The organism is Streptomyces sp. NPDC107454, assembly GCF_055582885.1.
On record NZ_JBVJPA010000028.1, the window covers coordinates 1 to 102108 of the forward strand.

Annotated in this window: 93 protein-coding genes and 2 riboswitches; of the genes, 31 read left to right on the top strand and 62 right to left on the bottom strand. The window is 70.4% G+C overall.

Annotation, left to right across the window (positions count from 1 at the left end):
- Nucleotides 1-1181: PHP domain-containing protein (locus ACZ69M_RS46365; RefSeq protein ID WP_470059757.1), on the bottom strand; the 1181-nt coding region annotated here is incomplete at its 3' end.
- Between the two features lie 324 nt (nt 1182-1505).
- Here ACZ69M_RS46365 and ACZ69M_RS46370 point away from each other — a divergent pair.
- From ACZ69M_RS46370 to ACZ69M_RS46390, 5 genes are all read left to right on the top strand, one after another.
- Nucleotides 1506-2849, top strand: a complete 1344-nt coding sequence (locus tag ACZ69M_RS46370) for a DUF2252 domain-containing protein (protein ID WP_097284298.1) — start codon at nt 1506-1508, stop codon at nt 2847-2849.
- Nucleotides 2850-2941: 92 nt separating this feature from the next.
- Nucleotides 2942-3628, top strand: a complete 687-nt coding sequence (locus tag ACZ69M_RS46375; protein WP_470059758.1) for a hypothetical protein — start codon at nt 2942-2944, stop codon at nt 3626-3628.
- Between the two features lie 93 nt (nt 3629-3721).
- Nucleotides 3722-4531 (top strand): thioredoxin domain-containing protein, encoded by an 810-nt coding sequence (locus ACZ69M_RS46380; RefSeq protein ID WP_470059759.1) that lies wholly within the window; start codon nt 3722-3724, stop codon nt 4529-4531.
- Nucleotides 4532-4623: 92 nt separating this feature from the next.
- Nucleotides 4624-6294, top strand: a complete 1671-nt coding sequence (locus tag ACZ69M_RS46385) for an alkaline phosphatase D family protein (RefSeq protein WP_470059760.1) — start codon at nt 4624-4626, stop codon at nt 6292-6294.
- Between the two features lie 97 nt (nt 6295-6391).
- On the top strand, nt 6392-6745 hold the full coding sequence (locus tag ACZ69M_RS46390; protein ID WP_470059761.1) for a hypothetical protein: 354 nt from the start codon (nt 6392-6394) through the stop codon (nt 6743-6745).
- A 124-nt stretch (nt 6746-6869) separates the two neighbouring features.
- On the opposite strand, the gene ACZ69M_RS46395 is transcribed toward ACZ69M_RS46390, so the two are convergent.
- Nucleotides 6870-7439, bottom strand: coding sequence for a dienelactone hydrolase family protein (locus tag ACZ69M_RS46395; protein ID WP_095858141.1), 570 nt, complete (start codon nt 7437-7439; stop codon nt 6870-6872).
- A 99-nt stretch (nt 7440-7538) separates the two neighbouring features.
- Between ACZ69M_RS46395 and ACZ69M_RS46400 the strand changes: the two genes are divergently transcribed.
- A complete protein-coding gene (locus tag ACZ69M_RS46400; protein ID WP_470059762.1) occupies nt 7539-8690 on the top strand; it encodes a mechanosensitive ion channel family protein in 1152 nt (383 codons plus the stop codon).
- Between the two features lie 134 nt (nt 8691-8824).
- On the opposite strand, the gene ACZ69M_RS46405 is transcribed toward ACZ69M_RS46400, so the two are convergent.
- The 5 genes from ACZ69M_RS46405 to ACZ69M_RS46425 form a co-directional block, all read right to left on the bottom strand.
- Nucleotides 8825-10411: a Na+/H+ antiporter gene (locus ACZ69M_RS46405; protein ID WP_470059763.1), complete on the bottom strand. Its 1587-nt coding sequence runs from the start codon at nt 10409-10411 to the stop codon at nt 8825-8827.
- Nucleotides 10412-10519: 108 nt separating this feature from the next.
- Nucleotides 10520-11008 (bottom strand): GNAT family N-acetyltransferase, encoded by a 489-nt coding sequence (locus ACZ69M_RS46410; protein ID WP_470059764.1) that lies wholly within the window; start codon nt 11006-11008, stop codon nt 10520-10522.
- Nucleotides 11005-11949: an RluA family pseudouridine synthase gene (locus tag ACZ69M_RS46415; protein ID WP_075026380.1), complete on the bottom strand. Its 945-nt coding sequence runs from the start codon at nt 11947-11949 to the stop codon at nt 11005-11007. The genes ACZ69M_RS46410 and ACZ69M_RS46415 overlap by 4 nt, the downstream gene beginning before the upstream one ends.
- 117 nt (nt 11950-12066) lie before the next feature.
- Nucleotides 12067-12675: a signal peptidase II gene (gene lspA / locus ACZ69M_RS46420; RefSeq protein WP_470059765.1), complete on the bottom strand. Its 609-nt coding sequence runs from the start codon at nt 12673-12675 to the stop codon at nt 12067-12069.
- Between the two features lie 92 nt (nt 12676-12767).
- On the bottom strand, nt 12768-13712 hold the full coding sequence (locus tag ACZ69M_RS46425) for a TraR/DksA family transcriptional regulator (RefSeq protein WP_470059766.1): 945 nt from the start codon (nt 13710-13712) through the stop codon (nt 12768-12770).
- Between the two features lie 630 nt (nt 13713-14342).
- Here ACZ69M_RS46425 and ileS point away from each other — a divergent pair.
- Nucleotides 14343-17486, top strand: a complete 3144-nt coding sequence (ileS, locus tag ACZ69M_RS46430) for an isoleucine--tRNA ligase (RefSeq protein ID WP_470059767.1) — start codon at nt 14343-14345, stop codon at nt 17484-17486.
- Nucleotides 17487-17740: 254 nt separating this feature from the next.
- Here the strand turns inward: ileS and ACZ69M_RS46435 are convergent, their stop codons facing one another.
- The 16 genes from ACZ69M_RS46435 to rsmH form a co-directional block, all read right to left on the bottom strand.
- Nucleotides 17741-18991: a DivIVA domain-containing protein gene (locus ACZ69M_RS46435; protein ID WP_054231483.1), complete on the bottom strand. Its 1251-nt coding sequence runs from the start codon at nt 18989-18991 to the stop codon at nt 17741-17743.
- 46 nt (nt 18992-19037) lie between these two features.
- The gene (locus tag ACZ69M_RS46440) at nt 19038-19322 is read right to left on the bottom strand and encodes a YggT family protein (RefSeq protein WP_054231484.1); all 285 of its coding nucleotides are present in this window, start codon (nt 19320-19322) and stop codon (nt 19038-19040) included.
- 51 nt (nt 19323-19373) lie between these two features.
- Nucleotides 19374-20024 carry a cell division protein SepF gene (locus ACZ69M_RS46445; protein ID WP_470059768.1) on the bottom strand — a complete coding sequence of 217 codons (651 nt, stop codon included), beginning with the start codon at nt 20022-20024 and terminating at the stop codon, nt 19374-19376.
- A gap of 129 nt (nt 20025-20153) precedes the next feature.
- Nucleotides 20154-20873 (bottom strand): YggS family pyridoxal phosphate-dependent enzyme, encoded by a 720-nt coding sequence (locus tag ACZ69M_RS46450; protein ID WP_054231486.1) that lies wholly within the window; start codon nt 20871-20873, stop codon nt 20154-20156.
- Nucleotides 20874-20879: 6 nt separating this feature from the next.
- Nucleotides 20880-21587, bottom strand: a complete 708-nt coding sequence (pgeF, locus tag ACZ69M_RS46455) for a peptidoglycan editing factor PgeF (protein ID WP_470059769.1) — start codon at nt 21585-21587, stop codon at nt 20880-20882.
- A gap of 26 nt (nt 21588-21613) precedes the next feature.
- A complete protein-coding gene (gene ftsZ, locus ACZ69M_RS46460; protein ID WP_067363745.1) occupies nt 21614-22807 on the bottom strand; it encodes a cell division protein FtsZ in 1194 nt (397 codons plus the stop codon).
- Nucleotides 22808-23082: 275 nt separating this feature from the next.
- The gene (locus ACZ69M_RS46465) at nt 23083-23877 is read right to left on the bottom strand and encodes a cell division protein FtsQ/DivIB (protein ID WP_470059770.1); all 795 of its coding nucleotides are present in this window, start codon (nt 23875-23877) and stop codon (nt 23083-23085) included.
- Between the two features lie 25 nt (nt 23878-23902).
- Nucleotides 23903-24994, bottom strand: coding sequence for an undecaprenyldiphospho-muramoylpentapeptide beta-N-acetylglucosaminyltransferase (gene murG, locus ACZ69M_RS46470; protein ID WP_054231490.1), 1092 nt, complete (start codon nt 24992-24994; stop codon nt 23903-23905).
- A gap of 6 nt (nt 24995-25000) precedes the next feature.
- Nucleotides 25001-26368 (bottom strand): putative lipid II flippase FtsW, encoded by a 1368-nt coding sequence (ftsW, locus tag ACZ69M_RS46475; RefSeq protein ID WP_470059771.1) that lies wholly within the window; start codon nt 26366-26368, stop codon nt 25001-25003.
- Between the two features lie 120 nt (nt 26369-26488).
- Nucleotides 26489-27913 carry a UDP-N-acetylmuramoyl-L-alanine--D-glutamate ligase gene (murD, locus tag ACZ69M_RS46480; protein ID WP_470059772.1) on the bottom strand — a complete coding sequence of 475 codons (1425 nt, stop codon included), beginning with the start codon at nt 27911-27913 and terminating at the stop codon, nt 26489-26491.
- On the bottom strand, nt 27895-28965 hold the full coding sequence (gene mraY, locus ACZ69M_RS46485) for a phospho-N-acetylmuramoyl-pentapeptide-transferase (RefSeq protein ID WP_177323990.1): 1071 nt from the start codon (nt 28963-28965) through the stop codon (nt 27895-27897). The genes murD and mraY overlap by 19 nt, the downstream gene beginning before the upstream one ends.
- Nucleotides 28965-30395 (bottom strand): UDP-N-acetylmuramoyl-tripeptide--D-alanyl-D-alanine ligase, encoded by a 1431-nt coding sequence (locus ACZ69M_RS46490; RefSeq protein WP_470059773.1) that lies wholly within the window; start codon nt 30393-30395, stop codon nt 28965-28967. The genes mraY and ACZ69M_RS46490 overlap by 1 nt, the downstream gene beginning before the upstream one ends.
- 4 nt (nt 30396-30399) lie before the next feature.
- Nucleotides 30400-31920, bottom strand: a complete 1521-nt coding sequence (locus ACZ69M_RS46495) for a UDP-N-acetylmuramoyl-L-alanyl-D-glutamate--2,6-diaminopimelate ligase (protein WP_470059824.1) — start codon at nt 31918-31920, stop codon at nt 30400-30402.
- 227 nt (nt 31921-32147) lie between these two features.
- The gene (locus ACZ69M_RS46500; protein WP_470059774.1) at nt 32148-34100 is read right to left on the bottom strand and encodes a peptidoglycan D,D-transpeptidase FtsI family protein; all 1953 of its coding nucleotides are present in this window, start codon (nt 34098-34100) and stop codon (nt 32148-32150) included.
- Between the two features lie 5 nt (nt 34101-34105).
- On the bottom strand, nt 34106-34675 hold the full coding sequence (gene ftsL, locus ACZ69M_RS46505) for a cell division protein FtsL (protein WP_470059775.1): 570 nt from the start codon (nt 34673-34675) through the stop codon (nt 34106-34108).
- A 22-nt stretch (nt 34676-34697) separates the two neighbouring features.
- Nucleotides 34698-35654 carry a 16S rRNA (cytosine(1402)-N(4))-methyltransferase RsmH gene (gene rsmH / locus ACZ69M_RS46510; protein WP_470059776.1) on the bottom strand — a complete coding sequence of 319 codons (957 nt, stop codon included), beginning with the start codon at nt 35652-35654 and terminating at the stop codon, nt 34698-34700.
- A 437-nt stretch (nt 35655-36091) separates the two neighbouring features.
- On the opposite strand from rsmH, the gene ACZ69M_RS46515 reads away from it, so the two are divergent.
- The 4 genes from ACZ69M_RS46515 to ACZ69M_RS46530 all read left to right on the top strand — a co-directional run bounded on the left by ACZ69M_RS46515 (nt 36092) and on the right by ACZ69M_RS46530 (nt 41688).
- Nucleotides 36092-36640, top strand: a complete 549-nt coding sequence (locus ACZ69M_RS46515; protein ID WP_470059777.1) for a beta-class carbonic anhydrase — start codon at nt 36092-36094, stop codon at nt 36638-36640.
- 265 nt (nt 36641-36905) lie between these two features.
- Nucleotides 36906-37943: an AAA family ATPase gene (locus ACZ69M_RS46520; RefSeq protein WP_470059778.1), complete on the top strand. Its 1038-nt coding sequence runs from the start codon at nt 36906-36908 to the stop codon at nt 37941-37943.
- Nucleotides 37943-39304 (top strand): DUF58 domain-containing protein, encoded by a 1362-nt coding sequence (locus tag ACZ69M_RS46525; RefSeq protein ID WP_470059779.1) that lies wholly within the window; start codon nt 37943-37945, stop codon nt 39302-39304. The genes ACZ69M_RS46520 and ACZ69M_RS46525 overlap by 1 nt, the downstream gene beginning before the upstream one ends.
- Complete coding sequence (locus ACZ69M_RS46530; protein WP_470059780.1) at nt 39301-41688, top strand: transglutaminase TgpA family protein; 2388 nt, start codon at nt 39301-39303, stop codon at nt 41686-41688. The genes ACZ69M_RS46525 and ACZ69M_RS46530 overlap by 4 nt, the downstream gene beginning before the upstream one ends.
- 298 nt (nt 41689-41986) lie before the next feature.
- Here the strand turns inward: ACZ69M_RS46530 and ACZ69M_RS46535 are convergent, their stop codons facing one another.
- From ACZ69M_RS46535 to ACZ69M_RS46545, 3 genes are all read right to left on the bottom strand, one after another.
- On the bottom strand, nt 41987-42382 hold the full coding sequence (locus tag ACZ69M_RS46535; RefSeq protein ID WP_054231502.1) for a DUF3040 domain-containing protein: 396 nt from the start codon (nt 42380-42382) through the stop codon (nt 41987-41989).
- 275 nt (nt 42383-42657) lie between these two features.
- Nucleotides 42658-43428 carry a methyltransferase gene (locus ACZ69M_RS46540; protein ID WP_470059781.1) on the bottom strand — a complete coding sequence of 257 codons (771 nt, stop codon included), beginning with the start codon at nt 43426-43428 and terminating at the stop codon, nt 42658-42660.
- 213 nt (nt 43429-43641) lie between these two features.
- Complete coding sequence (locus tag ACZ69M_RS46545) at nt 43642-44226, bottom strand: SAV_6107 family HEPN domain-containing protein (protein WP_470059782.1); 585 nt, start codon at nt 44224-44226, stop codon at nt 43642-43644.
- A 165-nt stretch (nt 44227-44391) separates the two neighbouring features.
- Here ACZ69M_RS46545 and ACZ69M_RS46550 point away from each other — a divergent pair, with 165 nt between their 5' ends.
- From ACZ69M_RS46550 to ACZ69M_RS46570, 5 genes are all read left to right on the top strand, one after another.
- Nucleotides 44392-45165, top strand: coding sequence for an ATP-binding cassette domain-containing protein (locus ACZ69M_RS46550; protein ID WP_470059783.1), 774 nt, complete (start codon nt 44392-44394; stop codon nt 45163-45165).
- Complete coding sequence (locus ACZ69M_RS46555) at nt 45137-47221, top strand: YhgE/Pip family protein (RefSeq protein WP_470059784.1); 2085 nt, start codon at nt 45137-45139, stop codon at nt 47219-47221. The genes ACZ69M_RS46550 and ACZ69M_RS46555 overlap by 29 nt, the downstream gene beginning before the upstream one ends.
- Before the next feature lie 11 nt (nt 47222-47232).
- Entirely contained in the window at nt 47233-47859 is a 627-nt protein-coding gene (locus ACZ69M_RS46560; protein WP_067363691.1) for a TetR/AcrR family transcriptional regulator, read from the top strand.
- Nucleotides 47860-48242: 383 nt separating this feature from the next.
- Complete coding sequence (locus ACZ69M_RS46565) at nt 48243-48857, top strand: DUF4126 domain-containing protein (RefSeq protein ID WP_060902066.1); 615 nt, start codon at nt 48243-48245, stop codon at nt 48855-48857.
- Nucleotides 48858-48901: 44 nt separating this feature from the next.
- Nucleotides 48902-50395 carry a phytoene desaturase family protein gene (locus ACZ69M_RS46570; protein WP_470059785.1) on the top strand — a complete coding sequence of 498 codons (1494 nt, stop codon included), beginning with the start codon at nt 48902-48904 and terminating at the stop codon, nt 50393-50395.
- 40 nt (nt 50396-50435) lie between these two features.
- Here the strand turns inward: ACZ69M_RS46570 and ACZ69M_RS46575 are convergent, their stop codons facing one another.
- The 6 genes from ACZ69M_RS46575 to ACZ69M_RS46600 form a co-directional block, all read right to left on the bottom strand.
- Nucleotides 50436-51449, bottom strand: a complete 1014-nt coding sequence (locus ACZ69M_RS46575; RefSeq protein WP_470059786.1) for an SCO2102 family sporulation regulator — start codon at nt 51447-51449, stop codon at nt 50436-50438.
- A gap of 56 nt (nt 51450-51505) precedes the next feature.
- A complete protein-coding gene (metF, locus tag ACZ69M_RS46580; RefSeq protein WP_470059787.1) occupies nt 51506-52429 on the bottom strand; it encodes a methylenetetrahydrofolate reductase [NAD(P)H] in 924 nt (307 codons plus the stop codon).
- 120 nt (nt 52430-52549) lie between these two features.
- The gene (thiE, locus tag ACZ69M_RS46585) at nt 52550-53200 is read right to left on the bottom strand and encodes a thiamine phosphate synthase (RefSeq protein ID WP_470059788.1); all 651 of its coding nucleotides are present in this window, start codon (nt 53198-53200) and stop codon (nt 52550-52552) included.
- A gap of 133 nt (nt 53201-53333) precedes the next feature.
- Nucleotides 53334-53705 (bottom strand): Rv2175c family DNA-binding protein, encoded by a 372-nt coding sequence (locus ACZ69M_RS46590; protein WP_054231512.1) that lies wholly within the window; start codon nt 53703-53705, stop codon nt 53334-53336.
- Between the two features lie 81 nt (nt 53706-53786).
- The gene (locus tag ACZ69M_RS46595) at nt 53787-55013 is read right to left on the bottom strand and encodes an NAD(P)/FAD-dependent oxidoreductase (protein ID WP_470059789.1); all 1227 of its coding nucleotides are present in this window, start codon (nt 55011-55013) and stop codon (nt 53787-53789) included.
- A 32-nt stretch (nt 55014-55045) separates the two neighbouring features.
- The gene (locus ACZ69M_RS46600; RefSeq protein WP_470059790.1) at nt 55046-55396 is read right to left on the bottom strand and encodes an avidin-fold protein; all 351 of its coding nucleotides are present in this window, start codon (nt 55394-55396) and stop codon (nt 55046-55048) included.
- 52 nt (nt 55397-55448) lie between these two features.
- A riboswitch (TPP riboswitch) is annotated at nt 55449-55560 on the top strand.
- Here ACZ69M_RS46600 and thiO point away from each other — a divergent pair.
- The 5 genes from thiO to ACZ69M_RS46625 all read left to right on the top strand — a co-directional run bounded on the left by thiO (nt 55558) and on the right by ACZ69M_RS46625 (nt 60926).
- Nucleotides 55558-56763 (top strand): glycine oxidase ThiO, encoded by a 1206-nt coding sequence (gene thiO / locus ACZ69M_RS46605; RefSeq protein WP_470059791.1) that lies wholly within the window; start codon nt 55558-55560, stop codon nt 56761-56763. It overlaps the preceding riboswitch by 3 nt.
- Nucleotides 56760-56960 carry a sulfur carrier protein ThiS gene (thiS, locus tag ACZ69M_RS46610; RefSeq protein ID WP_352046612.1) on the top strand — a complete coding sequence of 67 codons (201 nt, stop codon included), beginning with the start codon at nt 56760-56762 and terminating at the stop codon, nt 56958-56960. Before thiO ends, thiS begins: the two co-directional genes overlap by 4 nt.
- Nucleotides 56961-56963: 3 nt before the next feature.
- On the top strand, nt 56964-57758 hold the full coding sequence (locus ACZ69M_RS46615) for a thiazole synthase (RefSeq protein WP_470059792.1): 795 nt from the start codon (nt 56964-56966) through the stop codon (nt 57756-57758).
- A 257-nt stretch (nt 57759-58015) separates the two neighbouring features.
- A complete protein-coding gene (gene pknB, locus ACZ69M_RS46620; protein WP_470059793.1) occupies nt 58016-59962 on the top strand; it encodes a Stk1 family PASTA domain-containing Ser/Thr kinase in 1947 nt (648 codons plus the stop codon).
- A gap of 94 nt (nt 59963-60056) precedes the next feature.
- The gene (locus tag ACZ69M_RS46625) at nt 60057-60926 is read left to right on the top strand and encodes a deoxyribonuclease IV (protein WP_470059794.1); all 870 of its coding nucleotides are present in this window, start codon (nt 60057-60059) and stop codon (nt 60924-60926) included.
- 24 nt (nt 60927-60950) lie between these two features.
- Here ACZ69M_RS46625 and ACZ69M_RS46630 read toward each other — a convergent pair whose 3' ends face one another.
- Nucleotides 60951-61583, bottom strand: coding sequence for a sulfite oxidase-like oxidoreductase (locus ACZ69M_RS46630; RefSeq protein ID WP_470059795.1), 633 nt, complete (start codon nt 61581-61583; stop codon nt 60951-60953).
- A 155-nt stretch (nt 61584-61738) separates the two neighbouring features.
- Here ACZ69M_RS46630 and bfr point away from each other — a divergent pair, with 155 nt between their 5' ends.
- Complete coding sequence (gene bfr / locus ACZ69M_RS46635; protein WP_470059796.1) at nt 61739-62218, top strand: bacterioferritin; 480 nt, start codon at nt 61739-61741, stop codon at nt 62216-62218.
- Here the strand turns inward: bfr and ACZ69M_RS46640 are convergent.
- From ACZ69M_RS46640 to ACZ69M_RS46650, 3 genes are all read right to left on the bottom strand, one after another.
- Nucleotides 62215-62466: a (2Fe-2S)-binding protein gene (locus ACZ69M_RS46640; RefSeq protein WP_470059797.1), complete on the bottom strand. Its 252-nt coding sequence runs from the start codon at nt 62464-62466 to the stop codon at nt 62215-62217. The two genes, bfr and ACZ69M_RS46640, sit on opposite strands and share 4 nt — an antisense overlap.
- Nucleotides 62467-62615: 149 nt before the next feature.
- Nucleotides 62616-63968, bottom strand: coding sequence for a class II 3-deoxy-7-phosphoheptulonate synthase (locus ACZ69M_RS46645; protein ID WP_470059798.1), 1353 nt, complete (start codon nt 63966-63968; stop codon nt 62616-62618).
- A gap of 135 nt (nt 63969-64103) precedes the next feature.
- Nucleotides 64104-65309 (bottom strand): glycoside hydrolase domain-containing protein, encoded by a 1206-nt coding sequence (locus ACZ69M_RS46650; RefSeq protein WP_470059799.1) that lies wholly within the window; start codon nt 65307-65309, stop codon nt 64104-64106.
- 123 nt (nt 65310-65432) lie between these two features.
- On the opposite strand from ACZ69M_RS46650, the gene ACZ69M_RS46655 reads away from it, so the two are divergent.
- Both ACZ69M_RS46655 and ACZ69M_RS46660 read left to right on the top strand, forming a co-directional pair.
- Nucleotides 65433-65489, top strand: coding sequence for a trp operon leader peptide (locus tag ACZ69M_RS46655; RefSeq protein ID WP_071528813.1), 57 nt, complete (start codon nt 65433-65435; stop codon nt 65487-65489).
- Nucleotides 65490-65617: 128 nt separating this feature from the next.
- Nucleotides 65618-67567: an anthranilate synthase family protein gene (locus ACZ69M_RS46660; RefSeq protein ID WP_470059800.1), complete on the top strand. Its 1950-nt coding sequence runs from the start codon at nt 65618-65620 to the stop codon at nt 67565-67567.
- Nucleotides 67568-67650: 83 nt separating this feature from the next.
- Here ACZ69M_RS46660 and ACZ69M_RS46665 read toward each other — a convergent pair whose 3' ends face one another.
- The 4 genes from ACZ69M_RS46665 to ACZ69M_RS46680 all read right to left on the bottom strand — a co-directional run bounded on the left by ACZ69M_RS46665 (nt 67651) and on the right by ACZ69M_RS46680 (nt 71591).
- Complete coding sequence (locus tag ACZ69M_RS46665) at nt 67651-68679, bottom strand: 6-phosphofructokinase (protein WP_470059801.1); 1029 nt, start codon at nt 68677-68679, stop codon at nt 67651-67653.
- A gap of 167 nt (nt 68680-68846) precedes the next feature.
- Nucleotides 68847-69494 (bottom strand): response regulator, encoded by a 648-nt coding sequence (locus ACZ69M_RS46670; RefSeq protein ID WP_075026834.1) that lies wholly within the window; start codon nt 69492-69494, stop codon nt 68847-68849.
- 41 nt (nt 69495-69535) lie between these two features.
- Nucleotides 69536-70771 (bottom strand): MacS family sensor histidine kinase, encoded by a 1236-nt coding sequence (gene macS / locus ACZ69M_RS46675; protein WP_470059802.1) that lies wholly within the window; start codon nt 70769-70771, stop codon nt 69536-69538.
- A 34-nt stretch (nt 70772-70805) separates the two neighbouring features.
- Nucleotides 70806-71591 (bottom strand): lysophospholipid acyltransferase family protein, encoded by a 786-nt coding sequence (locus ACZ69M_RS46680; protein WP_470059803.1) that lies wholly within the window; start codon nt 71589-71591, stop codon nt 70806-70808.
- Between the two features lie 140 nt (nt 71592-71731).
- On the opposite strand from ACZ69M_RS46680, the gene ACZ69M_RS46685 reads away from it, so the two are divergent.
- Together ACZ69M_RS46685 and ACZ69M_RS46690 are read left to right on the top strand one after the other, a co-directional pair.
- Entirely contained in the window at nt 71732-72541 is an 810-nt protein-coding gene (locus tag ACZ69M_RS46685) for an alpha/beta hydrolase (RefSeq protein ID WP_470059804.1), read from the top strand.
- Nucleotides 72534-73211, top strand: a complete 678-nt coding sequence (locus ACZ69M_RS46690; protein WP_470059805.1) for a hypothetical protein — start codon at nt 72534-72536, stop codon at nt 73209-73211. The genes ACZ69M_RS46685 and ACZ69M_RS46690 overlap by 8 nt, the downstream gene beginning before the upstream one ends.
- Nucleotides 73212-73220: 9 nt before the next feature.
- Here ACZ69M_RS46690 and ACZ69M_RS46695 read toward each other — a convergent pair whose 3' ends face one another.
- The 6 genes from ACZ69M_RS46695 to ACZ69M_RS46720 all read right to left on the bottom strand — a co-directional run bounded on the left by ACZ69M_RS46695 (nt 73221) and on the right by ACZ69M_RS46720 (nt 78330).
- A complete protein-coding gene (locus tag ACZ69M_RS46695; protein ID WP_470059806.1) occupies nt 73221-73973 on the bottom strand; it encodes an endonuclease/exonuclease/phosphatase family protein in 753 nt (250 codons plus the stop codon).
- A gap of 211 nt (nt 73974-74184) precedes the next feature.
- On the bottom strand, nt 74185-75138 hold the full coding sequence (locus ACZ69M_RS46700; protein ID WP_054231531.1) for an ROK family glucokinase: 954 nt from the start codon (nt 75136-75138) through the stop codon (nt 74185-74187).
- A gap of 54 nt (nt 75139-75192) precedes the next feature.
- Nucleotides 75193-75660 (bottom strand): DUF5304 domain-containing protein, encoded by a 468-nt coding sequence (locus ACZ69M_RS46705; RefSeq protein ID WP_351701081.1) that lies wholly within the window; start codon nt 75658-75660, stop codon nt 75193-75195.
- Between the two features lie 57 nt (nt 75661-75717).
- The gene (locus tag ACZ69M_RS46710; RefSeq protein WP_470059807.1) at nt 75718-76887 is read right to left on the bottom strand and encodes an ArsA family ATPase; all 1170 of its coding nucleotides are present in this window, start codon (nt 76885-76887) and stop codon (nt 75718-75720) included.
- Between the two features lie 91 nt (nt 76888-76978).
- Nucleotides 76979-77425 (bottom strand): SRPBCC family protein, encoded by a 447-nt coding sequence (locus tag ACZ69M_RS46715; RefSeq protein ID WP_054231534.1) that lies wholly within the window; start codon nt 77423-77425, stop codon nt 76979-76981.
- A 107-nt stretch (nt 77426-77532) separates the two neighbouring features.
- Nucleotides 77533-78330, bottom strand: coding sequence for a metallophosphoesterase family protein (locus ACZ69M_RS46720; protein WP_470059808.1), 798 nt, complete (start codon nt 78328-78330; stop codon nt 77533-77535).
- A gap of 313 nt (nt 78331-78643) precedes the next feature.
- Here ACZ69M_RS46720 and ACZ69M_RS46725 point away from each other — a divergent pair, with 313 nt between their 5' ends.
- Nucleotides 78644-80440 (top strand): AMP-dependent synthetase/ligase, encoded by a 1797-nt coding sequence (locus ACZ69M_RS46725; RefSeq protein WP_470059809.1) that lies wholly within the window; start codon nt 78644-78646, stop codon nt 80438-80440.
- A gap of 19 nt (nt 80441-80459) precedes the next feature.
- Here the strand turns inward: ACZ69M_RS46725 and ACZ69M_RS46730 are convergent, their stop codons facing one another.
- Nucleotides 80460-82097: a GMC oxidoreductase gene (locus ACZ69M_RS46730; RefSeq protein WP_470059810.1), complete on the bottom strand. Its 1638-nt coding sequence runs from the start codon at nt 82095-82097 to the stop codon at nt 80460-80462.
- 136 nt (nt 82098-82233) lie between these two features.
- Nucleotides 82234-83376, bottom strand: a complete 1143-nt coding sequence (locus ACZ69M_RS46735) for a glycosyltransferase family 4 protein (protein ID WP_470059811.1) — start codon at nt 83374-83376, stop codon at nt 82234-82236.
- Between the two features lie 227 nt (nt 83377-83603).
- On the opposite strand from ACZ69M_RS46735, the gene ACZ69M_RS46740 reads away from it, so the two are divergent.
- Entirely contained in the window at nt 83604-84836 is a 1233-nt protein-coding gene (locus ACZ69M_RS46740; RefSeq protein ID WP_470059812.1) for a glycosyltransferase 87 family protein, read from the top strand.
- A gap of 29 nt (nt 84837-84865) precedes the next feature.
- Here the strand turns inward: ACZ69M_RS46740 and ACZ69M_RS46745 are convergent, their stop codons facing one another.
- The 5 genes from ACZ69M_RS46745 to ACZ69M_RS46765 all read right to left on the bottom strand — a co-directional run bounded on the left by ACZ69M_RS46745 (nt 84866) and on the right by ACZ69M_RS46765 (nt 90459).
- Nucleotides 84866-86062 carry a hypothetical protein gene (locus ACZ69M_RS46745; RefSeq protein ID WP_470059813.1) on the bottom strand — a complete coding sequence of 399 codons (1197 nt, stop codon included), beginning with the start codon at nt 86060-86062 and terminating at the stop codon, nt 84866-84868.
- A gap of 32 nt (nt 86063-86094) precedes the next feature.
- The gene (locus ACZ69M_RS46750; protein WP_470059814.1) at nt 86095-87126 is read right to left on the bottom strand and encodes a C40 family peptidase; all 1032 of its coding nucleotides are present in this window, start codon (nt 87124-87126) and stop codon (nt 86095-86097) included.
- Nucleotides 87127-87478: 352 nt separating this feature from the next.
- Nucleotides 87479-88519 (bottom strand): C40 family peptidase, encoded by a 1041-nt coding sequence (locus tag ACZ69M_RS46755; RefSeq protein WP_319752491.1) that lies wholly within the window; start codon nt 88517-88519, stop codon nt 87479-87481.
- Between the two features lie 316 nt (nt 88520-88835).
- Nucleotides 88836-90185 (bottom strand): NYN domain-containing protein, encoded by a 1350-nt coding sequence (locus ACZ69M_RS46760; RefSeq protein ID WP_470059815.1) that lies wholly within the window; start codon nt 90183-90185, stop codon nt 88836-88838.
- Between the two features lie 34 nt (nt 90186-90219).
- Entirely contained in the window at nt 90220-90459 is a 240-nt protein-coding gene (locus ACZ69M_RS46765; protein ID WP_054231545.1) for a hypothetical protein, read from the bottom strand.
- 152 nt (nt 90460-90611) lie between these two features.
- Here ACZ69M_RS46765 and ACZ69M_RS46770 point away from each other — a divergent pair, with 152 nt between their 5' ends.
- Nucleotides 90612-91343: a rhomboid family intramembrane serine protease gene (locus ACZ69M_RS46770; RefSeq protein ID WP_470059816.1), complete on the top strand. Its 732-nt coding sequence runs from the start codon at nt 90612-90614 to the stop codon at nt 91341-91343.
- Nucleotides 91340-91621: an Lrp/AsnC family transcriptional regulator gene (locus ACZ69M_RS46775; RefSeq protein ID WP_054231546.1), complete on the top strand. Its 282-nt coding sequence runs from the start codon at nt 91340-91342 to the stop codon at nt 91619-91621. Before ACZ69M_RS46770 ends, ACZ69M_RS46775 begins: the two co-directional genes overlap by 4 nt.
- A 225-nt stretch (nt 91622-91846) precedes the next feature.
- Here the strand turns inward: ACZ69M_RS46775 and ACZ69M_RS46780 are convergent, their stop codons facing one another.
- The 6 genes from ACZ69M_RS46780 to ctaE form a co-directional block, all read right to left on the bottom strand.
- Entirely contained in the window at nt 91847-93208 is a 1362-nt protein-coding gene (locus tag ACZ69M_RS46780; RefSeq protein ID WP_470059817.1) for an aminotransferase class V-fold PLP-dependent enzyme, read from the bottom strand.
- 208 nt (nt 93209-93416) lie between these two features.
- Nucleotides 93417-93533: riboswitch (SAM riboswitch) on the bottom strand.
- 149 nt (nt 93534-93682) lie between these two features.
- A complete protein-coding gene (gene trpD / locus ACZ69M_RS46785; RefSeq protein ID WP_470059818.1) occupies nt 93683-94747 on the bottom strand; it encodes an anthranilate phosphoribosyltransferase in 1065 nt (354 codons plus the stop codon).
- A gap of 155 nt (nt 94748-94902) precedes the next feature.
- Nucleotides 94903-96543: a cytochrome bc1 complex cytochrome b subunit gene (qcrB, locus tag ACZ69M_RS46790; protein ID WP_470059819.1), complete on the bottom strand. Its 1641-nt coding sequence runs from the start codon at nt 96541-96543 to the stop codon at nt 94903-94905.
- Entirely contained in the window at nt 96540-97604 is a 1065-nt protein-coding gene (gene qcrA / locus ACZ69M_RS46795) for a cytochrome bc1 complex Rieske iron-sulfur subunit (RefSeq protein ID WP_470059820.1), read from the bottom strand. The genes qcrB and qcrA overlap by 4 nt, the downstream gene beginning before the upstream one ends.
- Nucleotides 97601-98410 carry a cytochrome bc1 complex diheme cytochrome c subunit gene (gene qcrC, locus ACZ69M_RS46800; RefSeq protein WP_060902038.1) on the bottom strand — a complete coding sequence of 270 codons (810 nt, stop codon included), beginning with the start codon at nt 98408-98410 and terminating at the stop codon, nt 97601-97603. Before qcrC ends, qcrA begins: the two co-directional genes overlap by 4 nt.
- Nucleotides 98411-98502: 92 nt before the next feature.
- A complete protein-coding gene (gene ctaE, locus ACZ69M_RS46805) occupies nt 98503-99123 on the bottom strand; it encodes an aa3-type cytochrome oxidase subunit III (RefSeq protein ID WP_060902037.1) in 621 nt (206 codons plus the stop codon).
- A 193-nt stretch (nt 99124-99316) separates the two neighbouring features.
- Between ctaE and ACZ69M_RS46810 the strand changes: the two genes are divergently transcribed.
- Entirely contained in the window at nt 99317-99718 is a 402-nt protein-coding gene (locus ACZ69M_RS46810) for a response regulator (protein ID WP_470059821.1), read from the top strand.
- Nucleotides 99719-99840: 122 nt separating this feature from the next.
- Here ACZ69M_RS46810 and ACZ69M_RS46815 read toward each other — a convergent pair whose 3' ends face one another.
- The 3 genes from ACZ69M_RS46815 to ACZ69M_RS46825 form a co-directional block, all read right to left on the bottom strand.
- Nucleotides 99841-101103: a L,D-transpeptidase gene (locus ACZ69M_RS46815; protein ID WP_470059822.1), complete on the bottom strand. Its 1263-nt coding sequence runs from the start codon at nt 101101-101103 to the stop codon at nt 99841-99843.
- Nucleotides 101104-101253: 150 nt separating this feature from the next.
- Nucleotides 101254-101652, bottom strand: coding sequence for a cytochrome c oxidase subunit 4 (locus ACZ69M_RS46820; protein WP_352052142.1), 399 nt, complete (start codon nt 101650-101652; stop codon nt 101254-101256).
- Nucleotides 101649-102108: cbb3-type cytochrome c oxidase subunit I (locus ACZ69M_RS46825; RefSeq protein ID WP_470059823.1), on the bottom strand; the 460-nt coding region annotated here is incomplete at its 5' end. The genes ACZ69M_RS46825 and ACZ69M_RS46820, both read right to left, overlap by 4 nt.

Consider the following 102108-nt stretch of genomic DNA (forward strand, 5'->3'; position numbering starts at 1 on the left):
TCGGTGATGCCCATGGCGTACGCGACGATCGATCCGGCCGCCGAGCCACGGCCCGGGCCCACGGCGATGCCCTGCTTCTTGGCCCACATGATGAAGTCGGCGACGACGAGGAAGTACCCCGGGAACCCCATCTGGATGATGACGTCCATCTCGTACTCGGCCTGCTTCTGGCGGTCGTCGGGGACGCCGCCGGGGAAGCGGCGCTCCATGCCGATGCGCACCTCCTCCTGGAACCAGGTGACCTCGGTGTAGCCCTCGGGGATGTCGAACTTCGGCATGAGGTTCTTCGCCTCGAACATGCCGGTGGTGTCGATCTGCTCGGCCACCAGGAGGGTGTTGGCGCAGCCCTGCTGCCAGGCGTCCGAGGAGTCGACGGCGTACATCTCGTCCGTGGACTTGAGGTAGTAGCCCGTGCCGTCGAAGCGGAAGCGGTCCGGGTCGGAGAGGTTCTTGCCGGTCTGGATGCACAGCAGGGCGTCGTGGGCGGTCGCCTCGTGCGCGTACGTGTAGTGCGAGTCGTTCGTCACCAGGGGCGGGATGCCGAGCTTCTTGCCGATCTCCAGGAGTCCGTCGCGGACCCGGCGCTCGATCTCGATGCCGTGGTCCATCAGCTCCAGGAAGTAGCGGTCCTTGCCGAAGATGTCCTGGTACTCGGCGGCCGCCTTCAGGGCCTCGTCGTACTGGCCGAGGCGCAGGCGGGTCTGGAGCTCGCCGGAGGGGCAGCCGGTGGAGGCGATGAGCCCCTCGGACCACTGGGAGATGGTCTCCTTGTCCATCCGGGGCCACTTCTGGAGCCAGCCCTCGGCGTACGCGTCCGAGGAGAGCTTGAAGAGGTTGTGCAGGCCGGTCCGGTTCGCCGCCCAGATCGTCTTGTGCGTATAACCACCCGAACCGGACACGTCGTCGCGCTTCTGGTGCGGCTGGCCCCACTGGATCTTGCGCTTGTTGCGCCGGGACTCCGGGGCGACGTACGCCTCGATGCCGATGATCGGTGTGACGCCCGCCTTCTTCGCCGTGTGGAAGAAGTCGTAGGCCCCGTGAAGGTTGCCATGGTCACTCATGGCGATGTGCGTCATGCCCATCTCATTGCAGGCATTGAACATGTCCTTGAGCCGCGCGGCACCGTCCAGCAGCGAGTACTGGGTATGGACGTGCAGGTGCGTGAACGGCGGCTTTGACACGGCTTCGGCCTCCAAGAAGAACAATCGTCGACAGGCTGCGGACAGTCTGGGGGGACAGCGTCGAAGTCTATGACGCGCCACTGACACTGGAGACGAACACTGGGCGCGAAGCGCCTCAATGAGGGGCGGTGGCCGGGTGACGGGCGGGCCCGTCACCCGTACCTTCATCCGGGGCGCGGGGCACGCGCGCGTACCGTTCGTCCCCGGCGCGCGGGCACTCCCGCGTACCTTCGTCCGTTGGGAGGGGACGGAAGCAACCGTCCCGGCGGACGGACACGTCCTTCCCCCATGTCAAGCACCACCTGCACCAGGAGGCACCCAGCGATGTCGGTCCCGCAGCTCAGCGCCGAGCAACGCGGCGAGCAGATCCTCGCCGTCTTCGACACCGCCTTCGGCGAGCTCCTGGCCGCCGACCCGGCCGCGTTCCGCGTCAAGTTCCGCAAGATGGCGGCCTCCGCCTTCGCGTTCTACCGGGGCACGGCGGGCCTCTTCTACCACGACCTCACCGCGGAGATCGGGTTCGGACCGAGGCGCGGCGGACCGTACCTGGACGAGCGCACCTCCCGTGTGTGGATCCACGGCGACCTGCACGCCGAGAACTTCGGCACGTACATGGACGCCAACGGCCGCCTGATCTTCAACGTGAACGACTTCGACGAGGCGTACGTCGGCCCCTTCACCTGGGACCTCAAGCGTTTCGCCGCCTCCGTGGCCCTCATCGGGTACGCGAAGGCGCTCAGTGACGACCAGATCACCGAGCTGGTGAAGGTGTACGCGGCGGCCTATCGCGAGCGCATCCACGCCCTGGCCACCGGCGCCAAGAGCGACGAGGTGCCTCCCTTCACCCTGGACACGGCCGAGGGCCCGCTCCTGGACGCGCTGCGTGACGCCCGCTCGCTGACCCGCTTCGGGCTGCTGGACTCGATGACCGAGATCCGCGACTTCGAGCGCCGCTTCGCGCCCGGCGGCGGCTCCATCGAGCTCGACGCGGCCACCCGCTACAAGGTGCTCGCGGCCTTCGACGGCTACCTGGAGACGCTCCCCGAGTCCTCCCTGGCCCGCCCCGACTCCTACCGGGTGAAGGACGTCGTCGGCCGCCGCGGCATCGGCATCGGCTCCGCCGGACTGCCTTCGTACAACATCCTTCTGGAGGGCAACAGCGACGCCCTGGAGAACGATGTCGTGATCTACATCAAGCAGGCCCAGACCCCGGCCGTCTCCCGGCACATCACGGACTCCTCGATCCGCGAGTACTTCCAGCACGAGGGCCACCGCACGGTGATCTCCCAGCGCGCCCTGCAGGCACACGCCGACCCGTGGCTGGGCTGGACCGAGCTGGACGGCGCCGGCCAGCTGGTCGCCGAGGTCTCGCCGTACGCGGTGGACCTGGACTGGGGCGACATCGACGACCCGGAGGAGATCGCCTCGGTCGTCGCCGACCTCGGCCGGGCCACGGCCACCATGCACGCCGCGGCCGACGACGAGAGCGGCCACTCGGAGCTGGTCCCGTTCTCCACCGAGCGGGCCATCGACGCGGCGATCGCCGCCGACGAGGACGGCTTCTCGGGCCTCCTGGTGGACTTCGCGCACAGCTACGGCGCACGCGCGCGTGCCGACCACCAGATCTTCGTCGACCTGTTCCGCAACGGCCGGATCCCGGGCCTGTAGGCACCCCGGACGACGGACCCACAACGCTCCCGTAACACATAGGAACCCTTTAGGGGGCCCTTACGGGAGCGCGTGGGACACTCGGCTCCGCTATGGACATACCCGGGACCCAGCTCAGAGCCGTGCGCGCGGCACTGTTCACGGCTGTCGTCGTGACGCTCTCCACCGCGTCGCACGTGCTGCTGTCCCGGGTCCCGCTGCCGCTGGGCACCCTGGCGGCGATCGCCGTGGCCGTCTTCGTCATCGCCTACGCGCTGGCGGGCCGCGAGCGCGGCTTCGGCCGGATCGCCGCCCTGCTCATCCCGCTGGAGCTGACCGCCGACACCGTGTTCACCACGGGCCAGCACGTCTGTTACGGCAGGGCGGGCGGCCCCGTCGCGGGCCCGCTGCGCTCGGTCGGCTTCGACGTGCTGTGCGGCGGCGGCAGCGTGGGCACCCCGCTGGCCCACGTGACCGGCGGCAGCGGCGGCCGTGCCGCCACCCTGCTCGCGCAGACCGACCCGGCCGCCGCCTGGCTGCTGCTCGCCGCCCATGTCAGCGTCGGGCTGCTCGCGGCCGCCTGGCTGCGCCGCGGCGACCGCGCCCTGGACCAGCTGCTGCGCGCGGTGGCCGCGGCCACCTTCCGGCCCCTGCTGATCGCGGTCGCCGCGGTGACCGTACGGCTCGCCCCGGTACGCCGGCTGCCGCGCCCCGCGCGCCGGAGCGCGGGCGCCCGCACCCGCCTGTTCGTGCACTCCCTGGGACGGCGTGGACCGCCGCTCTCGGCCGCTTTCGCCTGAACATCGCTTCCGCGCGACAGCCCTTGAGCACCAGCAGTCCCCCATACGTATCCCGCGTACGACGTGTGCGCGTCCCCCATGGAGATCACCAACATGAGCAAGCGAAACAGCCAGGCGGCGAAGACGGCGGCCCGGGAGAAGCTGCGCCTCGAGCGCGAGCGCCAGGCCAAGCGTGACAAGGTCAAGCGCCAGGCCATCGTGGCCGGCTCCATCGTCGCCGTCCTCGCGATAGCCGGTGGCGTCGGCTACGCGGTCGTGCAGAACAACAAGCCGAGCTACTGGGCGGGCCTGAAGGACGCCAAGGTCGTCGCCCCGGCCAACACCACCGGCACCAAGGGCACCACCGTCGTCATCGGCAAGAGCACCGCCAAGAAGACCCTCAAGGTCTACGAGGACCCGCGCTGCCCGGTCTGCGCCCAGTTCGAGCAGACCGTCGGCTCGACCGTGAAGAAGGACATCGACGACGGCAAGTTCAAGTTCCAGTACGTCGGCGCCACGTTCATCGACGACAAGGACAACGGCCAGGGCTCCAAGAACGCGCTGAGCGCCCTCGGCGCCGCGCTGAACGTCAGCTCCGAGGCGTTCCTCGAGTACAAGACCGCGCTGTACTCGGCGAAGTGGCACCCGGACGAGACGACCGACAAGTTCAAGGACGACGCCTACCTCCTCAAGGCCGCCGACACCGTTCCCGCGCTGAAGGGCAACACCGCGTTCCAGAACGCGGTGAAGAAGGGCACCTACGACGCCTGGGCGATGGCCATGTCGAAGACCTTCGACGACAACAAGGAGGGTGTGACCGGCACCCCGGGCTTCGTCATGGACGGCAAGCAGCTCAACGGCGGCACCCCGCTCCTGACGGTGGCCGACTTCGACAAGGTGGTGGACGCGGCCCTCAAGGGCTGACGCCGACGGGGAATCCGGCCTCCGCGTGAAGAGCGGGCGAACTTTCGTGGTTCGCCCGTTCTCGCGCGTACCGATCAGTAACCTGTTCGGTCGTGACCAGTCGATACAGATCATCCGAGGCGTCCCAGGGCCTCAACTCTCCCTCGCCCCGCCGCCGTACGGTCGTCAAGGCCGCGGCGGCGACCGCTGTCCTGGCCGGCCCGCTCGTCGCCGCCCTGCCGGCCCGCGCCGCCGCGGACGCCCCCGCCTTCCTGCACGGCGTCGCCTCCGGCGACCCGCTCCCGGACGGCGTCCTGCTGTGGACCCGGGTGACGCCCACCTCCGCGGCGATACCCGGCTCCGGCGTCGGCCCCGACACCGAAGTCAGCTGGATCGTCGCCAAGGACAAGGCGTTCACCACGATCGTCTCCAAGGGGTCCCTCACCGCGACGGCCGCCTCCGACCACACCGTGAAGGCGGACATCCGCGGCCTGGAACCGGCCACGGACTACTGGTTCCGCTTCTCCGCGGGCGGCACCGACTCGCCCGTCGCCCGCACCCGCACCGCCCCGGCCGCCAACGCCGCCGTGGCGGGCCTGCGCTTCGGCGTCGTCACCTGTGCCAACTGGGAGGCGGGCTACTTCTCGTCGTACCGCCATCTCGCGGCCCGCAGCGACCTGGATGCCTGGCTGCATCTCGGGGACTACATCTACGAGTACAAGTCCGGCGAGTACGCGGCGCGCGGCACGGTCGTCCGGCCGCACTCCCCCGCGAACGAGATCATCACCCTCGCCGACTACCGCACCCGGCACGGCAAGTACAAGACCGACCCGGACCTCCAGGCCCTGCACCACAAGGCGCCGGTCGTGGCGATCTGGGACGACCACGAGTTCGCCGACAACGCCTGGTCCGGCGGCGCGGTCAACCACACCGAGGGCGCCGAGGGTACCTGGACGGCGCGTCAGGCCGCGGCGAAGCAGGCCTACTTCGAGTGGATGCCGGTACGCCCGGCGATCGAGGGCACCACCTACCGCCGGCTGCGCTTCGGCAAGCTCGCCGACCTCTCCCTGCTCGACCTGCGGTCCTTCCGCTCCCAGCAGGCGTCCACGGCCAGCGGCACGGTCGACGACCCGGACCGTACGATCACGGGCCGGGCCCAACTCGACTGGCTGAAGGCCGGGCTGAAGGCGTCCGACACCACCTGGCGGCTGGTCGGCAACTCGGTGATGATCGCGCCGTTCGTCATCGGCTCGCTCACCGCCGACCTGCTCAAGCCGCTCGCCAAGCTGCTGGACCTGCCGCAGGACGGCATCGGCGTCAACACCGACCAGTGGGACGGCTACACCGACGACCGCCGTGAACTCCTCGCGCATCTGCGCTCGAACGCGATCGGCAACACGGTGTTCCTCACCGGCGACATCCACATGTCCTGGGCCAACGACGTGCCGGTGGACGCCGGGACGTACCCGCTGTCCGCGTCGGCCGCCACCGAGTTCGTGATCACCTCGGTGACCTCCGACAACCTCGACGACATCGTGAAGGTCCCCGAGGGCACGGTCTCCGCGATCGCCGCCCCGCTCATCCAGATCGCCAACCGGCACGTCCACTGGGTCGACACCGACCGCCACGGATACGGCGTCCTGGACATCACCGCCGACCGCGCGCAGATGGACTACTACGTCCTGTCCGACCGCACGAACGCCAACGCGACCTCGTCCTGGGCCCGTTCGTACCGCACGCGCACCGGAACCCAGAAGGTCGAGCGCACCTACGACCCGGTATAGAAAACAATTCCGGGCGTCGGGAAGATCTTGATAGCGTCGGGCGCATTGTCTGATCGTCATACAGACGGTCCGTCAGTTCTGTCACGATTGGAGTCACATGGCCACCCCCCAAAGTGTCCTGACGAAGACCGCAGTACTCGGCGCCGCCCTGGCGCTCGCCGGACTCACCGCCACATCCGCCGAGGCGCAGGAAGCCACGGCGACAGCGGCACCGGCGTTCGTCAACCTGACGACGGCCGAGAGCTCTCCCATATACGCCCAGCCCACCTCCTCGTCGACGAGGTACCGCACGGAGCCGCGGGGCACGACCCTGCGGATCCAGTGCTCGACCACCAAGACCCCCTCGGGGGAGCGGTGGTTCAGGATCTACGACTCCAAGCCGACGTCCTGGGTGTGGTCCGGTCACTTCCCGTCGCTGGTGCACCCGCCCAAGGAGTGCTTCCCGGGCTAGGTTCTCCGACGTTCCACAACGCCGGTAGTCGCAGTTGACCGAAGTTGAACAGGCGGGCCCGGGTCGTCCAACAGATGCCCCGGGCCCGTCTGTTGAAAGCCCCTCGCCCCGGTGCGGCGGACCGCTACAGCGAGTCGAGGAAGCCGAGCGCCACCCGCCAGGTGGCCTCGGCGGCCTCCTCGTCGTAGTCGGGCAGGTCGGGGTCGGTGTACAGGTGCCCGGCACCCGCGTACCGGTAGATCTCCACGTCCGCCCCTGCCCGCTGCATCTGCAGGTACCAGGCGCTCAGCCAGTCGTCCGTCTCGAACGGGTCCGGCTCCGCCACGTGCAGCTGGACCGGCAGCTCGTCCACCGACGCGCTCTCGGCGATGTCCGACGTGCCGTGCAGGAGCAGCAGCCCAAGGGCCTTCTCGTCGCCGAGCGCCAGGGTCTGCGCGATGGAGGCGCCGAGCGAGAACCCCGCGTACACCAGGCCGCGCTCGGAGTAGGGGGCGGCGGCCAGGACGGCGCGTCTGAGCAGCTCCTCCTTGCCGATCCCGTCGTTGAAGGCCATGCCCTCCTCCACGGTCTCGAAGGTGCGGCCCTCGAAGAGGTCCGGCGTCCACACCTCGTGCCCCGCGGCACGCAGCCGGTCGGCCGCCGCGCGCACCGCGGGCCGGGGCCCGTAGGTCGAGTGAAAGAGCATGATGTTCATGCGCCCCATGGTGCCAGCCAGGACTGACAGCCCTGGATCGAGGACCGGGGACCAGGGCGACATGTTCAGGTCGGCCCCAAGCCGGTTACGGTCTCAGGCATGGAGAACGTACTGCGTCCCCTGATCGTCGTCGGTGGCTCGGTCGTGCTCACGCTGCTCATCGGATGGGCCGTGGACCGCGTACTGCGCAAGGCCGACGCCCGACACCAGGAAACCTCCCTGTGGGGCCTGCTGCGCCGCGCACGGGTCCCCTTCCAGCTCGTGCTGTTCGCCGCCCTGCTGCGCGGCTCGTACGACCAGGCGAAGCTGCTCGTGGAACACCGGGTCGGCGTCGGCCGCGCCCTGACCCTCATCCTCATCGGGTCCGCCGCGTGGCTCGTGATCCGCATCGCGACGGCGATCGTCGAGACCTCCTACACCCGCTATGCCAACGCCCACCGCGACCCGGCGCGGGTGCGCCGGGTGCGCACGCAAGTGACGCTGATCCAACGGGTGGTGTCCGCGGTCGTCGCCGTGGTGGCCGTCGCCTCGATGCTGCTCACCTTTCCCGCGATGCGCGCGGCCGGTGCCTCGCTGCTGGCCTCGGCCGGCATCCTCGGCATCGTCGCCGGTGTCGCCGCCCAGTCCACGCTGGCGAATCTCTTCGCCGGGCTGCAGATCGCCTTCGGCGACATGGTGCGCCTCGGCGACACGGTCGTGGTGGACGGCGAGTGGGGCACCGTCGAGGAGATCACACTGACGTTCCTGACGGTACGCACATGGGACGAGCGCCGGATCACGATGCCGGTCTCGTACTTCACATCCAAGCCCTTCGAGAACTGGTCCCGTGGCACCCCCCAGATGACCGGCATCGTCTTCTTCCACGTCGACCACTCGGCGCCCGTCGAGGCGATGCGCGAGCAGCTCCGCGACATCCTGCGCGAGTGCCCGGCCTGGGACGGCCGCGACTACGGCCTCGCCGTGACCGACTCCACCCCCAACACCATGCAGGTGCGCGCCCTGGTGACCGCGAAGGACGCGGACGACATCTGGACGGTACGGGTCACGGTGCGCGAGCGCATGATCCGCTGGCTCACCGACGTGCACCCCTACGCCCTCCCCCGCGTCAACACGGCCGAGGCGATCCTGCCCCTGAACTGGCCCAACGGCCGCCCCCACCGCCCGGACCACGACGACACCGACGACGCGATAACCGCCCCCACGACCCCCCACACCCCCGACCCCCCACGAACGGGCCCAGGCCGAGCCTGACCACCCCAGGCCGCAGGCCGCGCAGAGTATCCGTGTGCCTCTCCCCCGCGGCCGCCGACGGCGCATCACCCCCACAGGCGACCGTCACTTGTCAGCGGGGTGGAAACGGGCGGTGCGCGGGCGGGAGAACACTCTCAACGCAAACTGCGGACGTCCAGGTGCCGCAGCACCCGGTCCACGATCTCCGGATCCGCCCCCGGCTCACTCCGCGCCGACAACACCTCATGCCGCGCCGCGCTCAGCATCTCCCCCTGAATCCGCCGCAACCGCTTCACCCGGCGAGCCCGCTGCTCATGCGCCTCCCGCCGCTCCTCGTCCCCCAGATCCGGACTGATCCGCGCCCCGATGTCGAAGGCCCGCCGAATCAGCTGCTCGGACAGCTCCTCCGGCAGCTCCTCCACCTCCTCGATCTCCTTGAGCCTCCGCTTCGCCGCCTTCGCCGCCCGAACCGCCAGCTCCTTCTCGAACGCCTTCTCGACATCCTCGTCGGCCCGCACCCCGAGCCTGCGCACCAGCCACGGCAGCGTGAGCCCCTGGAGCACCAGCGTGGCCATGATCACGCCGAACGCGATGAAGATGATCTCGTCCCGGTCGGGAAACGGCGACCCGTCGTCCATCTTCAGCGGAATGGCCAGCGCGAGGGCCACGGAGGCGACTCCCCGCATCCCCGACCACCACATGATCACGGTCTCCCGCCACGAGGTCGGAATCTCCTCGTCGTAGTCCCGTTTCGCGTGCAGCCGTTTCGTGAGCCACGTCGCCGGCATCAGATACGCCAGCCGTACGAACACCACGACGGCGACGATCGCGGCGGCCCAGCCCAGCATCTCGCCCCACCGCCCCGACGCCGTCCTGATCGCGTTGTGCAGCTCGAGCCCGATCAGCCCGAACGCGACCCCGGTGACCAGCGTGTCCACCACGTCCCAGAACGTGTACCCGGCGAGCCGCGTCAGGACGTCGTCGGCATCGGTGGCGTACTCCGCGAGGAACAGCGCGGTGGTGAGCACGGCGAGCACCCCCGACCCGTGCAGCTCCTCCGCCAGGACGTACGACGCGAAGGGCACCAGCAGCGTCATCCCGATCTGCAGCGTGGCGTCACCGAGCAGCGACATCAGCTTGTTCGCCGCCCACCCCAGCGCCAGCCCGACGGCGACCGCGACCACGGCGGACAGCACGAGATCGAGCCCGGCCCGCCACGGCGAGAAGGTGCCGCTCACGGCGGCGGCGATCGCGACGTGGTAGAGCACGATGGCCGTCACGTCGTTGAAAAGCCCCTCGCCCTCCAGGATCGACACCAGTCGGCGGGGCAGCCCGAGTTGCCCCGCGACGGCCGTGGCGGCGACCGGGTCGGGCGGCGCCACCAGCGCGCCCAGGGCGACGGCGGCGGCGATCGGCAGCCCCGGCACGATGGCGCCGGCGACGAAGGCCACGACCGCCGTGGTGACGAACACCAGCGCCACGGCGAGCAGGAAGATCGGCCGTTTGTTGGCGGCGAACTGTCTCCACGAGGTGCGTCGCACCGAGGCGTACAGCAGCGGAGGCAGCAGCAGGGGCAGGATCAGCTCCGGCGGGACGTCCACGTTGGGCACGAAGTCCAGCACGGCCAGCACGATCCCGAAGAGCGTCATCAGGACAGGCGCCGGCAGTCCGAACCGGTCCCCCACCGGGACGCTCACCACGGCCCCGAGCAGCAGCACGAACAACAGGGCCAACTGATCCACGGTCAGCGCTCCGGCAAGGTCTAGGCGATCAAGGAAGAGCCAGACCTCAAGCGTGCCACGCGCCTATGACAATGCCCTCCCGGCAACCCGCGTGCGACGAACCCCGTCTCACACGGCCTTGCGCATCGCCCGGTGGTCGATCCCGGCGTCGAGGAACTCCTCGCCGTACGCCACGTACCCGAGCCGCTCGTAGAAGCCCATCGCCTGCGTCTGCGCGTGCAGGTCCACCGCCGCGAGGCCACGCGCGCGTGCCGCGTCCTCGATGGCCCGTACGAGGGCCACGCCGACGCCGAGCCCACGCGCCACCTTCGTCACGGCGAGCCGGCCGAGCGAGCCGACCGTCAGGTCGCCGTCGGTCTTCGCGGCGGCCTCCGGGCCGTACAGAAGCCGTCCGGTGCCCAGCGGCACCCCGTCCTCGCGGATCGCCAGCACATGCAGGGCACCCGCGTCGTACGCGTCGTACTCGATGTCCTCGGGGACGCCCTGTTCGCCGACGAAGACCTCCTTGCGCACCGCGAAGCACGCCTCGCGGTCCGCGACGTCCTCGGCCACCCGCACCACGTAGGCGCCGTCCCGCGCCCCGTCCGAGCCGCTCACGCGTAGCTCTCCTCACGCACCTTGTCGAGCGCCTTCTGCAGGTCCTCGGGGTAGTCGCTCTCGAACTCCGCCCACTGCCCGTCCCCGGGGTGCTCGAAGCCGAGCCGCACCGCGTGCAGCCACTGCCGGGTCAGACCGAGCCGCTTGGCGATCGTCGGGTCCGCGCCGTAGGTCAGGTCCCCCACGCAGGGGTGACGGTGGGCCGCCATGTGGACACGGATCTGGTGGGTGCGGCCGGTCTCCAGCTTGATGTCGAGCAGGCTGGCCGCCCGGAAGGCCTCGATCAGGTCGTAGTGCGTGACGGACGGCTTGCCCTCGGCCGTCACCGCCCACTTGTAGTCGTGGTTCGGGTGCCGGCCGATGGGTGCGTCGATGGTGCCGCTCATCGGGTCGGGGTGCCCCTGGACCAGCGCGTTGTACCGCTTGTCGACCGTGCGTTCCTTGAACTGCCGCTTCAGCGAGGTGTACGCGCGCTCCGACTTGGCCACGACCATCAGCCCGGAGGTGCCGACGTCCAGCCGGTGCACGATGCCCTGCCGCTCGGCGGCACCGGAGGTCGAGATGCGGTACCCGGCCGCCGCGAGGCCGCCGATCACTGTCGGACCGCTCCAGCCGGGGCTCGGGTGCGCGGCCACACCGACCGGCTTGATGATCACCACGATGTCGTCGTCGTCGTGCACGATCTCCATGCCCTCGACGGGCTCGGCGACGACCTGCACGGGGGCGGGAGCCTGCGGCATCTCCACTTCGAGCCAGGCACCGCCGTGCACCCGCTCGGACTTTCCGACCACCGAGCCGTCGACCGTGACCTTCCCCGCCGCGGCGAGCTCGGCGGCCTTCGTGCGGGAGAAGCCGAACATACGGGAGATGGCGGCGTCGACGCGCTCGCCCTCCAGGCCGTCGGGCACGGGCAGGTTGCGGATCTCGGGAATGGTGCTCACCCGTCGAGTATGCCGGACGGGTCGGACACCGCCGGACCACCGCCCGAACAGCAGTGCCCGTGGACCTGCCTCCAGACGCCCTTCCAGACGTCCCGTACGCCACTCCGTGCGGGCCGATCAGTCCTTGTGGACCGTGCCGTCCGGGTCGAGCCCGCGGAAGGACAGCAGCACGATCAGGATGCCGCCGCAGACGATCGCCGAGTCGGCCAGGTTGAAGACCGCGAAGTGCTTGGGTGCGATGAAGTCCACGACCGCGCCCTCGAAGATCCCGGGCGCGCGGAAGATCCGGTCGGTCAGGTTGCCGAGCGCACCGCCCAGCAGCAGACCGAGCGCGATCGCCCAGGGCAGGCTGTAGAGCTTGCGCGCGAGCCGCGCGATCACCACGATCACGGCCGCGGCGATCACCGTGAAGATGATCGTGAACGCCTCGCCGAAGCCGAAGGCCGCACCCGCGTTGCGGATCGCCTCGAACCTCAGCCAGTCCCCGATGATCTGGATCGGCGCGTGATGCTCCAGCTTGGCGACCACGATCAGCTTGCTGATCAGGTCGAGGGCGTACGCCAGGGCGGCGACCGTGAACAGGACGGCGACCCTGCGCCTGCCCCTGGGCCCCTCGGCCGGGGCCCCGGTCCCCTCCACGGTCCCTTCCACGCCGGACTGCTCCGGCTCGGCGCCCCCCGCTCCTGGGGTATCCGGCGTACCGATGATGCGCTCCGCCTCTGCCACGTGAGTGAGTCCCTCGACCTAGGTGCCTGACTGAGGACGAGGGTACGGCACACCCCCCGGCGCCCACGTGCGCAGGAGCCCTCCCGCGCGAATCAGTAGCGGCGTTCCTGCTTCTGCTTGCACTCGACGCACAGGGTGGCTCGCGGGAAGGCCTGCATCCGCGCCTTGCCGATGGGATTGCCGCAGTTCTCGCAGAGCCCGTAGGTGCCCGCGTCGAGCCGCTCCAGCGCTCGCTCGGTCTGCTCCAGCATCTCGCGCGCGTTGGCCGCCAGGGCCATCTCGTGCTCGCGTGTGATGTTCTTCGTGCCGGTGTCCGCCTGATCGTCGCCCGCTCCGTCGCCGGAGTCGCGCATCAGGCCCGCGATCGCCTCTTCGGACGACGAGATCTCGGTGCTCAGCCGCAGCGCCTCGGACTGGAGTTCGGCGCGCGCCTCCGCGACCTCGTCCGGGGTCCAGGGGTCCTCACCGGGGCGCACCGCGAGCTCGCCGGGCTCCACCGCGGCGATCCGCGCCTTGGGGACAGCGGTGGGGTTCTGCGCCGCCGTGGCCGTGCCAGGAGTCTTCTTCGCAACCACCGTCGTGGCTCCCGTCGTCTTCGCGGCCTTGGCCGCGCCTTCGGCCGCGGAAGCGACCGACTTCTTCGCCGTACTGGTGCTTTTCCTTGCCGTGCCGCTGCTCTTCCTGGCCACGCTCTTGCCGTCGGCCTTCTTGGCCACCGCCTTCCGGGCGACCGTTTCCTTGGTCACCGCTTCCTTGGCCACGGATTTCTTGGCGACCGCCTTCTTGGCGACCGCTTTCTTGGTGGCTCCCTTCGTAGCGGCCGTTTTCCCGGTGGCCGCCGCCTTCTTGCCGACAGCGGCTTTCGTGGCCGTCTTGGCGGGCGGCTTCGTGGCGGTCTTCGTGGCGGTGTTCACCGGATTGGCCGAGTGCGCCGCGGGCGCCACCGACGCGCTCTTCTTGCCACCCACGTCCTTGGCCGCCGGACCCGTGGATCTGCTGGACGCCGACTGCTGTACGGCGGTCTTCTTCGCCACCATGGCCGCGGCCCCTTCACATATTGTGATTTTGCGCGCAAATCGTGCTGGGACGATAAATCGACTTCTGGTCCGCGGCAACCGGGCGCACCACCGTTTCGTCCGCCCCGCGGGTCCCTCGCGAGGAACCTGCATGCGTTGTGCCCAGCTCCCCGCCGGGTAATCCGCCAGGTCCGGCGTCCCAGGATCCGGACGCCCGTACCTCGCCGTTCGGGTCACCGCGCAGGCCGCGGCACCACCCCGGGCGTCCCCGGCGGCGCACCCCGGAAAACCGGTCGGCCGCTGTCCGCGCGGCGCCGTACACTGGGCGCAGCGAGAAGCGTGGATGGGGACGAGTAGCGGCGTACGCAGCCAGGAGCGACCCGGGGACGGTGGAAGCCCGGGGGCGAGCGCGACGCGAAGATCACCCCGGAGCCGCCGGAAGAAAGCCGCAGCGAGCGAGCAGCGGCCGGTAGAACCGGCATCGCGACCCCAATGAGGGGGCTCACTGGTGCACAGCACGCACCGGGGAGCCAAGGAGGGTGGTACCGCGGGAGCGCGCCGCGCACGGCGTCCGCAGCATCCAGGAGATGGCTGCTCAGGCTCTCGTCCCTCCGGACGGAAGGCAGAAAGTCCGCCGGAGGAAGCTCGCTGATGACAACGCCGACGTACCGCCAGGTGCCCGCCCAGGTCGACCTGCCCGCGCTCGAGCACGCCGTGCTCGACTTCTGGCGCGAGCAGAAGATCTTCGCCAAGAGCCTTGAGCAGTCCGAGGGCCACCCTGAGTGGGTGTTCTACGAGGGCCCGCCCACCGCGAACGGCATGCCGGGCGCCCACCACATCGAGGCGCGCGTCTTCAAGGACGTCTTCCCGCGCTTTCGCACCATGCGCGGCTATCACGTGGCCCGCAAGGCCGGCTGGGACTGCCACGGCCTCCCGGTCGAGCTCGCGGTGGAGAAGGAGCTCGGGTTCACCGGCAAGCAGGACATCGAGGCGTACGGCATCGCCGAGTTCAACGCCAAGTGCCGCGAGTCCGTGACCCGTCACACCGACGCGTTCACCGACCTCACGAACCGCATGGGCTACTGGGTCGACCTGGACGACGCGTACCGCACGATGGACCCCGAGTACGTGGAGTCCGTGTGGTGGTCGCTCAAGGAGATCTTCAACAAGGGTCTGCTGGTCCAGGACTACCGCGTGGCCCCTTGGTGCCCGCGCGACGAGACGGGTCTGTCGGACCACGAGCTGGCACAGGGCTACGAGACGGTCGTCGACCCGTCCGTGTACGTCCGTTTCCCGCTCACCTCCGGTCCGCTGGCCGGCCAGGCCTCGCTCCTGGTGTGGACGACGACCCCGTGGACGCTGGTCTCCAACACCGCGGTCGCCGCGCACCCCGAGGTCACCTACGTCGTCGCGACGAACGGTGAGGAGAAGCTCGTCGTCGCCGCGCCGCTCGTCGAGAAGGCGCTCGGCGAGGGCTGGGAGACCACCGGTGAGACCTTCACCGGCGCCGAGATGGAGCGCTGGACCTATCAACGTCCGTTCGAGCTGGTCGAGTTCCCGGCCGAGGCCCACTACGTGGTCAACGCCGAGTACGTGACGACCGAGGACGGCACGGGTCTGGTCCACCAGTCCCCCGCCTTCGGCGAGGACGACCTGAAGGTCTGCCGGGCATACGGACTGCCGGTGGTGAACCCCGTCCGCCCGAACGGCACCTTCGAGGAGAGCGTTCCGCTCGTCGGCGGTGTCTTCTTCAAGAAGGCGGACGAAAAGCTCACCGAGGACCTCCAGCAGCGCGGTCTGCTCTTCAAGCACATCCCTTACGAGCACAGCTACCCGCACTGCTGGCGCTGCCACACCGCGCTCCTCTACTACGCGCAGCCGTCCTGGTACATCCGCACCACCGCCATCAAGGACCGTCTCCTCCAGGAGAACGAGAAGACCAACTGGTTCCCGGAGTCCGTCAAGCACGGCCGCTTCGGCGACTGGCTGAACAACAACGTCGACTGGGCGCTGTCCCGCAGCCGCTACTGGGGCACCCCGCTCCCGCTGTGGCGCTGTGAGGAAGGCCACCTCACCTGTGTCGGCTCCCGCGCCGAGCTCTCCGAGCTGACGGGCACCGACCAGTCGAACCTGGACCCGCACCGCCCGTTCATCGACGAGGTCACCTTCGCGTGCCCGCAGGACGGCTGCGGGCGGACGGCGACACGTGTGCCGGAGGTCATCGACGCCTGGTACGACTCGGGTTCGATGCCGTTCGCGCAGTGGGGCTACCCGTACAAGAACAAGGAGCTCTTCGAGAGCCGCTACCCGGCGCAGTTCATCTCCGAGGCCATCGACCAGACCCGCGGCTGGTTCTACACCCTCATGGCGGTCGGCACGCTCGTCTTCGACAAGTCGTCGTACGAGAACGTCGTGTGCCTGGGCCACATCCTCGCCGAGGACGGCCGCAAGATGTCCAAGCACCTGGGCAACATCCTGCAGCCGATCCCGCTGATGGATCAGCACGGCGCGGACGCGGTGCGCTGGTTCATGGCGGCCGGCGGCTCCCCCTGGGCGGCCCGCCGCGTCGGCCACGGCACCATCCAGGAGGTGGTGCGCAAGACGCTTCTGACCTACTGGAACACGGTCGCCTTCCAGGCCCTGTACGCCCGCACCTCCGACTGGGCCCCCTCCGAGGCCGATCCGGCCCCGGCCGACCGCCCGGTCCTCGACCGCTGGCTGCTGTCCGAGCTGCACGCGCTCACCGACCAGGTCACCCAGGCACTGGAGGCGTACGACACCCAGCGTGCCGGAAAGCTCCTCTCCGCGTTCGTGGACGACCTCTCGAACTGGTACGTGCGCCGCTCGCGCCGCCGCTTCTGGCAGGGCGACAAGGCCGCGCTGCGCACCCTGCACGAGGTCGTGGAGACGGTCACGCGGCTGATGGCCCCGCTGACCCCGTTCATCACCGAGCGGGTCTGGCAGGACCTGATCGTCCCCGTGACGCCGGGCGCCCCCGAGTCCGTCCACCTGTCCTCGTGGCCGGAGGCGGACCTGTCCGCCATCGACCCGGAGCTGTCGAGGCAGATGGTCCTCGTCCGGCGTCTGGTGGAGCTGGGCCGCGCCACGCGCGCGGAGTCGGGCGTCAAGACGCGCCAGCCGCTGTCCCGCGCGCTGGTCGGGGCGATCGGCTTCGAGTCCCTCGACGGGGAGCTGCACGCGCAGATCACCGAAGAGCTGAATGTCACCTCCCTCGCCTCCCTCTCCGAGGTGGGCGGCTCGCTGGTCGACACCACGGCCAAGGCGAACTTCCGCGCGCTGGGCAAGCGCTTCGGCAAGGGCGTCCAGGCGGTCGCCAAGGTGATCGCCGAGACGGACGCGGCCGCCCTCTCCCTCGCCCTGCGCGAGGGCACCGCCTCGGTGGAGGTCGACGGCGAGACGGTGACGCTGGCCGCGGACGAGGTCATCATCACGGAGACCCCGCGCGAGGGGTGGTCGGTGGCGTCCGACTCGGGTGCCACGGTCGCTCTGGACCTGGAGATCACCGAGGAGCTGCGGCAGGCGGGTCTCGCCCGTGACGCGATCCGGCTGATCCAGGAGGCCCGCAAGAACAGCGGCCTCGACGTGGCCGACCGGATCGCTCTGCGCTGGACGTCCACCGACCCGGCCGTCATCGCCGCCCTGAACGGGCACGCCGCGCTGATCGCCGACGAGGTTCTCGCCACCGACTTCGCCCAGGGCGAGGCCGACGGCACCTACGGCGCCCCGTTCACCGACGAGGGCCTGTCCCTCACCTTCCGCCTCCGCAAGGCGTAGCCCCTGCCCCAGGGGCGTGGGGAACAGCGCGCCCAGCCCCACCGGTCCGCAGCCGAAGAACGAAGGCCGGGGCCCACCAAAGATCTTGGTGGGCCCCGGCCTTCGGCGTTGCGTACCCCGTACAGATGCCCCAAGGAACCGCACGCGCGCCCGAAACTTCCCCTCCCGAAACCGCACGGCAAAAGGGCGGAGCCCCGGAAAGATCCGGGGCTCCGCCCTGAACGCTGCCGACGCCTAAGGCGTACTCAAGGCCGTCAGTTGTCGTCCTCGTCGATGAGGAACCCACGCATCGGCGAGGGGGCCTGCTGCATCGGCGACGGCCCCTGGGGCCGCACCGGAGCCATCGGCTGGGTCATGGCCGGCGACATCTGCTGCTGCCCGCCGTAGGAGGGCGCCGCCGGTGCCGGGGCACCGCCCATGCCCTGACCGCCGTACGACGGCGCACTCGCGCCGGCCGGAGCCATCGAGGGCGCGGAGGGCGACGGCAGGGAGGCCGTGGCCGGAGTGCGCGGCGGGGCGAGCGAGTCGTCCGCCTGCGTCTCCAGCTGGCGCAGCTGCGACTCCAGGTAGGACTTCAGACGCGTACGGTACTCGCGCTCGAAGCCACGCAGGTCCTCGACCTTGCGCTCCAGCGTGGCGCGGGCGGACTCCAGGGAGCCCATCGCGACACGGTGCTTCTCCTGCGCGTCCCGCTCCAGCGCGTCGGCCTTGGCACGGGCGTCACGCTCGAGACCCTCGGCGCGGCTGCGGGCCTCGCCGACGATCTTGTTGGCCTCGGAGCGGGCCTCGGCGATCGCCTGGTCGGCGGTCTGCTGAGCCAGCGAGAGGACACGCGCGGCGCTGTCGCCACCGGGGCCCTGCTGCGGCATCTGCGGGCCGTGACCGCCCATGGGTCCACCCATGGGGCCGCCCATCGGGCCACCCATCTGCTGCTGCATCTGAGGCTGCATCTGGCCCGGCATCTGCTGCTGCATCTGCTGACCGGGGCCCTGGCCCATCGGGCCCTGACCCATCTGGCCCTGGCCCATCGGACCCTGACCCATGGGGCCCTGCCCCATCGGACCCTGGCCCATGGGGCCCTGGCCCATCGGACCCTGACCCATGGGGCCCTGGCCCTGCTGGCCGCCCTGGGCACTGGGGCCCGCGGGCAGCTGCGGCGCACCGCTCGGCAGCTGGGGCGGGCCACCCATGGGGCCACCCATCTGCTGCTGCGGCGGGCCCGATATGCCGGCGGGTACGGGCGCACCGGGACCTCGCATGCCCTGCGGCGGGCCCTGCTGGTCCTGCTGCTCGGGCGGCTTGCGCATGCCCTGCTGCTGGTTCTGCGCAGCCGCGCGCGTGGCCGCCGCCAGTTTGGCGCGCAGGTCCTCGTTCTCGCGGAGCAGTCGCGTCAGTTCGGCTTCGACCTCGTCGAGGAAGGCATCGACCTCGTCCTCGTCATAGCCTTCTCGGAGGCGGACGGTCGTGAACTGCTTGTTCCGCACGTCCTCGGGGGTCAACGGCATCTCTTCACCTCAACGTAGTCGTCGGCATTCGGCAAGACCGTATCGTTCACAGCCGGCTCACGACGGAGATCAGGATGTAGACGATGATCATCAGTACGAAGAAGGACAGGTCGAGCGCCACGCCCCCGAGACGCAGCGGCGGAATGAACCGCCGCAGAAGCTTGAGCGGTGGATCGGTGACAGTGTAGGTGGCCTCGAGAACGACCACCATCGCCTTGCCGGGTTGCCATGAGCGGGCGAACTGGAAGACGTAGTCCATGACCAACCGGAAAATCAACACGACGAGGAAACACGTCAGCGCGATGTAGAGAACCTGCCCGACCACGCTCATGATCCGTGCTTACCTCTCCCCTGTTTCCGTACCTTGATCCGGTCCTGCGTCTCAGCTCTGGTTGAAGAACCCGCCCTCTGCGATGCGGGCCTTGTCCTCCGCCGTGACATCGACGTTAGCAGGCGACAACAGGAACACCTTCTGCGTCACCCGCTCGATGCTGCCGTGGAGACCAAACACCAAACCGGCCGCAAAGTCGACAAGTCGCTTCGCATCTGTGTCATCCATCTCAGTCAGATTCATGATCACCGGGGTGCCCTCACGGAAGTGTTCCCCGATGGTACGGGCCTCGTTGTAGGTCCGCGGGTGAAGTGTGGTGATCCGGTACGGCTCTCGTTCCGACACGACCTTGGGCATGATCACCGGTGCGTTCTTCTCCAGGCTTGCGCGTTCTTGTGTGATGGATGCCACGGGCGCGATCCGCGCCGGACGGCTGGATTCCGCAGTGAGCGAAGCGGAATGCGGCACCGGATCGCGAGGCGCCGGAGGCTGCACCATTCGCACCGATTCATCCCTTTGGGACTGATGTGACTGGTGTGCCTGATGCGACTGGTGGGGCGGCTCGTGCCGCCGCCGGTCACGCTCGGGCTCCGGGTCGAGCTCGGGCTCGAACTCGTCATCGGGGTCGAAACCCCTGCCGTCGTACCCATCGTCCTCCACGAGGCCGAGGTAGACCGCCATCTTGCGCATCGCGCCGGCCATGCTCTGAGTCCTCCGCTCTGTGGTGGATCGGCTGACGAATTGCCAAGTGCCCGCGATCCACGAGGTCGTTATGCCCGCCAGTGGCGGTAATGACCATATTTTCTGCTGTGGTCCGACTTCTTGGCGACGTTACCCGAGCCCGGGTCGGACTCCGAGTACCGCCGTACCGACGCGTACATGTGTCGCTCCGGCCGCCACGGCCTGCTCGAGGTCCGCACTCATCCCTGCAGACACCATGTTCGCAGCCGGATGCGTGCGGCGCATAGCAGTCGACAAATCCATCAGCCGCTCGAACGCCGCTTGTTGGCGCCCGGCGTACGCCCCGGTGAGCGGTGCGACGGTCATCAGTCCGTCGAGCCGGAGCCCGGGCGCCCCGGCGACGAGGTCGGCCAACTCTTCGATTCCGCCGACTCCGACGCCTCCCCGCTCACCCCGGCCGCTCTCCTGCGCGTCCAGTGCGACCTGGATGAGGCAGCCCACCTCGCGCTCCACCCGCACCGCTTCCTTCGACAGGGCCGTGACAAGCCGGGCACGGTCCACTGACTGCACCACATCCGCGTAACCGACCACAGAACGGACCTTGTTGGTCTGCAACTGGCCGACAAAATGCCACGAGAGGGGCAGATCCGAGCAAGCCGCGGCCTTGGGCGCCGCGTCCTGGTCCCGGTTCTCGGCGACGTTGCGCACACCGAGCTCCGACAGGATCCGCACATCGGCGGCGGGGTAGGTCTTGGTGACCACGATCAGGGTCACCTCTTCGCGCTTGCGTCCGGCGGCCACACAGGCCGCCGTGATGCGCTCTTCCACTTTCGCCAGATTTCCGGCGAGTTGAGCCTTACGTTCCGTCATGCCCCATCAGTCCAGCCAGACATAGCCCGCGAGCCGCCCGGTGGTGCGGTCCCGTCGGTACGAGAAGTGGTCGTCCGACTCCAGCGTGCACACCGGCGACTGCGCCCGGTCGCGCACCCCGAGCCGTTCCAGCTGCGCGTGCACTCCGGCGGTCACATCGACCGCGGGAGTGCCCCAGCTGGTCTCGGCGTACGCCGCCGGCTCGATGGCGGCGACTTCGGCGCGCATCCCGTCCGGCACTTCGTAGCACCGGCCGCAGACCGCGGGTCCGGTGCGGGCGACGATCCGCTCGGGCTCGGCGCCGAGTTCCACCATGGCCCGTACGGCGGCGGGGACGACCCCGGCGACCATGCCGGGCCGTCCCGCGTGGGCGGCGGCCGCGATCCCGGCGACCGGGTCGGCCAGCAGCACCGGCGTGCAGTCGGCGGTGAGGACGGCGAGGGCGAGCCCGCGCCGCGAGGTCACGATCGCGTCGACGGACGGGATCTCCGCGGAGAGCCACGGTCCGTCGACCACCGCCACGTCCGGCCCGTGCACCTGGTTCATCCAGACGACCAGGGCCGGGTCCAGTCCGAGCGACTTGGCGGCCAGTTCACGATTGGTCCGTACGGCGTCGGGGTCGTCGCCGACCGCTCCGCCGAGGTTGAGCTCCTCGTACGGAACGGCGCTCACCCCGCCCCACCGGTCGGTGAAGGCGAAGTGCGCGCCGCTCACGGTGCTCGTTTCGGAGCGATGTCCTATCACTTCAGGAAGTCCGGCACGTCCAGCTCCTCGGCCGCGCTGTCCGAGTAGGCGCGGGACGGCGGGACCGGCGGAGCGACCTGAACCTCGTTGACCGGCTCCGGGGTGGGCTCCGGGGCCTCCTTCGGCGTGACGCTGCCGAGCGAGCCGAAGGACGGACGGCTCTCGGCGGCCCGTACCGGCGCGGGCTCCTCGCGCTGCTTGGCGGAGGTGGAGCCGAGGATGTTGTCCCGCTTGGCCGGCGGCTGGCCGCCGTCGAAGCCGGCGGCGATCACGGTGACCCGCACCTCGTCGCCGAGCGCGTCGTCGATGACCGCGCCGAAGATGATGTTGGCCTCGGGGTGTGCGGCCTCGCTGACCAGCTGGGCGGCCTCGTTGATCTCGAACAGGCCGAGGTCGGAGCCGCCGGAGATGGAGAGCAGGACGCCGCGTGCGCCGTCGATGGAGGCTTCCAGGAGCGGCGAGGAGATCGCCATCTCGGCCGCCGCCACGGCGCGGTCGTCGCCGCGGGCCGAGCCGATGCCCATGAGCGCGGAACCCGCCTCGGACATCACGGACTTGACGTCGGCGAAGTCGAGGTTGATCAGACCGGGCGTGGTGATGAGGTCGGTGATGCCCTGAACACCGGACAGCAGGACCTGGTCCGCCGACTTGAAGGCGTCGAGGACGGAGACCTGGCGGTCCGAGATGGACAGCAGCCGGTCGTTCGGGATGACGATGAGGGTGTCGACCTCTTCGCGGAGTTCCGCGATGCCGTCCTCGGCCTGGTTGGCGCGACGCCGTCCTTCGAAGGTGAAGGGGCGGGTGACCACGCCGATGGTGAGGGCGCCGAGCGAGCGGGCGATGTTGGCCACGACGGGCGCGCCGCCGGTGCCGGTGCCGCCGCCTTCGCCGGCCGTCACGAAGACCATGTCGGCCCCCTTGAGGACCTCCTCGATCTCCTCGCGGTGATCCTCGGCCGCCTTGCGGCCGACGGCCGGGTTGGCTCCGGCGCCGAGTCCGCGCGTGAGTTCGCGGCCGACGTCGAGCTTGACGTCGGCGTCGCTCATCAACAGAGCTTGCGCGTCCGTGTTGATGGCGATGAACTCGACGCCCTTGAGACCGACCTCGATCATCCGGTTGATGGCATTGACACCACCGCCGCCGACACCGATGACTTTGATGACTGCGAGGTAGTTCTGCGGTGCTGCCACGTCGAAGGCCTCTCGCCTCGAGTTACGTGTCGTCGCCTCGCACGCTCGCGATCCGACGACTGATGCCGAATGGGACGGTCCGAACGCCGACCCGAACCCTAACGCTGAAGTTTAGGGTTACCAGTGTGTCTGTTCCTTGGACTCTTCCGAACAGGACACTAAGTCGACAAGTGGCGCACGTTCAACGAACACGCCGAACCTCCCGTTTTTCTTTTCACCCTATGTGATCAGCCGTAGCGCTGCCCAACCAGGGTGCTGGCCTGCGCTGATGTGCGTCAACTACCCGATGACGCAGGGGCGATGGGGGCACTCACATCGAAGTGCCGGGCCCCTGGAGCTGCTTTCATGAGAGCGGTGAGCGTCCTGGCCTTCGCGCGCCCCTTCTCGACGCTCCCCCACTCGACGCTGCGTCCGCCGCTCAACTCCAGCGAGATCGAGTCGTACGAACGGACCTTGACGATCCGGGTGTCGCGACGGACGGCGGGCGGAATGTCCCCGGCCACCCCCACCGCCTCGCGCACCAGCCGGTCGACCGGGAAGCGGCGCAGAACGGCTGCCCTGGACTTCGCGGGCACGGCCAATTCCAGCGTGGGCACACCCCTCGGGGCGGCCGAAACCGTCGCGAAACGCACACCCTTGGCGTCCACTTCGACGTACTTGCCGCCGTTTCCGGTGTTTTTGAGAATGAGTACCGGGGTGCGCTCGGTCACTTTCAGCCCGATTCCGTGCGGCCAGGAACGGACGACATCAACCGAGTCAATTCGGGGCAATTTCCGGCGCAATCGCGCCTCAATGGCGTCGGTATCGATGGAAATCAGCGGCGATCCGACCGACACATCGGCCGCGTCGAGCACTTGCCGGTCCGTCAGGACCCGCACCCCGGAGACCGACACCTTCTCGACCCGCAGCCACGGCGAGCCGTAGAGCAGCCAGAGCGCGGCCGTCGTCGCCAACACCACCGCGACCAAAAGGATGATGAGCATACGAAGGCGGCGCAACCGCCTGAGGCGGGGCGAGCCGGACTCCAACTTCTGCCGTTCACCGCGCTCGGCGGTCGTCGGTCCGGCCACGCTCCCTGCCTTCCCTCATGCGGTCCTAGCGGTGGCGAGAGGCGATCGCCTCGTACACCATGCCGACGAGCAGGTCGTCGGCGTCCCGGCGGCCGAACTCGCTGGCGGCGCGGGACATCTCGTACAGCCGGTGCGGGTCGGCGAGCACGGGCAGCACGTTCTGCTGAACCCACGCAGGCGTCAGCTCCGCGTCGTCGACAAGGAGCCCGCCACCGGCCTTGACCACCGGCTGGGCGTTCAGCCGCTGTTCGCCGTTGCCGATGGGCAGCGGGACGTAGGCGGCCGGCAGCCCGACGGCGGAGAGTTCGGCGACGGTCATCGCACCCGCGCGGCAGAGCATCATGTCGGCCGCCGCGTACGCGAGGTCCATCCGGTCCACGTACGGTACCGGGATGTACGGGGGCATTCCCGGCATCTGGTGGACCTGCGGCAGTTCGTTCTTCGGGCCGACCGCGTGCAGGATCTGGATACCGGCCTGCTGGAGGTAGGGAGCCGCCTGCTGCACGACCTCGTTGAGGCGCCGTGCGCCCTGGGAGCCGCCGGAAACCAGCAAGGTCGGCAGAGAGGGGTCGAGACCGAACGCGGCGCGCGCCTCGGGGCGTACGGCGGCCCGGTCGAGGGTGGCGATCGAGCGGCGCAGCGGGATGCCGATGTAGCGGGCGCCGCGCAGCTTGTTGTCCGGGGTCGAGACGGCGACCTGCGCCGCGTACCGGGAACCGATCTTGTTGGCGAGGCCCGGCCGGGCGTTGGCCTCGTGGATCACGATCGGCACGCCGAGGCGCTTGGCCGCGAGGTAGGCGGGCAGCGCCACATAGCCACCGAAGCCGACGACCGCGTCCGCCTTGGTGCGCTCCAGGACCTGCTCGGCCGCCTTGATCGTGCCGCGCAGCCGCCCCGGGACGGTGATCAGCTCGGGTGTGGGCTTGCGGGGCAGCGGAACGGCGGGGATCAGCGCGAGTTCGTAGCCCCGCTCCGGTACGAGCCGGGTCTCAAGTCCGCGTTCCGTGCCCAGGGCCGTGATCCCCACGGTCGGGTCCTGCCTGCGCAGGGCGTCCGCGAGGGCGAGCGCGGGCTCGATGTGGCCGGCGGTCCCCCCGCCGGCGAGTACGACATGCACCGAAATTCACCGCTCTCCGGACGAACGCGCCGCCGAGGCACGCCGTCGCATCGTGTTCCATCTCCGAGGCCCCGCGGCCCCCGCGGAGCCTCTCACCGCAGCACGCTTTCTACCAAAGCGGGGTTGCCGCATCGCAAGCGCCGCCCGCGCAGCGGGCTCGTCGCGTGCGAAGGCGATCAGCAGTCCGATGGCGGACATGGTCGGCAGCAGGGCGGACCCTCCGTAGGAGAACAGCGGGAGCGGGACTCCGGCGATCGGCAGCAGACCGAGCACCGCACCGATGTTGATCACGGCCTGGGCCGTGATCCAGGTGGTCACGCCTCCCGCGGCATACCTCACGAAGGGGTCCTCCGTGCGTCCGGCCACGCGGATACCCGCATAGCCTAGAGCCGCGAAGAGGGCGAGCACCGACAGCGTCCCCGCGAGGCCGAGTTCCTCCCCGGTGATGGCGAAGATGAAGTCGGTGTGTGCTTCCGGGAGTTGTCCCCATTTTTCCACACTGGCGCCGAGGCCGGAACCGAACAGTCCGCCGGAGGCCAGCGCGTAGATACCGTGCACGGCCTGCCAGCAGGTGTCGTTCGGGCCGGGTTCGGTGGCGCCGATGCAGGCGAGCCGGGACATCCGGTTGGGGCTCGTCTTGATCAGGATGAAACCGATGGTCACGGCGACCGCCAGCACGCCGCCGAACAGCCTCGTGGGCGCCCCGGCCAGCCACAGCAGTCCGAAGAGGATGGCGGTGAGGATGATCGCCGTGCCCATGTCGCCGCCGAGCATGATCAGCCCGAGCAGCAGGAAGGTGCCCGGGACGAGCGGCACCAGCATGTGCTTCCACTGCGCGAGCATGCCCTTGTCCTGCTTGCGGGCGAGCAGGTCGGCACCCCACAGCACGAGCGCGAGCTTGCCGAACTCGCTGGGCTGGATCTGGAACGAGCCGCCGAGGGAGATCCAGTTCTGGTTGCCGTTGACCTCCATTCCTATCCCCGGGACCTGCACGAGGATCATCAGGAAGACCGCGCCGGCCAGGATCGGATACGCCAGCGCCCGGTGCAGTTTCACCGGTACCCGCATGGCGATCAGGAGCAGCACGGTGCCGATGGAGGCGGCGAGGAACTGTTTGCGGAAGAAGAACGACCCCGGCAGCGACAGCTGCAGCGCTGTGATCATCGAGGCCGAGTAGACCATCACGAGGCCCAGCACGGTGATCAACAGGCTGCTGCCGAAGATCAGATAGTACGCGGTGAGCGGACGGTCCCAGGCCTTGCGGGCGCGCAGGACGAGCAGGCGCAGGGCGCTGTCGCGCGGGGGACGTGGACGTCCGGCGGGGCGCCGTGGGGCACGCTGGACGGGGGGACGGCCAGTAGGGCTACCGACCATCACCGGCTCCGTCCGCCATGCCCCGGGAGGGCGTCCCACAGGGCGATGGAGGCCCCCACAATGGCGTCACGCGTCCCTCCCAAAGGTCCCGGGCGCGCCCGGACCGTCCGAGACCCGCCGTCAGGCGCTCGCGCCGAGTTCGCGGACCGCCTCCGCGAACGCGTCCCCGCGCTTGTTGTAGTTGGCGAACATGTCCATCGAGGCACAGGCCGGCGCCAGCAACACCGTGTCGCCCTCTCGGGCGAGCCCCCGCGCCTCCCGAACCGCCGCGAGCATCGCCCCAGTGTCTGTCCGGTCGAGGTCGACGACGGGTACTTCCGGCGCGTGTCGCACGAGGGCTTCACGGATCAGAGCCCGATCCGCGCCGATGAGCACGACGCCCCGAAGTCGCTTGGCCGACTTGGCGACCAGCTCGTCGAAGGTCGCTCCCTTGGCGAGCCCGCCCGCGATCCACACGATCGACTCGTAGGCCGCCAAAGAGGCTTCCGCGGCATGCGTGTTGGTCGCCTTGGAGTCGTCGACGTACGCCACGCCGTCCATGTCGGCGACGAGCGCGATGCGGTGGGCGTCCGGCGTGAAGGCCCGCAGCCCGTCCCGTACGGCCGCGGCGGGCACCCCGAAGGCGCGTGCCAGGGCCGCCGCCGCAAGGGCGTTGGCGATGTTGTGCGGGGCGGGCGGGTTGACGTCGGAGACCTCGGCGAGTTCCTGGGCGTTCTTCTGCCGGTTCTCGACGAAGGCGCGGTCGACCAGGATGCCTTCCACGACGCCGAGTTGGGACGGTCCGGGGGTGCCGAGGGTGAAGCCGACCGCCCGGCAGCCCTCCTCGACGTCCGCCTCGCGCACCAGGTCCTCGGTGGCCTTGTCGGCGAGGTTGTAGACGCAGGCGACCCGATTGCCTTCGTAGATACGGCCCTTGTCGGCGGCGTACGCCTCCATGGAGCCGTGCCAGTCGAGGTGATCCGGTGCCAGGTTCAGCACGGCGGCCGAGTGCGCGCGCAGCGACGGCGCCCAGTGCAGCTGGTAGCTCGACAGCTCCACCGCCAGGACGTCGTAACGCTCCTCGCCGAGGACCGCGTCCAGGAGCGAGACCCCGATGTTGCCGACGGCGGCCGTGCGCAGCCCGGCCGCCTTCAGGATCGAGGCGAGCATCTGCACGGTCGTGGTCTTGCCGTTGGTGCCGGTGACGGCCAGCCAGGGGGCCGCGTCGGGACCTCTCAGCCGCCAGGCCAGTTCGACGTCGCCCCAGACCGGGACGTCCGCCGCGGCGGCCGCGGCGAACAGTGGCTTGTCGGGCTTCCAGCCGGGCGCGGTGACGATGAGCTCGGTGCCCTCGGGCAGGGTGGCGCCGTCACCGAGGCGCACGGTGATCCCGAGCGCCTCCAGCTCCGCGGCCTGCGCCCGGGAGCGCTCGTCGTCGCCGTCGTTGACGACCGTGACGACGGCGCCGAGACCGTGCAGCACCTTGGCCGCCGGGATGCCGGAGACGCCGAGCCCGGCGACGGTGACGTGCTTGCCCTGCCAGTCGGTCACTTCTTGGCTGCCCATCCTGCGTAGAAGAGGCCCAGTCCCACAATGACGCACATGCCCTGGATGATCCAGAAGCGGACCACGACAAGGACTTCGGACCACCCCTTTAGTTCGAAGTGGTGCTGGAGTGGTGCCATGCGGAAGACGCGCCTGCCGGTGAGCCGGAAGGAGCCGACCTGGATGACGACCGACATGGTGATCAGGACGAAGAGGCCGCCCAGGAGCGCGACCAGCAGCTCCGTGCGGGAGCAGATCGCGAGGCCGGCGAGCGCGCCGCCGAGGGCCAGCGAGCCGGTGTCACCCATGAAGATCTTGGCGGGCGAGGTGTTCCACCACAGGAAGCCGAAGCAGGCTCCCATGAGGGCGGAGGCGACGACCGCGAGGTCGAGTGGATCTCGTACCTCGTAGCAGGCGGCCGGGTTGGTCAGGGTCTGCGCGTTGGCGCAGGACTCCTGGAACTGCCAGACACCGATGAAGGTGTACGCGCCGAAGACCATGGTCGCGGCGCCGGTGGCGAGACCGTCCAGACCGTCGGTCAGGTTCACGCCGTTCGACATGGCGAGAATCATGAACAGGGCCCAGACCACGAAGAGCACCGGGCCGATGGTCCAGCCGAAGTCCTCCACGAAGGAGAGCCTGGTGGATGCCGGGGTGTTGCCGTGGTTGTCCGCGAACTGCAGCGCGAGGACCGCGAAGGAAATGCCGACGATCAGCTGACCGGCCATCTTCGCCTTGGCCCGCAGACCGAGCGAACGCCGCTTGACGATCTTGATGTAGTCGTCCAGGAAGCCGACCAGGCCCATACCGGCCATCAGGCCGAGCACCAGCAGACCCGAGAAGGTCGGCGGCTTGCCCGTGATCACCTTGGACAGGAAGTACGCGATGATCGTCGCCAGGATGAAGGCGATACCACCCATGGTCGGAGTACCGCGCTTGCTGTGGTGCTCCTTCGGGCCGTCGTCGCGGATGTACTGCCCGTAGCCCTTGCGGGCCAGCAGCTTGATCAGCAGCGGGGTCCCGATCAGGGTCAGGAACAGACCAATGACTCCTGCGAACAGGATCTGGTTCATCATCGGGCCGCGACCTCACCCTCGGCACCGTCGTCGAGCAGCGCCTGCGCCACCCGTTCGAGCCCGACCGACCGGGACGCCTTCACGAGCACGACGTCCCCCGGGCGCAACTCGCTGCGCAACAGGTCGACAGCCGCCTGTGCGTCGGACACGTGCACCGACTCCTCACCCCACGAACCCTCGTTATATGCGCCCAGTTGGAGCCAGGAAGCTTCCCTGCCCCCGACCGCGACGAGCTTGCTGACGTTGAGTCGGACGGCGAGCCGCCCGACCGCGTCGTGCTCGGCGAGCGCCTCGTCCCCGAGCTCGGCCATCTGACCGAGCACCGCCCACGTCCGACCCCCTTGTGCCTGTGCGGCTTTGCCCATTGCCGCGAGCGCGCGCAGGGCGGCTCGCATGGACTCGGGGTTCGCGTTGTAGGCGTCGTTGACGACCGTCACGCCGTCCGGGCGCTCGGTGACCTCCATCCGCCAGCGGGAGAGGGAGCCCGCCTCGGAGAGCGCGAGGGCGATCTCGTCTGCGGACATGCCCAGCTCATGGGCGACGGCGGCCGCGGCGAGCGCGTTCGACACGTGATGCTCACCGTACAGGCGCATGGTCACATCGCTGCACCCGGAGGGTGTGTGAAGCCTGAATGCGGGCTGTCCAACGTCCGTGAGACGGACGTTCTCGGCACGTACGTCCGCTTCGCCGGACTCTCCGAAGAGGATCACGCGCGCTTTCGTCCGGGACGCCATGGCGCGTACGAGGGGGTCGTCGGCGTTGAGGACGGCGACACCGCCCGCTTCCGCCGGCGGAAGGCTCTCGACGAGCTCGCCCTTCGCCTGTGCAATCTGTTCGCGGCCGCCGAACTCACCGATGTGGGCGGTCCCGACGTTCAGGACGAGGCCGATCCTCGGTGGCGTGAGGTCCGCGAGGTAGCTGATGTGGCCGATGCCGCGGGCGCCCATCTCCAGGACGAGGAACCTGGTCTCCTCGGTGGCGCTCAGCGCGGTCAGCGGCAGCCCGATCTCGTTGTTGAGCGAGCCGGGCGTGAAGACGGTCGGCGCCTTGCTCCGCAGGACCTGGGCGATCAGGTCCTTGGTGCTGGTCTTGCCCGCGGAGCCGGTGAGGGCCACGAGGGTCGCGCCGAGGCGTTCGACGACGTGACGCGCGAGGGCGCCGAGGGCCGCCTGCACGTCCGCGACGACGATCGCGGGCACGCCGACGGGCCGGGAGGCCAGTACGGCGACCGCGCCCGCCGCGACGACGGCCTCGGCGAAGTCGTGGCCGTCCACGCGCTCGCCGACGAAGGCGACGAAGAGGCTGCCTGGCTCCACTTCACGGGAGTCTCTGACGACCGGTCCGGTGACCTGTACCGCCGGATCCGGTATGTCGTACGTCTGCCCGCCGACGACTGCTGCGATCTCGGCGAGAGAGAGGGCGATCACAAGTTCATCCCTGGGTCTTCTGGATAGCTTCGCGAAGCACCTGGCGGTCGTCGAAGGGACGCACCACCCCGGCGATGTCCTGGCCCTGCTCGTGGCCCTTGCCCGCGACCAGCACGGTGTCGCCGGGCCGCGCCAGGGCGACGACGGCGGCGATGGCGGCGGCCCGGTCCTCGAAGACCTGGACCTCGCCACGCTCGTGCGCCGGCACCTCGGCGGCGCCCGCGAGCATCGTCGCGAGGATCGCGAGGGGGTCCTCCGAGCGGGGGTTGTCCGATGTCAGTACGGCGGTGTCGGCGAGCCGCGCCGCGGCGGCGCCCATCGGCATCCGCTTGGTCTTGTCACGGTCGCCACCGCAGCCGAGCACGATGTGCAGCCTGCCCTCGGTGACCTTGCGCAGCGCGCGCAGGACCGATTCGACGGCGTCCGTCTTGTGGGCGTAGTCGACGACCGCGAGGTAGGGCTGGCCGGCGTCCACGCGCTCCAGGCGGCCCGGCACGCCCGGGACGGCGGCGATGCCGTCGGCGGCGGTCTGCGGGTCGATCCCGGCGACGGCGAGGGCGACGATCGCGGCGAGGGTGTTCGCCACGTTGAAGGGGCCCGCGAGCGGCGACTTGGCGGTGATCCGCTCGCCCTTGGGACCGACCGCGACGAACGCCGAGTCCATCGGGCCGACCTCGACCTCCTCGGCGCGCCAGTCGGCGTCCGGGTGTCCTTCGGCGGAGAAGGTGACGACGGGGACGGTGGCCTCCTCGGCCAGCCTGCGCCCGTACTCGTCGTCGAGGTTGACGACGCCGAGTTTGCTCCGTTGCGGTGTGAACAGCCGCGCCTTGGCCTGGAAGTAGTCCTCCATGTCGGAGTGGAACTCCATGTGTTCCGGGCTGAGGTTGTTGAAGACGGCGATGTCGAAGACACAGCCGTCGACCCGCCCGAGGACCAGCGCATGGCTGGAGACCTCCATCGCGACCGCGTCGACGCCGCGCTCGCGCATCACCGCGAACAGCGCCTGGAGGTCGGTTGCTTCGGGGGTGGTGCGCTCCGACTTGATGCGCTCCTCGCCGATGCGCATCTCCACGGTGCCGATCAGGCCGGTGGAGCGGAGCGTTTTCAGCCCGCCCTCGACGAGATAGGCCGTGGTGGTCTTGCCGGAGGTGCCGGTGATGCCGATCTGGAGCAGATCGCGTCCCGGGTGGCCGTAGATGGTGGCCGCGAGTTCTCCCATCAGGCCGCGCGGGTCGTCGACGACGAGGACCGGCAGCCCGGTGGCGGCGGCGCGCTCGGCGCCGGTCGGGTCGGTCAGCACGGCGACCGCGCCGAGACCGGCCGCCTGCGTCGCGAAGTCGGCGCCGTGCAGGCGGGCGCCCGGCAGCGCGGCGTAGAGGTCTCCGGGGCGCACCGCGCGGGAGTCATGGGTGATGCCCGTGACCTCCGCACTCGACGCCGGGGCGGTGACACCCAGCTGATCGGCGAGCTCCGCGAGGGGTGTGACGGAGTTCTGGACCGGTCGCGGCGGCCCCGGATATGTCACAGGAACGCCCTTCTGGGTGGTTTGGGACTGATCAGCGTGTGGCACGGCGGTGAGCGTACCGGGCGCACCCCCGCCGGAGCGAAGCGAGGGGCGTGGCGAGCCGTGGTTCCCGGAATCCGGGGTGATCGTTGTCACGAGCTGGTTCCTGGTCCGTTGTGCGTGCGGTCTTGTCCGGGTCCTGGCCGGACCCTGATCAAGTCCTGATCAGGGGATATGGCCGGAATCGATCACGGCGTGAAGGTCACGGGCAGATTGGCGGCCCCCGCTCCGGTGGGCGGGACCTGGAGGGTCTTGAGCGCGAACTCCATGACCTGCTTGTAGATGGGTCCGCAGATCTGGCCGCCGAAGTAGCTGCCCTTGGTGGCGTTCTGGATCGCGCAGTAGACGGTGATCCGGGGCTTGTCGGCGGGGGCGAATCCGGCGAACGACGAGGTGTAGCCGTGGTACTTGCCGGTGGCCGGATCCACGCGGTTGGCCGTACCCGTCTTGCCCGCGACCCGGTAGCCGGGGATACGCGCCTTGGCGCCGGTGCCCTGCTCGTCGTCCACGACGGACTCCAGCATCTGGGCGAGGGTCTTCGCCGTCTTCTCGCTCACGACCCTCGTCTTCTTCGGCTGGGCGGCCGGGGCGAACAGGCCGTCGGGCCCCTTCGTGCCGCGCACCAGCGTCGGCTCGACGCGTACACCGCCGTTGGCGATCGTCGAGTAGACGGAGGCCGCCTGCATCGCGTTGATCGACATGCCCTGGCCGAAAGGAATCGTGTACTGCTGGGAGGTCGACCACTTGTCGGCGGGCGCGAGGATGCCCTTCGTCTCGCCGGGGAAGCCGAGCCCGGTATAGCTGCCGATGCCGAACTTGCGCAGATACGAATAGAGGACCTGGTTCGCCTCCTTCTGCGTCTTGCCGAGCTGGCCGGTCGCCAGGATGGTGCCGATGTTGCTGGACTTGGCGAGCACGCCGTTGAGCGTCAGGTTCCAGGTCGCGTGGTCGACGTCGTCCTGGAAGAGGCGGTCGCCGCGGTGCAGCCGGTTGGGCACGACCACGTGCGTCTCGGGCGTTGCGGCGTTCTCCTCCAGTACGGCTGCCATCGACATGACCTTGGCGGTGGAGCCGGGTTCGTACGCGTCCTGGAGGGCCGCGTTGCCCAGGGCCGCCGCGTTGGCCTGGGTGAGGTCGTTGGGGTCGAAGCCGGGCGAGTTCGCCATGGCGAGGATCTCGCCGCTGCGGGCGTCCTGCACGATCACGTACCCGCGGTCCGCCTGGGACGCCTTCACCTGCTGGGTGATGGCGTTCTGCGCGGCCCACTGGATGTCGCGGTTGATGGTCAGCTCGACGTCGGAGCCCGCCACGGCGGGGGTCTCCGTCGACCCCGCGGTCGGCACCTGACGGCCGCCGGACTGGGCGTAGCGGATCTTGCCGTCCTTGCCGGCGAGTTCCTTGTTCAGCTTCTGCTCGACTCCGCCGCCGCCCTTGCCGTCGGCGTTGACCCAGCCCAGTATCCCGGCGGCGAGATCGCCGTTCGGATACACGCGCTTGCTGGCCGGGACCGCGACGACGCCCGCGAGGAAGTTGACGGTGCTCTTGTCGGTCTCCGCCTTGACCGCGAGCGTGTTCCTCAGGTCCTTGATCTGCTTCCAGACCTGGGGGGTCTGGCGGTGCGCGAGCAGGGTGTAGCGGGTGTTCTTCGTACGGAGCTTCTTGGCGACGGTGTCCACGTCCTGGCCGAGGATCGGCCCGAGCAGTGCCGCGGCCTGCTCGGGCGCGTCCGTCACCTTCGTCGTGTCCTGCGTGAACATCGTGGGGTCGGCCGTGATGTCGTACGCGTCCACGCTCGTCGCGAGCTCCACGCCGTTGCGGTCCGTGATCCCGCCACGGGTGGCGGCCAGGGTGCGGCCGACATACCGGTTCTGCTCGGCCTTCGCGGCATAGGCGTTGGCGTCCACGGCCTGCACCTGGAGCAGGCGTACGACGAAGGCGATCATCACCAGTGTCAGGGTGAGGCTGACCATGCGCAGCCGGGGACGGGGGCTGCCCAGCCGCAGGGCCTGTGGGCCGCCGGGCCGGGGCGCGCCCGGGCGGCGTGCGGGGCGGGCGCCGGGGCCCGGACGCCGCTGGCCGCCGGGGCGTACGGGCCTGGCGGGGCCGGGCACACGACGGCGCGGCGGTTCCCTGTCGGACACTTCCGTCACCTGCCGTGGGTCGAGGAGGGCTGCGCGGACGGGGTGGGGGCGGGGGTCTGCGGGGTCGGGATCCGCGGGGTGGGGGTCTGCGGTGTGGCGGTGCCTACGGAGCGGACGGCGGCCGCCGGGGCGCTGGTGGCCGGGGCCGGGGCCGGGGTGAGGGCGAGGACCTCGGGCGGGCGGACCACCGGGTTGCGTGCGGAGGACTGCTGGGCGGCCGTTCCGGGAACGCCCTTGACGCTGCCGTCCGGGTTGAGGAAGGCCGGGTCGCCGCCGGGCACCATGCCCAGCTCGCGGGCGCGGCGCTGGAGGGCGTCGGGCGCGGAGTAGGTGTCCACGTCCCGCTGCAGCGCCTGCTCCTCGTCGGTGAGGCTCTTGGTGTCCCTCTGCAGGTCGTCCAGGTGGAACGAGCCCTCGCTCAGGGCGGAGTTCAGCACGAGGAGGCCGATCAGGCCGCCGCCGAGAAGGAGCACGACGAGCAGGACGAAGGGGGTACGGGCGGCATGTCCCCCGCCGGCGGGGAGAAGCCGGGCGAGCCGGGCGGCCCGCCCTCTGAGTTCGGGTTTCCTACTCACTCGATCTCCCCCTCCTGGTGCCTCACTCGGCGTCCTCGCGGATGCGCTGAGCCCCGCGCAGTCGTGCGGGAGCCGCTCGCCGGTTCTCGGCGACCTCTTCCTCGGTGGGAAGTTCGGCACCGCGGGTGAGCAGCTTGAGCCGGGGCTGGTAGCGCTCGGGCACGACCGGCAGACCGGGCGGCGCGGTGGTGGCGGCCCCGGCCGCGAACACCTGCTTGACCAGCCGGTCCTCCAGCGAGTGGTACGACAGAACGGCGATCCGGCCGCCGACGGCGAGCGCCTTCACGGCCGCGGGAATCGCCCGCTCCAGGACGCTGAGCTCCCCGTTGACCTCGATGCGCAGCGCCTGGAAGGTGCGCTTGGCGGGGTTGCCGCCGGTGCGCTTGGCAGCCTGCGGCAGGGAGTCGCGGATCAGCTCGACGAGCCGCGCGCTGTTGCTGAAGGGTTCCTTCTCGCGTTCGCGCACGACGGCGGAGACGATCCGCTTGGCCTGCTTCTCCTCGCCGTACGCGCGCAGGATCCGCACCAGTTCGCCCGGCGGGTAGGTGTTGAGCACCTCGGCCGCGCTGATGCCGGTCGTCTGGTCCATCCGCATGTCGAGCGGGGCGTCCTGGGCGTAGGCGAAGCCGCGGTCCGCCTCGTCGAGTTGCATGGAGGAGACGCCCAGGTCGAACAGGACGCCCTGGACACGGGAGATGCCGAGGCGGTCGAGCACCTCGGGCAGTTCGTCGTAGACCGCGTGCACGAGGGTGGCACGGTCACCGAAGGGGGCGAGCCGCTCTCCGGAGAGGCGCAGTGCCTCCTTGTCGCGGTCGAGGGCGACGAGACGGGCCTCGGGGAACCGGGTCAGCAGCGCCTCGCTGTGGCCGCCGAGGCCCAGGGTGCAGTCGACGACCACGGCGCCCGGCTCGGTGAGGGCCGGGGCCAGCATGTCCAGGCACCGCTGGAGCATCACCGGGACGTGTCGACTCTGGCTCAAGGGGCCCTCTCAGGTCCGGCGCGGCCGTACGCACCGCCGGGTCCCCACCCGCTCGAGAAGGGGAGGCCTGCTGGCGCCGGGTGAGTGGCGTCAGCCGACCGGGAGCGGGAGGAGGCCGAGCCGTACGTACGCGCCGCGCACGCGGGGGGAGACGCCGGAAAATCGCCGGGTCTCCAGGGGAAAGCAGTCCAGCAGGGAGAGCCTCGCCTCCCGCTTCGCGTCACTTTAGTCCACGGTGTCTCGCGGTCAATCAACCGGCATGCGCGTCGCGGACCGCTCCTCCACGAACCCCCGATCGAAGCGGTGAATCAGCAAAAATCACCTATCCAGGCGATCTCTAAACCCCTATGTGGGTTACCTCACAACAAGACACGATGACGTTCTTTGTCCCTTCTCACAGCAGGACTACTTCGTACCTGACCAGTAACGTCATAGCTATGACGACTTCTGCATCCGTACCCACAGAGCCCGAAGACGCCATAACCGCGGGCGGCGGTGTGACCGACCGTCTCGTCGAGGCGAACCAGCAGTACGCCGGCGCGTTCACCGATCCCGGGATGGACGCACGCCCCGTGCTGCACGTCGCGGTGGTCGCGTGCATGGACGCCCGGCTCGACCTGCACGCCGCGCTCGGCCTTGAGCTGGGTGACTGTCACACCATCCGCAACGCGGGCGGCGTCGTCACCGACGACGTGATCCGCTCCCTCACCATCAGCCAGCGGGCGCTCGGCACCCGCAGCGTCGTTCTCATCCACCACACCGGCTGCGGCCTGGAGTCCCTCACCGAGGACTTCCGGCACGACCTGGAGATGGAGGTCGGCCAGCGCCCCGCCTGGGCGGTCGAAGCCTTCCGGGACGTCGAACAGGACGTACGGCAGTCGATGCAGCGCGTGCGCACCTCACCGTTCCTCCTGCACACGAACGACGTGCGCGGCTTCGTCTTCGACGTGACGACGGGCCTGCTGCGCGAGATCGACCCCGCCTGAACGCTCCCACCGGGCCCCTCGTAAAACTTCCTGGGGCCCTCGTGGGACCCTCACTTCACGAAAAAGCCCCGACCCACCGGCGCCCAAAGGGTCGCAAGACCTGACATATCGCAGCCAGTTATCCACAGGCGAGTGACACGAACCGGTAACGGCAACAAGAATGCGGTTGTGGCGTCACGCGGAACTTCTCGCGCGTGGTGTCCGTGATTCGGGGTGGGCCGGTCCGCACAGGGCGTCGGCCCGAGAACGGGCCGAGGAGGGCCGGGTGACGACCTATGACGATCGAGCGAGCCTTACAGATCTGACCGCCACTGTGGAGCGTGTCCGCAGTTCGGTGGAAGGAGTGATCGAAGGCAAGCCTGAGGTCGTACGGCTTTCGCTGACCGTGCTGCTCGCCGAGGGACATCTTCTGATCGAGGACGTCCCCGGCGTCGGCAAGACCATGCTGGCCAAGGCATTGGCGCGGTCCATCGACTGCTCGGTGCGGCGTATCCAGTTCACGCCCGACCTGCTGCCCTCGGACATCACGGGTGTGTCCATCTGGGACCAGCAGCGCCGGGACTTCGAGTTCAAACCGGGGGCGATCTTCGCGCAGATCGTGATCGGCGACGAGATCAACCGCGCCTCCCCCAAGACGCAGTCCGCGCTCCTGGAGTCGATGGAGGAGCGCCAGGTCACCATCGACGGGCAGACCTACGAACTGCCCAGCCCCTTCATGGTGGTGGCCACGCAGAACCCGGTCGAGATGGAGGGCACCTACCCGCTGCCGGAGGCCCAGCGCGACCGCTTCATGGCCCGCGTATCCATCGGCTACCCCAGTGCGGAGGCCGAGCTCCAGATGCTGGACGTCCACGGCGGGATCTCCCCGCTGGACGACCTCCAGCCGGTGGCGCACGCGCACGAGATCGTGAAGCTGATCGACGCGGTCCGCACGGTCCACGTCGCGGAGACGGTCCGGCGGTACGCGGTGGATCTGGTCGCCGCCACGCGTACCCACCCCGACCTCAGACTCGGCGCCTCGCCGCGTGCCACGCTGCATCTGCTGCGCGCGGCGAAGGCCTCCGCGGCGCTCAGCGGCCGGGAGTACGCGCTGCCGGACGACATCCAGGCACTCGCCGTGGCGGTCCTGGCCCACCGTCTGCTCCCCACGGCCCAGGCGCAGTTGAACCGTCGTACGGCCGAGCAGGTCGTCCAGGAGATCCTTCAGCAGACCGCCCTTCCCGCGGCACCCCAGCAGCAGCCGGGCTTCACGATGGGCCGCGGCGCGCCCGCGTACGGCCAGCAGCCGCCCCGGAGGCTGTGATGACGCCCGGGGGGACGGGCGACGCCGAGGAGGACAAGGGCGGGCTGCGCACCGCGCTCACCGGTCTCACCACCCGCGGGCGCTCCTTCCTGGCCGCCGGCATCGCGGCCGCGATCTGCGCGTACGTCCTGGGGCAGAGCGATCTGCTCCGGGTCGGCCTGCTCCTCGCGGTCCTGCCGCTGGTCTGCGCGACGGTGCTGTACCGCACGCGCTACCGGGTCGCGGGCAGCCGCAGGCTCTCCCCCGGGCGGGTGCCTGCCGGTTCCGAGGCCCGCGTCCATCTGCGGATGGACAACGTCTCGCGGCTGCCCACCGGCCTGCTGATGCTCCAGGACCGGGTGCCGTACGTGCTCGGCCCGCGGCCCCGGTTCGTTCTGGACCGGGTGGAGGCGGGCGGGCGGCGCGAGGTGTCCTACCGGGTCCGCTCCGACCTGCGCGGCCGCTATCCGCTGGGTCCGCTGCAACTGCGTCTGACGGACCCGTTCGGGATGTGCGAACTGACCCGCTCCTTCTCGACGTACGACACCCTGACGGTCATCCCGCGCGTGGAACCGCTGCCGCCGGTGCGGCTGAGCGGTGAGGCGAAGGGGTACGGCGACGGGCGGCAGCGCTCGCTGGCGCTGGCCGGCGAGGACGACATCATCCCGCGCGGCTACCGCTACGGCGACGACCTGCGCCGGGTGCACTGGCGCCTGACCGCGCGCTACGGCGAACTGATGGTCCGTCGCGAGGAACAGCCGCAGCGCTCCCGCTGCACGGTGCTGCTCGACACCCGGGGCATCGCCTACGAAGGCGCCGGCCCGGACTCCGCCTTCGAGTGGGCGGTGTCCGGCACGGCGTCGACGCTGGTGCACATGCTCGAGCGGGGCTTCTCGGTGCGGCTGCTGACGGACGACGGCAACTCGGTGCCCGGCGAGGGCGCCGACGGCTTCGCGGGCGCGAGCCAGGAGTCGGCGGACGCGGCCGGACTGATGATGGACACGCTCGCGGTCATCGACCACTCGGACGGCGCCGGGCTCTCCCGGGCCTACGACGTCCTGCGTGGGGGCAACGAAGGGCTGCTGATCGCCTTTCTCGGCGACCTCGACGAGGAGCAGGCGACGGTGCTCGCCAAGATGCGCCAGCGCAGCGGCGGGGCCGTCGCCTTCCTGCTGGACAGCGAGACCTGGGTGCGGGAACCGACCGACGTCCCCGGCCCGTTGGGCAGGAGCGAGGACCGACTGCGCATGCTGCGCGAGGCGGGCTGGACCGCCGTGACGGTGCCACGGGGGGCGGAACTCGCCGACCTGTGGCGACAGGCGGACCAGCAGCGCGCGGGTGCCGCCTCGACGGGGAGTACGGCAGGGGGTGGGCGATCATGAGCGGGCGGGCTCGGCTGACGCTGTATTCGGCGACGGCCACATTGATGGCGGCGTGCGCGCTGCTGCCGCTGGTCAAGCCGGCGACGTGGTTCCTCCAGGCGGTGTTCCTGCTGGCCCTGCAGTCCGGTGTGGGCGCGCTGACCCGGCGGGTTCCGCTGGCCCGGCCGCTGACGGTGGCGGCGCAGGCGCTGGTGACGCTGATGCTGCTGACGCTGGTCTTCGCCCAGCAGCAGGCGCTCCTCGGCTTCGTCCCGGGCCCCGAGGCGTTCCGGCATCTCGGCGATCTGCTCCAGGCGGGCACGGACGACGTCGGGCGGTACGCGATTCCGGCGCCGCTGTCCGACGGCATCCGCCTGATGCTGATCGGCGGTGTCCTGGTGATCGGGCTCGCGGTGGACACGCTCGCGGTGACGTTCCGCAGCGCGGCCCCCGCCGGGCTCCCCCTGCTCGCGCTGTACTCGGTCGCCGCGGGACTGTCGGGCGGCGGCTGGGCCTGGCTGTGGTTCCTGCTCGCGGCCACGGGCTATCTGATGCTGCTCCTGGCGGAGGGCCGCGACCGGCTCTCCCAGTGGGGCCGGGTCTTCGGCGGCGCGCCCCGCTCACAGGGGCTGGACGCCTCCTCGGGCACGGTCGCACCGGTCCGCACGGGGCGGCGCATCGGCGTGGTCGCGCTGGGCGTCGCCCTGGCCGTGCCGCTCGCCCTGCCCGCCCTCGGCGGCGGTCTGCTGGGCGGCGCGGGGGCGGGCGTCGGCTCGGGTTCCGGAGGCGGCACGATCTCCGCCGTGAACCCGCTGGTCTCGCTCCGCGACAGCCTGAACGTGGACGAGGACCGCCAGGTCATGTCCTACCGCACCAACACCGAAGACACCCAGGACATGTATCTGCGGATCGTGTCCCTGGACGACTTCGACGGCACGGCGTGGAAGCCGGCCCAGCGACACATCCAGGACGTGCCGGACACGTTCCCGACGCCGATCGGCCTCGGGGCCGACGTCCAGCGCAGCGAGATCCAGACCCGCATCTCGGCGGCCGACTGGTACGCGCAGGACTGGCTGCCCATGCCGTACCCGGTCAGCAAGGTGAACATCAGCGGCAGTTGGCGCTACGAGCCGGTCGGGCGCACGCTCGTCGGTGACCACGGTCAGAACACGCGCGGCGTGCAGTACGAGGTGACGAGCCTGATCGTGCAGCCGACCGCGGAGCAGCTGGCGAACGCGCCGGAGCCGTCGAAGGCCCTGAAGCGCGAGTTCACCAAGGTGCCGTCGTCGCTGCCCGCGGTGGTGGCCGACACCGCGCGCAAGGTCACCGCGGGCTCGACGAACCACTACGAGCAGGCGGTCAAACTCCAGGACTACTTCGCGGTGAACGGCGGGTTCACCTACAACACCCAGGTGCAGGTGGGCAGCGGCTCGGCCGCGATCGCGCGCTTCCTGAAGGACAAGCAGGGCTTCTGCGTCCACTTCTCCTTCGCGATGGCCTCGATGGCCCGCACGCTGGGGATTCCGGCCCGGGTCGCGGTGGGATTCACGCCCGGCTCCCCGCAGTCCGACGGTTCGATGTCGGTGGGTCTGCGGGACGCGCACGCCTGGCCCGAGCTGTACTTCGAAGGGGTGGGCTGGACCCGCTTCGAGCCGACCCCGAACCGGGGCTCGGTGCCGGAGTACACCCAGACGGACACGCCCGGGTCGAACTCGCCGACGGTGCCGAAGCCGTCCACGTCGACGTCCGCGGCGCCGTCCACCGCTCCCTCGGCCAGCGGCAACTGCCTGGCCGAGCAGAAGAAGCTGGAGGCGTGCCCGAGCCAGTCCGCGCTGGCCCCTGTGGGCTCGAAGGACGACGGCACTCCGTGGTTGCAGATCCTGGGGTACACGTTGGCCGGACTCCTGCTGCTGGTCGTACCGCTGCTGCCGATGCTGTGGCGGATGCGGCTGCGGTCCGTGCGGCTGGGTGCGCACGGCCGCAGCGAGGCGGACGCGCCCGCGTACACGCTGGCGACGTGGCTGGAGGTGACCGATACGGCGTGGGACTACGGAATCGTGCCGGACGAGTCCCAGACACCGCGCAAGGCCGCGGCGCGGATCGTGCGGCTCGGGCTCCTCGAAGCCGAGGCGTCTGAGGCGGTGCACCGGCTGGCCGCGGCGGTCGAGCAGGTGCTGTACGCCCCGCACCCCCGGCTGACGGCAGGGCTCGCGGAGGACGCCCGTCGTGTCACGGACGCCCTCGGCGCCCGGGCGAGCCGCACGGCCCGCCTGCGCGCCCTGCTCGCGCCCCGCTCAGCCGTCCGGGTGGCCTGGGCGGCGTCGGCCTACTGGGCGGCGGTGTCGGCCCGGCTGGCGGCGCGCAGAGAGTCCCTGCTGCGACGTCCTTCGGGGCAGAACAGCTGACGTCGCGTCGAACCATGTGGCCCGTGTCCCCGGCCGGGGGCACGGGCCACATCTGGTTGGTGGGCGACCAGGACGGAGGCCGCCGGTGGCGGCCGGCGTGCCCCGGGCGAAGGTTCGGTTCTCGTCGGCGCCACGCAGGCGCTGCACATCGGCGTGTCACGTCAGCGCTTCACATCGGGGCGGGCAGGGCGCCCTGTCGGGGTACGACTGAGGGGGTGTCCCACCCGGGCCGGGTGGGACACCCCCTCACGCGTTGTCTTCGACTGCGAGCGACCGCAGGGCTACTGACCCCGCGGGGCTACTGCCCCTGCTCGTCTCGGCGTCGCTGCCAGCGTTGTTCGATGCGGTCCATCATGGAGCGGCGCTGTCGGCCCTGGTGACGCGCGGCGGGTGCGCCGGGCGCGGCCGGCTGCTCACCCGGCTTGGGAGCCTTGCGCCAACCGGTGACGGCGAGCACCGCGCAGCCCAGCATGACGAGAAAACCCACCACGCTGACCCAGATCTGCTTCGAGACCATTCCGGCCATGAGGAGCGCGATACCCACCAGAAAGCCCGCGACCGCCTGGTAGACCCGTCGCCGGGTGTACGTACGCAGCCCGCTTCCCTCAAGCGCTGTCGCGAACTTGGGATCTTCGGCGTACAGCGCTCGCTCCATCTGCTCGAGCATTCGCTGCTCGTGCTCCGAGAGCGGCACGGCGTCCTCCTCATCGTGCAGTCGCCGGGGCGACCGGGGGTCCCCTTCAGGATAGGCAGGGAATCGCCCCCGTGAAACCCGCCCCTCTGCGCCAATTCGCCAACCGGAACCCGCCATGGCACCCCGATTCACTGAGGCGTGCATTCCCCAGCAACCGGCCCGTCATGCCGGACGGTCTCCCTCGATCATACGGCGCCGAGCGCCCGATCGGGTGGCCTGTGGCGTACTCCATCTGCCGCCCCGCCCCTGATCAGGGGCGCAACATGAGAGGCGACTCAACCCTCGTCGGCCCCCTGCGCCTCACCGAGCACATGAAGCTGCGTGGCCACGGAGTGGAACGCGGGGAGTTCGGCGGCCGCCGCCTCGAGCTTCAGAAGGGCTTCCACGGCACCCGGCTCGGTGTCCACGAGGACACCGGGGACCAGGTCCGCGAAGACCCGTACGCCGTGCACGGCGCCGACGCGCAGGCCCGCGCCCTCGACGAGCGCGGTGAGCTGGTCGGCGGTGAAACGGTGGGGTACGGGATCGCCCGCGCCCCAGCGGCCGTCCGGGTCGTCGAGCGCCTGCCTGGCCTCCTTGAAGTGGCCGGCGAGGGCACGGGCGAGCACGGCGCCGCCCAGGCCCGCCGCGAGGAGGCTGAGAACGCCCTCCGGGCGCAGCGCGTCCACCACGTTGCGCACGCCGTCGGCGGGGTCGTCCACGTACTCCAGGACGCCGTGGCACAGCACGACGTCGTAGCCACCGCGCTCGACGACGTCGAAGAGACCGTGGGCGTCGCCCTGGACACCCTTGACACGGTCGGCGACCCCGGCCTCGGCGGCCCGGCGCTCCAACGCGAACAGCGCGTTCGGGCTGGGGTCGACGACGGTGACACGGTGGCCGAGGCGCGCCACGGGCACCGCGAAGTTGCCGCTGCCGCCTCCGGTGTCGAGGACGTCCAGGGACTCCCGCCCGGTGGCCTTGACCCGGCGGTCGAGAGCGTCCTTGAGGACCTCCCAGACCACGGCGGTACGGAGAGAAGCGCGAGGGCGCGTCGGGTCCGGCACGGCAGTTGACTCCTCGGAGCGGCACCGCCTCTTGCGCGGCGGAGCGATCGGGGGGCCTCCCGGCAGGAGGCTTCAGGCGCCTCCACCCTATTGCCTCCGCCGTCGTACCCGACCCTCCGTCTCACCCGGCGGATCACGCGTCGGATCAGGCATTGGATCACGCGTCGGATGAGGCATTGGATCAGGCATCGGATCACGCTGCGGATCGCGGGGTCAGCTCGCGTCCGGGACCTCGCTGTCCTCCCCGTACTTCCTGACCTCCCCGTCTCCGTCCCCCTCCCCCTCCCCGTCGCGACGGGGAGGGGGCAGTACGGGTTGCAGCACCAGCATCCGCTCGACGAGGCGCAGGAACATCGCCACGTCGCGTATCAGGTCGTCGGCGTCGCGGGTGCCGGCCGCGCCCCGGATACCTGCCTCGGCGCGGGCGCGCCGGTCGGCTCCGGAGGCGAACAGGGCGCTCCACTCGGTGAGTTCGGGTGCGATCTCGGGGAGCACTTCCCAAGCGCTGCGGATGCGGGCGCGGCGTCGGGGTGTGGGCTCCGGGCGGCCCCGTGCGGCGAGGACGGCGGCGGCGGTGCGCAGGGCCGCCAAGTGCGCCGTCGCGTAGCGCTCGTTGGGTGTTTCCAGGGCGGTCGCCTCGTCGAGGCCGGCGCGGGCCTGGGCGAGCAGGTCGAGGGCGGCGGGCGGGGCCGTGGCCCGGCGGAGCACGGGGTGTACGTCGCTCGCCGGGCCGGTCAGTGAGGGGGCAGGGCCGGTGGCGCGGCGCCGGTGGGCGGCTGCTGCGGAAGAGGTGGCCATGACGAACCTCCTGTCGTCTGTGTGACGGCACTGTGGCCGTATGTGCCCATCGTGAGGTATGCCACTGACAATCCGTTCTGACCTGGGCCTTTGCTTCGATCGAAGGTTCGGGTTAGTTTTTGCACTGACCAGTCAGTTCAAAAATGTTCAGGGGATGGGGACGCTGTGGACGGTCCGCGCGGACTCGGTGTCACGGCCAGGGACTTCGGACTCGAGGGCCCTCGCGGCTGGGTGTTCCGCGGGGTCGGCGTCGATGCGGGGCCCGGCTCGCTGATCGCGGTCGCGGGGCCGTCCGGCTCGGGCCGTACGTGCCTGCTGCTCGCGCTCACGGGCCGGATGCGGTCCACCGAGGGGACGGCCACCGTGGGCGGGGCCACGCTGCCGCGGCAGATGGCCGCGGTGCGTCGCGCGAGCGCGCTGGCCCACGTCCCGGGTGTCACCGACCTGGACCCCGCCCTGACCGTCGGGGAGCACCTGCTCGAACGGGCGCTGCTGCAGCGGCGGTTCGGGGCGTCCCTGAAGGACTCCCTGCACGGACCGCTGCGTCCGCGAACGGAGCGGGCGGCCGAGGGGAAGCTGCGGATCGACTCCGCGCTGGCCGCCGCCGGGCTGGACCGGGAGGCCCTGCCCAAGGGCTCCCGGACCGCCGTACGCGACCTGGAGCGGCTCGAAGCCCTGCGGCTGTCCGTCGCGTTGGCCCTCGTCGGCCGCCCGGGGCTGCTCGGCGTCGACGACACCGACCTCAAGTTGTCGGATGCCGAACGGGCCGAGGTCTGGGCCCTGTTGAAGTCGATCGCCCAGTCGGGCACCACGGTCGTGGCGGTGTGCGGCGAGGCTCCCGACGGAGCCGTCCGCGTGTCCACCCGCCCGGCCGACCACACCAGCGAGACCGACGACAAGGAGACGGCAGATGCGCTCGCCGAGACTGGCCGTTCTTGAGCTCAGGCGCTTCGGCCGGGGCAAACTCCCGCGCGCCGCGCTGGCCGCGCTCCTGTTGCTGCCACTGCTGTACGGCGCCCTCTACCTGTGGTCGTTCTGGGACCCGTACGGCCGGCTGGACCGCATTCCCGTGGCGCTCGTGAACGACGACAAGGGGGCGAGCGTCGCGGGCAGGAAGCTCTCGGCGGGCGCGGACATCACCAAGGGGCTGCGCGACAGCGACACCTTCGAGTGGCACGAGGTGAGCGCGGCCGAGGCCCGCCGGGGGGTCGAGGACGGCACGTACTACCTGTCGCTGACCATGCCGTCCGACTTCAGCCGGAGGATCGCCTCCAGCTCCGGACAGGATCCGGAGACGGGCGCCCTCCAGGTACGTACGAACGACGCGAACAACTACATCGTCGGGCAGATCTCACGGACGGTGTTCGGCGAGGTGCGCACGGCGGCGTCCACGAAGGCCTCCCGGTCGTTCCTGGACAAGATCTTCATCTCGTTCTCGGACATCCACGGGGCGACCGAGAAGGCCGCCAGGGGGGCCGACAAACTCAGCGGTGGCATCGGCAGGGCCCGGAAGGGCTCCGAGGACCTCGCCGACGGCCTGAAGGACGCCAAGGAGGGCAGTGGCAAGCTCTCCGGGGGTCTGCGGAAGCTCAACAAGGGCGCCGGCGACCTGGCGGACGGCTCGCGGCAGGTCGCCGACGGCACGGGGGCGCTGGCCGACAAGGTCAACGGGGTCTCGGACAAGGTGGGCCCCTTCCTGAAGGACAACGAGAAGTCGATCGGCGACACCGCCCGGCTCGTCGCCGACTCCGCCGCGGGGATCCGCCACAACCTCGACACGCTGGTGAAGACGGCACCGGCCGCCGCCAAGGGCGCCCATACGGCGTCCGACGCGCTGAGCGCCGTCTACAAGGCACGCTGCGAGACCCTGCCGTTGCCCGACGCCGCGTGCCCCGACCTGAAGAAGGCCCGGCAGGCGGCCGCGGACGTGGCCGAGGTCGCCGACGACGTGAACACGCTCATCGGCGACCAGAACGGCGATCTCGACCGGCTCGACAGGAACCTGGGCACCCTGCAGAAGCAGGCCCAGGCCCTGGCCGACCGCTCGCCGCACCTCTCCGAAGACCTCACCGACGCCGTCTCCAAGGTCAACAAGCTGAACGAGGGCGCCGAGAAGGTCGCCGCGGGGGCCAAGAAGCTGCGCACGGGGCTCGGCACCGCCAAGACCGGCGCGGCGGACCTCGACACGGGGGTCGGCGAGCTGAAGACGGGCGCGAGCACCCTCGACGAGGGCATGTACAAGCTCGTCGGCGGCTCGGGGCAGCTCGCCGGCGGGCTGCACGACGGCGCCGGGCAGATCCCCGACTACGACCGGCAGGACCGCGACCTGCGCACCCAGGTCATGGCCGACCCGGTGAAGCTCGCCTCCAAGAACCTGCACAAGGCGCCCAACTACGGCACCGGCTTCGCCCCGTACTTCATCCCGCTGTCCCTGTGGGTGGGCGCGATGGTGGCGTACATGCTGATCCAGCCGCTGAACCGGCGCGCGCTCGCGGTGGGTGCCTCGGCCTGGCGCATCGCGCTGGCGGGCTGGCTGCCGGTGGCCGCCCTGGGCGTGCTCCAGACGGTGGCCCTGATGTCCGTACTGCACTGGGCGATCGGCCTGGAGATGGTGCGGGCGGCCGGGACGGTCGGCTTCCTGTGCCTGGTGACGGCGTGCTTCGCGGCGCTCGTGCAGTGGCTGAACGCACGCTTCGGAGCGGCGGGCCGGATTCTCGTCCTCGCCCTCCTGATGCTCCAGCTGACCTCGGCGGGCGGCACGTACCCCGTCCAGACCAGTCCGGGTTTCTTCAACGCGATCCACCCCTTCTTGCCGATGAGTTACGTCGTCGAGGCCCTCCGCAGGCTCATCACGGGCGGCGGTCTCGGACCGGTCTGGCAGGCGTGCGCCGTCCTCACGGCGTTCACCGCGGGCGCGCTCGCGCTCACCGCCCTGTCGGCACACCGCAAGCAGGTGTGGACCGTCGACCGTCTGCACCCCGAGCTGAGCCTGTGACAATCAGGGCCATGGAAAGCAGCAGCACCACGGCAGGTGGCGGCCGACGCGAGGCGACCCGGCAGAAGCTCTACGAGGCGGCGGTCACCCTCATCGCGGAACAGGGGTTCTCCGCCACCACCGTGGACGAGATCGCCGAGCGGGCCGGGGTCGCGAAAGGCACGGTCTACTACAACTTCGCGAGCAAGTCCGTCCTCTTCGAGGAGTTGCTGCGGCACGGCGTGGGACTCCTCACCGCCTCCCTGCGGGAGGCCGCGGAGCGCACCGAGCGGGACGGCGGCACCAAGGTCGACGCACTGGACGCGATGATCAGGGCCGGGCTCGCCTTCATCAACCGCTACCCGGCCTTCACCCAGCTCTATGTGGCCGAGCTGTGGCGCACCAACCGGGCCTGGCAGTCCACGCTCATGGTGGTCCGGCAGGAGGCGGTCGCGGTCGTCGAGGGCGTGCTGCGCGAAGGGGTGGCGAACGGCGAGCTCAGCGACGAGATCGACGTTCCGCTGACGGCCGCCGCGCTGGTCGGGATGGTCCTGGTGGCCGCCCTGGACTGGCAGGCCTTCCAGCCGGAGCGTTCCCTGGACGACGTGCACGCGGCGCTGTCGCGGCTGCTCCAGGGCCGCGTGAGCGGCAATCGGTGAGCTGACAGGGCTCGGTACGGATACGGGACACGGCGAAGCGCCGGTCCGAGGTGGCCGCGTCCCCCGCGGGCCACCTCGAACCGGCGCTTCGCCGTACTCCCCCGTACTCCCCGTCGGGCCCCCGTTCGGTCGTCCCCCGGGTTCCCCCGTGCCTCGCTCCCGCCGACGGAGTCGGCGGAAGGAGCGGCCAAGGGCGCGAGGACCGTTCCGCCGCCCCGTGTCGGCGGTACCGGAGCCGCGCCCCTTTCCGTGTCTCCACTCTCCCTTTCGCGCAGGTCGGGCCCCATCCGCGCGCGTACTCATCTCACTCACTGAGTACGGATACTCAGCCGTACGCACTCATGCCCAGGACGCACCGTCGTCAACTGGTTACGATCGCGTCCGTGTCCGTACTCCCCCTGGTCTTCACCAGCGGCTGGGCCAGTGGCATCAACGCGTACGCGGTGGTGCTGCTCCTCGGCATCTTCGGAGCGACCGGTCTGAGCGACGACGTCCCGGAGTCCCTTCAGCGCCCTGAGATCCTGATCACAGCGGGCGTTCTCTTCCTGTGCGAGGCGGTCGCCGACAAGATCCCGTACGTGGACTCGGTGTGGGACTCGGTGCACACCGTGATCCGCCCGGCGGCGGGGGCGTGGGTCGGGGCCCTGCTCGCCGGGCAGAGCGGTTCGCTCTCCGATCTCGCGGCGGGCGCGATCGGCGGGTCGACGGCGTTGGCGAGCCACACGGTCAAGGCCGGGACACGGATGGCGATCAACACCTCGCCGGAGCCGTTCAGCAACTTGGTCATGAGCACCGCCGAGGATCTCGGGGTCGCCGGGATCCTGACCTTCGCGATGTTCCACCCCGAGGCCGCGGCGATCATCGCGGGCGTGCTGCTGCTCGCGGGGCTGCTGGCGCTCTTCTTCCTGATCTCACGGATCCGCCGGTTCCTGCGCCGCAGGGCCCAGCGCCGGGAGGAGAGACGCCTGGCCGAGCGGGTGGGACAGCCACCCGACTGAGACCGCGGGCCGGGTTGTCAGTGGCGGCCGATAAAGTCGCTGGCATGGGACGGATTGCGGTGATCGGCGCTGGGATGGGCGCGATGGCGGCCGCCGCCCGGCTGGCCGTCGCGGGCCACCGGGTGGTGGTTTACGAGCGCGGGGCGACGTACGGCGGGGCGGTGCGCCGCTTCGAGCGCGACGGCTTCGTGTTCGACACGGGCCCGGGACTGCTCCCACTGCCCGCGGTCTACCGCGATCTGTTCGTCAAGACGGGCAAGGAGCCTCTGGAGACGTGCGTCGGGCTGGTCCAGGTGGACCCGTCCTCGCGCCATGTCTTCGCCGGGGGCACGCAGGTCGGTCTGCCCAACGCCTCGCGCGCGGGCGTCGTCACCGCCCTCGACGAGGCCCTCGGGGCGGGCGCGGGCGCACGGTGGGGCGACTTCCTGGTGCGCGCACGCGAGGCCTGGGACCGCACCCGCAGGCCGCTCCTGGAGGAGCCGCTGTGGCCGAACTGGTCGGTGCTCGCCGAGCGCGAGCCCTACCCCTCGGTGCCGCACAAGAAGCTGCTGCGCACCCGCCGCGCCACGACCCTCGCCGAGGTCGCCGCCTGGGAGTTGCGCGACCCGCGCCTCACGGCCCTGCTGGAGAGCCACGCCCTCGCCCACGGGCTCGATCCGCGCGTCACCCCGGCGAGCGCGGCCGTACTGCCGTACATGGAGCACGCCTTCGGCACCTGGTATGTGCGCGGCGGCATACGGGAGTTGGCGCGCGCGGTGTACGAGCGGTGCGTGGCCCGCAGAGTGGAGTTCCGCTTCGAGGCCCCGGTCGCGCGGATCGTCGAGAAGGACGGCCGGGCGACGGGTGTGGAGCTGGCCGACGGCGAGGTCGCGGACGCCGACTTCGTGGTCGCCGGTGTCGCGCCCGGAGCGCTCGACGCCCTGGTCCCCGGGTCGGCGCTACGGGGCGCTGGCGAGATCGCGCCGCAGCGCGGGGCGCCGAGCAGACTGACCGTGCTGCTGGCGCTGCGCGGAGGGCGTCCCGAGGGGGTGGCACACCGCACGGTGGTGCACGCGGCGGACCGGGCGGAGGAGTTGGACCGGCTCTTCGGTGAGCGTCCGGGGTTGCCTTCCTCGCCCACCGTGACGGTGTCGCGCCCCGACGACCCCGCCCTCGCACCGGACGCGGAGCACGAGGCGGTCACGCTGAGCGTCACGGTCCCGTCGGGCCTGTCGGTGTCCGAGGCGGACGTGGAGGGGGTGCTCGGTGTCGCCGAGCGCGCGATACCGGGTCTGCGCGACCGTCTGCTGTGGCACGAGGTCCGCACTCCTGCCGACTTCGCGGAGGAGACCGGCACTGACGGCGGCGCCGTCCCCGCACCGGCGCTCGCCGCGGCGGACGGACGGCTGCTGCACGCGTCGAACACCACCCGTATGCCGGGGCTGTTCGTGGTCGGCGGCTGGGCCCACCCGGGCGGCGGCCTCCCGCACGCGGGGATGTCGGGCGCCCTGGTGTCCGGACTGATCGTGGAGGGACCGCAGTTCCGGGGCTCTCAGTGAGCGCACCGGCGCGCCGAAGGCCACCCGAGGAGGGCGGCCTTCAGTACCGGTACTGCTCGTCGTACCCGGCGCCGTTGCCGTTGCCGTTGCCCTGGTACGGGTAGGGCTGCTCCGGCGGGAGTTCGCCACCGTAGGGGTCGTCGGTGTTGCGCTGCTGCGGGACCCAGACGCCGCCGGCCGGGGTCTCGCCGGCGTAGCCGCCGGTGGCGTACTGCTGCTGGCCGTTGTCGTAGCCCTGCTGCTGCGTGTGCTGCTGCGTGTACTGCTGGTCGCCGCCGCCGTAGGTCGTGTCGTACGAGGCGCCGCTGTAGGTCTGCGTGCCGATGTACGGGTCGGAGTAGGCCGCGTACTGCTGCTGGCTGTTGTCGTAGCCGTACTGCTGCTGGTCGTACCCGGTCGAGTAGCCGTCGTACGCGTAGGCCTGCTGGTCCTGGGACTGGGCCGCGGCGGCGTAGGACTGGTCGTTGGCGGCCGCGTAGGCGGTGGCGCCGTAGACGCCGTAGGAGCCGGTGTCGTCGGGCAGGGGCTGGGGCTCGTACACGGCGGTGGCCTCGGCGGCCGTCAGGTCGCCGGAGCCGGGCGGCATGAACCGGTCGGAGTGCGCGGGCGTGAACACGTCGTCCTCGCGGGTGAAGTCGTCGCCCTGGGGATACGCCGCGCCTCGGGCCGGTCCTTCGGCCCCGGCCTCGGCTCCCTCGGCCGATTCGAGGTCGGAGACCTCCAGCGCCGGGTCCTGGTGGTCCTCGCCGCGGCGTCGCTTGCTCTTGCCGAAGCCCTTGCCGGCGCCGCTGTCGGCCTGCCGGTTGCCCACGGCCCAGCCTTCCGCGAAACCGCGGCGGAACGACAGGGTGACGTATGTCTGGCCGACCGCGAAGGCCGCCGCGCCGAGCCCGATGACGATCACGGAGGGGATCAGTACGCCGAAGACGACACCGAGGAAGCCCACGAACGCGAGCAGGCGCCAGCGCAACCGCGCCTTGTACTGCAGCAGGACCTCGCCGAGCAGCCACAGCGCGACGATGCCGAAAGCGATATAGAGGACCGTCCAGCCCATGTACGCCCCTCTCCCAGTGGCCGCTACGCAGTGTGTCGTACGTGGGTGCGACCGGTCTAGGCCTGCTGCGGGTGGTGCAGGCCCAGATTCTCGTAGATTTCCAGCGTCGCCGTGGAGTTGTTGAGCGTGATGAAGTGAAGTCCGGGGACTCCCTCGTCCAGCAGCCTCGCGCAGAACTCCGTCGCGAACTCGATCCCAATGGAGCGTACAGCCGCCGGATCGTCTTTGGCTGTGAGGATCCGCTCTTTCAGGACGTCCGGGAACGAAGCGTTACTGAGCTTCGGAAGTCGTTCCAGCATCTTCACACTCGTGACCGGCATGACCTCCGGGATGACCGGTGTTGTACAGCCGGCCGCCACCACCCGGTCACGCAGGCGAAGATACGACTCGGGCTGGAAGAACATCTGGGTGATCGCGTAGTCCGCGCCGGCCCGGCACTTGTCGACGAAGTGCGAGACGTCCATGTCCCAGTCCGCGGAGCGGGGGTGCATCTCGGGGAAGGCGGCGACGCCGACACAGAAGTCGCCGGACTCCTTGATGAGACGGACGAGTTCGGCGGCGTAGGTCAGGCCCCGGGGGTGCGCGACCCACTCGCCCATCGGGTCGCCGGGCGGGTCGCCGCGCACCGCGAGCATGTTCCGGATGCCGGCGTCTGCGTACTGGCCGATGATGTTGCGCAGTTCGGCGATGGAGTGGTTGACCGCGGTGAGGTGGGCGACCGGGGTGAGCGTCGTGTCGGCGACGATCTGCTCGGTCTCCTTGACCGTGCCCGCGCGGGTGGAGCCGCCGGCACCGTAGGTGACGGAGACGAAGTCGGGGGCGACGGCCTCGACGCGGCGCAGCGCGTTCCACAGGTTCCGCTCGCCCTTGGGGGTTTTCGGCGCGGAGAACTCGAACGAGTACGTCGCCTTGCCGGTGGCGAGCATGTCGCGCACGGTGCGTGCGCGATCAGTCCTGGTGGAAGCAGATCCGAGGGCCATACCCGCAGGTTAGTCAGGGGGCGGCGGTCTCCCAACCGAACCGACGCCAATTGTCCGATTTGTCGACTTCTTGTCCACCCCTCGGACACCTGCCCGGCCCGTGCCTGACGCGGCCGCCACCTACGCCTGACGCAGCCGCTTCGCGAATTCTCCCGCCGCCGCGCCGGGATCCGTCGCCTCGGTGATCGCCCGTACGACGACGACGCGGCGGGCGCCCGCCTCCAGGACCTCGTCGAGGTTGCCGAGGTCGATGCCGCCGATGGCGAACCAGGGGCGGTCGGTGACGAGCGAGGCCGTGTAACGGACGAGGCCGAGGCCCGGGGCGTGGCGGCCGGGCTTGGTGGGGGTGGGCCAGCAGGGGCCGGTGCAGAAGTAGTCCACGCCGTCCTGGACGGCCGCCGCCGCGGCCTCGGACTCGGCGTGCGTGGAGCGGCCGATCAGGACCTCGTCGCCGAGGATTGCGCGGGCGGCGGGGACCGGGAGGTCGCCCTGACCCAGGTGGAGTACGTCGGCGCCGATGGCGTGGGCGACGTCCGCCCGGTCGTTGACCGCGAGGTGCTTGCCGTGGCGGGCGCAGGCGTCCGCGAAGACCTGGAGGTGCTCCAGTTCCTCGGCGGCCTCCATGCCCTTGTCGCGCAGCTGCACGATGTCGACGCCGCCGGTCAGGACCGCGTCCAGGAAGTCGGCGAGGTCCCCCTGACGCTTGCGGGCGTCCGTGCAGAGGTAGACGCGGGCGTCGGCGAGGCGGGTGCGGGCGGCGTTCTCGGGCATGCGGATATCCCCCGTGATGCGGGTGCGTACGGATGTCGTACGCACCCTACGGACGTGGTGCGGTGCGTACGGACCGCGGCGGCCGGGGTGGTCCGGGGCCGGCCGTGGTCCGTACGCCGGAGGGTCGGTCGAATCAGACGGCGAGCGCCTGGGCGCGGCGCTTCACCTCCGTGCCGCGATTCTCGCTCAGAGCCTGCGCGGGGGTGCCGGGCAGGCTCGGGTCGGGGGTGAAGAGCCACTCGAGCATCTCTTCGTCGGAGAAGCCGTCGTCCCGCAGGAGCGTCAAGGTGCCGGTGAGGCCCTTGACGACCTTCTGCTCGTTCCCGTCGATGAAGGCGGCGGGGACGTGCAGCGCGCGGTTCTCACCACGGCGTACGGCGATCAGCTGGCCCTCCTTGACCAGCTGCCGGACGCGGGTCACCTCGACGCCGAGCTGTTCGGCGATGTCGGGGAGGGTGAGCCAGGCGGGGACGAGAGCATCGATCTTTGCGTCAATCTCGGTCACGGGACAAGCCTGCCATCCCGGACTGACACTCGGTACCCGAGCGCCCCCCGGACCGCCGTCCGGGCGACGTAAACCGGGCGGTCATGCCGTGGCGTCCTTCAGCGGGCGGGACGGGTCGGCCAGGACGTCCGGATTCATGAGCATGCCCGCCTCGATGAGGCGGCGGCCCTGGGCCAGGTCACGGGGACGCCCCACGGCCAGCAGGGCGACGAGGCGGCTCTCGCGGAGCCAGCACACCGTCCAGGCGGCGCCCGACGGGTCGCCCCGCCAGATGGTCGTATCGGCGGGGGTGTGATGGCCGACGTACTGGACGAAGCGGCCGAACTGCTCGGACCAGAAGTACGGGACCGGGTCGTAGGCCGCCGGGGCCTCGCCGATGATGTTCGCCGCGACCGTGCGCGGCGCCTGGAGGGCGTTGTCCCAGTGGTGGACGAGGAGGCGCTCCTCGTAGCGGCCCGACGGGAAGGAGGCGCAGTCGCCGACCGCGTAGACGTCCGGCACGGAGGTGCGCAGGTGGTTGTCGGCGACCACTTCGCGGTGGGCGCCGAGTTCGACGCCGGAGCCGGCCAGCCAGGCGGTGGCGGGGCGCGCGCCGATGCCGACGACCACGGCGCCCGCCGGCACCCGCGTACCGTCGTCGAGGATCACCGCGCCGGGCTCGACGCGCTCCACGCGCGCGTGGGTGCGCAGCGACGCGCCGCTGTCCGCGTACCAGGCGGTCATCGGCGCGGCCACCTCCGCGGGCAGCGCGCCGGCCAGCGGCCGGTCGGCGGCCTCGACGACCGTGACCGCGCACCCGGCCTCACGTGCCGCCGTCGCGAACTCCGCACCGATCCAGCCCGCCCCGACGACCACGATGTCGTGCTGCTGGGCGAGCACGGGGCGCAGCCGCTCGGTGTCGTCCAGGGTCCGCAGCAGATGGACGCCGGGGACGCCCTCCGCGCCCGGCAGCTGGATCGGTTCCGCGCCGGTCGCGAGGACCAGGACGTCGTAGGGCACCGGTCCTGCCTCGGTGTCCAGCTCGTGGTCCGCGGGGCGCAGGCCCAGCGCCTCGCAGCCGAGCCGCAGTTCGATGTCCAGCGCCTCGAAGTCGATGTCGAAGGCGGAGCCCTCGGCCTTGCCGAGCAGCACCGCCTTGGACAGGGGCGGCCGGTCGTACGGCTGGTGCGGCTCGGCGCCGATCAGCGTCACGTTCCCGGTGAATCCCTGTTCCCGCAGGGCGACCGCCGTCTGCACGCCGGCCATGCCCGCGCCCACGATGACGACCCGCCGTGCCGTACGCACCTGTGCCCGCGTCTGCTCGCTCACCTGATCACCATAGACAACTGACAATCTGTCAGTCAGGGGACGTGCGCAGTGACCTGTTCCACAACGCTCGTACCGCTCCCGTCCTGGGACTCCCACTCCCAGGTCTCCTCCAGGCGCAACCGTCCGTCGGGCAGCTCCACGACCACGGACACGCAGTGGCCCGACGAGGTGCTGCCGTCGTGCTTCAGCTGCACGTACCGGAAGTCGAGGCGGTCGCCCTCCCGCGTCCCCACGAGGTGACCGCGTACGACGTCGCCGCCCGCGTACTCGGCCCAGATCTCGCCGTCCTTCTCGTGGTACGTGAACCGGGTGCGCGTACCGACCTGCCCGGGGGCCTGGTCGGCGACCGGGGCGAGGACCAGGCCGTCGAGCGTACGGGTCATGGGCGGAGGCTCCCTTACTGAGACACACGGCAGCGGGCTAGGGTGGCCAACGTAAAGCACTCGCGGGAGCCCGGACGCACCGGGCTGAGAGGGAGGCTGGCGGCCTCCGACCGTACGAACCTGATCCGGGTCATGCCGGCGAAGGGAGGGGCTGGACGCCCATGTCGCCTACGCGTACACCTGCACGTTCCTCGGATGCGCCGTCATCGGACGCGCGTGCGTCAGACGTCCTCGTCATCGGGGGCGGGATCATCGGTCTGGTGACCGCCTGGCGGGCCGCGCAGCGCGGGTTCACCGTCGCGGTCGTGGACCCCGAGCCGGGCGGCGGGGCGGCACGGGTGGCCGCCGGAATGCTCGCCGCCGTCACCGAGCTGCACTACGGCGAGCAGACCCTGCTGGGCCTGAACCTCGCCTCCGCGCGCCGCTATCCCGACTTCGCCGCCGAACTCACCGAGGCGAGCGGCCAGGACCTCGGCTACCGCCGGTGCGGCACGCTGGCCGTCGCGCTGGACGCCGACGACCGGGCTCACCTGCGCGAACTGCACGCCCTGCAACACCGCTCGGGGCTCGAATCGGAGTGGCTCAGCGGCCGGGAGTGCCGCCGTCTGGAGCCCATGCTCGCGCCGGGGGTGCGCGGCGGGCTGCGGGTCGACGGCGACCATCAGATCGACCCGCGCCGGCTCGCGAAGGCCCTGGTCACGGCGTGTGAGCGGGCCGGAGTGGAGTTCCACCGGACGTGGGCGGAGCGCTTGACCGTCGTACGGGACCGGGCCGCCGGGGTCGTCACGACGGGCGGTGAACGGCTGGCGGCGGGACAGGTGGTGCTCGCCGCCGGGAGCCTCAGCGGAAAGCTCCCGGGCGTGCCCGCCGACGTACTGCCGCCCGTACGGCCCGTGAAGGGTCAGGTGCTGCGGCTGACCGTGCCGAAGCGGTACGCGCCGTTCCTGAGCCGGACCGTGCGGGCCGTGGTCCGCGGCAGCCAGGTCTATCTGGTGCCGCGGGAGAACGGTGAGCTCGTCGTGGGCGCCACCAGCGAGGAGCTGGGCTGGGACACGACGGTGACCGCGGGCGGGGTCTACGAGCTGCTACGCGACGCCCACGAGCTGGTGCCCGGGATCACCGAGCTGCCGCTCACCGAGACGCGCGCGGGCCTGCGGCCGGGGTCGCCCGACAACGCGCCGCTGCTCGGCCCGACCGCGCTCGACGGGCTGCTGCTGGCCACCGGGCACTACCGCAACGGCGTGCTGCTCACGCCCGTCACCGGGGACGCCATGGCGCACGTCCTGACCACCGGCGAGCTCCCGGAAGAGGCCCGCCCCTTCACCCCCGGGCGCTTCAGCACCGCACTCACGGAGCAGACCGTATGAACATCTTCGTCAACGGAGAGCGCCGGCTCGTCGCCGCCGACACGGCTCTCGACGCGCTCGTCGCCACCCTCACCGTCGCGCCGTCCGGCGTCGCCGCCGCGCTCAACGAAACCGTCGTCCCGCGCACGCAGTGGTCGTCCACGGCCCTCTCCGAGGGAGACCGCGTCGAAGTCCTCACCGCAGTCCAAGGAGGCTGAACCATGGCCGACGATCCGTTTGTCCTCGCAGGTACGTCCTTCTCGTCCCGGCTGATCATGGGTACGGGGGGTGCGCCCAGCCTCGACGTCCTGGAGCGGTCGCTCGTGGCGTCCGGCACGGAGCTGACGACGGTCGCGATGCGGCGGGTGAATCCCGCGGCGCACGGCTCGGTGCTGTCCGTGCTCGACAAGCTGGGCATCCGGGTGCTGCCGAACACGGCGGGGTGTTTCACCGCGGGGGAGGCCGTGCTGACCGCGCGGCTCGCGCGGGAGGCGCTCGGTACGGAGCTGGTCAAGCTGGAGGTCATCGCCGACGAGCGGACCCTGCTGCCGGATCCGATCGAGTTGCTGGACGCCGCCGAGACGCTGGTCGACGACGGGTTCACCGTGCTGCCGTACACCAACGACGATCCCGTGCTCGCGCGGAAGCTGGAGGACGTGGGGTGCGCGGCGGTCATGCCGCTCGGGTCGCCCATCGGGTCCGGTCTCGGCATCCGCAACCCGCACAACTTCCAGCTGATCGTGGAGCACGCGCGTGTGCCGGTGATCCTGGACGCGGGGGCCGGTACGGCGTCGGACGCGGCGTTCGCGATGGAGCTGGGGTGTGCGGGAGTCATGCTGGCGTCGGCCGTGACCCGGGCGCAGGAGCCGGTGCTGATGGCCGAGGGCATGAGGCACGCGGTGGAAGCCGGGCGGCTCGCCTGGCGTGCGGGACGGATTCCCCGGCGGCACTTCGCCTCCGCGTCGTCTCCCGCGGAGGGGCTGGCGCGGTTGGATCCTGAGCGTCCTGCTTTCTAGGCACCCGGCGCCGGTGTGTTCTTTCTCCTGCCCGCGCACCGCCCGTTTCCGGTCGGCCGGAAAGCGGGGGTCGCCCGTGGGGGTGGGGCGCCGTCGGCGGCTGCGGGTTGGAGGGGCAGCCTGCCTTACATCCCCTGCGCACGGCATGTGGACCGGATCGATCAGGCGTGCGAGATCCGTCACAGGTCGGCTGCAGTCCCGCTCCGGAATTGGCCGGAAGGGTGGGGGTGACAGTGGCGGCTCGTAGACTCGCCTGCGTGGATACGACCCTTCAGGACCCGCTTGTCGGGCAAGTGCTCGACGGCCGCTACCGCGTCGACGCACGGATCGCGGTCGGCGGGATGGCCACGGTCTACCGGGCCCTGGACACCCGCCTCGACCGCGTGCTCGCGCTCAAGGTGATGCACCCGACCCTGGCCGCCGACGGCTCGTTCGTCGAGCGGTTCATCCGGGAGGCCAAGTCGGTGGCCCGGCTCGCGCACCCCAACGTGGTGCAGGTCTTCGACCAGGGCGCGGACGGGTCGTACGTCTATCTGGCCATGGAGTACGTCGCCGGCTGCACCCTGCGTGACGTGCTGCGCGAGCGCGGGGCGCTGCAGCCGCGGGCCGCCCTGGACGTCCTGGAGCCGGTGCTCGCCGCGCTCGGCGCCGCGCACCGCGCCGGGTTCGTGCACCGCGACATGAAGCCGGAGAACGTCCTGATAGGGGACGACGGCCGGGTCAAGGTGGCCGACTTCGGCCTCGTCCGGGCCGTGGACACCGTCACGAACACGACGGGGGCCGTTCTTGGCACCGTGTCGTACCTCGCCCCCGAGCAGATCGAGAACGGCACCGCGGACACCCGCGTCGACGTCTACGCCTGCGGGGTCGTCCTCTACGAGATGCTCACCGGCGGCAAGCCGCACTCCGGGGACTCCCCCGCCCAGGTGCTCTACCAGCACCTGCACGCGGATGTGCCGCCGCCCTCGGCCGCCGTGCCCTCGATGCCCTACGCCCTGGACGAGCTGGTCGCCTCGGCGACCGCCCGCAACCCCGAGGTGCGCCCGCACGACGCGGTGGCGCTGCTCGGCCAGGTCCTCCAGGCGCGGGCCGGCCTCACCGCCGAGGAGCTCGACGCCATACCCCCGCAGGCGCTCGCCGTGGGGCACGACAACGCGGGCGACCGTACGAGCGTGATCCCGCGCTCGCTCTCCGTGCCCCGCCTGCTGCCGGTGAACGAGGACGACGACGCCGGCGACCCGGTGAACCGGACCAGTCGGTTCGAGCAGACCAGCCCGTTCGAGTCCGGACCGCCCGCTCCCCCGCGGAGCGGCTCACGGCCCCGGCGCGGAATGTTCGCGATCATCGCCGCGGTCGTGCTGGTGCTCGGGCTCGGCGCGGGCGTCTGGTACATCAATTCAGGCCAGTTCACGAAGGTCCCGCTGCTGCTGGCGAAGACCGAGGCGCAGGCCAAGGCGCGGATCGAGCAGGCCGGTCTCGACGTCGGGCAGGTCAAGCACGCCTACAGCGACACCGTGAAGCGCGGCACCGTCATCAGCAGCGACCCGGCGCCCGGCGCACGCATCCGGGACAACGACTCCGTGACGCTGACCATCTCGAACGGCCCGGAGACGGTGAAGGTGCCCGACCTGACGGGACTCGCGCTGTTCAAGGCGCGGGAGGTCCTGAAGGGGGACGGGCTCGCCGCGGGCATGGTCACCCGGGAGTTCGACCAGGACGTTCCCAAGGGCTTCGTGATCAGTTCGGATCCGGGCGCGGGCACGGAGCGGCACGCCGGTTCGGCCATCGCCCTCACCGTCAGCAAGGGCAGCCCGGTGGAGGTCGCGGACGTCACGGGCGCGTCCGTCGCGGACGCCACCTCGGAGCTGGAGCAGGCGGGCCTGAAGGTGAAGATCGCCACCCAGCAGGTCAACTCCGAGTTCGACCAGGGCCAGATCGCCCAGCAGTCGCCGAAGGCGGGCAGCCAGGTCGCGGGCGGCGACACCGTCACGCTGACCGTCTCCAAGGGCCCCGAGATGGTCTCGGTGCCGGACGTGGTGGGCGACAGCGTGGACGACGCGAAGCAGACGCTGGAGGACGCCGGGTTCCAGGTCAACGAGGACCGCGGACTGCTCGGGCTCTTCGGAGACCACGTCAAGAGCCAGTCGGTGGAGGGCGGCAGGACCGCGCCCAAGGGATCGACGATCTCCATCGTGATCCGCTGAGACCACAAGCTGCGCCGGGACCACGGCAACGCTGGGACCACGGCAGTGAGGTCCGCCGACGGGCCGTCCCGGAGCGCGTGACACCCTGAAGAGCGTGACCAGCAAGCAGCTCCGCAACCCCGTCGGCGGCCATGTCCCCGTGGCCGGCGGCCTCAGCTCCGTCGGCCTGACCTACGCGCGCGAGATGGGCGCCGAGACCGTCCAGGTCTTCGTCGCCAACCCGCGCGGCTGGGCGACGCCCGTCGGCAGTCCCCGCCAGGACGAGGAGTTCCGGGCGGCCTGTGCCGCCGAGTCGATACCCGCGTACGTCCACGCGCCCTATCTGATCAACTTCGGCTCGCACACCGAGGCGACGGTCGAGAAGTCGGTGGAGTCGCTGCGGCACTCGCTGCGGCGGGGCCGGGAGATCGGGGCGCTCGGCGTGGTCGTGCACACGGGGAGCGCCACCGGGGGCCGGGAGCGGTCCGTCGCCCTGAGGCAGGTACGTGAGCATCTGCTGCCCCTGCTGTACGAGCTGACGCATGACGACGACCCGTATCTGCTCCTGGAGTCGACCGCGGGCCAGGGCGCCTCGCTCTGCTCGCGCACCTGGGACTTCGGGCCGTACTTCGAGGCGCTGGACGCCCATCCGAAGCTGGGCGTGTGCCTCGACACCTGCCACATCTACGCGGCGGGGCACGACCTGACCGGGCCGAGCGGCATGCACCAGACGCTCGACCTGCTGGTGGACACGGTCGGCGCGGGCCGGCTCAAGCTGATCCACGCCAACGACTCCAAGGACGTGGTCGGCGCCCACAAGGACCGCCACGAGAACATCGGCTCCGGTCACATCGGCGAGGACCCGTTCCGCGCGCTGATGACCCACCCCGCCACCGAGGGCGTACCCCTGATCATCGAGACGCCGGGCGGGAAGGAGGGGCACGCGGCGGACGTGGAGCGCCTGAAGAAACTCAGGGACGGCTGACGCCGCCCCAGAAGGCGGGCCGATTCAGAGCTCGGGGCCGTCCCCGGGCTCCTCCTGGTAGGAGTAGCGCTGTTCGCGCCAGGGGTCGCCGATGTTGTGGTAGCCGCGCTCCTCCCAGAAGCCGCGGCGGTCGGCCGTCATGTACTCGACGCCGCGCACCCACTTGGGGCCCTTCCAGGCGTAGAGGTGGGGGACGACGAGGCGGAGCGGGAAGCCATGCTCGGCGGTGAGGAGTTCGCCGTCCTTGTGGGTGGCGAAGATCGTGCGCTCGGAGGCGAAGTCGTCGAGGCGCAGATTCGAGCTGAAGCCGTACTCCGCCCAGACCATGACATGGGTGACGGTGGGCGCGGGCGGGGCGATCTCCAGGATCGTGCGCGCCGGGATACCGCCCCATTCGGCCCCGATCATGCTGAACTTCGTGACGCAGTGCAGATCGGCCACGACCGAGGTGTACGGCAGGGCCGTGAACTCGTCATGGGTCCAGCAGTGCTTCTCACCGTCGGCGGTGGCGCCGAAGACCCTGAACTCCCAGCGTTCGGGACGGAACTTGGGTACGGGACCGTAGTGCGTGACCGGCCAGCCGCGCTGCAGTCGCTGCCCCGGCGGAAGCTCCGACTGTGCTGCTTCTCCCGTTCCACGTCCCACCGGCTGACCCATGACTCCATCCTGACAGACCAGGGACAGTGCACATGACCAGCCCAGTACGGAATCGGGCAACTCATACTAAGCATGCACTTACTGGACGACCCGGGACGCCGATGCGAGGATGCGGCGCAATCTGCCCAGTCCCCCGCTTGGAAGGAGCCTCTGCGATGCAGGGCGACCCCGAGGTCATCGAATTCCTCAACGAGCAGCTGACCGGTGAGCTGACCGCGATCAACCAGTACTTCCTGCACGCGAAGATGCAGGAGAACTTCGGCTGGACGAAGCTCGCGAAGTACACGCGCCACGAGTCCTTCGACGAGATGAAGCACGCGGAGGTGCTCACCGACCGGATCCTCTTCCTGGAGGGCCTGCCGAACTACCAGCGGCTCTTCCACGTCCGGGTGGGGCAGACCGTCACCGAGATGTTCCAGGCCGACCGGCGGGTGGAGGTCGAGGCGATCGACCGCCTCAAGCGCGGGATCGAGGTGATGCGCAACAAGGGCGACATCACGTCCGCCAACATCTTCGAGTCGATCCTCGAGGACGAGGAGCAGCACATCGACTACCTGGACACCCAGCTGGAGCTGGTGGAGAAGCTCGGCGAGGCGCTCTACATCGCCCAGGTGATCGAGCAGCCGGAGAGTTAGGCGGCTTCTTCCAGGCTCTGTGCCGGGGACAGCGCGGCCAGTACCGGCTTGCCCTGTTCGACCAGCTCACGGCGGGGGCAGGTGCCACGGCCGAGGATCGCCTGGATGCTACGGACGCAGGAGCCGCAGTCCGTGCCCGCCTTGGAGGCGGAGGCTATCTGGCGGGGCGTGCAGGCGCCGTTCTCCGCGTGCTGCTTGACCTGCTGTTCGGTGACCCCGAAGCAACTGCACACGTACACGCGGTTCACCTCCCGGCGGGGTTGAAGTCTGCTGCCGTCCCGTTAACCGGTGAGGCTAACCTAACCTTACCCATCACTCAGGAACCGCAAAAGTGGGAGGGGGCGCGGATCGTATGTGATCCGCGCCCCACTTCACTCAGGTGTAACAGGCGAACCCGTCACTGGTCCCTGTACATCTCCGCGACCAGGAAGGCCAGGTCGAGGGACTGGCTGCGGTTCAGACGCGGGTCGCAGGCCGTCTCGTAGCGCTGGTGGAGGTCGTCGACGAAGATCTCGTCGCCGCCGCCCACGCACTCGGTGACGTCGTCACCGGTGAGCTCGACGTGGATGCCACCCGGGTGCGTGCCCAGACCCTTGTGGACCTCGAAGAAGCCCTTGACCTCGTCGAGCACGTCGTCGAAGCGGCGGGTCTTGTGACCGGAGGCCGCCTCGAAGGTGTTGCCGTGCATCGGGTCGGTCACCCAGGCCACCACCGCGCCCGAGGCCGTGACCTTCTCGACCAGCTCGGGGAGCTTGTCGCGGACCTTGTCGGCGCCCATCCGCACGATGAAGGTCAGCCGGCCGGGCTCGCGGTCCGGGTCGAGGCGGTCGATGTACTGCAGTGCCTCCTCGGCCGTCGTCGTCGGGCCGAGCTTGATGCCGATCGGGTTGCGGATCCGCGAGGCGAACTCGATGTGCGCGCCGTCCAGCTGCCGGGTGCGCTCACCGATCCACACCATGTGGCCCGAGACGTCGTACAGCTGGCCCGTACGCGAGTCGACCCTGGTCAGCGCCGCCTCGTAGTCGAGGAGCAGCGCCTCGTGGGAGGCGTAGAACTCGACGGTCTTGAACTCCTCCGGGTCGGTCCCGCAGGCCCGCATGAAGTTCATCGCGTTGTCGATCTCCCGCGCCAGCTGCTCGTAGCGCTGCCCGGACGGGGAGGACTTCACGAAGTCCTGGTTCCAGGCGTGCACCTGGCGCAGGTCGGCGTAGCCGCCGGTGGTGAAGGCGCGCACCAGATTGAGCGTGGAGGCGGAGGCGTTGTACATCCGCTTCAGGCGCTCGGGGTCCGGGATGCGGGCCTTCTCGTCGAAGTCGAAGCCGTTGACCGAGTCACCGCGGTACGTCGGCAGGGTCACGCCGTCGCGGGTCTCGGTCCCCTTGGAGCGCGGCTTGGAGTACTGGCCGGCGATGCGGCCGACCTTCACGACCGGCACGGAGGCGGCGTACGTGAGCACGGCGCCCATCTGGAGCAGGGTCTTGAGCTTGTTGCGGATGTGGTCGGCCGACACCGCGTCGAAGGCCTCGGCGCAGTCGCCACCCTGGAGAAGGAACGCCTCTCCCTTGGCGACGGACGCCATCCGGGCGCGCAGCTGGTCGCACTCGCCCGCGAAGACGAGCGGCGGATACGACTCGAGGTCCGCGATCACATCGCGCAGAGCCTCGGCATCGGGGTACTCGGGCTGCTGCGCCGCGGGCAGGTTTCGCCAGGTGTTGCCAGCGCTTGCGCTGGGCTTAGCGTTCACGGTCACCCTGACAACATTACGGGGTCGTGTCGGGCGTCCATCCCCATGCCCATCAATTGAGACGAACCGCGCTCGATCGGGACGCGCCCCGGGCGGCCGTGCGGCAGATCACCGCGGCCGCCCGGAGCGGGCGGGCAGGACCTAGTCCACGTCGAGCCGGTCGCGGTCGATGGAGATCGTCACGCCGCCGTGCGTCTCGGTCGTGTCGCCCTTGTACTGGTGGATGCGCTGGTGGTCGGCCCACAGGTTCGCGGGGATCGTCGAGTCGGTGGTCGTCGACTTGCCGTTCCAGTGGGCGAAGTGGAGCACGTCGGGCAGGATGACGCGGCTCTTGTTGGCCACGAGGTCGGTGACCAGGGACGAGGTGTTGCCGTAGACGCCGGAGCGGTAGCCCAGTGTGTGCACGCGCTCGGTGTAGGCGTCGAGGTAGGACAGCACCCGGCTGGTGACGGTGGAGCCGGGTGTGTAGTGCTCCAGGTCGCTGTAGATCACCGTGCCCTTGGGGAAGCCCAGCGTGGTCGCCTGCTGGACCGCGTCGTCGGCGGCCTCGGTGCCCTGCCGCACGGGATCGGTGATCGCCTCGCAGCCGCCTGCGCAGCTGCTCCCGTCGGAGGTGGGCTGGCGGCCGACGTAGAGCGGGATGAACCGCCAGCCGTTGGCGTACTGCGTCCGCAGCCAGGCGGCGGTGAGTCTGCTCTGGACGCAGGCGCGGTTGATCCCGCCGATGTAGACGCCGACGGCCCGGTAGTCGGAGTCGTCCCGCCAAGCGTCCATCGCCGTCTGGCCCGGCGCGGTGCAGGCGTCGAAGCCCTCGCCGCGGAAGGACGTCGCGTCTGCGGGCAGCGGCGCCTCGGCGGGCGCGCCCGCGGTCGCGCCGGTCCCCGCGGCTGCGGCCGGCAGGCCGGCGTCGCGCAGGATGTCCTGGATCCTCGTGCGGTCCTCCGCGTACGCGGCGGTCACGGCGATCCGGTCGGCGGTGACCCGGAACGTGCGGGCCGTGCGGTTCTCGGCGGCGGTGCGGCCCTTGACGGCGGACGGCTGGACCAGGAACGCCTCGGTACGTCCCCTCGCCCCCGCCGGACACTGCTGCTGGTCGCCGGGCGTGCCGAGGTACACGGCGTGCCGGTCGAAGCGGACACAGACGTCCGGATGTTTCTCCAGGTCCACGATCGCCCAGGAGGCGGGGACGGTGAACTCGTGGCCGCGGTAGGCGACCTTGACGGTGTCGTCGGTCCCGGCGGCGCGTGCGGTGCCGAGCGGGCCGGCGGCGAGGGCCGCGGCGGCGGCACACACGGTGAGGGTTCGGACGCCGCCCCGGCGGGTCCGGGGTGAACGCGCTGCGTACATGGTTGTCTCCTCGGTCGGGCTTCCTGGGCCATGCCATCCATGGCCGGTGACCGAGCGGTAGGAACGCAGGGCGTGGACGGTTCACGCTGTTGCCCGCCCCTGACGTCGGGTAAGGTGCGGCGCATGTTCGCGCACTCGACCCAGAACTGGTGGTGGACCGCTCATCCGGCGGCCCACTGACTGCGCGTACGCAAGACTTCGCGAAGGCCGCCCGAGGGGCGGCCTTCGGTGTTTGCGGACACGGGCCGTTCCTCTCCGAGTTTTCGGGAATCCGAGAATCCGAGAATCCGAGAGAAGGAACAGGACCGATGCACCTGCTCGACCTGCTGGACGATCCCCGTCCGTTCGCCCTGCTGCGGCGCCGCACCCCCGGTCACGACCACGACACCGTCGAGCTGCTGCTCGGACCGGTCAGCACCTGCGACCGCCTCGCCGACCTCCCCGACGAGGGACTCGCGCTCATTCCCTTCCGCCAGATCAGGGAGCGTGGCTTCGACGTCCGTGACGACGGCACGCCGCTCGCGGTGCTGACCCCCGAGGAGACGCACGTCCTGCCGCTGGAACAGGCGCTGGCGGAGCTGCCGACGCACGAGGTGCGTGTCACGGGCGGGGGCTTCGACGTCGCCGACGAGGAGTACGCGGGGATCGTCGGGCGCGTGCTGGAGGAGGAGATCGGGCGCGGCGAGGGCGCGAACTTCGTGATCCGGCGTACGTACGAGGGCGCGATCCCGGGGTTCGGGCGGGCCGACGCGCTGGCCCTGTTCCGGCGGCTGCTGGTCGGCGAGCGGGGCGCGTACTGGACGTTCGTCGTGCACACCGGAAATCAGCGAGGGCCTGAAGGGCCTTCCTCGGAAGGGCGGGGGCGGGAGACGGGTGGGCGCACGCTGGTGGGCGCGAGCCCCGAGGTGCACGTGCGGATGTCGGGCGGAACCGTCGTGATGAACCCGATCAGCGGCACGTACCGTTATCCGGCCGAGGGGCCCTCCGCGGACGACCTGCTCGGCTTCCTCGCCGACGGCAAGGAGATCGAGGAGCTCTCGATGGTCGTCGACGAGGAGCTCAAGATGATGTGCACGGTCGGTGACATGGGCGGCGTGGTGATCGGTCCGCGACTCAAGGAGATGGCCCACCTCGCGCACACCGAGTACGAGTTGCGGGGCCGGTCCTCGCTGGATGTGCGCGAGGTCCTGAAGGAGACCATGTTCGCGGCGACCGTCACCGGGTCGCCGGTGCAGAACGCGTGCCGGGTGATCGAGCGGTACGAGCCCCTCGGGCGGGACGGCATCGGGCGGGGCTACTACGCGGGAGCGCTGGCCCTCATCGGCCGCGACGCCGGCGGTGCCCAGACCCTCGACTCGCCCATCCTCATCCGGACCGCCGACATCGACGCGGACGGGCGGCTGCGGGTGCCGGTCGGCGCCACCCTCGTGCGGGGATCGGATCCGGCGGGCGAGGTCGCCGAGACACACGCGAAGGCCGCGGGGGTGCTGGCGGCGCTGGGGGTCGTGGAGGCCGGGGCCCGTGTGGAGGGCGTACGGCCGAGGCTGGCCGACGATCCGCGGGTGCGGGCGGCGCTGGACGGGCGGCGGACCTCGCTCGCGCCGTTCTGGCTGCGGATGCAGGAGCAGGCGCGTGAGCTGGAGGGCCATGCGCTGGTCGTGGACGCCGAGGACACCTTCACGGCGATGCTCGCGCATGTGCTGCGGTCCTCGGGACTCGAGGTGACCGTGCGGCGCTACGACGAGCCGGGGCTGCGGGAAGCGGTGCGGGCGCACGAGGGGCCGTTGGTCCTGGGGCCCGGCCCGGGCGACCCCCTGGACCTGGACGATCCCAAGATGCGGTTCCTGCGCGAGCTCACCGCCGAGGTGATCGGGGGGCACGGGCACGGCGTGCTCGGCGTCTGTCTCGGGCACGAGCTGATCGCGGCGGAGCTGGGCCTGGGGATCGTACGCAAGGAGGTTCCGTACCAGGGTGCGCAGACGGAGATCGATCTCTTCGGGCGGGCCGAGACCGTCGGTTTCTACAACAGCTTCGTGGCGCACTGCGACGAGGAGACGGCGGCCGAGCTGTCGGCCCATGGCATCGAGGTCAGCCGGACCGAGGGCGGTGAGGTGCACGCGCTGCGCGGGCCCGGGTTCGCGGGTGTGCAGTTCCACCCGGAGTCGGTACTGACGCTGAACGGGACGGCCGTCGTGCGGGAGCTGGTCGGTCGGCTGCGGGGCGCCGGCACGCCCTCGGAGCGGCGGCCCTCCGTGTAGTCGTGGCAGCGGTGGCCGAGGACGCCGGCCGCACGGGTGTCGGGAGGCCCGTGCGGCCGGCGGGATCGCGGGGAGGGGGCGCGTCAGCCGAAGAAGACCCCGACCTCCTCGTACAGCTTCGGGTCGACCGTCTTCAGCTTGGCCGTGGCCTCCGCGATCGGGACCCGGACGATGTCCGTGCCGCGCAGGGCGACCATCTTGCCGAAGTCGCCGTCACGGACGGCCTCGATGGCGTGCAGTCCGAAGCGGGTGGCGAGCCAGCGGTCGAAGGCGCTGGGGGTGCCGCCGCGCTGGATGTGCCCGAGGACCGTGGTGCGGGCCTCCTTGCCGGTGCGCTTCTCGATCTCCTTGGCCAGCCACTCGCCGACCCCGGAGAGGCGTACATGGCCGAAGGAGTCGAGGGACTCGTCCTTCACGACCATCTGGCCGTCCTTGGGCATCGCGCCCTCGGCGACGACCACGATCGGCGCGTACGAGGCCTTGAACCGCGAGGTCACATAGGCGCACACCTGGTCGACGTCGAAGCGCTGCTCGGGGATGAGGATGACGTTGGCGCCGCCGGCCAGGCCCGAGTGGATGGCGATCCAGCCCGCGTGACGGCCCATCACCTCGCAGACGAGGACGCGCATGTGCGACTCGGCGGTGGTGTGCAGGCGGTCGATCGCCTCGGTGGCGATGCCGACGGCGGTGTCGAAGCCGAAGGTGTAGTCGGTGGCGGACAGGTCGTTGTCGATGGTCTTCGGTACGCCGACGACGGGCACGCCGTACTCGTCGGTGAGGCGCGCGGCGACGCCGAGCGTGTCCTCGCCGCCGATCGCGATGAGTGCCTCCACCTCCTGCTTGGCGAGGTTCTCCTTGATGCGGCGGATGCCGTTCTCCTGCTTGAGCGGGTTCGTCCGCGAGGAGCCGAGGATGGTGCCGCCGCGTGGCAGGATGCCGCGCACGGCGGGGATGTCCAGCCGGACGGTGTCGTTCTCGAGAGGTCCGCGCCAGCCGTCCCGGAAGCCGACGAAGTCGTATCCGTACTCCTGCACGCCCTTGCGGACGATGCCCCGGATGACGGCGTTGAGTCCGGGGCAGTCGCCGCCTCCGGTCAGTACTCCGACCCGCATGGAAAAGTCCCTTCGCCGCGATTGCCTGAGGGGACTCACGCTAATAGTGATCCAGGTCACTTCGGCATGGGGCGGAAGGGCAATTCCGGTGAATTGTGCGGGTGTTGATCACTCGCCTTCACTCGATGGTGGGTCAACCAGGGTTTACGCCGCCCGCTCGTCGGGGTCTATGCCTCGTCGAGACCGCGCTCTATGGCATAGCGCACCAGCTCGACCCGGTTGTGGAGCTGGAGCTTGCCCAGGGTGTTCTGCACATGGTTCTGGACCGTGCGGTGGGAGATGACCAGGCGCTCGGCGATCTGCTTGTAGCTCAGGCCCTTGGCGACCAGGCGCAACACCTCGGTCTCGCGGTCGGTGAGCTGCGGGGCCTTGGGCTCGTCGGCGCCCGCGGCGGGGGCGGGCTCGGAGGCCAGCCGGCGGTACTCGCCGAGGACCAGGCCCGCGAGGCCCGGCGTGAACACCGGGTCGCCGACGGCCGTACGGCGCACGGCGTCGATCAGCTCCTCCGTGGACGCCGACTTCAGCAGATAGCCGGTGGCGCCGGACTTCACCGCCTCCAGGACGTCCGCGTGCTCGCCGCTGGCCGACAGGACGAGGACGCGCAGCGCCGGGTTGCTGCCGACCAGTTCCTTGCAGACCTGGACGCCGGGCTTGGCGGGCAGGTTCAGGTCGAGCACCAGGACGTCGGGCGCGGCGGCCCGGGCACGGCGCACCGCCTGCTCGCCGTCGCCCGCGGTGGCGACCACGGCGAAACCGGACGCGTCCAGGTCGCGGGCGACCGCGTCGCGCCACATGGGGTGGTCGTCCACCACCATGACCTTGATCGGACCCTGCCCCACCACGTCGGTGACCTCCGTCATCGCTGCTCCGCCTTCCCCCGTGAAACCCCGGAAACCTTCGGTACCTTCAGCTCGACCTCCGTGCCCTGGCCGGGCACCGAGATCAGTTCGGCCGCGCCGCCGAGGTCGCGCAGCCGGCCCCGGATCGACAGGGCCACACCGAGCCGCCCCTCCCCCTCGGCCTGGGCGAGCCGCCCCGCCGGGATGCCCGGGCCCTCGTCGCGTACGGTCACGCTCACCTCGTCCGGCTCGTCCTCGACGAGGATCCAGGCCCGGGCGTCCTCGCCGACGTGCTTGCGGACATTGTCCAGGGCGGCACCGACAGCGGCGGCCAACTCCCGGGCGGCGGCCGGGGGGAGAAGAACCGGGGCGCCGGGCTCGGAGAAGGTCACGCGCGCGCTCGCGTACGGGGCGAGCAGGGCGCGCAGGTCGACAGGGCCCCGGGAGTCCCGGTCGTCGTCCGGTTCCTCGACGGCCCGTACGACCGCGCCGAGCGCGGCGTCCTCGGACACCCGCGAGACGGGCACCATGCCGCCCGAGACCAGGGTGCGCAGCGCGACCTCCTGCTCGCCGGCCATCCGGCCCAGCTCCGCGGCCTCGCCGCCGAGCGCGGAGGCCCGTCGCTGCACCATGGCGAGGACCTGGAGGACGCCGTCGTGGATGTCACGGGCGAGGCGCTCGCGCTCGCGGGTCGCGGCCTCGATCTCCAGTGCGCGGGCGAGGGTGAGCTCGGAGGCGCGGGCGACCTCGACGACGTATCCGATGGCGATGGAGGCGACCCAGACCAGGATCACGTTGTGGACCGTGTCGCGGGTGGGGGCGCCGCGCTCGACGAGGTTGGCGGCCGCCACGAGCGTCGAGGCGAACGCCGCCCAGCGCCAGCCGCCCTTGATGGCGAAGGCAAGGACGGAGCCCGCGGTCCATATCGACGGGAGGGTGGGGCCGCCGGTCACCACGCGGTGGTGGGTGTCCGCGACGGGCGTGAGCATGATGCCGGTGAGCGCGATGGTCAGGTCGACGGCGAGGAAGCGCTTGGTGCAGCTCGCCGCGTTCGCCACCCTGGGCAGGGTGGCGAGCGTCCAGACGAACAGGACCGCGTAGTACCCGATGGCCACCCAGGGATGGGCGAACTTGCGGAACGCGGTGGCGAAGAGCCCGATCGCGTACAGCATCGTCAGCACGCGGTAGGCGGTGAGCGCACGCCACAGCGGCTGCTCGACCGACATCCTCATGACTCTCTCGCGCTTGGCCATGTCCCCCACCCCCACCGTCCCCCGACGCAAGCGTCTAGGTGCCGGCCCGTCCTTCTTCGGTTTCGGCTTCGGCCGCCTTCGCGGCCTCCTTCTGCGCCTGTTCGGCTTCCTTGAGCGCCTGCTTCTCGGCCTTCGCCGCGTCCGCGATCTGCCGCTTGGCGGCCGTCGCGTAGATGTCGACGTACTCCTGGCCGGAGAGCTTCATGATCTCGTACATGACCTCGTCGGTCACCGCGCGCAGCACGAAGCGGTCGTGCTCCATGCCGTTGTAGCGGGTGAAGTCGAGCGGCTTGCCGATGCGGATGCCCGGGCGCATCAGCTTGGGCATCACCTTGCCCGGCGGCTGGATCTTCTCGGTGTCGATCATGGCGACCGGGATGACCGGGGCGCCGGTCGCGAGCGCCACGCGCGCGAGGCCGCCCGGCTTGCCGCGGTACAGCCGTCCGTCGGGCGAGCGCGTGCCCTCCGGGTAGATGCCGAACAGCTCACCGCGCTCGATGACGTCGATGCCGCTCTTGACGGCCGCCTCGCCCGCGCCGCGCGCGCCGGAGCGGTCCACCGGGAGCTGGCCGACGCCCTTGAAGAAGGCGGCGGTCATCCGGCCCTTGACGCCGGGCGTCGTGAAGTACTCGGCCTTCGCGATGAAAGTCACCTTGCGGTCGAGGACCGCGGGCAGGAAGAACGAGTCCGAGAACGACAGATGATTGCTTGCCAGGATGGCGGGGCCCTCGGCGGGAATGTTCTCGAGGCCTTCCACCCAGGGCCTGAAGGCAAGCTTCAGCGGCCCTCCGATGGAAAACTTCATGGCGCCGTAGATCAACCGAATGCCTCCTGTGTCGTCGGTCAGACCTTATCCCGGAGCACTGTCAAAGGCCTCGACGACCCTGGTCGGTGTCAGTGCCGTCGCGTACGGTGAAGTACGCCTCGCATTCCGCCCGTCTGATGAACAGGAGACCGAAGGTGCCGGTCCTTCCTGGAGCCGAGCCGTTCCGCCACGAGGGCGGAGAGGTCGGTGTCCTTCTCTGTCACGGCTTCACCGGTTCCCCGCAGTCGCTGCGCCCCTGGGCGGAGTTTCTCGCCGAGCGCGGTCTGACCGTCGCGCTGCCCCTGCTGCCCGGGCACGGCACGCGCTGGGAGGACATGCAGCTCACGGGCTGGCAGGACTGGTACGCGGAGGTGGACCGCGAGCTGCGTGCGCTGCGGGAGCGCTGCGCCCAGGTGTTCGTCTTCGGCCTGTCCATGGGCGCCGCGCTGACCCTGCGGCTCGCCGCGAAGCACGGGGACGAGGTGAGCGGCATCGTCGTCGTCAATCCGGCGAACAAAGTGCACGGAGCGGCGGCCCACGCCCTCCCGGTGCTCCGCCACCTCGTCCGGACGGTGAGCGGCATCACCAGCGACATCGCCAAGGAGGGCGTCTCGGAGGTGGGATACGACCGGGTGCCCCTGCACGCCGCCCACTCCATGCGGAACTTCTACCGGATGGTCGACGGTGAACTGCCCCAGGTCACCCAGCCGATGCTGCTCCTGCACAGCCCTCAGGACCATGTGGTGCCGCCCGTCGACTCGGCCCGGATCCTGAGCCGGGTGTCGTCCACCGACGTGACGGAGATCCTGCTGGAACAGAGCTACCACGTGGCGACGTTGGACCATGACGCGGACCGGATCTTCGAGGAGAGCTACGCGTTCATCGCCCGGCTCGCGCCCGGTGTCGGCAAGCGGTCCGACACGGGTCAGGTGGGTCAGCAGGAAGGGACGGCCACTGGTGGCTGAGCACGACGCGGAGCGCGGCGAGCCCGACGAGAAGGGCGTACCCGTCGGCGAGCCTCTCGGTGACGAGCAGGGGGTGCCGTTCGACGAGGACGCCGCGTGGCAGGCGATCGTGGCGGGGTACGGCGAGGAACCGCCGGATCCGCCCGGCGCGAAGCCGTTCAAGTCGATCGAGGACCTGGCGCTCCTCGACCCGGTGACGAACGACGCCCCGGGCGGCGAGGACGCATCCGAGAGGCCCGCGAAGGGCGAGAAGAACGGGACCGGCGGGACGAGCGAGAAGGACGGGGCCGGCGACGAGGCCGGGGAGCCGCCCGCCGCGGTGAAGCCCCTCGGCGGCTCCGTCTCCTTCGCGCCCGGCGTCGGCGGTCCGCGCGACTACCAGGCGCCCGAGCCCTCCGAGGACGACTTCGACGGGGACGACGAGGGCCATTTCGTCCCCCCGGAGCCGCCCCCGCTGCCCGCCGCGGACACCACGGCTAAGTTCGCCTGGCTCGCCGTCGTCGGTGGCCCGATCGTGCTCCTGCTGGCCGTCCTGCTCGGCTGGGACATGACGTGGTGGCTCGCCACGGTCGGCATCGGCGGCTTCCTGGGCGGCTTCGCCACCCTCGTGGCGCGCATGAAACCCGACGACGAGGACGAGGACGACCCCGGGCGGGGCGCGGTGGTCTGACGCGGCCGGTTACGCGGCGGGAACTCTGAGGGCGGCCAGCACGGGCAGATGGTCCGTGGCCGCCCTCAGGTCTGTCTCCGTGACTCCGGGATGGCCGTACGGGACCCCGCAGCCGAGGACCTCGATGCCGCGGGTGGCGAAGACCGCGTCGATGCGCTGATGGGGGTCGGTGGGCGTCGAGGTGTACTCGGTGCCCCAGGGTGCGGTGGCCCAGCAGTCCTGGAGGCCGTCGGCGAGACGGGTGAAGGTGGGGCCGTCGGGGCGTTCGTTCAGGTCGCCGCCGACGAGGGCGTGCGGGGTGCCGAGGGCTGCGAGGCGGTCGAGGAGCAGGCCGCTCTGCGTGTAGCGCTCGTCCTTCTGGAGCGAGAGATGGCAGCTCACCACGCCGAGCCGGGCGCCGCCGAAGCGGACGACGGCGGTGGCGAGGCCGCGGCGGTGCAGGCCGGGGGTGAGGGGCAGCAGGACGTCCTCGGTGCGTTCGACGGTGGCCCGCATCGAGCAGAGGAGCGCGGGGCCCGCGGCGGTCGCGCCGCCGGACAGGATCGTCTGCCCGGACGCGGCCGCGAGCCGGGCCAGCTTCTTGCGCCAGCGGAAGAAGCGGGGGGCTTCCTGGACGAGGACCAGGTCGGGGGCGCAGGCGTGGATGACACGGGCGAGGGCGGTGGTGTCGTCGCGCATCGAGCGGATGTTGTAGCTGAGGACGCGGATGACGGCGGAGCCGTCGGATTCGGTGTGGGAGCGGGGCAGCGGGGTCGTCGCCATGTGGATCAACATACGTGGATGCGGTGCTGATGGGAGCCGGAACGCTGCGGGTGGTCTGTCGTCTGCCGGCAGGCTGTGGCTGGTCGCGCAGTTCCCCGCGCCCCTTTCGGGGGCGCCATCCGCGCCCCCGCCCAAAGGGATTCGGTACGACATCGCCCGCCGTCCCCCTGAGGGGCGCGGCGGGCGGGTCGTACGAACAGGACACGCGGTCTTACATGATCGGGTCGGGTTCCCTGGCCAGGTCCGCGGCTCCGACCAGGCCCGCCTCGTTGCCGAGCTGGGCTGCGATCACCTCGGCCACCGGGCGCCAGTTGCCGCCTACGAGCCAGCGCTTGTACGACTTGCGGATGGGGTCGAGGACCAGCTCGCCCTCGTCCGAGAGGCCGCCGCCGACGATGAAGGCGGAGGGGTCGAAGAGCGAGGCCAGGTCGGCGAGGCCGGCGCCGGCCCAGCGGGCCAGCTCGCGGTAGGAGTCCACCGCCACCGGGTCGCCCTGGCGTGCGGCCACCGAGATGTGCTTGCCCTCGATGCCGTCGGGGGTGCCGTTGCCCAGCGCGAGCAGGATCTCCGCGTTCTCCGGGGTGGCGTTGGCCCGCTGCTTGGCGTAGCGGACGAGGGCGCGCCCGGAGGCGTACTGCTCCCAGCAGCCCTGCGAGCCGCAGCCGCACAGCAGACCGTCCGGCACCATGCGGATGTGGCCGAACTCGGCGGCCACACCGAAGTGCCCGCGGCGCAGCTTGTTGCCGATGATGATGCCGCCGCCCAGGCCCGTGCCCAGGGTGATGCAGATGACGTTCCGGTGGCCCTTGCCCGCGCCGAACTTGTACTCGCCCCACGCCGCCGCGTTCGCGTCGTTCTCGACGACGACCGGCAGCCCCACGCGCGCCTCGACCTCGGCCTTGAGCGGCTCCTGCCGCCAGTCGATGTTGGGTGCGAAGTACACGGTCGAGCGCTGGCGGTTCACGTATCCGGCGGCACCGATACCCACGCCGACGATGTCGTGACCTGCGCGCGCGCCCTCCACCGCGGCGGCGATGGCGTCCACGATGGCCTGCGGCGTGGTGGGGGTCGGCACCTTGTGCGTCGAGAGGATGTTGCCTTCCTCGTCGACCACACCGGCCGCGATCTTCGTGCCGCCGATATCGACGCCGATGGTGAGTCCCATGAATCCCTCAGTTTCGGTCGAGCCCCGCTACGGCCAACCGTACCCGAGCAGCCTTTAGTCCAAGTCAATCCGCTCCCCCGGACCGGTCCCCTCGTCGCGGGGGCCACGCTCCCGGGTGGTCCAGCGTCGTTCCTGGGCCTCGACGGCCGAGCGGTAGGCGGCGAGCAGCTCGCTGCCCGCGGCCGCGAGGTGATCGAAGACATCGGGGTTGCGCTCTATGACCGGTTCGACGGCGGCCTTGGCCTGCTGTACGACCTGGTTGACCATCTGCTGGGCGGTGCCGGAGGCGACCACGCCGAACAGCGGCGAGTTCAGTCCGGACAGCTTGTCGGCGACCGCGTCGACCAGCTTGCGCAGTTCCTCCGCGGCCGAGCCGGGCGGCGGACCGTACTGGGCGCGGCGGCGGGCCTTCTCCGCCGCGAGGTCCTCGGCGCACGCCTTCGCCCAGGCGTCGGCGTCGCTCGCGCGCGCTTCGTCGTTCGCCTCCTGAGCGGCGTCGGACGTGGGGCGCTCTTCGCTCATGGCGGACTCCTGCCTATGGTTCTTCCTTTCGACGGTACCCGAACGGGGGTACGCCGTTCACCGTGTCCGGGGCCACAGATCCGGGTCCGGCGCGAAACGGACCCTGAGTTCCCCCTCGCGCAGGGCGGCGCCGGCCACGGTGCAGCGGCGCAGCGCGGACGGCAGCGGCACGATCCTGCGGAACTGGCCCACGGTGACGACGAGTTCGTCGCCCCGGCGGATCAGGTCCAGTTCCTCGCGTATCGCGCCGGGCAGCGGGATGTGCCAGACGAGGACGCCGTCGTCGGCGAGGTGGTCGAGAACGGGCCACTCGACCGGGGTCGGCGTCCGGTTGACGCCGGGCACGGGGAGCGCACCGAGGTCGTCGATGCCGCGCGGGTCACGGCCGAGGTGCGGGACCTCGTGGACGGTGTACGTCTCCTGCCACTCGTCCAGCGCCTTGCGCTGCTGGGCGGCGAGGGCGCCCAGCCAGGCGTCCGCGCTGGCGGCGGGCAGTACCCGGTTCGCGACCAGCGCGTCGACGCGCAGCCCGTGCAGCGCGAGGGCGGTGGTGGCGGCGTGTACGGCGTCGGTGCCGGCCGGGCCCGGCTCGGCGACCAGCCGTACGGTCGTGGCGCGGTCCTCGACGACCGCCGCGACGGCGGCCAGCTCGATGTCCCAGCGTGCCGCCGTCTCGTACAGCCACTCGGCGGGCATCGGGACGCCCGCGAGGCGGCCGAGGACGGGGCGCAGGGCGCGGGCCGCCTGGCGCTCCGGCGGGAGCAGTCGGCGCAGGTAGCGGCGCAGCTCCTCCGGGAGGGCGAGGAGGGCGAGTGCCTGTGGGACCGGCGGGAGGTCCACGACCAGCAGGTCGTACGTCTGCGAGGTCGCCGCGTCGCGCAGGGCGCGCAGCAGGGCGAGTTCCTCGGCCCCGGGCAGGGGGGTGAGTTCCTCGGCGTCCAGGCGGGCGGCGCCGAGCAGGTCCAGGGCGGTGGTCGCGCGGTCCTGGAAGGCGGTGAGGTCCTCACGGAAGCGGGCGTTCGCGTCGGGGCGCCAGGTCGTGAGGCGGGGCGCGGTGCCGGTGGGTTCCGCACCGGTGGGTACGCCGAGGACGGCACCGAGGGTGTCGGTGCGGTCGGCGGTGAGCAGGAGGGTGTGGGTGCCCTCGCGGGCGGCCTTCAGCGCGGTGGCCGCCGCGACCGTCGTACGGCCCGTGCCGCCCTGGCCTGTGATCAGGATGGTGCGCATTGCATGAACGCTACCTGCGTCGGGTGCCCCCGCCGCCCCTGCCCCGTCCCATCCCCGGCCTGGGGGCTCCCCGGGGCGGGGCGGAGCGGGATCAGCCCGCCTCGCCCGACTCCACTCGCTTCTTCAGACCCGCCAGCGCCCGGTCGATGATGACCTTCTCGGCCTTGCGCTTGATCATGCCCAGCATGGGGATCTTGACGTCGACCGTGAGCCGGTAGGTGACCTCGGTGGCGCCGGCGCCCGCGGGCTTGAGGATGTACGAGCCGTCCAGGGAGCGGAGCATCTGGGACTTGACCAGGGTCCAGGAGACCTCGTGGTCGCCGGTCCAGGTGTACCCCAGGGTCTGGTCGTCCTTGATCGCACCGGCGTCCATGACGAGGCGTACCTGCTCGGCGCGGCCCTGCCCGTCCGTGGCGAGTACCTCCGCCTCCTTCACCTCTCCCGTCCAGTCCGGGTAGCGGGCGAAGTCGGCGATGACCGCCATGACATCAGCCGGTGCCGCCTCGATCGTGATGCTCGAGCTGGTGTGTTCCGCCATCGCGGTGGCTCCTCCAGATGCGGTCCGGTGAGAGAGGGTGGTACGCACGTGTGTGCAGCGTGAAGGCTACCGCGCGCCCGCCGAACCATCGCCACCCCACCTGGTGTTCACCACTCCAGGACCCACGGGCGGCCCGAGGCCGCGAAATGTCCGACGTTCACGCACTCGGTCGTCCCGATCCGCATCCGGCGCGCGAGCGGCTGGTGGACATGGCCGAAGAGGGCGTAACGGGGGCGGATGCGGCGGATCGCGTCCAGAAGGGCACGGGAGCCGCGTTCGAAGCGGCGCGCCACGGTGTCGTAGACCAGTTCGGGTACGTCCGGCGGGATGTGCGTGCACAGCACGTCGACCTCGCCGACCGCCTCGATCTTCGCCGCGTACTCCTCGTCGTCGATCTCGTAGGGCGTGCGCATGGGGCTGCGCAGCCCCCCGCCGACGAAGCCGAAGACCCGGCCGCCGATCTCCACCCGCTCACCGTCGAGGACCGTCGTACCGGGTCCGGCGTACTCCGCCCACAACGGGGGCATGTCGACATTGCCGTAGGTCGCGTACGTCGGTGTCGGGAACGCGGCGAACAGCTCGGCGTACTGCTTGCGCACCGCCTTCTCGATGGCCACGGAATGGTCCGTCCCGATCTCGTCCCACAGCCGCCGCCCGAACTCCCGCGCCTCCGCGAAGCGGCGGGCGGTGCGCAGCTCGACGATCCGGTCGGCGTTCTCGGTGCCGAAGAGGTCGGGGAAGATGCCGCGTGCGTGGTCGGCGTAGTCGAGGAAGAGCACCAGGTCACCGAGGCACAGCAGAGCGTCCGCGCCGTCGCCGGCCCGGGCCAGGTCGCGCGCGTTGCCGTGCACGTCACTGACCACATGAATGCGCGTTCTGCGGTTACCGCCTGGTGTGGGTGCCATGACGATCAAGCGTAGGCGTGTGGGGCAAACGTGAATAGAGGCGGTCGGACCTGCGGTTACTGGCATGGCGAGAAGAGCGTGGACTACTGTGCGTGAAGGAACGCCATCGGGTGCGACGCGCCAACCTGTGTGACGCAGGGAACATCTCGGCAGGACCCCCTATCGAAAAAGCCGTACCGATGGGTAACGTCCGGGCAGTCCAGTCGTACTCAGGATTTCAACAATGATGTTCCTGGGTACCTGCCCGAGCCTTGGACCGCTCCGTCGCATCACACACCGTCGTGGCGTCGGCGCCCTATGAGGAGCAGCAGTCTTGCGCGAGTTCAGCCTTCCGGCTTTGTACGAGGTCCCTGCGGACGGAAATCTGACCGACATCGTCCGCAGAAACGCCGCGCAGCATCCCGACGTCGCCGTCATCGCCCGCAAGGTGGGCGGCACGTGGACGGACGTCACCGCCACCACCTTCCTCACCGAGGTGCGGTCCGCGGCCAAGGGCCTGATCGCCTCGGGCGTACAGCCCGGCGACCGGGTCGCCCTGATGTCCCGTACCCGCTACGAGTGGACGCTGCTCGACTTCGCGATCTGGAGCGCGGGCGCGATCACCGTGCCGGTGTACGAGACCAGCTCGGCCGAGCAGGTGCAGTGGATACTCGGCGACTCGGGCGCGAGCGCCTGCATCGTCGAGCTGGACACGCACGCGGCCTGCGTGGAGTCGGTGCGCGACCGGCTGCCCGCCCTCAAGCACGTCTGGCAGATCGAGGCCGGCGGGGTGGAGGAACTGGGGCGCGCGGGCAGGGACGTCAGCGACGCCACCGTCGAGGAGCGCAGCTCGCTCGCCAAGGCGGACGACCCGGCGACCATCGTCTACACGAGCGGTACGACCGGCCGCCCCAAGGGCTGTGTCCTCACCCACCGCGCCTTCTTCGCGGAGTGCGGCAACATCGTGGAGCGGCTGCGCCCCCTGTTCCGTACGGGCGAGTGCTCCGTCCTCCTCTTCCTGCCGCTCGCGCACGTCTTCGGACGGCTGGTGCAGGTCGCGCCGATGATGGCGCCGATCAAGCTGGGCTGCGTCCCGGACATCAAGAACCTCACCGACGAGCTGGCCGCGTTCCGGCCGACGCTGATCCTCGGTGTGCCGCGTGTCTTCGAGAAGGTCTACAACTCGGCGCGCGCCAAGGCGCAGGCGGACGGCAAGGGCAAGATCTTCGACAAGGCGGCGGACACGGCGATCGCCTACAGCCGCGCCCTGGACACGCCCTCCGGCCCGTCGCTCGGCCTGAAGATCAAGTACAAGACGTTCGACAAGCTCGTCTACAGCAAGCTGCGCGCGGTGCTGGGCGGTCGCGGTGAGTACGCGATCTCCGGCGGCGCCCCGCTCGGCGAGCGTCTGGGCCACTTCTTCCGCGGCATCGGCTTCACGGTCCTGGAGGGCTACGGCCTGACGGAGTCCTGCGCGGCCACCGCCTTCAACCCCTGGGACCGTACGAAGATCGGCACGGTCGGCCAGCCGCTGCCCGGCTCCGTGATCCGCATCGCCGACGACGGCGAGGTGCTGCTGCACGGCGAGCATCTGTTCAAGGGGTACTGGAACAACGAGGCCGCGACCGCCGAGGCGCTCGCGGACGGCTGGTTCCACACGGGTGACATCGGCACCCTCGACGAGGACGGCTACCTCCGTATCACCGGCCGCAAGAAGGAGATCATCGTCACCGCGGGCGGCAAGAACGTCGCCCCGGCCGTGATCGAGGACCGCATCCGCGCGCACGCGCTGGTCGCGGAGTGCATGGTGGTCGGCGACGGGCGCCCGTTCATCGGCGCGCTGGTCACCGTCGACGAGGAGTTCCTGGGCCGCTGGGCCGACGAGCACGGCAAGCCGGCGGGTTCCACCGCGGCGTCGCTGCGCGAGGACCCGGATCTGATCGCTGCGATCCAGGACGCGGTCGACGACGGCAACGCCGCAGTGTCGAAGGCGGAATCGGTGCGGAAGTTCCGCATTCTGTCCTCCCAGTTCTCGGAGGAGTCGGGCCACCTCACGCCGTCCCTGAAGCTCAAGCGCAACGTGGTGGCGAAGGACTACGCGGACGAGATCGAGGCCATCTACCGGGGCTGACGGCCCGGTCGAGCGGTTCTCATGGCGCGGTGTCCTCTGCGAGGATCCGCGCCATTCCGCGTTCCGCGAGCGCGGTGATCGTCAGGAACGGGTTCACCCCGATCGAGCCTGGCACGAGCGAGCCGTCGGTGATGTACAGGTGCGGGTAGCCCTTCACGCGGCCGTAGCCGTCCGTTGCCTTGCCCAGCACGCAGCCGCCCAGCGGGTGGTAGCAGAAGTCGTCGGCGAAGGTCTTGTTGTTGCCGAAGAGGTCGTAGCGGTAGATCGTCGCGTTGGCCGAGTTGATCCGGTCGAAGAGCTTCTTGGCCATGCTCACGGAGACCGCGCTCTGGGCGGCGGTCCAGCCGAGCTTGGCGGAGTCCGTCGCCGCGTCGTACGTGAAGGACGCGCGCTCCGGGTTCTTGGTGATCGCGAGGTAGAGGCTGATCCAGGTCTCCAACCCGGTGGGTATCGGGGCGATTTCGGCGAAGACGGGGTTGGCGGTGTTGGCCCAGTCGTCGATTCCCATGACCGGCATCGTCGACTGGTTCGCCCCGACCGTGTCCCAGATGTGGTTGGCGCGGCCCGTCATCACGTTGCCGTTCGTGCCCCAGCCGCTGCCGACGCTCGCGTCCAGGGCCGGCAGGGTGCCCGTCTCCCGGGCCCGGACGAGGAGTTCGGTGGTGCCGAGGCTGCCGCCGCCCAGGAAGAGGTAGGTGCAGCTGTACTGCTTGGTCTCCACGACCGCGCCGGTGGTGTCGATCCGGTCGGCGGTCAGGGTGTACGTGCCGTCCGTGGCCCTGCTGATCGCCCGGACCTTCTCCAGGGTGTGGATGGTGACGTTGCCGGTGCCGAGCGCTGCCGCGAGGTAGGTCTTGTCGAGGCTCTTCTTGCCGTAGTTGTTGCCGTAGATGACCTCGGCCGCGAGTGCGGACTTGGTGGCGGTGCCGGCCGCCTCGCGCTGCATGTAGGTGAAGTCGTAGACGTTCGGGACGAAGGTCGTCTTCAGGCCGGCGTTGGTGGCGGCCTTACGGGAGGTGCGGGTGAACTGGTACCACTCCGTGGACTCGAACCAGGTGGGGTCGACCGTGTTGACGCCGAGCATGGTGCGGGCGCGCGGGAAGTAGGTGTTGTACATCTCGGTGGCGTCGACCGTGGGGAACTGCTCGGAGAAGTAGGACTGGAGGGGCGTGACGGCCATTCCGCCGTTGACCAGTGAGCCGCCGCCGACGCCTCGGCCGACGTAGACCGACATGTTGTCGTAGTGGACCCGGTCCAGGACTCCCGGGTAGAGGCCGATGTCCTTGTTGACGACGTCCAGCCACAGGAAGGTGGCGAGCGGGGCCTCGGTGCGGGTGCGGAACCACATCGAGCGCTCGTCGGGGGCGGTGGTGGAACAGAAGACCTTGCCGTCGGAGCCGGCGGTGTTCCAGAGCTTGCCCATCTCTATGACGAGGGTGCGGATGCCGGCCTGGCCGAGGCGGAGGGCGGCCACGGCGGCGCCGTAGCCCGATCCGATGACGATGGCGGGCGCGGTGTCGACCGCGGCGGGCTCCGCCGCGTGGGCGGACTGGAGGCCTACGCGGGTGAGGCCGGCGGCGGCCGCCGTCTGGAGGGCGACCATGCCCAGGATCTGGCGTCTCGTCAGGTGACGGTTTGTCAGCTGACGGTTACTCATCTGATGATGAGTCAGTTTTTCTGTCATGAGCGCAGCATCGGCGGATTATTTGCTTCCGCCTAGGGTTTTTGCCGGGATTTCAGGGGGCGTCGCGACGAATGCGGAGAGTGCCGGTTGTTTGTGACCGGCCGTGCACCTAGAGCAACTCCTTGAGGCTCTCCGCCAGCAGGTCCCAGCGCCATCTCCGCTCCACCCACTCCCGTCCCCGTTCGCCCATGTGGCGGCGGAGTTCGGAGTCGGCGAGGAGGGTGATGATGCGGTCGGCGGAGTCGTCCGGGCAGTCGCCTCGCACGACCCAGCCCGTTTCGCCGTCGAGGACCGCGTCGGGGGCGCCGCCCGAGTCGCCCGCGACGACCGGCAGGCCCGTCGCGGAGGCCTCCAGATAGACGATGCCCAGGCCCTCGACGTCGAGGCCGCCCCTGCGGGTGCGGCAGGGCATCGCGAAGACGTCGCCCGCTCCGTAGTGGGCCGGCAGCTCCGACCAGGGGACCGCGCCGGTGAAGCGGACCGCGGCGGCGACTCCGATGTCGTACGCCAGCTTGCGCAGGTCCTGCTCGTACGGCCCGCCGCCGACGATCAGCAGCACCGCCTCCGGCTCCTTGGCGAGGATGCGGGGCATGGCGCGGATCAGTGTGTCCTGGCCCTTGCGCGGGACCAGACGGGAGACACAGACCACCACCGGACGGTCGGTGAGGCCGAGGCGGGCGCGGACCACGTCGCCGCCCGAGCCGGGGTGGAAGGTCTTCTCGTCGACCCCCGGAGGCAGCTGGACCATACGGGAGGCGGCCTCGGGTGTCAGCGCGGACGCGATGCGCGAGCGCGTGTACTCGCCGAGGTAGGTGATCGTGTCCGTGGACTCGCCGATACGGCGCAGCAGCTGCCGTGCGGCGGGCAGCTGGGCCCAGCCCGCCTCGTGGCCGTGCGTGGTGGCCACCAGGCGCTCGGCGCCCGCCCTGCGCAGCGCGGGCGCCATCAGGCCGAGCGGGGCCGCCGCCCCGAACCACACCGACGTACAGCCGTGCTCGCGCAGCAGCCCGACGGCGCGCCTGGTGGCACCCGGTGTGGGCAGCAGCATCGTCGTACGGTCCCGCACGACGGTGAAGGGCTGCTCGGCGTCGAAGGCGGCCGTCGCCTCGATGCCTTCCCGGCTCCGCTTCCACGTGGACGCGTAGACTACGAACCGCTCCGGGTCCAGTCGTAGCGCCATGTTGTGCAGGAACGCCTGGATGCCGCCGGGGCGGGGCGGGAAGTCGTTGGTCACGATCAAGGTCTTGTGCATCGCGTTCGACACTACCGAAACCTTCGAATCCCCACGCGGGCGGTCCACAGCGGCGAAGCTGTATTCCATCGGTGGTCACAGCTCCGTACGGCCGCGCTTCATGGGCCCCGCACAGCCCCGCACGTCATCATGTTTCCGCACCACCGCACCATGTCACGACCGCACCACCGCACCACCGCACGACCGCACGACCGCAAAGACCGCCGACGAACGAGGGCCAGGTGAGCATGAAGGGCACACGGGGGGCGGGTTTTCCGTACGCGTTGCTGGGAACCTGGGGCCTGACCAGGCTTCTGCTCCTGCTCTTCGTCTTCAAGGTGTTCGTCTTCCCGGGCCCGGACGTCACGAGCGACGTCTCGGTGATCTACCAGGGCTGGTACGAGATCCTGCGCACCGGCACCTTCCCGCTCGACGACGTGACCTGGCAGTACCCGCCGGCCGCCGCGCTCGCGATCCTCTCCCCCGGGCTGCTGCCCTTCCTCGACTACGCGCACGCCTTCTTCCTGCTGGCCTTCGTCGCCGACGTGGTGGTGTACGCGCTGCTCCACTACGCCGGCCGGCGCCCCGGCAAGACGCTGCGCGGCGCCTGGGTGTGGGTGATCGGCGTACCGCTGCTCGGACCGACCGTCTACGCCCGCTACGACCTGATGGTGACGGCCGTGGCGGTCGCGGCGCTCCTCGCGGGAGCCCGCCATCCGCGGGTGATGGGCGCTCTCGTGGGCTTCGGGGCGCTGGTGAAGGTGTGGCCGGCGCTCCTGCTCCTGGGGGCCGTGAAGCGGCGCGCGTGGGCCGCGGCGGCGGTGACCGCGGGCGGGATCGCGGTGCTGTTCGGGCTGTCGATGCCCGGCGCCTTCTCCTTCCTGACCTTCCAGCGCGACCGGGGCACCGAGGTGGAGTCGCTGGGCTCCCTCGTCTTCCATGTGGGCCGGCACTTCGGCTGGGACGGTCAGGTGCTGCTCAACTACGGCTCGGTGGAGTTCCTCGGCCCGTATGTCGACGTGGTGAGCAGGCTGGCCCTGGCGCTCACCGCGATCGCCTTCGCGTGGCTGCTGCTGTGGCGGCTGCGCGTCCAGCGCTTCCGGCCGCACACGCTCGCCGACGCCGCGTTCGTGGCGGTGCTGATGTTCACGGCCACCAGCCGGGTCATCAGCCCGCAGTACATGGTGTGGCTGGTCGGGATCGGCGCGGTCTGCCTGTGCTTCCGGGGCAGCCGGATGACGCTGCCGGTCGGGCTGGTGCTGGCCGCGTGCTTCGTGACCGTCCTGGAGTTCCCGATCTGGTTCTCGCACGTCGTGGGCAGCGACCGGCTGGGCATCACCCTGCTCTTCCTGCGCAACGGCCTGCTGGTGATCGCGGCCCTGCTCGCCGCCCTCGAACTGTGGTGGAGCACCGTGTCCGACCCGACCCCGGCCCTGCCCGCTCAGGCCACCCGCAGCAAGGAGCGCCTGAGCTCCTCCTGACGGCGGCGGGATGATTCAGCGGGGCCGATTCAGCCGAGCTGCGCCTCCAGATACTCCCGCCACTGCTGCGTGAACTTCTCCGGCGTGGTGTGCAGTACGTCCCGCAGCGCGCCCTCGACGGCCCCCGCCCGCTTCTCGTGGTCACCGACGGCCCGGTAGAACTCGTTCAGCCGGACCTCGCCCCAGTGGTCGGCGATCAGCCTGCAGGCCATCCAGCCGCCCTCGTACGCCCGCGCCAGCCGCGCCGCGTCCCCGGCGAACCCGAAGTCCTTGTCGTCCGGCAGCGCGGCCGGTACGTGCCCGTCCAGCACCGCCCGCTCCAGCTCCGGCGCCGCCTGCGTCGCCGTACGGCCGCTGCCGCGGTAGCCGACCCAGTCCGCGAAGCCCTCGGAGAGCCACAGGGGTGTGGCGGCGGTGGTGTGGGCGCGGGTGGCCACGTGCGTCGTCTCGTGGGTGAGCACGACCTGCTTGCCGAAGTCGCCGAGGAGGCCGTACGCGTCGGGGTTGACGATGATCCGGTCCGCGGGCGCCCTGGCCGTCCCGCCCGCCTCTCCCGTGGTGACCGCCGCGATCCCCCGGTACCCGGACGCGGGCGCCCCCAGCAGCCCCGCCATGCCCTCCAGCGACTTCGGTACGAGGACGACGACGTGCCCCGTCCAGTCCGCACCCCAGGCGTCCGTCACGGCGGGCACGGCGCGGTCCGCGAGGCCGGCGTACGCCCGCAGCCGCTCACCGGACTGCCCGACCCCCAGGACGAGGCTGTGCGCGCCCCGTACCACCGTCACCGCCCCCTGCTCCCACAGCTGCTGGCTGGACCGCTCGGCGGGCACGTCGGAGGCGACCCGCCAGGTCCCGCCGTCGCGGACCAGACGCAGCGTGCGGGCCGCCGTGACGGGCGCCCTGTCATAGCCCTCGATGCGGTAGCGCAGCTCGGCGCCCGCGGTGGCGTGGTCGCCGGAGCGGTGCAGGTCCGTCAGGCGGTACGACCAGGCGGCCAGCGGGACCGCGCGCAACCGGCTGAACTCCGCGGTCGAGCCGGACGGTTCCTCGGTGGCCCGGTACGCCGACTCGTTCCGGTCCAGAACCGCGGCCGCCCGCCGGTCGAGGACCCGCTGCACATCGGCGGACGCGGTGTCAGGGGACGGCCCGCCGCCGCAGCCCGCCAGCACGGCGAGCAGCAGCGCCAGGGAGCACCCCGCCCGCGACGCACGCCTTCGACCAGCCACGTTCCCGATCGTACGGCGCCCGGGCGCGGGGGTCAGACCCGCGTCACGGACGAGATGGGCATCATGCCCACCGGGTCGTAGCGCACCGGCGCACCCGGGTAGGGCGCGTGGATCACCTGGCCGTTGCCCGCGTACATCGCGACATGACTCGCGTCGGAGCGGTAGGTGACGAGGTCACCGGGCTGCGCCTGGGAGAGCGGCACCTGCCGCCCGGCGTAGCGCTGTTCCTGGGAGGTGCGCGGCAGACCGACGCCCGCGTGCCGGTACGACCACTGCATGAGGCCCGAGCAGTCGAATCCGCCGGGCCCGTTGGCGCCCCACACGTAGGGGCGGCCGAGTGCGGAGCGGGCCGCGGCGAGGGCGGCGGCGGCGCGCCCCGAGGCGGGTGTGAGACCGCCGGGTCCGGGCAGGTCGGAGCGTCCGGAGCGGGAGGCCCGGTCGTAGGCGGCGCGCTCGGCGGACGGCAGCGAGTTGAGCAGTATGCGCGCCTTGGCGAGTTTCTGTTCGACGGTCCGCTTGTGCCGGGCGACGGCCTTGGTGCTCTTCTCCAGCTCGGCGAGTCTGGCGGTCGCCTCCTCGCGTTCCTGGGCGAGGTCGCGCATGGCGAGCTGGAGGTCCTTGAGTTCGCCCGCCTGGTGGGCGTTGATCCGGTCGAGCGCGGCGGCCTTGTCGAGGTACTCGGCGGGGTTGTCGGAGAAGAGCAGTGCCAGGGAGGGGTCGAGGCCGCCGGCGCGGTACTGCGCCCCGGCGAGCGAACCGAGCGCGTCCCGCATGGTGTTGATGCGCTCCTGCTGCCGGGCGATGCGGTCCTGTGCCGTGCTCACCTCTTCGCGCAGGGTTCCCGCGCGCTCGTCGGCCTTGTTGAACGCCTCGGTTGCCTTCTCCGCCTGGGTGTACAGGCGGTCCACCTCGGCCCGGGTGTCGTCCTTCGGTGCTGCGGCGGCCGGTACGGCCCCGAGGGCGGCGGCCGCGACGGACATCACGGTCACGGCGATGCCGGAGACGCCCGCGGCACTGACGCCCCGGTCGAACCCGGACGGTGGACGGCGGCGATGGGACCCCACGAGTAGCCGCTCTCCCTTTCCTTTGACGGATGCTGACGGTCCCCCGAGTTCCGGGGGAAACGCGCCAGACATTGACGCCCTCGCCAGCCCCGCAGGCTGGAGATTCCGGTCCGCACCGCTACGCGGCACCACCACGGGTTCCTGCTTCACAGGCCCTTGCCGGTCTCCGGGGAGATCGGTCTTACGCGGGCCTCCACAGGCGTCACTTCCCGCCCGTCCGGCGGTAGGTCCCACGACTCCGCCGCAGGACGCAGCGACTCTAACCCTGGTTCCGCACCTCTCCGGGCCACTCAAAGCGAAAAGCCCGCACCTCCACCCCGAAGGATGCAGCTGCGGGCAATTGTTCGGTGGATCAGACCCGGACGCCGAACTGGAAGGCTCCACCGATGGTGCTCATCGACTCGTAGCGCACGACGGTTCCGGTGCGCGGGGCGTGGAGCACCTGGCCGTTGCCCGCGTAGAGACCGACGTGGTGCAGGTCGCCGAAGAAGAAGACCAGGTCGCCGACCTGCAGATCGCTCTGCGAGTAGATGCGGGTGCCTATGGTCGCCTGCGACTCCGAGGTGCGCGGGATGGAGACACCGGCCTGGGCGTACGCCCACGAGGTGAAGCCCGAGCAGTCGAAGGAGCTGGGGCCGGAGGCGCCGTAGACGTACGGCGAGCCGATCTTGGTCTGTCCGGCGGAGAACGCGGCACCGGCGCGCCCGGAGGCGGGTGTACCGGGGTCGCTGAGAACGGTGCGCTCGCTGGCGCGGGTGGCGCGGGACTGCTGCGCGTCCAGAGCCGCCTTCTCCTTGGCCGTCAGGGAGTTGAGGAGCTTCTGCGCCGCGGCGAGCTTGGTCTGGACCGTCTTCTTCTGCTTGGCCAGTTCCGTGCGGGTGTCGGCGAGGTCCTTGAGCTTCGCGGAGGCTTCCTGCCGCTGCTGCGCGAGCGAACGCTGCTTCTCCTGGACCTTCTTCAGCGCCTCGACCTGCTGACTGCTCAGCTGGTCCATCGCGGACGCCTTGTCCAGGTAGTCGTCCGGGTTCGAGGAGAGGAACAGCGCCACGGAGGGGTCGATGCCGCCGGTGCGGTACTGGGCGCTGGCCATCGAACCGAGCCCGTCGCGCAGGGCGTTCAGCTCGTCCTGGCCGCGGGCCACGTTGTCCTGCAGGGTGCTGATTTCCTTCTCCAGCTTGTCCTGCTTCTCCTTGGCCCCGTCGAGCTTCTCGGTGGCCTGCTCGGTCTCCTCGTAAAGCTTGTCGACCTTGCTCTTGACCTCGTCCTTGCTCGGCTTCTCGCTGGGCGCGGCGTTGGCGGCGTTGGCGCTGAGCACAACGGCAGCGGCGGCGGCGGTGGTGAGCACGGTCACACGGGTGCGGCTCGGCTGCTTGGGTCGACGGTGGGACGCCACGAAGGCGAGCTCCTTCTTCCTCCAGCCGCCTGCCGAGACGCCGACGGGCGGTGTCCCCCCACCGTCACTCCCAATGAGTGATCACCCGAGTGGAGGTTCGAGCCCAGACCCTAGTGACCCTCCTGTGATCAGTTCAAATCCAAACCTGAAAATTCTTCGTCACCCAGCGCATTCTTTGCACTCAACTCACGTGCAGTGATGTGGGGCTGACGCTACGTTGCGTGAAGGTTTCGCCAATTCGGGCACAACGCCTGGATGTTACGGATGGGACGTACGGGCCCTTTGGTGCGTACGGTGCAGATCGCCGACGGCTGTCTCAGCCGCGCGAGAAGCGCTTGAGAAGCACCACGGAGGCCACCGGGCGAGCGCCGGCCTTGGCGATCCCGTCGGCCACCTCACGGTCGGTGGAGACCACGATGACGGGCCGGCCGGGCGGCTCGGCGCGCACCAGCTGGCGGATCAACTCGTCCGCCGTGACGCCCGCCTTGGAGAACAGCACCCGCACCCCGCGCGGCGGTGCGAGCAGCACGGGCGCCGCCAGCTCGGCCCCGTCGAAGACACACGTCACCTCGGCCCCGGTCTGCGCGGCGAGCTGCGAGAGCTGCCCCAGCAGCCTGAGGCGCTGCTTCTCCAGCGGCATCTGCGGATAGCCGGTCTTGGTGACGTTGTAGCCGTCGACGACCAGATGCGCCTGTGGCAGCGCGAGCAGCTGGTCGAGGATCGCGGGATCATTTTCGGACAGGGCACGGGTCGCGATGTCCTTGGGCGTCATGCGCCCCGGTTCGACCGCGTCCACGGTCTCCGCCGGCCGCACGGACACGGGCGGCAGCGCGAGCTCCCGGCGCAGCCCCTGGGCCGCCTCCAGCACGGTGTCGAGCAACAGCCGTACGCGCATGTCCTCGACGCTGCGACCCTCGCGCGCCGCCTTGCGGGTGGCCTCCAGGGCCGCCTCGGCCTCGGAGAGCCGTGCCTTGAGCCGCCGGGTCTCGCTCTCGGCGGCGGACACCTGGGCCTGCCCGTCCGTCCGCGCGGTGTCCATCTCGCCCTGCAGCTTGCGCAGCGCGGCCTCGCCCCGCTTGACGTCGCTGAGAGCGCCGCGCAACTTGCGGTGAAGCGATTCCGCTTCCCTCTTCGCGGACTCCAACTCCGTGCGCAACCGCTCGGTTTCGGCCTTGGTCTGACCACGTGCCTGCGCGAGCTCCTCGCGCAGTCGCTCCAGCTCCGCCCGGCTCTCGTCGTCGGCGCGCTCGGCGTCCGCCCGCAGGGCCTCCTCGCCCGCGGCGGTCACCAGCTTCACCCAGCCCGTGGGGCGCAGCACATAGGCCGCGGCCGCCACGTCCAGCGGATCCGCGGCCGGCGGCGGCGCGCCCGAGTCGAGGGCGCCGGCCAGCTCCGACTGCGCCTCTCTGAGCTTCTCGGCGATGCGCTGCCGGAACAGCGGATCGGTCTCCAGCGCGGCCGCCATGGCGTTGCCGGCGAACTTCGCGCGCCGGTTGGGGGCGAACCGCGCATACTGCCGCAATTGGGCGGGCAGTTCGGCGACGGTCAACCCGCCGAAGCCGTCCGACACGATCTGTACGACCCGTCGGCGCACCCCGTCGGGCAGCGGACGGTCGAGCACCTCAGCGGCGCCGTCGTCCGGCTCCCCGCCTGTGGTCTCCACCATCCGTCACCCCAATGTCTGTGCGGGGCCCGCTCCCTCAGGAGCCGGCGCCCGGCCTGTCCACCAGTTCCACCTGGTCCACCGCGTTGCACCACCGGCAGCGCACCGACTCGATGGTCTCACTGACCACCTTGCGCTCCTCGACGTTCGGCTCACCGGCCAGGTCGAGGTGCACATACTCGACGACCTTGGACGAGCGGGTCACGTCGAATCGCGTGAGGTTGCCGCAGAGTGTGCAGCGCCAGCGAGTCTCGGCGGTCGGGAGGGGAACCGTCATGTGGCAGTCGCTTTCCTTCTAGTGTCCGTCCAACGCCGGTCTCCGGCGCGTGTGGCTCGTTACCCTACGGCCTGGCGGGTACTCGACGCTCGGCCGTCCACGGCGGCGAGGCACTCTGCGCGCATCGGTCCGGTTACGTCATGCTCTGTCCCATGATCAGCACCTGGGGTACGGCGGTCGGCAGGACGATGCGCGGTCAGTCCGCGCCGGTGACGTACGGGCTGATCTTCCTGTGCTGCCTGATCTTCCTGATCGGTCCCGCCTCGGGACTCAATCCGTCGTTCGGCACCGGGGACGCGCTGGTGGTCGCCCAGCGGGCGTACTTCCGGCGCTGGGGCGTGATCCCCGCCGAGCTCTTCGACGGGACCCCGAGCGCCTGGCTCACCCCGGCCACGGCCCTGTTCATCCACGGCAGCTGGCTCCACCTTCTGGGCAACATGCTCTTCTTCTACGTCTTCGGAGCGATGACCGAGGAACGCATGGGCCACGTCCAGTTCGTCGTCTTCTACGTGGTCTGCGGCTACCTCGCTCTGCTGGGTTACGCGATCGCCAACTCCGGCTCCGAGCAGACCCTGGTCGGCGCCTCGGGGGCGATCTCCGCGGTCCTCGGAGCGTTCCTGTACCTGTTCCCCAGGGCCCGGGTGACCAGTCTCTTCCCGTTCCTCTTCTTCTTGCCGCTGCGCTTCCCCGCCTGGGTCGTGCTGCCCTTCTGGGTGACCCTGCAATGGCTGGCGGCGGGGCGCAGCCCCTCGGGCCCCGGGGTCGCCTATCTGGCCCACCTGGTGGGCTTCTCGCTGGGGTTCGTCTACGCGTGGGTGCGGTTCGGGCGGCCGACTAGAGTGAAAACCCCAGCAGCAGCACCCGAGGGAGAAAACCAGCCGTGATCACCGCGATCGTGCTCATCAAGACCAGCGTGGACCGGATCCCCGAGATCGCCGAGTCGATCGCCGCGCTGGACAGTGTCAGCGAGGTCTTCTCCGTCACCGGTACGTACGACCTGATCGCCATGGTCCGGGTGAAGGCCCACGACGACCTGGCGGACGTCATCCCCGGCAAGATCAGCAAGATCCCCGGCGTCGAGGGGACGGACACCCACGTCGCGTTCCGCACGTACTCCCAGCACGACCTGGAAGCGGCGTTCGCCATCGGCCTCGACAGCTAAGGACTGTCCCGTAATCCCCGGTGGGCGCACGACGACAGCTACGGCACCTCGCCGCGTTGTCGGATCGCCCGAATACACCCAGTATGAGGACGACCCTCCGCCTTGCGATGCACCGCATCTGACGCCGCGCGCTGATCCACCGGGGATTACGGGACAGCCCTTAGGCACAGCCGCGCGGCCTTTCGGGGATGTGGGGGCGGAGCCCCCACGAACCCCCGGCCGGCCTCAGACCGCCGGGACGCAGCGGCCGTCCTCCGTGCGGTAGTTCCACTTCGCCCCGTCCCGCACCAGTTCCCGCACCGCGCGCACGAACCGCTCCACGTGCTCGTCGGGCGTACCGGCCCCGAAGCTGACGCGGATCGCGTTGAGGGACTTCTCCCCGGGCGCCGCCTCGGGCGCTCCGCACTCCCCCTGCGTCTGCGGATCGCTGCCGAGCAGCGTCCGCACCAGCGGGTGGGCGCAGAACAGACCGTCCCGCACCCCGATCCCGTACTCGGCGGACAGCGCGGCCGCGAAGTGCGAGCTGTTCCAGCCCTCGACGACGAACGAGAGGACGCCGACGCGCGGGGCGTCGTCGCCGAAGAGCGACAGGACGCGGACCTCGGGCACCTCGGCCAGACCGGCGCGGACGGCCCCGATCAGCTGCTCCTCGCGGGCGACGAGCGTGTCGAAACCGGCCTCGGTCAGCGCCTTGCAGGCGGAGGCGATGGAGTAGGCGCCGATCACGTTCGGCGAACCGGCCTCGTGCCGGGCCGCGCTCTCGTGCCACTCCACGTCCACGCCGCCGTCCACCCGCCGCGTGACCTTGCGGCTGGCGCCGCCGCCCGCCAGGTACGGCTCGGCCTCGCGCAGCCAGTCGGCGCGGCCCGCGAGCACGCCGGAGCCGAACGGCGCGTACAGCTTGTGCCCGGAGAAGGCGACCCAGTCGACGTCGAGGTCCCGCACGGACACCGGGTGGTGCGGGGCGAGCTGGGCGGCGTCCAGGACGATCCGGGCATCGTGCGCGTGCGCGGCGGCGGCCAGCTCGCGCACCGGCCACAGCTCGCCGGTGACGTTCGAGGCGCCGGTGACGCAGACCAGGGCCGGGCCGTGGGGGTCGCGGGCGGCGAGGGCCCGTTCCAGGGCCGTGACGGCCTCCTGCGGGGTGCGGGGCGCGTTGAGGTAGGTGACCCGGGCGTCCTTCCACGGCAGCAGTGAGGCGTGGTGTTCCGTCTCGAAGACGAACACCTGGCAGTCGGCCGGAAGGGTGGCGGCGAGCAGATTGAGGGAGTCGGTGGTGGAGCGGGTGAAGACGACCTGGTCGTCGCCCCGGCAGTCGAGGAACTCCGCGACGGTCCTGCGGGCGTTCTCGAAGAGGTCGGTGGACAGCTGGGAGAGGTACCCGGCGCCGCGGTGCACGCTGCCGTAGTACGGGGCGTACGCGGCGACGTCGTCCCACACCCGCTGGAGGGCGGGGGCGCTGGCGGCGTAGTCGAGCGCGGCGTAGGTGACCTCACCGCCGGTCACGAGCGGGACGGTGACATCTCGGCCCAGAACAGGCAGAGGGGCACAAACGGTCTGGTCGGCGGCAGCGGTGGAGACAGACATGGCGAGCTCCTGTGAGAGGCAGGCGGAATCGCTGCGCGGGCCGGGCGCACATGGGTACGGGTGTGCGACTGCACGGCTCGGCGCAGGGAGGAAAGGCAAAAGGGTGTGCGGAGGCGGGGCTCTACGCCCTATCGCATTCGCTTGCTCACAGAAGGCTCCCTCGAACGACCAGGACCCCTGGGCTGTATCCACTCAGAAGAGGGCGAGGGGTCCGCGCTTGCCGTAGACCTCGCTGCCTACGGCCTGGTCTTCACCCGGGGCACCCCGCCACGGACGGAGGGTTGCCGGACAGCCGGCCGGGGCCTGATGGCTGTCGCTCATGACCTGATATCGCATCCTGCCACAAGATCTTCCGCTCGCAACCCGGCGTCCGTATGCCGGGACGCCGGGTGGGGGCCCCAAAAGATCGCGCAGTTCCCCGCGCCCTTGAAGGGGCGCGGGGAACTGCGCGGGCACCCCCCACCGGCCCGCGGACTACGACTGGCTCGCGGCCACCCAGCGTTCCAGCGTGCGCTTCGCCGCCCCCGAGTCGATCGCCTGCGCCGCCTTCGCCATGCCGGCGCGGAGCTGGTCCGCGAGCGGCGCGTCGGTCGGGGACAGGGCGACCAGGGCCGCCGCGGAGTTCAGCAGCACAGCGTCCCGTACGGGCCCCGTCTCGCCGCCCAGCAGGCGACGGGCGACGTCCGCGTTGTAGGACGCGTCGGCGCCGCGCAGGGCCTCCACGGGGACGAGTTCGAGGCCGACGTCACGCGGGTCGAAGCGCTCCTCGGTGACCTTGCCGCCGCGGACGATCCAGACCCGCGACGTCGCGGTGGTGGTCAGCTCGTCCAGGCCGTCGTCGCCGCGGAAGACGAGCGAGGAGTTGCCGCGCTCGGCGAACACGCCGGCCACGATCGGCGCCATGCGCAGGTCCGCGACTCCGACGGCCTGTGCCTTCACCCGCGCCGGGTTCGTCAGCGGACCCAGCACGTTGAACGTGGTCCGGATCCCCAACTGACCGCGTGCCGCCGCGACATGACGCAGCGCCGGGTGGAACTTCACCGCGAAGCAGAAGGTGATCCCGGCCTCCTCCGCGACCTCGGCCACCCGCTTCGTCGTCAGGTCCAGATTGACGCCGAGCTTCTCCAGGACGTCCGAGGCACCGGACGCGGAGGACGCGGCCCGGTTGCCGTGCTTGACGACCTTGGCGCCGGTCCCGGCCACGACGATCGACGACATCGTGGAGATGTTCACCGTCTTCGCGCCGTCACCGCCCGTACCGACGATGTCGACGGTGTCCCCCGGCACCTCGATCACATTGGCGTGCTCGTACATCGTCCGGACGAGACCGGAGATCTCCTCGACCGTCTCGCCCTTGGCCCGCAGCGCCACCGCGAACCCGGCGATCTGCGCGTCCGTCGCCTCGCCGCTCATGATCCGGTCCATCGCCCAGGCCGTGTCGTCCGCGCTCTGGTCGCGGCCCTCGAGCAGGCCGTTCAGCACCACGGGCCAGGAACGGCCCGCCGCGGTGTTGCCTCCAGCGGGGTTCACAGCGCTCATAAGCCGCTCCTGGGTCCGTCGTCCCGGCAAAGGGACGTCTTGTGTAGATGGGAACACCCTATCCAGGCCCGGAGACGGCAAAGAGCCCCCGTCCAGGCAATGGACGGAGGCTCTCGCCGTGGCGATCAGTGAAGACCGGTCAACCGGTCGGAGGATCAGTGGTGGCCGTGGCCGCTCGTGATCTCCTTGTACTCCTCGACCGTGGGCTTGGGGATCTGGCTGTCCTCCCCGTAGAAGCCCTCGCTGAGCTTGGAGCGCAGCCTCTCCGAGCCCTTCACCTTGCGCTCGACACCGTTCTCGTCGACCGTCGCGCCGATCTCGGCGGGCTGGTACTGCTCGTGAGCGGTGAGCGTGTGCAGGGCCTCCTGGCTGAGCGGCTCGTGCACCTCGATGAACTCACCGTGCGGCAGGCGCTTGATGATGCCCGACTCGCGGCCGTGCAGCACCTTGTCCTTGTCGCGGCGCTGGAGGCCGAGGCAGACCCGCTTGGTGATGATGAACACGATCACCGGCACGACGAAGAAGCCGACGCGCACGAACCAGGTGATCGAGTTGATCGACAGGTGGAAGTGCGTGGCCCAGATGTCGTTGCCACCACCGACGAGCAGGACGAAGTACCAGCTGATCCAGGCGGCACCGAACGCGGTCCGGGTCGGGACGTTGCGCGGGCGGTCCAGGATGTGGTGCTCACGCTTGTCGCCGGTGACCCAGGACTCGATGAACGGGTAGACCGCGATCGCGACCAGGACCAGCGGGAAGATCACCAGCGGGATGAACACGCCCAGCACGAGCGTGTGACCCCAGAGGTTGATCTCCCAGCCCGGCATGACACGGATCAGACCCTCGGAGAAGCCCATGTACCAGTCGGGCTGGGCGCCCGTGGACACCATGTCCGGACGGTAGGGGCCCATGGACCAGATCGGGTTGATCGAGGCGATCGCCGCGATGGCCGCGATGACACCGAAGACCAGGAAGAAGAAGCCTCCGGCCTTGGCCATGTAGACCGGCAGCAGCGGCATGCCGACGACGTTGTTGTTCGTCTTTCCGGGGCCCGCGAACTGTGTGTGCTTGTGGTAGAAGACCAGGATCAGGTGGCCGACCACCAGGCCGAGCATGATGCCCGGCAGCAGCAGGATGTGGACCGAGTAGAACCGCGCGACGAAGTCGCCGCCCGGGAACTGGCCGCCGAAGAGGAAGAACGCCAGGTACGTGCCGACGACCGGCACGGACAGGACCGCGCCCTCCATGAAGCGGACACCGGTGCCGGAGAGCAGGTCGTCCGGGAGCGAGTAACCGGTGAAGCCGGTGAACATGCCCAGGACGAACAGCAGGAAGCCGAACAGCCAGTTGACCTCACGCGGCTTGCGGAACGCACCCGTGAAGAACACGCGCATCATGTGCACGAACATGCCGGCGAGGAAGACCAGCGCCGCCCAGTGGTGGATCTGCCGGACCAGCAGACCACCGCGCACCTCGAACGAGATGTGCATGGTCGAGTTGAACGCCTCGGACATCAGCTGTCCCTGCAGGGGGACGTAGCTGCCGTGGTACGTGACCTCGTTCATCGACGGGTGGAAGAACAGCGTCAGGTACACACCCGTGAGGATGATGATGATGAAGCTGTAGAGGCAGATCTCACCCAGCATGAACGACCAGTGGTCGGGGAAGATCTTGCGCATGTTGGACTTGGCCAGGGAGTAGATCCCGAGCCGTCCATCGGCCCAGTCGGCGACTTTCTCGCCGGCCGGAGCCTTCTCGCGCGAGGGGCGCGAGTCGGAAGTGGTGGTAGTGCTCATCCGCGCTCCCAGAAGGCAGGACCGACGGGCTCTTCGAAGTCGCCGAGCGCTTCGAGGTAGCCCTGTTCGTTCACACCGATGCGCAGCTGCGGCAGGGCGTGACCGGCCGGGCCGAAGATCACTCGGGCACCGTCGGAGAGGTCGAAGGTGGACTGGTGGCAGGGGCAGAGCACGTGGTGCGTCTGCTGCTCGTACAGGGAGATCGGGCAACCGACGTGGGTGCAGATCTTCGAGTACGCCACGATGCCCTCGTGCGACCAGGCGAGCTCGCGCTTGTCCTTGATGTTCTCCGGCTGGAGCCGGACGATCATCAGGGCCGCCTTGGCGATCTGGAGCTGGAAGTCCTCGTCGTGCTCCTCCAGGCCCTCGGGCTTGGCGAAGGTGAGCGAGCCGACGGCGACGTCGGAGGCGCGCAGCGGCTCGTTCGTGTTCATGTTGACGAGCAGCTTGCCCTTGGACCAGAGCGTGTGGCGCAGCTTGGTGCCGGGCAGCGGACCCAGGTCGCGCAGCAGCATGACGCCGGAGAGCGGGAACAGGGCCAGCGCGCCGAACATCGTGTTGCGGATCAGCTTGCGGCGGCCGAGCGCGGACTCCTTGGCGCCCTGCTTGAAGTCGGCCAGGACCTTGGCCTTGACCTCGGGCTCCGCCTCGATCGGGTGACGCTGGTCGGCGATCTCCACGTCGGACATCAGGGTGCGGGCCCAGTGGACCGCGCCCGCGCCGATCGAGAACAGCGCCACACCGAGGGTCATCCCCAGCGCGAAGTTCAGCGCGCTGATGTGCCCGAGCGGGAAGACGAAGATCGACTGGTCCCTCGGGATCGCCACGTACGAGGCGATGAAGCCGACGGTGGCCAGCATCGACAACGTGAACAGCATGGCGACGACGCGCTCGGACCGCTTGGCGGCCCGCTCGTCGATGTCCTGGATGCGGGGCTCGTGGGGCGGCAGGCCCGGGTCCGCGAACGGGTTGGTCTCGTCCGCGAGGGCTACCGCGCCGTGACCGTGCTCGTCGACCTGCTCAGCGGGCAGGTTCTCTTCTGGAATGTCTTGGCTACTCATGACTTCTTGGCCTTTGCGGTCCGAGCGGCGACCCAGACGGCGACGGCGACCAGGGCGCCAAGACCGAAGATCCAGCCGAAGAGGCCTTCACTGACCGGCCCGAGGCCACCCAGCTCCAGACCGCCGGGGCTCTCGGTGTCGTCACCGTTGACCGCGTTGAGGTACGCGATGATGTCCTTCTTGTTCTTCTCCGACAGCGTGGTGTCGGGGAAGGACGGCATGTTCTGCGGGCCGGTCTGCATGGCCTCGTAGATGTGCTTGGGGTCGACACCCTCAAGGCTCGGCGCGAACTTGCCGTGCGTCAGCGCGCCGCCCTTGCCGGTGAAGTTGTGGCACTGCGCGCAGTTCGTACGGAAGAGCTCGCCGCCCTTGGCGATGTCCGCGCCCTCGGGGCTGACCTGGCTCTTCGTAGGCACCGTGGGACCAGCGCCCAGCGAGGCGATGTACGCCGCGAGCTGGTCGATCTCGGCCTGCGAGTAGATGACCTTCTTCTTCGGGATCTGCGCGCCCGGCTGCTGGGCCGGCATACGGCCGGTGCCGACCTGGAAGTCGACCGCCGCGGCGCCCACACCCACCAGGCTCGGCCCGTCGGAGGACCCCTGACCGCCGGTTCCGTGGCAGCTGGCGCAGCCCACGGAGTAGAGCTTCTTGCCCTCGTCGATGGCAAGGGACTGGGCGGTCGTATCGGCCTGCGCCTTGCTCGCGGGTGCGAACGCGGCGTACAGCCCCCCGGTGGCCGCCAGCGCGAGGAGTAGGACGACGACCGCCGCCAGCGGATGGCGTCGTCGTGCGGAGAGCTTTTTCACGGATTACCCCGGTGTCAGGATCTTCTGCGTCGATGCTTCGGGAAATGGATCGGTTCGTCGCGTGCGATCGGTTCGCCGCGGACGCCGCCCGGTTACTTGATCAAGTAGATCGTGGCGAAGAGGCCGATCCAGACGACATCGACGAAGTGCCAGTAGTAGGACACGACGATGGCGGCGGTCGCCTGCTCGTGAGTGAACCTCTTGGCCGCGTAGGTGCGACCGAGGACGAACAGGAAGGCGATGAGGCCACCCGTCACGTGCAGGCCGTGGAAGCCGGTGGTCAGGTAGAACACCGAGCCGTACGGGTCGGAGGAGAGCGAGAGCCCGTCCTTCTTGACCAGTTCGGTGTACTCGAAGATCTGACCACCGATGAAGATGGCACCCATCACGAACGTGACGCTGAACCACATCCGGAGCTTCTTCACGTCCCCGCGCTCGGCGGCGAACACGCCGAGCTGGCAGGTCAGGGAGGAGAGCACCAGGATCGTGGTGTTGGAGGCCGAGAACGGGATGTTGAGATGGCTCGCCATCTCTTTCCAGTGGTCCGGCCCGGTCACCGATCGCAGGGTGAAGTACATCGCGAAGAGGGCCGCGAAGAACATCAGCTCGGAACTCAGCCAGATGATGGTTCCGACGCTGGTGAGGTTCGGTCGATTGACCGACGGGTGCGCGTGCCCGGTTTCTACTGTCGTTGCTGTCGCCACGACCGACATTATGTCGGTCGCTTATCCCGCCCTCACGCCCGGGGGTGCCGTTCGGGGTGTTGATGGGGTGTGTCCAGCCCGTATGGCCCATCGAAGCCCTGTCCGAACCGGTGTTGACGGGGTGTTCGAGGGGGTAGCATCCGCGCCATCGGTACCAGGAGTTCCCGAGCAATGCCGTGCTTCTTAGATGCGTGGAGGAACAATGCAGCCGACCGCCACGGTGCTGGTCTACAGCGACGACTCCAACACCCGGGGGCAGGTGCGGCTGGCGACCGGCCGCAGACCGGCCCCCGACGTCCCCCGGGTCGAGTTCGTCGAGTGCGCCACGCCCGCCGCCGTCCTGACGGAGCTGGACAAGGGCGGGATCGACGTCTGTGTGCTGGACGGCGAGGCGGTTCCGATGGGCGGCATGGGCGTCTGCCGGCAGATCAAGGACGAGATCTTCAACTGCCCGCCCGTGCTGGTGCTCATCGGGCGGCCTCAGGACGCCTGGCTGGCCACGTGGAGCCGTGCGGACGCGGCGGTGACCCTTCCGGTGGATCCGGTCGAGTTCGCCTCCGCACTGGCCTCGCTGCTGCGTCGTAAGGCTCTGCAGGGCGCCTGAGAGCTCGCAAGGGCCTGTGGTTCGGCGGCCGCGGGTCGGCGGTGGCTGAACGCGCCCCGCGGCCAAGCCGCAGAGGAACACAGCCCCGCGCCCCTTTCGGGGCGCGGCGGCGGGGGTCTGGGTCACACGGACTCAGGCCGTAGGCGGGCCCGGTCCGTCAGCTTCGGGCCCTCCGGGGTGCCCGCTGTCAGGGCGCTGCCGTTGCGCCAGTCCTTCCAGTCGACGTTCCAGTCGCCGAAGCCGTTGTTGAACGGGGTCATCTGGTCGCCGTTGGAGTTCTGGACCTTCACGATGTCGCCCGGCCGGACGTTCTTGAAGAACCACTCCGCGTTGCTGGTGCTCATCCCGGTGCAGCCGTGGCTGACGTTGGCGGACCCCTGCTCCCCCACCGACCAGGGCGCGGCGTGCACGTACTCGCCGCTCCAGGTGACCCGGGTCGCCCAGTAGACGGGCAGGTCGTAGGAGTCCGCGCTGCCCTCGGCGATGCCGACGGTGGTACCGCGCATGCGTACGTAGGGTTCCTTGCTCAGTACGACCTTGACGCCGTTGCGGGTCTCGTAGCCCGGCTTGCCGGTGGTGACGGGGATCTGGTTGATCACCTGGTCGTTCTTGTAGATCGTCATGGAGTGCGCGGCGGCGTCCGTGACGGCGACGAAGCGGTCCCCGGTGGTGAGCGTCAGGGGCTTCGCGTCGCCGCCCCAGAGCCGGTCGGCGACCTTGATGCCCTTGAGGTTGCTGTGGGCCTGGATGGTGGCGTGGATGGGCCAGTACTCCTTGGGCCGGTAGTGCAGGGTCTTGTCGTCCACCCAGTGCCAGGCGCCCTCCGCGGCGGGCACGGAGTCGACCTTCAGGGCGCCTTCGACGATCGCGCGAGCGGCCTTGTCCTTGACCGGGGCACTGAGTTCGGCGGTGATGGGCTGACCGACGCCGTACTCGCCCGAGGCGGGCCCCAGAGTCACGCCCAGGGGCTTGTTCGTGGTGGGCGCGGTGGTCTCGAAGTCGACGATCTGGCGACCGGGAGCCCCGCCCTCGTCCTCCGTGCTCACGTGCACCGTGTAGTGGGCGCCCGCGGCCAGGGGTGAGGTGCTGTGCCAACGGGAGCCGTCGGCGGCGAGTTCGCCCGCCACAAAGCGCCCCGACGCGTCGACGGCCGTCACATCGGTGATGCGCTCGCCGTCGCCCTTGGAGGTGATTTCCAGGGGCTTGTCCGGGTCGACCTTGCGGCTGTCGCCGACCACGTCGGTGAAGGAGAGCTGACCCGCCGCGTCGTACGGCCTGGCGGAGAGCGGGTGGCCGCTTCCGCCGCAGGCAGCGGCGGCCGCGCCGAGGGCGACCACCAGCGTGGTGCGGCTGACGATCGTGCGGATTCGCGGTGCGTGATTCATGGACTCACGCTATGAACACCCGTCACCCCTGGCGCGGCGAGTGACCCGTGTGGGGGACATGACGTGCGGCAAAAGAGGAAGCCCGGACTCTCCGTCAGGAGAATCCGGGCTTCCGGGGTGTCCAGCGATCGCTACCGGACCGCGTGCGTGCTACTGGGTGCGGTTCTCACCGTGGTAGTACTCGAAGACCCAGCCCCACAGGCCGATCAGGATGATCGGGAACCCGAAGTACAGCAGCCACCAGCCGAAGACGACGGCCATGAAGGCGAGCGCACCGCCGACACCGAGCGCGAGCGGCTGCCAGCTGTGCGGGCTGAAGAAGCCCACCTCGCCGGCCTCGTCCGCGACATCGGCCTCGTCGTTGTCCTGCGCCAGCTGGTCGACCCGCCGGGCCGTGAAGGCCAGGTAGTAGCCGATCATCACGCTCAGGCCGAAGGCCAGGAAGAGCGCCGTGGTGCCGGCCGGCTCCTTCGACCACACGCCATACACGATGGCGATGACGAGGATGAAGGCAGCCAGCCAGAGGAACATCTTGCCTTGGACCTTCACTTGCCGGCCTCCTTGCCACCAGTGAGGGCCTTCTCACCGTGACCGGCGTTCTCGAGCTGGTCGAGAGCGGCGATCTCCGGGTGGTGCAGGTCGAAGGCCGGGGATTCGGAACGGATCCGCGGCAACGTGAGGAAGTTGTGGCGCGGCGGCGGGCAGGACGTGGCCCACTCCAGCGAGCGGCCGTAGCCCCACGGGTCGTCGACCTCGACCTTCTTGCCGTACTTGGCGGTCTTCCACACGTTGTAGAAGAACGGCAGGATCGACAGGCCGAGCAGGAACGAGCTGATCGTCGAGATCGTGTTCAGCGCGGTGAAGCCGTCGGCGGCGAGGTAGTCCGCGTAGCGACGCGGCATGCCCTCGACACCCAGCCAGTGCTGCACCAGGAACGTGCCGTGGAAGCCCACGAACAGCGTCCAGAAGGTGATCTTTCCGAGGCGCTCGTCGAGCATCTTGCCG

Coding starts and splice junctions, on each gene's coding strand:
- ACZ69M_RS46370 (WP_097284298.1), top strand. CDS start 1,506: ATGTCGGTCCCGCAGCTCAGCGCCGAGCAACGCGGCGAGCAGATCCTC.
- ACZ69M_RS46375 (WP_470059758.1), top strand. CDS start 2,942: ATGGACATACCCGGGACCCAGCTCAGAGCCGTGCGCGCGGCACTGTTC.
- ACZ69M_RS46380 (WP_470059759.1), top strand. CDS start 3,722: ATGAGCAAGCGAAACAGCCAGGCGGCGAAGACGGCGGCCCGGGAGAAG.
- ACZ69M_RS46390 (WP_470059761.1), top strand. CDS start 6,392: ATGGCCACCCCCCAAAGTGTCCTGACGAAGACCGCAGTACTCGGCGCC.
- ACZ69M_RS46395 (WP_095858141.1), bottom strand. CDS start 7,439: ATGAACATCATGCTCTTTCACTCGACCTACGGGCCCCGGCCCGCGGTG.
- ACZ69M_RS46400 (WP_470059762.1), top strand. CDS start 7,539: ATGGAGAACGTACTGCGTCCCCTGATCGTCGTCGGTGGCTCGGTCGTG.
- ACZ69M_RS46425 (WP_470059766.1), bottom strand. CDS start 13,712: ATGGTGGCGAAGAAGACCGCCGTACAGCAGTCGGCGTCCAGCAGATCC.
- ileS (WP_470059767.1), top strand. CDS start 14,343: ATGACAACGCCGACGTACCGCCAGGTGCCCGCCCAGGTCGACCTGCCC.
- ACZ69M_RS46435 (WP_054231483.1), bottom strand. CDS start 18,991: ATGCCGTTGACCCCCGAGGACGTGCGGAACAAGCAGTTCACGACCGTC.
- ACZ69M_RS46440 (WP_054231484.1), bottom strand. CDS start 19,322: ATGAGCGTGGTCGGGCAGGTTCTCTACATCGCGCTGACGTGTTTCCTC.
- ACZ69M_RS46445 (WP_470059768.1), bottom strand. CDS start 20,024: ATGGCCGGCGCGATGCGCAAGATGGCGGTCTACCTCGGCCTCGTGGAG.
- ACZ69M_RS46450 (WP_054231486.1), bottom strand. CDS start 20,873: ATGACGGAACGTAAGGCTCAACTCGCCGGAAATCTGGCGAAAGTGGAA.
- ftsW (WP_470059771.1), bottom strand. CDS start 26,368: ATGGTCGGTAGCCCTACTGGCCGTCCCCCCGTCCAGCGTGCCCCACGG.
- murD (WP_470059772.1), bottom strand. CDS start 27,913: ATGGGCAGCCAAGAAGTGACCGACTGGCAGGGCAAGCACGTCACCGTC.
- mraY (WP_177323990.1), bottom strand. CDS start 28,965: ATGAACCAGATCCTGTTCGCAGGAGTCATTGGTCTGTTCCTGACCCTG.
- ACZ69M_RS46515 (WP_470059777.1), top strand. CDS start 36,092: ATGACGACTTCTGCATCCGTACCCACAGAGCCCGAAGACGCCATAACC.
- ACZ69M_RS46525 (WP_470059779.1), top strand. CDS start 37,943: ATGACGCCCGGGGGGACGGGCGACGCCGAGGAGGACAAGGGCGGGCTG.
- ACZ69M_RS46530 (WP_470059780.1), top strand. CDS start 39,301: ATGAGCGGGCGGGCTCGGCTGACGCTGTATTCGGCGACGGCCACATTG.
- ACZ69M_RS46545 (WP_470059782.1), bottom strand. CDS start 44,226: ATGGCCACCTCTTCCGCAGCAGCCGCCCACCGGCGCCGCGCCACCGGC.
- ACZ69M_RS46555 (WP_470059784.1), top strand. CDS start 45,137: ATGCGCTCGCCGAGACTGGCCGTTCTTGAGCTCAGGCGCTTCGGCCGG.
- ACZ69M_RS46560 (WP_067363691.1), top strand. CDS start 47,233: ATGGAAAGCAGCAGCACCACGGCAGGTGGCGGCCGACGCGAGGCGACC.
- ACZ69M_RS46570 (WP_470059785.1), top strand. CDS start 48,902: ATGGGACGGATTGCGGTGATCGGCGCTGGGATGGGCGCGATGGCGGCC.
- ACZ69M_RS46575 (WP_470059786.1), bottom strand. CDS start 51,449: ATGGGCTGGACGGTCCTCTATATCGCTTTCGGCATCGTCGCGCTGTGG.
- metF (WP_470059787.1), bottom strand. CDS start 52,429: ATGGCCCTCGGATCTGCTTCCACCAGGACTGATCGCGCACGCACCGTG.
- thiE (WP_470059788.1), bottom strand. CDS start 53,200: ATGCCCGAGAACGCCGCCCGCACCCGCCTCGCCGACGCCCGCGTCTAC.
- ACZ69M_RS46600 (WP_470059790.1), bottom strand. CDS start 55,396: ATGACCCGTACGCTCGACGGCCTGGTCCTCGCCCCGGTCGCCGACCAG.
- thiO (WP_470059791.1), top strand. CDS start 55,558: ATGTCGCCTACGCGTACACCTGCACGTTCCTCGGATGCGCCGTCATCG.
- thiS (WP_352046612.1), top strand. CDS start 56,760: ATGAACATCTTCGTCAACGGAGAGCGCCGGCTCGTCGCCGCCGACACG.
- ACZ69M_RS46615 (WP_470059792.1), top strand. CDS start 56,964: ATGGCCGACGATCCGTTTGTCCTCGCAGGTACGTCCTTCTCGTCCCGG.
- ACZ69M_RS46630 (WP_470059795.1), bottom strand. CDS start 61,583: ATGGGTCAGCCGGTGGGACGTGGAACGGGAGAAGCAGCACAGTCGGAG.
- bfr (WP_470059796.1), top strand. CDS start 61,739: ATGCAGGGCGACCCCGAGGTCATCGAATTCCTCAACGAGCAGCTGACC.
- ACZ69M_RS46650 (WP_470059799.1), bottom strand. CDS start 65,309: ATGTACGCAGCGCGTTCACCCCGGACCCGCCGGGGCGGCGTCCGAACC.
- ACZ69M_RS46660 (WP_470059800.1), top strand. CDS start 65,618: ATGCACCTGCTCGACCTGCTGGACGATCCCCGTCCGTTCGCCCTGCTG.
- ACZ69M_RS46665 (WP_470059801.1), bottom strand. CDS start 68,679: ATGCGGGTCGGAGTACTGACCGGAGGCGGCGACTGCCCCGGACTCAAC.
- ACZ69M_RS46670 (WP_075026834.1), bottom strand. CDS start 69,494: ATGGTGGTGGACGACCACCCCATGTGGCGCGACGCGGTCGCCCGCGAC.
- macS (WP_470059802.1), bottom strand. CDS start 70,771: ATGGCCAAGCGCGAGAGAGTCATGAGGATGTCGGTCGAGCAGCCGCTG.
- ACZ69M_RS46695 (WP_470059806.1), bottom strand. CDS start 73,973: ATGGCGACGACCCCGCTGCCCCGCTCCCACACCGAATCCGACGGCTCC.
- ACZ69M_RS46700 (WP_054231531.1), bottom strand. CDS start 75,138: ATGGGACTCACCATCGGCGTCGATATCGGCGGCACGAAGATCGCGGCC.
- ACZ69M_RS46705 (WP_351701081.1), bottom strand. CDS start 75,660: ATGAGCGAAGAGCGCCCCACGTCCGACGCCGCTCAGGAGGCGAACGAC.
- ACZ69M_RS46710 (WP_470059807.1), bottom strand. CDS start 76,887: ATGCGCACCATCCTGATCACAGGCCAGGGCGGCACGGGCCGTACGACG.
- ACZ69M_RS46715 (WP_054231534.1), bottom strand. CDS start 77,425: ATGGCGGAACACACCAGCTCGAGCATCACGATCGAGGCGGCACCGGCT.
- ACZ69M_RS46720 (WP_470059808.1), bottom strand. CDS start 78,330: ATGGCACCCACACCAGGCGGTAACCGCAGAACGCGCATTCATGTGGTC.
- ACZ69M_RS46730 (WP_470059810.1), bottom strand. CDS start 82,097: ATGAGTAACCGTCAGCTGACAAACCGTCACCTGACGAGACGCCAGATC.
- ACZ69M_RS46735 (WP_470059811.1), bottom strand. CDS start 83,376: ATGCACAAGACCTTGATCGTGACCAACGACTTCCCGCCCCGCCCCGGC.
- ACZ69M_RS46740 (WP_470059812.1), top strand. CDS start 83,604: ATGAAGGGCACACGGGGGGCGGGTTTTCCGTACGCGTTGCTGGGAACC.
- ACZ69M_RS46760 (WP_470059815.1), bottom strand. CDS start 90,185: ATGGTGGAGACCACAGGCGGGGAGCCGGACGACGGCGCCGCTGAGGTG.
- ACZ69M_RS46765 (WP_054231545.1), bottom strand. CDS start 90,459: ATGACGGTTCCCCTCCCGACCGCCGAGACTCGCTGGCGCTGCACACTC.
- ACZ69M_RS46770 (WP_470059816.1), top strand. CDS start 90,612: ATGATCAGCACCTGGGGTACGGCGGTCGGCAGGACGATGCGCGGTCAG.
- ACZ69M_RS46780 (WP_470059817.1), bottom strand. CDS start 93,208: ATGTCTGTCTCCACCGCTGCCGCCGACCAGACCGTTTGTGCCCCTCTG.
- trpD (WP_470059818.1), bottom strand. CDS start 94,747: ATGAGCGCTGTGAACCCCGCTGGAGGCAACACCGCGGCGGGCCGTTCC.
- qcrB (WP_470059819.1), bottom strand. CDS start 96,543: ATGAGCACTACCACCACTTCCGACTCGCGCCCCTCGCGCGAGAAGGCT.
- qcrA (WP_470059820.1), bottom strand. CDS start 97,604: ATGAGTAGCCAAGACATTCCAGAAGAGAACCTGCCCGCTGAGCAGGTC.
- ctaE (WP_060902037.1), bottom strand. CDS start 99,123: ATGTCGGTCGTGGCGACAGCAACGACAGTAGAAACCGGGCACGCGCAC.
- ACZ69M_RS46810 (WP_470059821.1), top strand. CDS start 99,317: ATGCAGCCGACCGCCACGGTGCTGGTCTACAGCGACGACTCCAACACC.
- ACZ69M_RS46815 (WP_470059822.1), bottom strand. CDS start 101,103: ATGAATCACGCACCGCGAATCCGCACGATCGTCAGCCGCACCACGCTG.